Below are 115343 nucleotides of genomic sequence, written 5' to 3'. Positions count from 1 at the left end.
TTTTCTTATCCCGCAATACTTTCTGAATGTTTTTTGAAAAAAGTTTTTTGATCCCTTTTTCTTCAAACCTTATAATTTCCTGCCGAACGCCGCCCCAAGGCATTTGCCTTTTTTAGCGGCTGCAAACATACGACCCTTTTCACATTCCAAACAAACTTTTTTATGCCTTTTTTTGAAGTTTTTTTAAGGGGTTTTTAATAACTGATTTTTAATTATTTACGTTATTATTTAATACCCTTTATGTTGTGCACTCATTATTATATGTTGCATTTTCTTATTATTTCGAAGGTTGCATTAGCGATTGAACGTTTCGGCTGCGCTCAACGCAGGCTATATGTTTGAACTCTTTATTATGAATTACTGTAAAAGTAATTGATAATAAAAGTGAGTAGTGAAAGCGCGACCAAGCTCATTTTAGCTTGGGAATGCCAAAAAAATTACATAAAGAAATTCCAAACAACACCAAAACGTACTGTAAAATCACGATAGGGATAGTTTGGTGCTGAATAATAATTATAACCCGTAAAGGCCGAATTAAAATGTTCAGCTTTTAAAAAGATGCGTGTTTGACGAATTTTGGCGTTAATAAAGAAATCCAATCTTGGGAATTCACCATATTGCCTAGTATTTTGAACATAGAATTCTGCCAATAACGGATCGTAGGCATTCATATAATACTTTGTGAAATAATTGAATGTAACACCTGTTTGCAAATACATCGCTTTTTTAAATATGTGATTGGCATAATATAAGGTGTTTCGTGTTGTTAGTTCGGGGACATTAAGCACGCCACTTTCATCTTGTACATTCTGATAAAGTATGGTATTGTCGAGTGCAAAATTACCAAACCTTATTTCTTTTTCTAATTTAACCCTTAAATAGGTTATGGTTTTATTGTTTTGAAATGCCTTAATGGCATTATCGTCATCTCGTTTAAAATAGGTGTAATCTGTAATTGTGGAATAATCAAATGAGATATTTGCTATTTTATTGGATTTTAGCTGAAATGAAAGTTGTTGGGTTTCGGTATTATTAAAATTGTTCCGCCAATTATAATTTAAATAATTACTTTGATACAATAACACATTATAATTAGGCGCTTTTGAATTGTGATTAATGGCTGCTGTAGCCGACAAATCTTCATTGAGTTTAAAAGTAGCTTCGCCTTTAATAAAATTACCATCAAAATCTCCAGCAACATTCAACCCTAATTCTCCATTAAATTCAAACTTTTTAAATGCTTTATGATATTTACCACCAGCTGAAATCACATCTCCTTTTAATCTGTTAGAAATGGTATTGCCATTTAATACAACAACTTTATTGTAACCGTAATTATAGTTGGTATTACTTATATTGAATTGTAAATCTCCTATAATATCATTACTATAATTTAAACTTGCTTGATTGTAGAGATTTTCGAGAGCAACACGATCTGTGAATTGAGAGGCTTTAAAAGCTGGTCCAAAAAAAGTTGTATTTGCGTTGGATTGCTCGTACTCATAATATTTATCTTCAAAAGACAAAACGTGACCTATACTAATTTGATTTGCTGATAAGGAATCCTTTTTATTCAACAGGTAATATTTATGATCCAAATAAACTCTTTTACCTACCAAAATGTTTTCGGCATTTTCAAAATTAACCTCTAATATAGATCGGTCTAGAAATTCTGGATCACCACTTTCAAAATTATCAACACTAACCTCTTGCAACCCGCCATTTTCTTGATTCATTAAATCTTGGGTTATAATATGGGTTCTAACAAAATAACGCTTGTTCTTTGTTTTGTAATTTGCCGTAAACCTAAAATTACCCGTGCTTGTTAATATGTGCTGGTATTTTCCCAACGACCTCAATCCTTTGTAAGCTATGGAGAAATTAAATTGAGGAGAGGTATTTACTGTGAAAAAGGAATCGGCTAACTGACCTTGTTCGAATGCTGATTTATATAATAACTCTGTTAATGGCGTTGGAACCCTATAATAACTAATGTCCTCTACTTCCATATAATTAAAATGCCTTGCCCTAGCGCCAAAACTGGGCATTAAGTTGGTGCTTTCAAAATCGTAAGTCAAACTATTATATGTTTGTCCTAAATTTGAAAAAGGCATGAGTCCAAAATTGTCCCTTCTTAAATAATTGAATTTATAATCTTTTTTTATGGTCAGCGTCGTATCAACATAAGTTGTGTCATTTTCATGAGAAATAATAAGGTAATCTGTTATTTTCGCAACTTCCTTGGTTGCTTTACCAATGGTGTCAAGAGGCGACCTTCCACCCTGTCCCCCACCTGATCGACTCGGTCTATTTGGTCCAATTTGAGCAAATGCCCCATAATAGAAAAATACGGTAAGTAATGCTAGAAATATTTTTATCATCAATTTATTTTTTCCGAAGCAAAAGTAATTATTTGAACGTTAAGTGTCGGTAAAAATTATAAATTTGGTAGTAAGATTTATTTCATGTTATTATTAAATCATTCGAATTTTAAACTAGAGTGCGGTACCGACGAAGCTGGACGTGGTTGTTTGGCAGGTCCTGTTACAGCTGCTGCCGTTATACTGCCAACTGTTTTTGAAAATTCTATATTAAATGATTCCAAACAACTGAGCGAAAAAAAAAGGGCATTCCTTAAACCCATCATAGAACTTGAAGCTTTAACTTTTGGAGTCGCCCATGTTTTTCAAGAAGATATAGATAAAATAAATATTTTGAATGCTTCTATTTTGGCCATGCACAAGGCTGTAAACAATTTAAAAATAACACCGGAATTCATCATAGTTGATGGCAATAGATTTAAACCTTTAAATACCATCCCTTTTGAAACCATTATAAAAGGCGATGGAAAATATTTGAGTATTGCTGCTGCATCCATCTTAGCAAAAACATATCGTGATGCCTATATGGATTCCATACATGAAGAATACCCCATGTACAATTGGAAACAAAACAAAGGCTATCCAACGGCTGAACATAGAGAAGCTATAAAAAAATATGGCATTACTAAATACCATAGAAGATCCTTCAGACTTTTACCCGAACAATTAAAACTTAATTTTTAGCGTTTTATAGGACATTGGTTTTATATTCCCTTGCGTTTTATTTAATAGTAAAATGAAAAATATGTAGGTTTGTATAAATTAAGCTATCCATGAGATTTTTTTGTTTTGCCCTCTTACTTGTTTTAACATTTAGCTGTAATAATCCAGACGTTAATAGAACCCAGCTAATTCACTACACACCAGAAAACACCTCTATTATTTTAAGAACAGACAATATTGAAAGCTTAAAAAGCAGCATAAAAAACAGTGGTTTTTTTGAAATTCTTTCTAACACAAAAACTTTTAGAAATCTTGAAACTAAGCTAGAGCATGTGTCGCTTTTAAAACCTACTGGAGATGTTTTAATATGTTTTTCAAAAGATAAAACCGATAGCCTTCAATACACCATCATAACAACATTTAGCAAAAACCTAATTATAACAGACTCTCTAAAAAATTATAAGGAGGAAACTTTAACATATGAGGATAAGTCGATAATAAAAGCCACTCTTAAAAATCACACTTTTTACAGTACCGTTGTTGATAGTGTATTTATGGCATCTTCATCAAAAGACATTATCGATTCTGCTTATGACAAAGCGTTTATTGACACAGAACTAGAAAAAATTTACAACACTACGGCCACAGATAAAACAGTATCAATCATTATAAATTCAAAGCAGTCATTTATAAAGTCATTGTTTTTAGATCAAGGATTGCCTTTAAAAACATTTACAAATTATACTGCTGTAGATGTTGATATTAACCAGAATCAATTATTTATTAATGGCATTACCAAAGGTTTGGATTCTTTAAACACGATCAATATTTTTAAAAACACCATTCCGCAAGAAAATCAATTACAAAACATCACACCAAATAATAGTGATGGTTTTATGAGTTTTACTTTTAATGATTTTGAAAATTTAAAAACCAATTTACAGCCGTTCACAAAGAAGGATTCTGTTGCAAATTCAACCACTCTTTTTGACAACATTATTGAAGTTGGTGTGATTTATGAAGAAAACAAACGTGCCATTGTTTTAAATTCCCTGGATATTATGGCTACCAAAGACGAATTATTAGCGGAATTGAATACTCTTGAAACGTTTAGGGAAACAGATATCTTTAATTTTAGTAACCCGGATTTATTCTCTAAAACCTTCCATCCATTAATAACGTTCAATAACGCTACAAAATATTGCGTACTGGATAATTTTTTTGTGTTTGCGGATGATATCGAGTTGCTTCATAATATCATTGCCAGTTATTTAAATAAAACCACGTTAAGTGAACAATCTTATTTTAATGATATTAAAGAACAATTAAACGATGCCTCCTCTTTAATGCTTGTTGGAAATCCGACCATTCTTAAAACTGTTTTAGAAAAAAATCTTGAAGAACCCATTGGTTCTGGTTTAAGTAATTATAATGCTTCGGCTTTACAATTTATTTACGATACTAATTTTGCCCATGTTAATGCCATTATAAAACAAACCAAAATTAAAGCCAGTGAAAACTCTGTTTCTGAAGAGTTAAATATAAAATTAGATACCGATTTATTAAATACGCCCCAATTTGTTACCAACCACATTACAAAGGAAAAGGAAATTGTCGTCCAAGATATAAACAATAACCTGTATTTAATTTCCAATAAAGGAAAAATTCTCTGGAAAAAACAATTAGAAGGGCCCATTTTGGGAACTATGGAGCAAATTGATATTTACAAGAATGGCAGACTTCAATTAACGTTTGCAACCCCCCATCGCGTTTATGTCCTTGATAGAAACGGAAAGGATGTGGCTCCATTTCCAGCAAAATTTAATGATAACATCACACAACCTCTATCGGTTTTTGATTACGATAAAAATAAAAATTACAGACTGCTAGTCACTCAAGGAAAAAACATCCTTATGTATGATGTAAATGCTAAATTGGTAAGTGGGTTTACTTTTAAATCTGCAAATGATAACATAATCAATCAGCCACAACATATAAGAATAAGCGGCAAAGACTATATTACATTAAAAACGCAAAACAAACTTTACATATTAGATAGAACGGGTAGAACCAGAATCACACCTAAAACCTCCACTACATTTTCTAGTGAGCCGGTATTTTTTTATAACACTAAGTTTACAACAACCAACACTACGGGTGATTTAATCTCTATAGACACTAATGGAAATACCTCAGTATTAAACCTTAATCTTGCCGAAAAACACCATATAGATGCCAGCAGTAAAACATTGGCAACGCAAAGTGAAAATAGATTAACCATTAAAGGCAAAACCGTTGAATTGGATTTTGGCACTTATGCTCCACTCAAATTATTTTATATCAATGACAAAATTTATGTTTCGGTAACCGATTTACAGGCGCACAAAGTATATCTATATGATAGCCAAGGAGAACTTTTATCAAATTTTCCTGTTTACGGAAATTCAATTGCAACACTTGATACTATTGATAAAAATAGAACCCTAGGATTTGCTGTTAAAGGAGAAAGCAATTCCGTAATTCTGTATAAAATATATTAGGCTGAATTAAGTAAATAACCCTTTCTTTATTTAAAACATTTTTGTTATTGATTAAGTAATTTTTATCTTTACAAAGCTATTAATCAATTTTTTACAATGAAAATTACAATTAAATCAATTCACTTCATTTGTCTTTTAAGTTTTATTTTATTTTCCATTCCAAAAGCAAATGCGCAGTTGCTTAAAAAACTTCAAAAGAAAGCTGAGGAAACTGTAGAACGTAAGTTAGAACAAAAGGTTGAGAAGGAAACCGAAAAGACAATGGATACTATTTTAAATCCTAATGAAAATCCTTCTACAGAAAAAATACCTCAAACCAATCCTAGCCCCAACAAGACCACTCCAAAAACCGGTAATGAACCAATTGATGCCGTTGAAAACTCAAACGTTTCTGATAATCTAGAAATTTATAGCAAATTTGATTTTGTCCCTGGTGATAAACTGTTGTTTTTTGATGATTTTTCGCAAGATTTTATTGGTGATTTCCCCAGTAGATGGAATACTAACGCCTCTGGAGAGGTTGTTAAATTCAACAAAGTTGAAGGTAACTGGTTTGAATTTAAGCCAGGATATGGTATTTATTTTATTCCAGATATAAAAAGCCTGCCTGAAGATTACACCATAGAATTTGATCTCTTAACAGAAGGTTTAAGTCAGCAAACCTCATCAAACGCTAGGTTAACGGTTTATTTTAGTGACAACAATTTGTTTGATGAAGGCGCACAACATTATGTTTCTGCATCCCTACCTTTTGGTCAATATGGCGCTTTTGATATTCGTATGTACAATAATTTTAATAGAAAACCAACTATCAATTCTTCTATCAAAGCAGACATCCGCAACGAAGTAAAAAACCAACCCCATATCGCTATATCGGTTACCAAAAATAGATACAGACTTTGGGTAAACGAAGTAAAGTATGTAGATGTCCCTAGGTTTGTAGAACAATTAAATGTTCTAAATTTTGTTAAATTTCATATCAATAATTTGAAAGATGGTGAAGAACGTATTTTTATAGGAAACTTAAAATTGGCTGAGGGCGGACAAGATTTAAGGCGTGAATTACTTAGTAACGGAAAAGTATCAACAAATGGTATTTTATTTGATTCTGGTTCGGCTAACATTCAACCACAATCTTACGGGATTATCCGTCAAATTTCCCAAGTCTTACAGCAAGATGGCACCATAAAGTTAAATATTGTTGGGCATACCGATTCTGACGGAAGCGAAGATGCCAATTTAAAACTTTCAAAAGCAAGAGCAGAAGCTGTAAAAAATGCACTTATAAAAGTTTATAGTGTTTCTTCCGATAAACTTCAAACGGATGGAAAAGGTGAAAGCACGCCAGTTGATGATAATAATACTCCCAATGGTAAAGCCCAAAACAGACGTGTAGAATTCATTAAAATATAAACTTTATGAAAACCAAAATCACTCTATTGGTTTTAATGCTTCTAGCAAGTATTACTACTATCTCCCAAAATGCTTGTAGTACCTATTATCCTTTTAAGGAAGGTGCTAAATTTCAAATAACAAGCTTTGATAAAAAAGGCAAAAAAGAAAGTGTTGTAGATTACGAAATTGTAAGCATTAAAAACAATGTGGCTACCATAAATACTAAAATCTCTGATGATAAAGGCAAAGAAGTTTCAACAGCAAGTTATGAAATGACTTGTGATGGGGATGGTATTTCAATTGATTTTAAATCTTTAATGAATCCAGAAATGCTTAAACAATATAAAGATATGGAAGTTGAGATGACTGGAACCAATATTGAATTACCAAATAACTTAAGCGTTGGGCAAAACTTAAAAGACGCTCAATTAAACATGGCTATAAATATGGGAGGTATTAAAATGAATATGAGCATTGATATGGTAGACAGAAAAGTAAATGCCAAAGAATCAGTAACTACTGCTGCTGGCACATTTGATTGTTTTGCATTAAGTTATAACACTGAAATGAAAATAGGCATAAAACAATCGTTCGAAATAAAAGAATGGATTTCAGAAGGTGTTGGAGCCGTTAAAAGCGAAACCTATAACAAAGGAGGAAAACTCTTGGGATATTCCGAGTTAACAAGCATTACCAAATAATCAAATTAACGACAACCAAATCTCAAGTCCCTAAATCTTGAGCGTCAAAGTTTCTACTTTGGCGTTCTTTTTTTACAGGTTTCTGTTTTGAAATTAGTACTATTGCAGTATTAAAAAACAGAACATGATTACTAGAAAAAACGCCTCTATTTCAAAATTCATTATCCATAAAGTTGGTAATAAATTCAACGATACCAAGAATGCCTTTTCAGAAAAAATAGTGGATTTTGATGAAGCCAGTTATAATTTAATGCTGCCTTTTTTGTTGCGTCCGTTTAGTAGTGTGGTACAGAGTTACCGCTTTAATCACCATGCAAACATTAGCTTAAACGAAATTAACAGTTATGCTAAGCAAATTTTTAGTGACGATGATGCCTTTGTTGACATTTCAAAACACGTTGTTACACATTTGTATGAACAATCTGCTTCTGCAAACATTAAAACCGGTGATGTTTTAATTGTTATGTTTGAGGGTATTGAATTTAATGAGATAACAACAAACGCTCTAGGAATATTTAAAATTGAGACTAAAGTCGATTTTTTTCAAACGTATTTAGAAAACAATAGTTACGATGTTTTAGTGCAAAAAGGCATCAGTTCTAAAAAAGTAGATAAAGGTTGTCTTATATTAAACCAAACAGATACCGAAGGCAATATTATTTTAAGCGTAGATAATAATAGTTACGATGCGCAATATTGGATAAACCAATTTTTGAACATTAAATATGCTGATGATGCCAATAGCCATACACAACAATATATTGAGCTCTGCAAAGAATTTTCTGCTGAAGTTTTAAAAACGAGTTATGGTGCCCAAGAGCAAAATACGTTTTTAGCCAAAACCATTGATTTTTTTAAAGAGAATGAGGTTGTTAATATTGAACGTTTTAAAGATGACGTTTTTCAAGAAGACAAACATAAAAGTCTATTCGACGATTACAAAAAGACGTTTGAAGGTGAACAAAACATCGTGATGCGAAATCAATTTGATGTTGCAGAGGCCGTTGTTAATAAAGAAAAGAAAAAGATTAAAACCGATATAAAATTAGATACCAATATTCAAATAAAACTTGATATTGATGCCCCAGAAGCTTCTAGCGAATATTTAGAACGCGGTTATGATGAAGATAAAAAAATGCATTACTACAAAGTGTATTTTAATGTGGAAGCCTAAATTCGAATATTCTAAATAGCATCAAAACAATAAAGGATTTCGTCTTGCCCTTCGTGACTGAGGGTTTTGACTTTTATAAAGCCGTTTTTAGTATAAAAACCATGAAGTCCTAAATCTTCAATGGTTAACCAATATTTTTGTTTGGGAAACTTATTTTTAAGATGTGATAACCAAATAGAACCTAAACTGTGTCCTCTTTTTTCTTCCAAAACATAGATAAATCCTAAATAGAGATACCCATTCTTGAACCAGGTACCGGCTTCTTCCTTGGCGTATAACATATCTGGAGGGCATTCTGAAAACACCAATCCACCAGCAATGGTTTCATCATTCTCTAAAAGCACATAACATTTAGTGGTGTTTTTGTATGTTTCCCAAAAAGGCAAAATACTTTCTTGCCAATCCTGAGGTAACATATTGAAAAATTGATTGTATGCTGTTATTTCCTTAAAGTCCATATCGTTATAGCAATCCCCAAGACCATAATTTATCCGAGTCTTCGCTCCATCTGTCACCAATATCTGTTCTATAATAGCTATTGTTAATAATGATGTTGCTTATTCGGTTATACATCATTTTTTGGGCATCTTTCATAGTCGTTCCTGTTCCCGTTACCAAAACAGCAATTCCTATATTACCTGTTATTAACCATTCGTCATTAATTTTCTTTAAGTGCATGGGGTGCACACCTTCTTTTCCGTTCTTTTTAAAAACCACAACAGCATCTTTAGAAAAAAGTCTGAATGCTTTTTTATCATCAAAAGGAAATGGCGGCACCACTATAAAAGCACCTACTTGAAATCCTTTTCTAACATTGATTTTAAACTTTTGTTTAGATGCCAGTTTATAAAACAACTCTCCAATAGGTTCTATAATACCTGCTCTTTGAATAAATATTTGCGGATAACCAAAGCGGGATGTAAACTCTAACGGATAAATACCGTTGCCGTTAACAATACAGTTGATATCTATATGCCCAATAAAATTATGTTTTGCTAAGGTATTTTGAAATTTCAAAAGTGTTGCTTCAAAAATAGGGGAATCTCTTGTCCAGAACATACTGGTTCCCATTTCGCCTGTAGAAACTCCCAATTCTTTTGGAAACAATTTTTTATGTTCAAACGTTATGTTTATGGGGTAAATAAATTCATCGCCATTAAAAAAAGCCGCTATGGAGATTTCTACGCCTTTAACTTTTCGTTGTAACTGGAAGTTTCCAAAATTATCGCCCCATGATTTTTCGTAAGCTTTTAAGACCCTAACAACGTCTAACCCTTCATCATCACTTCCAACAAATAATAATTGTTTTAATTCTTGGGTTTCTCCACAGGGTTTAAGTACATACGAATTGGGATTTTGCTCAATATAATTAATAGCGTCTTTAAACGAAACAAATTCTTTTGAGGGCAATACTTTTATTTTATGTTTCTGTAATTCCGCTTGGCCAAAGTTCCTGTCAAGCTCCAGGTTATCGGTATACTCTGTTCCACCAATAACCAGTTTACCGGCAGCTCTTAATTGAGTAGCTATTTTACCATAGCCCGTATAATCGAAAATAATCACATCGGCCCAATCGATATGCTCTTCCCATTTCGTGACTTTTTTCACAAAACCAAGACCAATTTCTCTTGAGGATTTATCTTCTATAAATAATTTAACCTCATTTCCTTCCAATAAGGTAGTGTATGCAATATCTAGGGATTCACCCCATCTTGAGATGAAAAGGAATTTTTTGCCTGAAGTTTGCTTTGTTTTCACTTGAAAAAAAGACTGATATTATTCATGATTAAGATGCCGATTTGGCGTTATAATTTATATGCGAATTTATGCAAATAACAGTTCTGTTATTCATTTGATATGCTAAATTTTAAAAAAAAATTTAGAAAAAAAAAGCCTATCAATTTTCGTGATAGGCTCTAATTAAAGAAAAAATTTTGAGTTAGTTTTTTTTCTTTTTCTCTTCTAATTTATTAATGGTGTCGTACATTATTGGCGATGCTATAAATAACGATGAATAGGTTCCTACAACAATACCTACTATTAATGCAAACATAAATCCTCTAATGGATTCACCACCAAAGATAAAGATGGTTAATAATACTACCAATGTGGTTAATGATGTATTTAAAGTTCGACTTAGTGTACTACTTAATGATACATCAACAATTTTTTGGAAATTCCAGGTTGTGTGTTCATTTAGGTATTCCCTCACTCTATCAAAAACAATAACCGTGTCATTTAATGAATATCCAATTACTGTAAGGATAGCAGCTATAAATGCTTGGTCTATCTCCATACTAAAGGGCATAAACTTATAGGTCAAAGAGAAAACACCTAATACAATTAATACATCATGAAATACCGCTGCAACAGCTCCTAAAGAGAATTGCCACTTTTTGAAACGTAATAAAATATAAAGAAATACGACGATCAACGACCCAAATATGGCCCAAAAAGAGGCTTGTTTTATATCGTCAGCAATTGTTGGGCTTACTTTAAAAGACTGCATCAGTCCCACTGTTTTAGTTTCTGCATCACTGATAAAATCGTCATAAGTAATTCCAGTTAAATAAGGCTGTAGCACGGTGTATAATTTGTTTCTGATTTCCTCATCTACTTCCGAACTGGTTTCATCTATTTTATACTTAGTTGTTATTTTTAATTGATTGGCAGTTCCAAATGTTTTCGCATCAGCACTTCCAAAGGCATCAGAAAGCACCTTTGATATTTCTGTAGGGCTCACATCTTGTGCAAAGCGTACCTGATATGTTCTTCCTCCCACAAAATCGACACCTTGATCTAAACTATTGGTGATTAAAGATCCTAAACTTACTAGTATAAATATACTAGAAATGATATAAGCTACTTTTCGTTTCTTTAAAAACTCAATATTTATATTTCTGAAAAGGTTTTTGGTAACTGGTGTTGAAAACTCTAGTTTTCCACCTTTATTTACATACCAATCGACTAATAGTCTTGTAATAAATATGGCCGTAAACAATGATGTTACAATACCTATTAATAAGGTAGTAGCAAATCCTTTAATAGGCCCCGTTCCAAAAATAAATAAAATTAATGCGGTTAAACCTGTCGTGATATTAGCATCTAAAATTGAAGACAAGGCGTTACTAAACCCATCTTGAATGGCTTCTTTTTTTCCTTTGCCTTTTGCCAATTCTTCCCTGATACGTTCAAAGATGATGACATTCGCATCAACGGACATCCCTATAGTAAGTACAATACCAGCAATACCCGGCAATGTTAACACGGCTCCCAATCCAGAAAGCACACCAAAAATCAAGACAATATTAAATACCATGGCTATGTCAGCAAAACCACCTGCTTTGCCATAGTAAACAATCATCCATATTAATACTAATACTAAGGCTATCATAAAAGATGTTGTTCCACTATCAATGGACTCTTGACCTAAAGATGGTCCTACAACTTCGCTAGCAATAATTTCTGCGCGAGCGGGTAATTTACCGGCGCGTAATACATTTGCTAAATCTATGGCTTCGTTTAATGTAAAGTTTCCTGAAATTTCAGAGCTTCCTCCAGATATTGGTCCAGTTGTTACGCCTGGTGCAGAATAAACCACATTATCTAAAACAATGGCAATCTGACTTCCTTGAGAAAAAGCTTTCCCTGTCATTTCCTCCCAAATCTTAGCCCCTTTTGAATTCATTTGCATGGATACTGCTGGATTTCCTGTTGGTCCAAATACATTTCTGGCATCAACAACAACGGCGCCACTTAACTCTGGTATATTATCTCTATTTCCTGCAAGCGCATACAAATCTACAATCTCACTATTTTCTTCTGGTTTACCAAAAACAAACTTAACGTAGCGTTGCTCCGCTGGAAGCAATGCCCTTACTTGAGGCATATTTAAGTATTTTAGAACAGTCTCTTTATCTTTAATTTCAAATCTTCCAACTACTGGCCCTCCTTGGTAACCCATTCCTCTCCATAAATCAACTAATGGATTATTAGATGCATTTGCTGTAGAATCTACACTGGTTTCTCCTAAAAGATCATCAATCTTAGAATCTTGAGCATTTTCATCACCTTCACTTTCAACTTCAGAATTTTCTGTATCAACATCAACAATTTCTTTTAAAACCTCATTGGCTTCTTGAATAAACGGTAAAAATTGTTCTCCTCTATAAGCATCCCAAAATTCCAATTGTGCGGTACTTTGCAATAAGGTTGAAGCACGCTCAATATCTTTTACACCTGGCAATTCAACCAAAATACGCCCAGAATTACCTAAACGCTGGATGTTTGGAGACGTTACACCAAACTCATCAATACGCTTACGTAATACTTCAAAAGCAGAAGTGATTGATTCATCAATTTTCGTTGTAATAACGCTTTTAACTTCATCATCAGACATATTTCCAACAATCTCGCCATCTAATTCTTTGGTGTAAAATATATCTGGAGACGCCAGTTTAGTATCCCCTTTAATCTTATCAAAAGCGATAAAGAAATCTTCTAAATATGTATTTTGACTATTCTTTTGAAGTTCACTAGCATCATCTAATGCTTTGTTGAATACTGGGCTTTTAGTATTATTTGCCAATCCTTTTAAAATATCTTTTACTGATATTTGTAAAATAACATTGATACCTCCTTTTAAATCCAACCCAAGATTCATTGCCTTTTGCTTCACCTCATCATAGGTGTATTTTGCAACACCCATATTAAATACGGTATCTTTAGAAATAGATTCTAAATAACTTGCTTCATCGTTACTTCGCTTTTCCCTATAGTCTGCTTCGGTATTTGGAATTTTACTTATTGCAATCGCTTCCGCATTGTTCTCTATTTGATTTGCTTTAAACGTGAATGATAATTGGTAAATACTTACCAAACCAAACAAAATCGCAAACAATTTTACTAGTCCTTTATTTTGCATTATTTAATTATTTTTTGGTCAAATTTTTTAATCGAGCAAATATAGAATTTACCGATGATTTGACAATTATTTTTTATGATTATAAATGATTATTAATAGCTTTCAAATGACCTATGAAAGCTAATATAATTAGCTGTTTTTTTATTTATAAACTAGCTATGGTTTTGAAACCTAATAACTAACGGCCCAGCTCTACCATCGGGAATTTTATTTGAAGTAATATTTATAGCAATGGCACTATTTTTTCGGAATTTATAGGTTTGATTTAAAACGCTCTCCAAATCATTATAGCCTATTTCTGTATTAAATACTAATAGGTTAGGAATAAAAAATCGAATGTTCTCCGATTTAAGTTCTATAGCATATTTTCCGCCCTCAAAACCCGCATCCTGCTTTTTAAGCTCAAAAACATCAATATCATAAGCGCTTGGATTGTTTTTGGAAGGCGATTTAGATGATTTGTTATCTTGGCTAGAGGAAATGTAACCAAGTTCTATATCTTTTTCTCTGGAAAGTAATTTTTTTATACTGGCAACATCTGTATCACTGTAATAGGTAATCTTTAAACTTCCGCCTTTTTGAGATTCTTTTACATGAATATTATTCGCGCCAATTGTTAGCAATTGCTTTTTTACGATAGCAATAGCATTTTGAGCCTCGTCTGATGTTACCCCATCATTAGTAAACCGCAAAACGATTTCCTGATTTGGCAAACAAACTTGCTGCTGACTGGCAATACCAATCAAGCCAATTACCACCAATAAAATGCACCATTTCAATTTCATGCGCCAAATATAAAAAAATAAAGACTGCTTGCTAGCAGTCTTTAAACAAAAATAAATTAAAAGCTATTGAATATTATAATTCCAATAATTCATTTACGTTTTGAACACCATCGGCACTCTCTTTCATATTAGCAATTTCAGCATCATTAAGTTTGATGTTTATAATGTCTTCAATACCATTTTTACCTAAAACAACTGGTACACCAAGGCAAATATCATTAAAACCATACTCACCTTCTAACATTGCTGAACAAGGAAATACTTTTTTGGTATCGCAAGCAATAGCTTGAACCATTGCAGAAACCGCAGCCCCAGGCGCGTACCATGCAGAAGTACCTAATAATTTGGTAAGTGTTGCTCCTCCAACTTTAGTGTCCTCCAATACTTGATTTAATCTTTCTTCAGATAAAAATTCTGAAACAGGCACGCCATTTCTTGTAGCCAAACGTGTTAAAGGAATCATTCCCGTATCACTGTGCCCACCAATTACCATTCCATCAACATCACTAATGGGGCCTCCAATAGCTTCTGCTAATCTGTACTTAAAACGAGCAGAATCTAAAGCACCACCCATACCTATAATTTTATGTTTGGGCAAATTGGTTGATTTATGAACTAAATACGCCATAGTATCCATAGGATTACTTACAACGATTATGATTGTATTTGGAGAATATTGTATTAAACTAGATGAAACTGTTTTTACAATCCCCGCATTAATACCAATTAATTCTTCGCGAGTCATTCCAGGTTTTCGAGGTATACCTGAAGTAATAACACAAACATCACTATCTGCTGTTTTGCTGTAATCATTTGTAATCCCTGTGATTTTTGTGCCAAACCCATTTAAGGATGCGGTTTGCATTAAATCCATGGCTTTACCTTCTGCATATCCTTCTTTAATGTCTAACAAAACGACTTCGGAAGCAAAATCCTTAATAGCAATATATTCCGCACAACTTGCACCTACTGCTCCTGCACCAACTACTGTAATTTTCATAAGTTTATTATTTTAAAAAGTTCTATTGTATATAAATTTTAACCAAAAATGGGATTTATTTTTAACCTAAAATATGATTTTTGTTTGGTTATATTAACGTACAAAATCATGTAGCACAAAAGTATAAATTAAAATGGTCTTAAAAAAAAAGTGCGGGATTAAATCCCGCACTTTTCTAACATCCAACTAATAACTAAAAATAAACTAATTCAAACAACTAATATATGACTCTTTAAATATTTTATCTAAATCCGAAATTTACACCTACTGAAAAAGCATTAAATTCGGCTATATGGTATTCGGCATTTAATCTAAAAAAACCTAATTTTAGTTTTGTACCAAGCGTGCCTCTTACTCCAGACACCTCGCTTGAAACTGAAAACGGGTCTACTATATCTTCAGAAGTTACAATGCCATTTGACACTCTGTAAGTTCCTAACAAATCTGATTCTGATTTTCCTTTGATAAAACCAACACCACCATAAAAATTAATTACTGGCAATTTGGTTGATGCTATCATTTGAAACAACCAGGTGTTTGTATCAGTTTCCAAACGTTGATTTTCACCATCTACACCAGAGGATTCATCTAAATTATATGAACCGTCTAAATGTGTATAAGCAACCAATCCAGATATGGCGACAGGTAATATTTTATCTGCCGGTAACCATTTTGTAACTTCAAACTGCAAACCTGCCCCATACATACTTAAAGACACGTCGTCGGTTTTTATTTTGGGTACAAATCGCGCCTTTAATTCAATGCCTTTACTAAGACCTAAAGCACCTTGAATGAATGCCGTAGGAATTAAATTTATATTTTCTGAACCAATACCACTTGGTAAGGTAATTTGTTCTGTTTGTTGACCAAAAATGGGATCATCATACGATATTAAAACATCTATATCGGGATTGTTCTCGCCTAATAACGTTGAAACCGTTTGCGAATTTGGCCCTTGAACAAATTGCACATTATTGTACAAATCTGTGTTCATCAAGAATGATTTGTGTTCGTTTTTTACGGAGGCTGCGTTTGCAATAATAGAAATTTCAAAACCTCCCAAAGGCTTAGCATCCGCCGAATTAAACCAATTGGAATTCATACTATACATTAACCCATTAGTTCCCGGTGCTAAATAATCATTGGCGAAACGCTGAGCATCATCTACACCAGCAGCCAGCAAGGCATCTAAATCATTTTGAGCCTTTGAAGAAATAGTGGCTATAAACAATAATAATAGTAAGACTATTTTTTTCATTCTTTAATAAATTTGGTTATACAAATATATACAAAAAACGACTCAAAACAACTTTTTATCTAAAAAAAATGCATTTTATCGATATTTTTATGATTTTTAACAATTAGTATAGGAAAATTATCAGAGACCATAATTGGTAAATGATTATTAACTTATAACAATATTTAATAAAAGTATGTAGTTTAGCAAACAGATAATCTTAACTATGAAATTCAAAGTTTTAGTAACTTTTCTATTTATATTATTCATTCTACAATCCTGTAGTAAAGATGACATTGATAATGTTGCAAATGGCATAAATAAAATTGGCAACAAACAAGTTACAGGAAGTTCTGCCAATGATATACTTTCTGATACGAAATTTAAAAGTATTATAATTGAACTAGTTTATGTAGAAGGTTTTGAACCCACAGCAAATACTATTGACAATTTTAAAAACTTTATAAACGCAACATCTTACAAACCTAACGGTATAACTGTTGATAAAAGAGCTATTTCATCCCTAGGAAACACAGAATACACCATTGAAGAAATTGCGGATATTGAAGAAACTAACAGAACAAAATACAATAATGGTGAACAAATTGCTTTGTGGGTATTTTTTACCGATGGAAAGTCTGATAAAGATGATAGCGAAACTGTTGTTTTAGGAACTGCTTATAGAAATACATCTTTTGTTATTTTTGAAGAAACATTACAAAATTCAAGCAATAATAGCTTTCAACCAAACAGAACTTTATTAGAAACTACTGTTGTAAATCATGAATTTGGTCATTTATTGGGACTTACCAATTTTGGAACAGATTTACAATCGTCACACGAAGACCCCGAACACTCAAGACACTGTAATGTATCTAGTTGTTTAATGTATTGGGAAGCTGTATCTCCCTCTGGATTATATAATATTATGAATGGAAATTCACCTCCACAACTAGACGCTCAATGCATTGCAGATTTACAGGCTAACGGCGGTAAATAAGTTTGTCTTTTAAAAATTATAGTCCTCTTTCCAATATTCAATTGTATTATTATACATAGCATCAAGAGACATTTGAACCGCAATAGCAGTATGGGCTCCCGTATATAAATTTGAAATGGGTTGATCATTGTTTATAATAGCATCTCTAAAATCTATTAAAGCTTGCTTGCTAGGGTCTAAATGAGATACATTAATAAGCTTTCCGTTGGCATTTGAATAGTTTTGCGATGTTGCTCCAGAGACTCCATCAATATCGTTAAATTCCTTTTTACCTTTTTCTTCATAATAAACCCAAGCCTCTTCTGTCCCTATTATAATAGTGCCCATACTTCCCTGAACTTTAATTTGATAATCGTTTAGAGAATTGCTTGTCAAGCATTTAAAGGTCGCTTTAACACCACTAGGATATTCATATAATAAATATATATTATCATACGTCTCTCTACCATCTTTCCAAAAATCAATACCTCCTGTGCCCATGATTTTTTTAGGATTCTCTCCAAGAACCCAACTCACAAAATCAATTTGATGTGAACATAATTCTGCCACTAATCCTCCTGAATATTCTTTGTACATTCTCCAATTTATAACCCGTTCTAAAGCAGGATCGGATACAGGTCTACGCCAATTTCCATTTCTATTCCATTGGCACTCAAAGCTGGCTATGTCTCCTATTTCACCACTTTTAATAAGGTCTACAATATGCTTATATAGTTTAGAACTATGGTATTGATGACCTGTTTGAAAAATTAGGTTGGAATTTGAAACCTTACTAACAAGTGCATCTATTCCTTTTAGGCCTTTAGCCATTGTTTTTTCACAATAAACATGTTTACCAGCATCAACGGCATCAATTGCTATTTGAGCATGTGTATTAAAAGGGGTTGCTATAAGTACAGCATCTATTTCTTTATCATCTAAAAGATCTTTATAATTGATATAAGATTTAGCCCTATTATTTGTTTTTGATAGACCATTTTTTAATCTAAAATCCAATATATCACAAACAGCAAAAACATCTATTCCATCAATGTCATTGAGTATTGATATAAGACCTGATCCTCTGTCTCCAGTACCTATAACTCCTATTTTAATCGTTTTATTAAGAGTAGTGTTAGAAATAACACCAAAAACTGAAGTTGCAGAAATAACACTTACGGATAATAATGCACTTTTAGTTAAAAATTCTTTCCTTTTCATTTTTAATAAATATATCTCAATCTAGGGTTCCAATTTAAAATTGTCCCATTTATAATTTTGGTTCCCAACCATTCTCGTATTCTCTTTTCCAATATGTCATAGCTTCATCATCATTTTTTATTTTGCCCGAGACAGCATCAATATAAATAGTTCTTTTTACGTCTTGGGAAATATTCCCTAAATGGCACATTTGCGTGCTTATGCTAGCATCATCAATTGGTGCATTTTGTTTTTTGTTCAATCGGATAGCATCAAAAAAGTTTGCTATATGGTATAAATCCAAAGCACCGGCGCCAACAGTATTTATAGTATCACTTTTAGCTTTTTCTTCGACGGTTTTGATGAGTTTTCCATCCAATCCGAAAAGCTTATATTCATTACGACTTAGTGTAATAACACCTTTACTTCCATAGATTGTAGTACCTCGATCTGGTTGATTTGGTTGAATCAAACCACGACTATTCCCCGTCCATGTAATAAACTTTCCATCACTATAATTGAACGTTGCTTGTTGATTATCTGTAAATTCCCAATCATCATCATAGGTAAACTTACCTCCAAAGGAAGTCACACTATCGGGCATTCCTAATCCCATAGCCCATCTACAAACATCGATTTCATGGGTACCATTATTATGTATTTCTCCTGTACCCCATTTTCTAAACCAATGCCAATTATAGGTATGTATATTATCTTTATATTTTTGCCTTGGAGCCGGACCTTGCCAAAGTTCCCAATCTAATGTAGAAGGCACTTCAATCTCTTTACCTATTCCTATGGAGCCTCTATTGTTCGAATAATACGCTTCGCCTTTATAAACATCTCCTATAATGCCGTCTTTTATTTCTTGTACTGCCAAAATACTGGATTCTGCCGAGCGTTGCTGATTCCCCATTTGCACCACTTTTCCATATTTCTTTTGCGCTGCCACAAGTAATTCATTTTCGTGTGGGTTGTGGCTACAAGGTTTTTCTACATACACATGTTTTCCTGCTTGCAGTGCCATAATAGCCATGGGTGCATGCCAATGTTCTGGTGTGGCAATAAATACGGCATCAACATCTTTATCATCCAATATCTTTCTAAAATCCTTTTCTACTTTAGGAATGTAGCCAATGGTTCTTTCTAAATATTTATTGTTTTTATCGATGATTAAATCATCAACATCACAAGTATAAATAATTTTAGCATTGGGGTAATTATTTATCCCTGTAGTCAAGGCTTTAGCTCTACCATTAACCCCAATGACAGCGACATTTAAACGGTCGTTTGAACCAAGAATACTGGCATAACCCATTTCCGGCAAAATGCCTATTCCTAATGTTGCTATGCCTCCTAGTGCTGATTTTTTTATGAATTCCCTTCTATTTGATGCCATAATATATTTAATTAAATTCTCTTATTTTTATACTTCTGTAATGAACGGTATTTCCATGGTCTTGCAATAAAATGGAACCACTTGCCCATTGTCCAAAACCCGGCCATGTCTTGTATTTACTATTTGCCACAAGTGCTCGGAACATTTGGGAAAACCGATCATACTCAACGACTTTCTCATTATTTAACCAATGTTCAACTTGACCGCCTCTAACAATTATTTTCGCTTTATTCCACGTTCCTACACCTTTAAATTGTTTCGGGCGATTAGGCGATGAAAGTCCTTCAGCAGGCATTAAATCGTACAGAGAACCTATAGTTCTATTTCCATTAACACCAGCTTTAGCGTCTGGATGCTTTTCATCATCTAATATTTGAAATTCACATCCAATGGCAGAGCCTGGGCCTTTGTTTAAATCGGCATCGACAAAATATTTTATACCACTATTAGCACCTTCGGTAATTTTAAATTCCAATTCCAATTCAAAACTGCTAAAAAGATCTTCTGTAACAATATCTCCTGGACCGGTAGCTTCACCACCATCAGTTGCTAAAATTGTTAACTCACCATCGTTTATTTGCCAACCTGATTTCGGAAAACTGTTAGCTCTAGCACTTCTCCAGCCTGTAGTTGTTTTACCATCCCATAACAAACGCCAACCTTTTCTTTTTTCGTTAGGCGTTATTTGATTGACCAAATAACTCACCTCAACAACTTCGGGGTCTAATGCCATGCGTTCGGTTTCTAAATTAGTAGTTTTAATTCTTATGTTCTTCCACTTAATTTCTTTATCCGCAAGGCTTTTATCACCACCAACGCTATGCACTTGCAAACCTATAAATCCGGAAGATGTAATATCATCAACCAAATTTGCGCATTCCACACCGTTAATCCATGTTCTAATGGAATTGCCAATGGCTTCAATTCTACAGCTATTCCAAACCCCATTTTGAAAAGCCTTAGCCCCTTTTTTATTTATTGACAACGGATATAACCAACCTCTTCTTTGTTCATCATAAATACCTCCACTAAATCCTCTGGCACTGGGATCTATTTCAAACTGGTACCCATGAACCGTCCCTTCCCTATAATCTTTCATACTATTAGACCTGAACTGTACTCCCGAATTAATTTCTGGACTCACCATAACTTCAAACTCAAGAATAAAATCGGAATAATGTTTATCAGTACATAAAAAACTATTGGGTGTATTTAATTTTGTTTTTCCAATAATTTCCCCGTTTTCAACTTTGTATTCTGCATTACCGTTAATTTGCTTCCAACCATCCAGATTTTTACCATTAAAAAGGGAAACCCATCCTTCGTTTTCAGATTGAGAATTTACATCAAGACTAATAAATGTGACAAGAATCGTGATGATAAAAAGGTGCCTTAATTTAAACTGTATCATAATTATTTTAATATTATTTCTAAATTTTTAGGAATGTGTAAATTATAAATTTAATCGCAAAACATTGTGGAAATAATAAAATAATATCCCTTTTTTGCATTATTGTCAGCAAACAATATCGAACAAGAAAAAACCGTTAACAAATTTTCATATTGCTAACGGTTTTCTTTAATAAATTCAAAGAAAGTCTTAAAAACTTTTACGCATCAATATTCGCGTAAATAGCGTTCTTTTCTATAAAATCCCTACGAGGCGGCACTTCATCGCCCATAAGCATAGAGAAAATCCTATCGGCTTCGATACCATTATCTATCTGTACCAAACGCATGGTTCTAAATTCAGGATTCATGGTAGTATCCCATAATTGTTCAGCATTCATCTCACCAAGACCTTTGTAACGCTGTATATTAACACTTCCTCCAAATTCCTCAGCAATGGCATCACGTTCCTTATCACTCCAAGCATATGATTTTTTATTCCCTTTCTTAACCAAGTATAAAGGTGGTGTGGCAATATAAATATGCCCACCTTCAATTAATTCTTTCATGTATCTAAAAAAGAATGTCAAAATTAAGGTGGCAATGTGACTACCATCTATATCGGCATCACACATAATCACCACTTTGTGGTATCTTAATTTAGACAGGTTAAGTGCTTTACTATCTTCTTCTGTTCCAATAGTCACACCTAAAGCCGTGAAAATATTTTTAATCTCTTCGTTTTCAAATACTTTGTGAACCATGGCCTTTTCAACATTTAGAATCTTACCTCTTAATGGAAGAATGGCTTGAAACGCTCTATCTCGACCTTGTTTTGCTGTACCCCCTGCAGAATCTCCCTCAACAAGAAACACTTCGCATTTTGAAGGGTCTTGCTCTGAACAATCACTTAGTTTTCCAGGTAAACCACCAATGCTCATAACGGTTTTACGCTGAACCATCTCACGGGCTTTTTGGGCTGCATGACGTGCTTGCGCTGCCAACATAACTTTTTGAACAATGATTCTGGCATCGTCTGGATGTTCTTCCAAATAATCGGTCAACATTTCAGATACAGCTTGACTTACAGATGCAGAAACTTCCCTATTTCCTAACTTCGTTTTTGTTTGGCCTTCAAATTGTGGCTCTTGAACTTTTACCGAAATGATGGCTGTTAAACCTTCACGGAAATCATCTCCAGCAATTTCAAATTTTAGGTTTTTCAATAAGCCAGATTCATCGGCATATTTTTTTAATGTCATGGTTAAACCACGACGGAAACCTGCTAAATGTGTACCACCTTCGTGTGTATTGATGTTATTAACATACGAGTGTAGATTTTCAGCATAAGATGTATTATAAATCATAGCCACCTCAACAGGAACGCCATTTTTCTCACCTTCAAAAGCGATGACGTCTTTCATTAAAGGTTCTCTGTTTCCATCTAAAAACTTTATAAATTCTTTCAAACCTTCATCTGAATGGAAAGTTTCTCCTTCAAAAGTACCATCATCTTTTTTGCTTCTTTTATCAACAAGATGAATGGTTATACCTTTATTCAAAAAGGACAACTCACGCATTCTACTTGCCAAAGTATCATAGCTATACTCTAAGGTTTGAGTGAAAATAGTTTGGTCTGGTCTAAAAGTAATTGTTGTGCCTCGCTTATCCGTTTCACCAATTTGCTTCACTGGATACATGGCTTTTCCGCGCTCGTATTCTTGCTCATAAACTTTTCCATCCCTGTAAACGGTTGCTCTTAAGTGCTCTGATAAGGCATTCACACAACTGACGCCTACTCCATGCAAACCACCAGACACTTTATAAGAATCTTTATCAAACTTACCACCAGCACCAATTTTGGTCATTACAACTTCTAATGCCGATACGCCTTCCTTTTTATGCAAATCCACTGGGATACCACGACCATCATCTTCAGTGGTCACAGAATTATCTTCGTTTATGGTGACTGTAATATTGTTACAATGTCCGGCAAGTGCTTCATCGATTGAGTTATCTACAACCTCATACACCAAGTGGTGAAGTCCTCTCGTCCCAATATCCCCAATATACATAGATGGACGCATACGTACATGCTCCATGCCTTCTAAAGCCTGAATACTATCTGCCGAATAATTGTGCTTGTTAAATTCTTCTTTTGCTTCGCTCATATTAATATTTTAAATAAAATTTTAGTCTGGTTTATGTCATAAAAAAAAGATGCTTGACGCATCCTTCTGAATACATACAAATATACGAAATTTAAAAGTGATTTAAAAGTATTTCATCGATTTACCTTTATAATTATCAACATTTGTTAATTACTTGAAAATGTCTTAAATCGTCTAAAAAGTGGCTTAAAATGAATTTTGACTGTTTTTTTGTCTGTTTATGAAGCGAGCTTTAGACAAAATGTCTTAAATCGCATATTTCTAATTTTACAAACCTAAAATTAGAATAAAAATGATATAAATAATACCCAATTAAAGCATTTTTGCACCTGAACCATTTCCTTGGGAAAAGACGATTTTTCCATTTTCAAAACATATCCCCTCTGCGATATCTTTTTTTAATAACATGGCGCCGTCGGCATCAATGTAATCGAGCAAACCGGCTAGTTGCGTTAGATTTGAAATTCCTATGGAAGATTCAGTCATACAACCAGCCATGACCAACAAATCATAGTCTCGAGCTTTTTTTATCATTTCCAGAGCAGGCGTAATACCACCACATTTCATCAATTTTATATTAATGCCGTGAAAAACTTCTGCACATGCTGCAACATCGTCCATTCTTTGGCAACTTTCATCTGCAATAATGGGAAGTTCGCTCCTTTCTTTTAAAAGTTTCATCCCTTGCCAATCATCTGCTTTCAATGGTTGCTCGATAAACTCCACATTCAAATGCTTTAGTGCTTCAATGTTTCTTAACGTTTCTTCAGCCGTCCAACTGGCATTGGCATCTATTCTGAATACGGAATTCGTTATTTTTCGTAACGACTTTATTATCTCTACATCGTGCTCAGTTCCTAATTTTATTTTATAAATCGGCCATGGTTTTTCAAGGATTTTGACTTTCATATTTTCAATAGAATCAATGCCAATGGTATAATTTGTCAATGGTAATTTTTCTGTTTGATTATCAAAAAAACTCCTAAATGTTCTATTGTGAATTTTAGCATATAAATCCCAGTAGGCGCAATCTATAGCACAAAGTGTAAAATAATCATCCACAAGAAAAGGCTCTAAATCTTGCCAAAAATCATTGGGATGTTTGACATTAAAATTCTTAATAAATGATGCCACTTTTTTAATGGAGTCCTCAATTTTATCAACGGTGCTGTTATAATACGGATTCACTGTTGCTTCACCATAACCTATAAAATCACCATGACTCATGCTAATAATCACGGTGCTTTGCGTTTTTACTGTATACCTTGAAATGGTAAAAGGATGTCTTAAAGGAAGCTTATAATGTTTAGAGGTTACTGTTAATGCCATGCTGTAAATATAATAAAGTTAGGGGCTGATAAACATTCTGAATAAACATTTACCCTCATTATGCATATTATATTCTTTTTAAATATTATAACAGCTGCACTCAAAGAATATATAGCATCATGCATCCAAATTATATAAAAAGGTTGGAGGGCCACACCCCGCTAAACTATGAATCATAAATCATACGTAAACCTTTACGGGTAATATTTAATTCTTCTGGGTCAACATAAGGCATCCACCCTGTTTAACTTTATATCATGTTTACTTTATTTTTAACAAAAACAGAATAATTATGAATAAAATATTTACTATATGTGTTTTGACCATGATGTTTACCGGTGTCAACTTGAATGCTCAAAGAAAAGATATAACAGTCACATTGCAACCTACCGCTACTTATACTTGGTTTGATAACAATACTGCCATAGAAGACGGTGTCATGTTTGGAGGCAGACTAGGTTTTGGATTTGGAGAGGCTATTGAACTAAAAGTTGTTTATGAAAAATCAAATGACTTAAGGAATACAGTGAGCGATATTGGTGCCTTTTCAGAAGATTTCATAAACAATTTTAATAATAGAAATGTTGATATTGAACGTATAGGAGGTGAATTTAAGGCTAATATCCCAACGCGAGGCATGTTTGTACCATACTTAACATTAGGAGGAGGGGTACAAACGCTTACTTTTGATATAGCAGCAGTCGACGCTCCAAGAAATGAACAAGAATCAAAACAAATTTATGCGAACATAGGTATAGGCACCCAACTAAGACTTGGCAAAAGGCTTTTCCTGAATTTAGAAGCAAAAAATACTGTTTTTAATATGAACCCTGCCTCTGTTTTATACCAAGAAGGGCAAGATCAAAGCGAAATTGAAAATTGGCTTGGAGATAATACTACAAATAGAATGTACAACTGGTCTGTATTGGCGGGTTTACAACTTTATTTGGGAGGCCGTGAGCCAGGAGAGATGAGTGACTTGGATAAAGCTTATTACAATAAATTCTCCGGTGGCTCCAGTGGATTTAAGTTAATCATAGAACCTGTTGGCGCATATATCAATTTTGATGATGATACCAATTTGGCAGATGCTTATTTTATTGGTGGCAAAGTTGGTTTTGATTTAAATCAATATGTGGGTTTGCGGGGTTACTATTATCAAGCAACCAAAAATGAAAAAATTTCTACCGATTGGGAAGATATGGCCATGTATGGTGGCGATTTTATAGCTAAATTAAATGTATCTCGTGGATTGGTTCCATACATTAACTTAGGTGGAGGTTACTTAAATGTGTATGACACTTATGTTGGCAAAGATGGCGTAGCTAGCGCATCGTCAGGATATTTTGCAAAAGGCGGTATCGGATTAAATGTACCTGTCAGTAGAAATTTTGAAATTTTCGGCGATGCCAATATGATGTTTACTTCTGAACGAGCAGATAATGATCTTGAAAACACTATTTCACCCGACGAGCTCAGAAAACATACCATGTTTACAGTGGGAGTTCGCTTTCAATTAGGAAAAAAAGCTGATGATACCGATGAAATTTTAGAAAGAAGAATAGACAATCGAGTAGATGAGAGAACGGAAATTTATCAAGATAGGATCGATAGTTTAGAATCTCAATTGGTTGATGCATATAAAAATAATGACACAGAAAAAGCAGTTGCAATTATTGAAAAGAAAAAAGATATAGAACGTGAAAAAGATGGCATGAGTGAAGATACTAAATCTAATTCCACCACTACAGAAAAAGGATCTAGAGTTGAAATGACACCTAAAGAACTTGAAGATCTTATTCAAAAAGTTATTCAAGGGGTTGATGAAGAATCGCTTAAACCACAAACAACTGAAGATAGAATAGATCGCTTAGAACGATTGTTGTTAGAAATAAATACAGGAACTTATAAACAGAATATGGCCCCTGCACGTCAAGAAGATGCTTCTCAACAAATTTTAAATAAATTAAATGAGTTGGAAACAAAAATTGATGAGAATACTGATAGGATTAATAACTTAGGTAATAATGAAAACAATCAGGATAAAACTTTAATTATTGCTCCTGGTCAACAAACTAATGTACCAAATGTCCCGATGACTAGGCCAACAGAAACACAAATAATTACTGATAATGATGGCAACACAACTGTTAAAACGCAAGATGGAAATAATGGCGTCGCTACAGGCTGGGTTATAAACGAAGGCATGTCTATATTTACTGGATTCGTGGTAGCTGATGAGGCGTCCATGATTATTGGGATAAGAGGCAACTATGCATTTACAAATTCGCCTTTCAAATTTATGCCAGACTTATACTTAGCTCCGGGAAAAAGTACTGGATTTGGAATCAATGCAAACGTGGTGATTCCATTTGATGTAAATGCGGGCATTATTTTACAACCATATGCTGGACTAGGTCTTGGTTATAATAATGCTGTGGGAGAAAGTACTTTTAGTCCCAACTTAGTTTTGGGCACTACTTTTAACCTACTAGGTGGTAAACTATTCGCAGATTATACAGCTCACAACTTTGTAGATATTCACAGAATATCCGTAGGTTATAAATTTCAATTTTAATATGATGTTACATTTAAACACAATAAATAAATTTTTAATAGTATTTTCTTTATGTACTGTATTGCCAGCGAGTCTTTTTGCACAAAGTGAAAATACTACTACTAAAGAAAGTACTATTGTAATGACAGAAGCGGAACTAAAATCTTTTTTGAGTACCATCGCTGATGCTAGACGAGCACAACTTGAAAAAAAGGAAAAAGAAAGGATGAAACAAGATTTAGCCGAATTAAGATTAAAATATAATGAACAATCAGTAATTGATACGAGGTATAATGGTATTTCAAATCAGCAAATAGTAAGAGAATTAAATTATTTGAACCAAAGAATCGATGATTTAAGTTCCAATAATAATACGTCACCATCTATGGGTAGTGGTAGTAGAGATAATTCCACCATTATAATGCCTAGCAACTCGAGCCCTAGTCCTGTTTATCCTCAGACTGAGAGAAACACAAGAACATTTGTTTCTAGCAACAATAACAAAATACAAGAGTTACAAAACCAAATTGATTCGCTAAAGAATGTAGAATCCAACAAAACCATTAAAAATAATAGTTCTTTGGCAGATAGCTTGGATAATGTGACTATAAGGTTAAAAAGTTTAAGACAACATTTAGACAGTTTGGAAACAAAAATGATGAATAGGGATAAGATGGCTAAAGAGGTTGAGTCTCCTGAAAATAGGACTTATTTTAAACAACAAGTATATTTTGACAACAATTCAGCAACATTAAATGCCAACTATTTTATGCAGATTCAAGAGTTAACGCAAATTTTAGTTAAATATCCTGAAGCAAAAGTATTGTTAGAAGGATGGGCAAGCCCCGTTGGGAATAGCAATTATAATAAACAACTTTCTATGCGCAGAGCGGAAGAGGTAGAAAAGGAATTCATTAGTAAAGGAATAGATCCAACTAAAATACTTACCTCTTTTAGAGGCGAGGACAATTCCTCCTCAGAACAACATGCCCGTCGTGTAGATATGTCTATAATTGTGAAATAATATATCAAATTTTAATTTGCCCCCGTTTTATTGGGGGCAAACTTATTTATATACATCTCATAATATAAGCCTATACCTTAGGGAATGTTCAAAAGTAAGCGTAACTATTGATTAACGTACCTATGAGCAAACAAACAAGATATAAACTTGTTGAAATCTAAAAATTTTATTTGCTTTTTTTACAAATTCTACAATACAAAACAAGATGTAGAAAAAAATGGTGCTTCATTTATTATTTCTGCATATATTTGGCGAGCAAATCAATCATTAATGACAAATAACAACAATAATAATTTCAATAATCCTAATTATTAGGATCGGAAGGTTGTTGTTTAAAAATATATAAAGCCTTCCATATTCGGAAGGCTTTTTTTTAATCTAAAAAAGTTAAGACATGAGTAAAATTATGACAGTCGACGTATTGTCGAGTATTAAAGGAGCGCAACCCAGTGAGGCTGTGAACAAATTATTTGATGTGATTAAAAATGCACAGCCAACAAATAATAACTCTTTTAATAATAATCGTAATAATTACGTGTCTTTAAACGATTTAAGAGATGATGTGGTGATTGAAAGTTCAGCTATTGAAAAGCAAATCATTATCGAAAACTTTCCTAAAGAAAAAGGTGGGTATTTGGTAGTTTCTAAAGTTATAGAAGAATGATGATGGACTCTCAAATAAAACACATACACCAGCAATTGGTGGATAAAAAAATATCTTGTACGGCATTAATTCAACAAAAATTAAACGCTTTAAAAGAGAACACAAACAACACGGTTAATTCATTATTAGATGATTTAGCTTTACACCTAGCCGCAAAAGTAGATGCTAAAATAACAAACGGAGACACTATTGGTTTACTTGAAGGTATTCCTTTTGGGATTAAAGATGTGTATATGCTGCAAGGCACTTATGCCACAGCAAGCTCCAATTTATTAAAAAATTATAAGTCACCTTACACAGCAACTGCCATTCAAAAATTATTGAATGCTGGAGCTATTCCTATCGTAAAAGAGAATTGCGATAGTTTCGGACATGGATCTTCTAGTGAAAACACCATATTCGGCGCTGTAAAAAATGCCAGCAATCCCGATTTAGTTGGAGGTGGTTCTAGCGGTGGCTCTGCAGTCAATGTCGCCAAAGATTACACCATATTTTCCATTGGTGGCGATACTGGAGGTTCGGTGCGCCAACCTGCGGGTTACAACCATGTGTATGGCTTAAAACCGACTTACGGACGCATTTCTCGTTACGGATTAATGGCTTATGCGTCGTCAACGGATTGTGTTGGCCCTATTGCCAAATCGGTTGAGGATATTCGCATTGTTTTAAACGTAATGAGCGGAAAAGATGTTAAAGATCAAACTTCAATCACTTCATCAGAAATTAGTGAAGAAGCAATAAAAACCCTTTCAGAGTTTAAAACTCTGAAAGGGTTGGGTAAAATCGGTTATTTTAAAAATTTCATTGAAAATGATGCGATTGATTCAAAAATAAAAGCTGATTTTTTAACCGCTATCGAAAAAATAAAAGCCAAAGGCATTCAAGTGAAAGCACTTGATTTCTTTAAATCTGATATTCTGGTTTCTACCTATTACACCTTGGCGATGGCTGAAACGGCTTCTAACTTATCCCGTTTGGATGGTAGCAATTATGGCAATCGTATTGAGGATAAAAACCTCAAAGAATCGTATGCGATCACTCGTTCTGAAAACTTTTCGGAAGAAACAAAACGACGCATTGTTGGTGGTAATCAAGTGTTGTCACAAGGATTTTCGGATGAAATTTATCTAAAAGGATTGGCGTTACGTGATGCTATTTCTGAGAATTTTGAAAATGATTTTAAGGAAGTCGATATCATCTTATCGCCTGTAACACCAAACACGCCACCCAAAATTGGTGATAGTTTAAAAGATCCGCATGCCATGTATTTAAGTGATGCTTATACCGTTGGATTTAGTTTAGGGCAATTACCAACGTTGACCATTCCACAAGGCACAGACACTGGCTTGCAAATCACAGCCGCAAAAAATAATGACGAACTCGTTTTGAAGTTTGCTAACTTCTTAAAAGACACGATATAATGGAATTGGAACAATTAGACGCCGCCTTAAAAGCGCACGATTTAGAGTTAGTCATCGGACTAGAAACACATGTTCGATTAAACACAAAAACCAAGTTGTTCTGTTCTTGTCCGAATCAAGAAATAGACACTCCAAACCAAAACATCTGCTCCGTTTGTACTGGGCAAATGGGTGTGTTGCCAGCCATCAATAAAGAAGCGATTACCAAAGCTATTTATTTTGGAAAAGCAGTAAAATCATCTTTTGAAAATGAAGTGATTTCTTGGGATAGAAAGCATTACGAATACCCAGATAACCCAAAGAATATCCAAATTACACAGTTTCACAATCCTATTATTCCAGACGGACAAGTATCGTGTTTTAGGAATGATGGCAGCCAGTTTACGGTTAATTTAACCCAGGTTCATATTGAGGAAGATGCCGCTAAATTGATGCATGAAAAAACCGTATCGTTAGTCGATTTTAATAAAGCTGGCGTGCCATTGATTGAAATTGTGACCGAACCTTGTATTCGTCATATCGAAGACGCTTCCATTTACGCCCAATACATCCAACGTATTGTTCAAAATTTGAAAATTTCTGAAGCTAATCTTGAAAAAGGCGAGTTTAAATCGGATGTTTCGGTGTCGCTTCGTAAAAAACATAGTTACGCCTTAAATCCACGTACCGAAATTAAAAACTTGAACTCATTTAAGTTTATGGTCGATGCTTTAAAGGAAGAAGTTGAAAAACAATTCAATTATTATATTGAGCATAAAGAATTCAGACCCGACCAAACCACAGTTTTATGGGATGCCGATTTAAAGCAAACCAAAACCATGCGAAAAAAGGAATTTGAAGCGGATTATCGTTTTATTTCCGAACCCGATTTACCGTTTGTAAATATCAAAAGTGCTATTGAAGCCATTCACGTGGATACAAAAACGCTTCCTTTTGCTGTGGAATCCATTTTGATACATGGCGGCGTATTGCCACAGGATGCTAAGTTTTTTACAGCGGATTCGTTACGTTCGGAAACCTTCGTGGCTATTAATACCGAATTGAATGACGCATCGTTTGTCGCCAAAACCTTATCAAACAACATAAAACCTGAAGAGTATTCTAAAATCGAAAATATTCAAGATTTTATTGCCATTTTCAGATTATTTAAAGATGAAAAAATAACGGTGGTATTGGTTCAAAACGCCATTAAATCGTTACTTGAAAATGCTCAATTTAACTATAAAACCTATTTTGAGGATAACAGCATTTCCGAAGAAAAAATTCAGGATGCCATAGCGAAAGTCATTTCAGAAAATGAAGCGACTGCCAACGACATTAAATCTGGAAACCAAGGAAAAGCTGGTATTTTAGTCGGAAAAGTGATTGAAATTATTGGAAAAGGCGCATCTGGGAAAGTAGTGCGTGAAGGTATTTTGAAGATGCTTGCTAAAGATGACCGAAGACCGAAGACCGAAGAACATAACACAGATGAGCCAAAGGCTAAAAGCCAAAAGCTAGAAGCTAAAGAAGAAGAAGTATTACCACAAATCCCCATCATCATAAAAGAGGAGTACAGAACACATTTAATTACCGAGATATCAGAAAAAAACATATCAGAAAAAGTGACCTTTGCTGGTTGGGTTTCTAGTGTTCGAGATCATGGTGAATTGATATTTATCGATTTACGCGATTCTAGTACTGAAGTTTTCCAAGTGCGCTTAAGTCGGGAGTCGTTTGCCAATTTAGATGAATTGGTCAAGCTAAAACCAGAATCGGTTATTACCGTAACAGGCACGATTGTTCAGCGAAAAGAAGATGATTATAATACGGCTTTACGAACAGGAAAAATAGAATTGGAAGCTTACGAGCTCGATATTTTAAACTTATCGAGAACACTGCCTTTTGAAATAAAGCGTGCGACAAAAACCAATGAAACCCTACGTTTTCAATATAAGTTTTTAGACCACAGAAATGATGATGTGCGTCGCGTGATTGTCAACCGCCACAAGGTTATCAAATTACTGCGTGATATTTTGGATGAAGAAAATTTCTTGGAAATTGAAACACCCATTTTAAGTGCCGGAACTGATGAAGGTGCACGTGAATTCATTGTGCCGACACGTAAACAACCTGGTGCATTTTATACCTTACCACAAGCACCCCAACAGTTTAAACAAATGTTGATGGTGAGTGGTTACGAAAAGTATTTCCAGATTGCACGCTGTTTTAGGGATGAAGATTCCCGTGGCGACCGTCAACCGGAATTTACCCAATTGGACATGGAAGTGGCGTATGCCAGCATGCAACAAATCATCGATTTAAACACCAAAATGTTTAACGAAATCGTCACTAAAATATATGGCAACAAATGGATATTACGTCCGTTTGAAGTGATTACCTATCAAGATGCCATGTATTATTATGGTTGCGACCGACCCGATTTACGTTTCGGATTGAAACTTCAAGACATTACAGACATTGTAAAAGACACGACGTTTCAAGTATTTAGCAAACCCATTGAAGAAGGCGGTATTGTAAAATGTATTAAGGTATCTGCCGAAGAACAAGGAAACAAACGTTTATCAAAAGGACAAATTGAAAAGTTAACGGCCACGGCGCAACAACACGGCTTAGGTGGATTGGCTTATATCATTGTTAATGAAACCGATTTGCAATCGCCTATTATTAAATTTTTAGGTGAAGCGATTGCAGAGGGTATTATAAAAGCAACCAACGCTCAAGTGGGCGATATTGTGTTTTTCTCGGCAGCCGATTATGCTACAGCTAATAAAGCTTTGGATGCAGTGCGCCAAGAATTGGGTAGCATGTTGCATTTAATCAATCCGAAAGAATTACGTCCGGCTTGGGTGATTGATTTCCCCATGTTTGAAAAAACGGATGAAGGCCGATGGACGTTTACCCACAATCCTTTCTCAATGCCAGCGGTTTACGATATTGAAAAACACATGAACGGCAAGGAAGAAGAAATTGGAAGTATCATTGCCCAACAATACGATTTAATATTAAATGGTTACGAAATCGGTGGTGGTTCCATTCGTGCCCACAAACCTGAAATTTTGGAAGCGACTTATAAAAATATGGGCTACAACAAAGAGGAGATGCTAAAAAGCGTTGGCACCATGTACAAAGCGTTCCATTATGGCGCACCACCACACGGTGGTATTGCTTGGGGCGTTGATAGGCTGATGATGATTTTAGAGAAAAAAGCATCGATACGTGAAGTCATGGCATTCCCAAAAACAGGCACGAGCGACGATTTATTATTTGGAGCGCCTTCCATCCTATCCGATAAAAAGATTGAGGAAATGAATGTGAGGGTTATTAAGAAGTAAGATAATAGACGATAGATAAAAGACTAGAGACTAGAGAAAAATAGATTTATGAAATCCCGATAGGTTGCTGTCGGGATTTTTTATTTTCGTAGGAAATATTAATTATATTTACTGATGTAAGACTTATCATCTCATAATATATTCGGGATATGTGTAATAAATGTTATTATATAAGAAGTTAGCCAACATTTGAACAAAAATTGAAAACTGAAAGACCAAAAATTGCTAAAATATTTACTGATTGTGCGAATAAAGCTAAATCCAGTACCAATATTTGTATGTATCCAAATTGCAATCAAAAAGCGATAAACTCTCATATAATGCAAAAAAATGGAATTTTATCGTCCATTTCAGATGACAAACATTTATGGGAATTATCAGTAGACCATTTTAAACAAGAGTATATTGGACTTCAGAGGAAAGGAATTAATAAGATATACACTTTTACAGGTTTTTGTAATAATCACGATTCATTAATATTTAGCAAAATTGAAACTCAAGAAGAAATTGACTTTGATGATTATGAATCATGTCTACTTTTTGCTTTAAGAACAGCACACAATGAACTTTGGCTAAAAGAAGTGGTAATCAAAATACAAGAATGTATAATAAATCATCCAGGTGTTGAGATGAACAACGAAATGTTAAAAGAAACGATACGTCAAAACAAATTGGGAATTAAAGATTTGGAGTTTTACACAAATTCAATGTGGAGTGATTTAAGTAATAAAACCGAATCGTTTGTTTTTGAATACCGAGAAATGGTTTTAACTCAACTTTGCTTGAATTCCATTTATACATATGATACATCACAGGAAATAATGGATTATCAATACAAATACAGAAAAGATATGGAAAGAACTTCTGAAATTTTTATTTCTTATTTTCCTTATTTGAATAAATCAATTTTATTAATGGGCTATCATAAAGACGATACTTCAAAAGTAAAATCTTTTGTAAACGTATTTTTTAAGGAAAATATTAAAAGAACAAATAGAAGATTATCAAGTCTTATTACATTTAACTGCGAAACTTGGGTTTGTTCAAATTCTTTTTACAAAGAAAAATTTGAAGGGTTAGACTCTGAATTTTTTAAAGCAATGCAGTTTTCAGGAAAAAATGGAAATGAAAGAAAAACATTTGATGTTGATTTTTTTAAACCAGATTTCAAAAAGAACTTCAGGGACTTCATCAATAAAAACGTTGGCTAACAAAGAATAGAATTAAAAAAAACACATAAAAGAATAAAACAAAATCCCCCCCGCTGCCGCGCGAATCCTTTCGCGTGGTTCTTGATTAAAAGAAATATTTTAATATTTTTAAATATATAGTAAAACATGAGCAGAAATTATAAATTTCATAATCCAGAAGGACTTTACTTTGTCAGTTTTGCTGTTGTAGGGTGGTTGGATGTTTTTACTAGAAATGAATACAAAGATTTAGTTTTAGAAAGCTTAACCTTTTGTCAAAAAAATAAAGGCATGGAAATTCATGCTTGGTGCATTATGACAAATCATGTTCATTTAATATTTAGAAGTATTGAGAATGAAAAACCAGAATTATTGTTAGGCGATTTTAAAAGGTTTACAAGCAGAAGTATTACCAAAGCGATACAAGAAAATCCAAGAGAAAGCAGAAAAGAATTTTTATTAGACTTTTTTAAGAATGAAGCTGTAAAAACTTCCAATACAACTAATTTCCAATTTTGGAGGCACGATAACAAACCCATTGAGCTATGGAGTAATGAAGTCATTCAACAAAAGATTGATTACATACACAATAATCCCGTTGAAGAAGGTATTGTATTTAGACCAGAGGATTACAAATACTCTAGTGCACCTGATTATGCAGGAGAAAAAGGATTATTAGAAGATATCTGTGTTTTCCAGTATTTTAAAATCTAGAACCATGCGAAAGGATTCGCGCGTTAGCGGTGGTGGTGGTGCAAATTTCATTGATTAAAAAGATGGTAATTGAAAAATAAAGTTACCAACAAAAACTAAGCTAAAAAATAATTCTTATATTCATAAAAAGAATGAATCATCATTTATTTAATGAAACTTTTAACATGCCTTAGTCTGCTTTTCTATCTAAATGTGTCTGCACAAGCTACATGGCAACCGCTAGCTAACATCGTTTCCAACACCAACAACCAACGTTTTGATGATGTCTTTTTTATTGATGACGAAATTGGTTGGGCGGCAAATGGTTTTTATGCAAGGGTATATAAAACCATAAATGGTGGTGAAACTTGGACAGAACAATTGAATGAAACCCAGCTTGGCAAAGATTATTACTTCAGAAATATTGAGTTTTTAAATGAACATATAGGGTTTTTAGGCACGCTTAATGGGGACTTTTTTAAAACTCTTGATGGCGGCCAAACTTGGACCATTGTATCAAACATATCTCCCAATCCAACAGCCATTTGTGGTTTGGATACCGTTGGAACATCTACCATTTATGGCTGTGGTGCTTATTTTATGCCTGCACATATTATTAAATCTACCGATAGTGGTGACACATGGCAATTCATTGATATGTCCGCTTACGCCAATGCCCTTGTCGAAATTTATTTTTTAACCGAAGACATTGGTTTTGTTTCTGGCAGAAATAATAATGGTGCTACCATTTTAAAAACAATTGATGGTGGACTCACTTGGACAGTACTTTATAATTCTAACATAGCGGGAGAGTATTTTTGGAAACTGCAAATTTTGGGAAGTAATACCGATATCATGTTTGGTTCTATTTCATCAGTAGACCCAAATCTTGGAAAGTTAGTGAAATCCATGGATGGTGGTGAAACTTGGTCAAGCTATGATGCACCCGAAACAGACATACAAGCGGTTGGTTTCATCAATGAAAATCAAGGATGGATGGGCGGACACACTACTGGTTTTTATGAAACTTTAAATGGTGGCGAAACTTGGACAAACTTAAACATAGGAAATAATTTAAATAGAATATTCATTATAAATGATACCTTAGCTTATGCCAGTGGTATGTCGTTATATAAATTTACTGAAGAAACCTTAGGTAATGAAATAGTAGTTGAAAACGGTAGAACTTCATTAAACATAACCCTAAAAAACAATCCTGTTACATCACATCTTGAATTTGAAATCGCATTTGATTCGGATGACAATCTGTTGATTGAATTATATGATTTAAATGGTAAATTCATCCGGCAATTAGCCAGAGACCAAATTCAAAATAAAATAAAAAAAAATTACAAATTTCCTGTTGAAGACCTTGCTTCTGGTATGTATTTAATTAATTTTCATAACAATAGTGGAAGGGAATCATTAAAATTTTTGAAAAAATAGTTTTTATAAAATCATAAATTTTAACATTCTAAGTCAACTTTTAGCTTAAAATTAAGATTATTTATACTAATTTTAAAAAAAATTAATCCATAATTTAAATATGAAATCGCAATAAACAAGAAGTTTGCTTGCAATTGAAAATCATCGAACACCGATAAAATATTTTTTTGTGAGATAAACACCTATGATAATAAGCGATTCCATTTGACCTTTAAAAAACAAATAATTATCTAAAAATGAAAAAATCAAGTATTTTAACAACTATTGCTTTAGCGTTTAGTATGCTACTTTCAATAAACACCTATGCACAAAAATTTGCGAGTGTGGACAAAAGCCCTTTAGACATCACCTATTATAGAGCCGAAAGAACTGCCCCTCCCATGATTAAAGTTATTTATAGCCGACCTCATCTTAACGGAAGAGAATTAAGTAAATTAGCCCCTAATGGAAAAGTTTGGAGAACTGGAGCCAACGAAGCAACAGAAATTAAATTTTTTCAGGATATGAATTTCGGCGGAAAAGCAGTTAAGGCTGGAACCTATTCATTATTTACCATTCCTGGCGACACTGAATGGACTGTCATTTTAAATAGTGAATTGGATGTTTGGGGTGCTTTTAGCTACAAAGAAGCTAATGATGTAGTTAGAGTAAATGTTCCTGCAAGCACTGGAGAACCTATTGGTGATTTTTCTATTGTTTTTGAAAACGATAACATGCACTTAGCCTGGGGCACTTCTAGAGTTGCCGTGCCAATTAGTAAATAATATATTTTCTTTTAATAAAAAAGACAGCCTTGAATATTTCAAGGCTGTCTTTTTTATTAAGGAATATTCAAGTATTTATGTGTTTGCAAAGACACTTTCCATTTAGGATTTTTCATGACATAGTCGACAATTTCCGGAATCACTTTATCGCGTTTGCTCCATTCTGGCTGCATATATAAAATACAATCTTTATTAACCATAGCGGCTTGATCTTCAGCAAAACGGAAATCATCTTTATTATAAATAATCATCTTTAGCTCATTGGCCTTTTCATACACTTCGAGGGTTGGTAATTTCATCTTTTTTGGTGATAAACAAATCCAATCCCATATACCTGTTAATTTATAAGCTCCAGAAGTTTCAATGTGTATTTGTAATCCTTCAGCCTTTAATGCATTTGTTAATATAGACATATCCCAAGTCAATGGTTCACCACCAGTGACAACAATGGTATCGCTATGTTTTTTAGCGTTTTCAACTATTTTATAAACTTCGGTCGGTGGATGCAAATCAGCATTCCAACTTTCTTTTACATCACACCAATGGCAACCCACATCGCACCCTCCTATTCTTATAAAATAAGCCGCCGTTCCCTTGTGGAAACCTTCACCTTGTATGGTATAAAACTCCTCCATTAAAGGCAACATTTCGCCTTTATCCACCAATATTTGCAAGTCTTTGTTCATAGGTTGCAAAGATACTTTTTAAAATTTACGATTCACGATTTTTGAATTACGATTTTGAATTTCCTCTACAGATTATACGAAACATATCGAGCTTAAAATTTAAATTTATTTTTCAGAATAGTTAAAAACCAAAAAATATAAGAAACTGTTTAAGTTTTGTTAATTGATGCTTTTTTGAATTATTTTTGGATCAGATGAGGCGGATTTCAACGAAATATGGGGCAAAAAGAAACAAAAAATGGCTTTTAGATAAAATTTAAATAGTTTCTAAGCATCATTTTGTCAAATGAAACCATATTTTTTTCTTCTTCATTTTTCATGTATTTTTATGCAAAATAAATACCCATGGATAAAAAAGAAACCTTTTTTAATTACATCAATGAAGGCAATACAACCAAAGGCGATTTTATTCCCGTGGGTGCCGCCATGTTAGATGGAGAAACCATTACAAACGCCTTTGTTAAAATTCCTTTAAAAACACTCAACCGTCATGGTTTAATTGCTGGTGCAACTGGTACTGGTAAAACAAAATCGCTGCAGGTAATGGCAGAAAATCTGAGTGATAAAGGCATTCCTGTACTACTTATGGATATTAAAGGCGATTTAAGTGGATTGGCACAAGCAAGTCCCGGTAATCCGAAAATTGATGAACGCCATGCCCAAATTGGCTTACCATTTGAACCTAAATCTTTTCCTGTTGAAATTTTAACGCTTTCTGAACAAGATGGTGTACGATTAAGAGCTACAATCAGCGAGTTTGGACCAGTACTTTTATCTCGTATTTTAGATTTATCTGAAGCACAATCAGGTGTTGTTGCCGTAATTTTTCAATATTGTGATGATAATAAATTACCCATTTTAGATTTAAAAGATTTTAAAAAAATACTGCAATACGCCACAAAAGAAGGCAAAAAAGAATTTACTGAGGCTTACGGACATATATCTACAGCTTCAACAGGATCCATTTTAAGGAAAATAGTGGAACTGGAACAACAAGGAGCCGATTTGTTTTTTGGGGAAACCTCTTTTGATGTAGATGATTTGTTAAGAATTGACAGAGATGGCAGAGGTTATATCAATATCATAAGATTGACAGACATTCAAGATAGACCTAAATTATTTTCAACATTCATGTTGAGCTTACTGGCTGAAATTTATTCAACATTTCCGGAACAAGGTGACAGTGACCGACCAGAATTAGTGATTTTTATTGACGAAGCACATTTAATTTTTAATGAAGCATCCAAAGCCTTATTAAACCAAATTGAAAGCATTGTCAAGTTAATTAGAAGTAAAGGTGTTGGCTTATACTTTGTCACCCAAAACCCAACCGATGTACCTGAAGCTGTTTTAAGTCAGTTAGGTTTAAAAATCCAGCACGCCCTTAGAGCTTTTACGGCCAACGACAGAAAAGCCATTAAAATGACAGCTCAAAATTACCCTGATTCGGAATATTATGATACCGAAACGGTATTAACCTCTCTTGGTATTGGTGAAGCTTTGGTGTCTGCCTTAGATGAAAAAGGACGTCCTACCCCATTGGCTGCGACCATGATGCGTGCACCCATGAGTCGAATGGATGTGTTGACCGACAGTGAATTAAATACCTTGCTTTCCCAATCTAAACTTGTAAAAAAATATAATGAAACGATTGATAGAGAAAGTGCTTACGAGCTTTTGAATGAAAAAATAGAACAAGCCGAAGCAGAAGAAGCTAAGGAAAATGCCAAACAAGAATTAGAGGCTCTTAAAAAAGCAGAATCTAAGCAAAAAAAAGCTCCTACAACCCGTAGAAGCACCGCCATGAACCCTGTTGTAAAAGTGCTGACAAGTGCAACGTTTATTCGTAGTGTATTTGGCATTTTAACAAGAGCCATGAAAAAATAACGTCAATTATCAGCATTAAAAACTTCCAATATGTATAAACCCTTTTTTAGTCTCGTCATTCTATCCGTATTAGTTGTTAGTTGTAAAAAAGAACCAGACTCTTTTGAAATTGGCAAGCAACATGTTGGCTTATTGAATGATTCCACTCAAGTTAAAGACCTCAAACTTATTTTCAGCAAAGATTCTATTGTAAATTATATTGGTAATGATGAGTTTACACAAAATATTAATGATATTGAAATTTTTGAAAAAGGTGGTAAAAAATTATTGATCTTAACACCCAGAAAATTATCAGATTCAACATCATTTATTAAAAATGTGAGGATTTTAGACCCACGCTACAAAACTGAAAAAAGCATTACCTTATTAAGTACTTTTAAAGATATTTTAGATACTTATAAAATAACTAAAATAGATAATTTAATTAATTCTGTTCTTGTTACGGTTAAAGAGATAAACACCACATTCACAATAGATAAAAAAGATTTACCCGCTAGTCTTCGCTTTGATACCAGTTTAAAAATTGAAGCCATACACATTCCGGATCATGCCAAAATAAAATACTTTTTCTTAAATTGGAATAACATATAAACATTGCCCATGAATCCTTTCTTATCTAAGATTTTAGTTGATATTGCACGCAAGAGATTAGAATCTAAGCAAGCAACCAATAAGCCTGTTAGTAAAAAGGAGATTGTGCCCATAGTAAGAAGGTTTCAAGTAGAAATATCGCATGCTGTAAAAGAATATTTTTTTATTATTATAGGCGTCTTTTCGGCAGGATTTGGATTAAAAGGATTTTTGTTACCAAACCGTTTTATTGATGGTGGAGCTACGGGGATATCTTTATTGCTTCAAAATGTGACTGACTTAGATTTAAGTTATTTTTTAATTCTTGTAAATCTTCCTTTTTTAATTTTAGCTTCAAAAACTATCAATATTAAGTTTGCTATCCGAAGTATTGCCGCTATTGCCCTTTTGGCTTTTGTGGTTCATTTTGTAGAATATCCAACAGTAACCGATGATAAATTATTAATTTCTGTATTTGGAGGCTTTTTTTTAGGCTTAGGTATAGGCATGTCCATGCGAGGAGGAAGTGTGATTGATGGCACTGAAGTGTTAGCTATATTTTTAAGCAGAAAATTATCATTGACTATTGGAGACATCCTACTATTAATAAACATTTTAATATTTTCAGTTGGCGCATATATCCTTTCTATTGAAACAGCGCTTTATGCCATACTAACGTATTTATCTGCCGCCAAAACGGTTGACTTTGTTGTAGATGGCGTTGAAGAATATGTTGGTGTTACCATCATTTCAGAAAAACATGTAGATCTAAGAACCATGATTACCAAAGACCTGAGACGCGCCTGCACCATTTATTCTGGTAAAGGCGGATTTGGCACAAATGGAGATAGCTATGATAAAGACATTATTTATACCGTGGTAACACGTTTAGAACTCGCCAGATTACAAACTGAAATAGATAAAATTGATAAAAAGGCGTTTATAATAATGGGGATTGTAAAAGACCTTAAAGGAGGCATGATTAAGAAAAAACCTCTAAAATAATTAACAATGAAGAATTAATAATGAAGAATAAATAATGGTTAATTATAATCTATGGCTGAAAAAAAATATTTCATACAAAAAAACCCCTTTGAAGTTCCAACAACAGACGGAAAGGTTATAAAGGAACATTTTGGGTTGGCAACCGATGGCAATCCCGATATAAGTATCGCCCACATGATTGCTCCTCCAGGTTGGAGTGAACCCTTTCAAACACCCGAATTTGATGAATACACCTTTATAATTAAAGGTAAAAAGCAATTTATTATTGATGGTGATACCATTATTTTAAAAGCTGGAGAATCTATAAAAATAGAGAAAAACACCCGAGTACAATATTCAAATCCCTTTTCAGAAATATGTGAATATTTAGCCATTTGCAAACCTGCCTTTTGTATGGATTCAGTAAACAGAGAATCTTTTTAAATGAATAAGTACCTCCCAAAAATCATTGGTTCGTCCATCAATTTCATCAGTCATATTTCAACGCCTTTTGCGGTTCATTTGGCTTTTCAATTGTTTTCCAGACCCCAAAAAGGAAACGCTAAAAAAATGGATACTGAATTTCTTAACGCCTCCATCCAAAAAGAATTACACTATCAGGATATAAGCATCATGACCTACCAATGGGTTGGAAAAAAGGACACCATTTTACTGGTCCATGGTTGGGAAAGTAATACCTCTAGATGGAAAAAATTAATAGAGCTTTTAAAAACCCTGGATTATAACATCATCACTTTAGATGCTCCTGCGCATGGTAATTCTGGAGGCACATTATTTAATGCCATACTATATTCAGAATGTATTCATGTGGTTGCTAAAAAAATAAAACCAGCTATTATCATAGGGCATTCTGTAGGCGGTATCGCGACTATAATTTCCCAGCACAAATACAGCTTACCTTCCGTTAAAAAAGTGGTATTATTGGGTGCGCCTTCAAATTTTACCGGTATTTTTGATCGTTATAAAAGTATGATGCGCTATAACAAAAAGGTTTCCAATGGAATAGATCAATTTGTATTTAACCGCTTCGGACATCTACCAAGTTATTATCATATTCACAATTTTTCAGAAAACATCCATTCCCAAGGACTTGTCATTCACGATAAAGAAGACCGGATTATTCCTTATAGCGATGCATTAGATTATCAAAAACATTATAAAAATTCAACACTTATATCAACCTCTGGTTTGGGTCACGGTTTAAAATCCAAGGAAATTAATGCGCATATTTTAGACTTCATCAACCAATAGTTTGTTGTATTTTTGGGCTATGGAAGAAGATTTAAAACGAATCAATAAATATTTAAGTGAGGTTGGTTATTGTTCCCGTAGGGAAGCTGATAAACTTATTGAAGCTGGACGCGTAATCGTTAACGGTGTTATTCCAGAAATGGGCACTAAAATATCTCCTAGTGATACGGTACATGTTGATGGAAAAGAAATTAGATACGCTAATAAATCCTTTGTTTATCTAGCTTTTAATAAACCCGTCGGCATTGTTTGCACAACCGATACCAGCGTTGAAAAAGATAATATTATCGATTTCATTAAGTACCCAAAACGTATTTTTCCAATCGGTCGATTAGATAAACCGAGTGAAGGTTTAATACTTTTAACCGATGACGGCGATATTGTAAACAAAATTCTTCGCGCCAGTAACAATCATGAAAAGGAATATATTGTAAAAGTGGATAAACCCATCTCTCAAACGTTTGTTGAACGCATGGCTGGTGGTATTCCTTTGGAAGATTTAGATAGGGTGACAAAAAAATGTGTGGTTGAAAAATTAAGTACTTACGAGTTCAAAATTATATTGACCCAAGGTTTAAACAGACAAATTCGCAGAATGTGTGAGTATTTAAATTACGAAGTTGAAACATTGAAACGGGTTCGTATCATGAATATTAAAATGGATATGCCTGTTGGTGAATACCGAGAGCTGACTAAGGATGAGTTTGACGAGCTAAACAAGCTTATTGCAGATTCAACTAAAGAGTATAAACCCACTACATTTCGCAGAAATTAATTCAAACTATCAAACAAATCGGCAACTTAATGTGGGTGTTTTAAAACGCTCCCGCCTAATTTTATAACGTTCATCGTACTCTTTTTAGCTCTATCTTAGCATCAAAATAAATTTGAAATTATGATACGAATATTGGCATTGATTTTAACTATTGGAGGTGTGATAGCCTTAATTTTAGGGGTTTTAGGTATTTTTGGAAATAACTTTGTAACACTCAGCCCTTGGGCATTAACTATATTAGGTGGTGTTTTTTTTATTGCTGGTGTATCCATGCTAAAATATAGAAAGGATGAAACTGGTAATTAATCTAAAAATTAGCTGATTTTTTTGTTAACAACATAGAGAAAACGCTTTAACTCCTAATTAGAGCTACGTCTCTCGCAAACCAATAGTGTATTTTTTAATAACATGGCAATCGTCATGGGGCCAACACCTCCAGGAACCGGGGTTATATAACTCGCTTTTTTACTAACACTCTCAAAATCGACGTCACCCGCCAATCTGTAACCAGTTGATTTTGTGGCATCAGGAACTCGCGTAATGCCCACATCAATAATAACTACATCTTCCTTGACCATATCGCCCGTTAAAAACTCTGAAATGCCAATAGCGGCTACAATAATATCTGCTTGCTTGGTAATCTCTGCTAAATTTTTTGTGCGACTATGAACAACCGTTACCGTAGCATCACCTGCTTTTCGTTTCTGACTCATCAAAATACTCATTGGGCGACCAACTATATGGCTTCTTCCCATAACAACAACATTTTTTCCAGACGTTTCAACTTGATAACGTTCTAACAATTCCAGAATACCATAAGGTGTTGCCGGCAAGAAAGTAGGCAAATCTAAAGCCATTTTCCCAACATTTGTGGGGTGAAATCCATCAACATCCTTATCCGGGTGTACGGCCATTAAAACCTTTTGTTCATCTATATGTTTTGGCAAAGGCAATTGAACAATAAATCCGTCGATATCATCATTGGTATTCAGCTCATTTATTTTGGCCAATAATTCTCTTTCAGTAGTATAGTCGGGTAAATCGATTAACGTGGATTTGAAACCTATCTTCTCACAAGCCTTAACTTTGGCATTCACATACGTCATACTCGCACCATCTGTACCAACCAAAATGGCTGCAAGGTGTGGTACTTTTTCTCCATTGGAAACCATCGCTTTTACGTGTTCAGCGATTTCATCTTTTATGTCGTTACTAACTTTTTTACCGTCTAAAATTATCATCTTTTGGCTGTTGGGTGTTGGGTGATAGTTGATAGTTGTTGGTTGTTGGTTGTTGGGTGTTGGAAAAAGTAATTCTAATTCTATAAAACTCTGCAACTTTGAAACTTTGAAACTTTGAAACTTTGAAACTTTGAAACTTTGAAACTTTGAAACTTTGAAAACTATCGCATATTCTTCATCATCTGCATCATCTTTTTACCACCGCCACCTTGCATCATTTTCATCATTTTGCTCATTTGGTCAAACTGCTTTAAAAGTTGATTCACTTGTTGTACAGATGTTCCAGAACCATCGCCAATACGTTTTTTCCTGCTGGCATTAATAATAGCTGGATTGCTTCGTTCTTTAGGCGTCATGGAATGAATGATAGCTTCAATACCCTTAAAGGCATCATCATTAATATCGACATCTTTCATCATTTTTCCAGCTCCGGGAATCATACCAACCAAATCCTTCATATTTCCCATTTTCTTGATTTGCTGAATCTGTTTCAAGAAATCGTCAAATCCGAACTGATTTTTAGCAATCTTCTTTTGAAGTTTTCTAGACTCTTCTTCATCAAATTGTTCTTGGGCACGTTCTACAAGGGACACCACGTCTCCCATTCCCAAAATACGATCGGCCATACGAGACGGATAGAATACATCTATCGCTTCCATTTTCTCGCCTGTACCAATAAACTTGATAGGTTTATTTACAACCGATTTAATGGAAATCGCCGCTCCACCTCTGGTATCACCATCCAACTTGGTAAGAATAACACCATCAAAATTCAAGACATCATTAAACGCTTTTGCGGTGTTAACAGCGTCTTGTCCTGTCATAGCATCCACCACAAACAAGGTTTCCTGGGGCTTAATTGCTTTATGGATGTTTGATATTTCGGTCATCATCACTTCATCAACAGCCAAACGACCGGCAGTATCAATAATCACAACATTATAACCATTCGCTTTAGCATGGGCAATACCAGCTTGTGCAATGGCAACAGGATTTGTATTTCCTTTATCACTAAAAACGGTAACACCAACTTGTTCTCCAACAATGTGCAATTGGTCTATTGCCGCCGGACGGTACACGTCGCATGCGACTAATAATGGTTTCTTGGATTTTTTTGTTTTAAGATAATTGGCAAGTTTACCAGAAAAGGTTGTTTTACCAGAACCTTGTAAACCAGACATTAAAATAATACTTGGCGTTCCCGATAAATTAATACCTTCTGCGTCACCACCCATAAGTTCGGTAAGTTCGTCTTTAACAATCTTAACCATTAACTGCCCCGGCTGTAACGTCGTCAATACGTTTTGTCCTAAAGCTTTTTCCTTAATGTTTGTGGTAAAATCTTTTGCTATTTTAAAATTAACATCGGCATCCAATAAAGCCCGACGAACTTCTTTAAGTGTTTCTGCAACATTTACCTCTGTGATGCTACCATGTCCTTTTAAAACATGTAGCGCTTTATCTAACTTTTCACTTAAATTATTAAACATAATATTTCTTGAAATTTTAAGAACTGCAAATTTAGTGATTTGATGTTTATTATTGAAGCATCCTTTTACAAAAAAAGGAAATAAAAAAAGCTGCCAAATATGAATTTGACAGCTTTATAAAGGAAACTTAGCTAACTAACCTAAAAACCGAAAAGACAAGTTTCTCCTTTTAACCAAAAACAGTATTAAATTTTCTTTTCAAGGATCAATATACTTTCTACAGTTCCAGTAGCACTGAAATCTTTTAACTCAATTCTATTTGCTGTGATGGCTACTATTTTCCATCTGTGCGTTAACACATTAAAGGGTGCTATATTTTCAAAAAGCATTCCTAGGTACAACCCTTCCTTTCTATAGGCCAACCACGAACCAGCAATGATACCATTGTTTGGATCGGTCACTTTTAATCTTCCACTAATTAAAAAATCCATAGTGTACATCGCATAGTTTTCTGTTTTATTGATATCACCAACTTGGTATTTGGCAACTTCCCATGTTCCAGCAACAAGTGCTGCATCAATAAACTTTAAGTCATCATCAACATCTGGGCAATGTCTTTCCAATACCATTTTATTATTGGCATTTTCAAGTTTAATTAAACCAGGTTCTAAGAATGTCACTAACCATTCCAGTTTTAAATCTGGTCTTCCTTCTAGGTCTATTTGTAAAATGAAACCAACATTTCTAACAAGCACTTGATACGTACCTATAACAAACTCACCATTTACACGTATTTTAACTTCGTTATTTGGGAAGAATTTTAAAGGTGTTCCTATATAATCTTTTTCATTATCAGTACCATTGATACTTAAACGGGCAACTCTCCAAAAACATTCTTGCAAATAGTTTTCTATGCGCTCTTTTGTAATATCTACAACAATATCACAGTTTTTCTTTAAGATGATTTTATTACCACCTTCTGTATATAACTTGATTCTTCCATATTCAATTTCATAAACAAACCATTCCAAAGTAAAATCAACTAAGGTGTCAAATTCTAGTTTAAGAGCAACACCATCATTGGTAACACGGGTACTCCAAGTACCTGTTAATATGTCGCCTCCTCGTTTATGAACTTTAACAACACCATCTTCTTTAAATACCATAACATATTCTAAATAGATATCGGTTAAACTATTTTGATTTCTGTTAACCTCATAAACTACCCACGGACAGGTTTTTAATAGTTCCTCTAAACGATCTTGAGTAAAATCATCATCATTATAATTGTTGTCGTCGTCTTCATCACAAGTGTCTTTAGCATCTCTAATGGTATTTTGTAGCTCTAGGTTGTTGTTAACCTCAATGGTAGAACCATCAGCCAACATCATGGTTATAGGAAAATTAAGACTTGCAAAAACCTCGCCTTGTTTAACTCTTTTAATAAACAGATATAATTGTCTATCGCTTTCAATAGTCACCACATCAATAATTTGGAATTGCGTATTATATACTGAAAACGATATTGGATATTTAAAATCGATACATTCTATATCATCATCCTCTTCATTTTCGCCTTGACAATCTTTAGCAAGGTTTTCCAAAGCATCCCTATTCTCTATAGTGACTTCGGTATAATCCGATAAGATGACAGTGATTGGAAATATAATTTCCAAATTGTCATCATCATCGTCAAACTCATTAAAAATGGCCTTGATAACTTTATAATCCTCGGGAGAATCAACAGTGATTTCAAGACCATTTGCAATAACCGTCACAGGCAATTCAACAGATAAGCAATTTGCTTTGTCTATAATATTGTCTTTAGAACCATCCATTTTGGCAGTAGCACCAATAAATGTGGTTAATTCAGAATTGGCCGTTAAAGCTTCAGCTTCACTTGGCGGCGTAATTTCTGTTACTTCATCTTGACATGAAGTAAACAATAAAAGGGCAAAAAAAGGAATTAGTAAAAATGTTCTCAATTTTGTTTTCATGATATTTAGTTTTGGGTTCAACATAGCATTTTGAATATAAAACAAGATACCCTGAAAAATTCCTACCCTCTTCCAAAAAAAAAATTCCAAATTCTAAGTTCCAAATTCCAAAAATCCTATTTTAGTGGCACAATCAACAACTAAAATGACCAAACAATTACAAGAACATATTTGTGAAGAGCGACTATTTTCTTCTATTTTTAATAAGTACTCAAAAGATTTACACAACTTTTTGTATTATAAGTATGGTGAATTGCTAAACCCAAAAGATAAAGTACAGGAAGCGTTTGTGAAGCTTTGGGAAAATTGTGCCAAAATCTCTTCAGATAAAGCCAAGAGTTTTGTGTTTACTACAGCCAATAATTTAATGTTAAATGAAGTGGCACATCAAAAGGTGGTTTTAAAACACCAACAAACAAAACCTAAACTATACACTAATGAAAGTCCAGAGTTTTTGATGCAGGAAACCGAATATATGGATAAACTCCAAAAAGCACTTTCTAATTTAACCGATGCACAACGTGAAGCCTTTATGATGAACCGTGTTGAAGGCAAACGCTTTAAGGAAATTGCCGATATTTTGGATATTTCTACAAAAGCAGTTGAAAAACGTATTTATGGTGCTTTGGAAAAGCTACGGAGAGATATTAAGGAACTCTAGTTGTTGTTGGGTGTTAGCTGTTGGCTGTTAGCTGTTAGCTGTTAGCTGTTAGCTGTTAGCAAAAAAACAAGCTTTGATGCTTTGAAACCTTGAAACCTTGAAACTTTTTTAAAACCAGGGTAGGAAAAAATAAAAGATAACTGTTATATAATTGAATACAAAAAAATGAATAGAGAAGTTTTAATATCGAAATGGCTTGATAACGATCTGAATGATCAAGAACTTGAAGCGTTTAAAAACCTTGAAGACTATGATGATTTAATAAAGTTATCTAACAGTGTTCAGACTTTTAAAGCTGATGAATACGATACCCCTAAAGAATTAGAACGTGTTTTATCGACTATTACCCCAATAACTATCGGTGCTAAAAAACAAACGCATTGGTTTAAACCATTTATGCGTATTGCCGCTATACTTGCCATTTGTTTTAGTCTATATTATTACACAACGACTTTAAATACGAATATAACTACTGACGTTGCACAAAAAACAACAGTAGATTTACCAGATGAATCCAGTGCCATTTTAAATGCAAAATCCCTCTTGGTATACAATAAAAAATCATGGGAAAACGAGCGCGATGTCGCTCTTGATGGCGAAGCTTTTTTTAAGGTCGCTAAAGGTTCATCATTTAATGTTATAACAAAATCAGGAACCGTAACGGTTTATGGTACTCAATTTAATGTCAAACAACGGGACCATTATTTTGAGGTTATTTGCTACGAAGGGTTGGTTGGCGTTACTTATAATTCCAAAGAAACAAAATTAAAAGCTGGCGACAGTTTTTTAAATATCGATGGGAAAATAATTGCTAAAGAAAAAGAAAATCGCCCAACACCTTCGTGGCTAAATAACGAAAGCCAATTTAAAAGCATGCCTTACAAAGAAGTTTTAGCAGAATTTGAAAGACAATACGGCATAACTTTTAGTCTGCAAAACATTGATAATGAGCAGTTGTTCACAGGTAATTTTACCCATGATAATATTGATATTGCTTTAAAATCCATTACCTTACCCTTACAGTTAACATATAGTAAAACCAACCATACTATCATATTAAAACGTGAGTAGAAAAGGATTCCTTTCTATTTTTATATCCTTATTTTTTTTGAATGTTGTCAGCCTAAAAGCCCAAACCATTCAAAAAGAAAAGCAGCCTCTTATTACTATTTTAAGAATTCTTGAAACACGATACCAAATTAGCTTCTCTTATGCAGACTCTACTATTGAAGACAAAGTAGCTGTGCTACCTAACGAAGATTTAACTCTTGATAATGCTTTAAACGTTCTCAAAACAGATATCAATTTAGATTTTGAAGTATTAAACAATCGCTTTATAGTCATAAAAAAAAGCGACCTAGAAGATAAAGAAATCATTCTAAAAACACAACGGCTTGAAGAAGTTGTTGTTACCAATTATCTTACCGCTGGAATTACAAAATTAAATGATGGCGCAATTACCATAAAACCAGAAAGTTTCGGGATCTTACCGGGACTTATTGAACCCGATATTCTGCAAACCATTCAAGCGCTTCCTGGTATTTTTAGCATAGACGAAACGGTTTCTAACATTAACGTCCGAGGTGGTACCCACGACCAAAATTTACTGCTTTGGGATGGTATTAAAATGTACCAATCTGGTCATTTTTTTGGTTTAATTTCAGCGTTCAATCCTTACACAACAAAATCAGTCCATGTATCCAAAAATGGCACAAGTGCTAAATATGGCGATGGAGTTTCAAGTATCATCGACATGCAACTTTCTAATACTATTGATGATGAGTTTAAGGCAGGTGCTGGTTTTAATTTAATTAATGCCGATGCGTATGCCAAGATACCTTTATCTAAAAAAACCGAGTTACAACTGTCCGCTCGCCGTTCTGTAACCGATTTGTTTATTACACCGACATACGACCAATATTTCAAACGTATTTTTCAAGATTCAGATTTAAGTAACTCAAATAGTAGTTCCATTTCCAAGAACGAGGACTTCTATTTTTATGATATTGCTGCTAAATTTTTATACGATGTTACTAAAAAGGACAGAGTTAGATTTCACTTTTTAAATGTCAATAATGATTTGAATTATCAGGAGCAATCCACCATCAATAACCAAAGTGAGGCTTTCAACAGCAAACTTTCACAACAAAATCTCGCTGGTGGCATTACCTACACTAGAGATTGGAATGATTATGTATCAACCACAACTCAAGTGTATGTTTCTAATTATGATTTACATGCTACCAACTTCGATATTTCAAACGACCAACGTTTAATCCAAGAAAACGAAGTGAATGATGGTTCGGCAAAATTCGATATTAATTACAACCCAAATAGCCGATTCAAAATAAATGCTGGGTATCAATTTATTGAAGTCGGCATCAGTAATCTGGAAGATGTTAATAACCCCGTTTTTAGAAGCTATATTAAAGAAGTTATAAGAAGCCATGCTATTTACGGTGAAACGTCCCTCCTTTCAAACGATGCCAAGACAAAATTAAAATTCGGCACACGCTTAAACTATTTTAAAAAATTTGATATGTTTTTGGCAGAACCTCGCTTGAGTTTTAGTCAACGTTTTTTTAACGATTTCAGATTTGAAGTGTTAGGTGAAATTAAAAGTCAGACTACCTCACAAATCATCGATCTACAAAACGATTTTTTAGGCATTGAAAAACGTCGGTGGGTGTTGGCAAACAATAACGACATTCCTGTAATTAAAAGTAAACAGTTCTCTGTTGGTTTACATTACAACAAAAACAAACTGTTAATAAGTGCCGAAACGTATGTGAAAAAAGTCGATGGGATTACTACCAGAAGTCAAGGTTTTCAAAACCAATACCAGTTCATTAAATCTATAGGCAGTTATACGGTTAAAGGTGTGGATTTTTTAATAAACAAACAATTTAATGATGTTGTGAGTACATGGCTAAGCTATTCATATAGCAAAAATGATTACACATTTAACGATTTGAACAATGGCCAACCATTTCCTAATAACGCCGATTTAAGACATGCTTTAGCACTTTCTGGCACCTGTGCCATAAACGATATCAAATTAGCTTTAGGATTAAATTGGCATTCTGGAAGGCCTACCACCTTGCCTATTGACAGTACCGACGGCACCATAAATTACCAATCACCCAACAGTTCTAATTTAGATGATTATTTAAGAACCGATTTTTCCGCAACCTATGCGTTTGATGTTTCAGAAAAGGCCCGAGCTATCATCGGCGCATCTGTTTGGAACGTTCTGAATAAGAAAAACATTATTAATACTTACCATACTTTAGATGAAGACGATACAATTATTAAGATTGAAAACACGTCTTTAGGCATTACACCCAATGTGAGTTTAAGGGTCATGTTTTAAGTCGTATATACTTTATGATTTATTTAAAAACATCACCTATATTAGCTAAATGATCTGGATTGTATTCTATTTTTTATTTTCATCTATACTTATTATTGCATCGATTCTTCCATTTATATCCAATCAATATTGGATATTTAGAATATGTGAATTTGCTAGAATGCAAATCCTAATTGCACAAGTTATATTACTGCTTTTTGGAATTTTAATATACAATCAACTGCCGACCTACATATTAATAACTGAGGCTCTTTTGTTCCTTTTCATCATAAATCACGCCTTGTTATTAATACCTTATATCCCATTCAAAAATCTGTTTCGTGATGTAAAAACACATAAAAGTCCTAAATCAATTTCTTTACTTTCATTCAATGTATATCAAGATAATAATGAATATCAAAAATTTATTTCTTTGATTAATGAAGTGAAACCAGACATATTTCTAACCATGGAATCGAATTCAGAGTGGGAGCATGAAATGTCCATTTTAGATACCCAATATCCCTATCGTAAAAAAATCGCATTAGAAAACAGATACGGTATGCACTTTTACTCAAAAATAAAGGTTAATGATTGCATGGTAAATTATTTCATGGCAGACGACTTGCCTTCCATTGAAGCCAATTTAACTACCGCCAATAATGAAAAACTCACGTTTTTTGGCACACATCCACCACCTCCTAGTCCAACAGAAGAAGACACCTCAAAAGAACGGGATGGTGAAATTGTAATGATTGGTAAAAAAGTTAAAACGTATGACAATCCCGTAATTGTAGTTGGTGATTTTAATAATGTTGCTTGGTCTAAATCAAGCAAATTATTTAAAAAAATATCTGGATTAATAGACCCTCGTATCGGGAGGGGCTTTTTTTCCACATACCATGCAAACTACAAGTTATTACGATTTCCAATCGATTTGTTTTTTCATTCCAATAGTATTTTCATTGAAGAATTTAAGACCCTTGAAAATATTGGATCAGACCACTTACCCTTATACTGCCGTTTTTTTATTGATTCTAAAATAAATAAAAAAGAGACTAATGACGAAAACTTGGATAGCGAGGATTTAGATGAAGCCAAAGAAATGGTTGAAGAAGGAAAGAAAGAAGATAATAATAGATCTTAAATTCGCACCCACAACATACATTAATGTATATTATTTTTAGACCAAAAAGCCAACTAGAATTTATACAAAAAAGGCACTTAAAAATAGAACTGACTGGTTTTATTCCTCAAAAAAATCAATAAAAAATTCCTAAAAAATAAAATTTCAAAACACCTGCTTTTATAAAATTTTCTTAGTTTTAATCACTTCATTTACGGTAAATATATTTTTGCTATATTAGCAAATAAAAACTTACATTTCAATCCAAAATACATCAAAAAACACTATATAGATTTTATCTATACCTAAGTATTAAAATTCATATTATCAGTATTTTAAAATATCTATTTAAAGTTTTAATTTAAATTTTTTTAAAATGACCACCAAACTCATATATCTATCAGAAATCGCCAAATTATTTCAACAAATTACATTAAAAAAAACAGGTTAGTAGCATGTAAACATATCTCGTTAAATACATGATTTTTTAAAATAACCCCACTCCTATTTGTAACATTTAAAATATTTAGAATACTAATATATTAACCAATCCAAAACATTGAATAAAGAACTAGAACATAGCTTTGTTGAATTGCTTGAAAAGCATCAAAATATTGTCCATAAGGTATGCCGTTTGTACACCAATAATTATGATGCCCATAACGATTTATTTCAAGAAATCACTATTCAACTTTGGAAAGCGTACCCAAAATTTAGGGGTGACGCTAAGTTTAGCACCTGGATGTATCGGGTTGGTTTGAATACCGCCATAACACTTTACAGAAAATCGAAACGCAGTATCAATACCCAAGAATTTGATGGTGTTGAATTCAGGATGAAAGCAGAGGATTATGACGATACCGAAGAACAACAACTTAAAACATTATATAATGCCTTACACCAATTAAACGACATTGACAAAGCACTGGTTTTTTTATACCTAGAAGACAAAGACTATAGTGAAATTAGTGAAACCATGGGGATAAGCGAAGTGAATGCCCGAGTGAAAATGAACAGGATTAAAACAAAACTTAAAACCATACTAAATCCTTAATTTATGGATGAATTAGAGCTATTAAAAAAAGACTGGAATAAACAGTCCGAATATAAAAAACTATCGGTTAGCGATATCTACCCCATGCTGCATAAAAAATCGTCTTCCATAGTCAAGACACTATTTTATATAAGCATTGCCGAACTTGTGTTTTGGATTTTAGTTAGTGCCATTCCCTATGTTTGTTCCGACAATTACAAAGAGAGGCTAGACAAAATATACGATAGCGAACATCTTTTCACAATTATGACCCTATTTAGTTTTGGCATTACCATATTGTTTATTTACTTATTATTTAAATCCCACAAAACAATTTCGGTAACCGATAATGCCAAAAAATTAATGGAAAACATTATAAAAACCCGCAGAGTAATTAAATATTATGTATTATACAACTTAATAATTGGTGGTATTTCCTTGCTTATTGGCTTTTATTATGCACTGCACAACGACCCAGAAACAGCAAAAAACATGGGTAGTTTTGGGGCTACGGAAAGAACTATAATGTATTTAATTTTATTAGGCTTTACAATTATTTTCATCCTTGTTATTTGGCTGTTTTACAAGCTTATTTATGGCCTCTTGCTGAAACGTTTAAATAGAAATTACAAAGAATTAGAAAAGCTGGAGGTATAAACTAAAACCCATCAACCGCAACAACATCACCAACCTGCATGGTGTTTAAGTGAATGGTTCCTACCCGAATCCGAACCAATCGCAAGGTTGAAAACCCCACGGCCGAAGTCATTTTTCGTACTTGCCTAAACTTGCCTTCGTTTAAGGTAATGGAAATCCATGATGTGGGTCCGTGCCGACTATCACGTATTTTTTTAGATCGCTCAGGTAAATTGGGCACATGTTCCAACTTAAAAACGGTACAGGGTTTGGTTTGGTATTTCTTGCCTTCTAAACCAATCTCCACCCCTTTTGAAAGTTGCTCAATAGCTTCTGACGTAATGTCGCCATTAACCAGTGCATAATACTCCTTTTCTACTTTTTGACTATTAATGAAATCACTGGTTTTACCATCGGTAGTCAACAGCAAGAGGCCTTCTGATTTTTCATCTAACCTACCAATTGGCATGATGCCTTCTGGAAAATTGTATAATAAACCCAAGAACTTTTTTGATTGTTGTTTGCTTGCGTTACTGGAAAATTGACTTAAATAACCGTAAGGTTTGTAGATAATAAAATGGTGGTGGCTGGTTTTATTTAAACTCATAATTTATTAAATGCCATTATAATATTTATCGTTTGTCAGTTCGAAATATTGAGGCACGAAATATTTTGTATCGAGAACCTTATATGTTGTAATACTTCTCGATACAAATTTCCTTCGTTGCACTTCGAAAATCGAAGTGACATTAATGGGATCATGCATTACTTTAAATGCTTTCGGTTAAAATAGTATATACAAGCTCTTTAGTGGGTGTATGTCCGTTTACTTTTTGCCTTACCGTTTCAAAAGACACCCTAAAATCGCAACCCGATTTATAGTCGCTGCAACCATAAGCAGTTTTTCCTTTTATGACCGTTCCTTTTTTACATTTCGGACAAACCAATGTCTCAGATATCGCTTTCGCGGAAGTTTTCTTTGGCTCTAATATGAGTTTGAAGTCGGCATCAAAACGTAACAAGCCTTCCACAGTTCCCTCATCGGTTTTAAAATCCTTTAAATTAACCGTACTGCCTTTTTGAAGCAATCTTAGATACTGGTTTTCTGATATTTTTTTGCTGGCAAACGTAAACGGCAACACAAAATCGCAACCCGACTTGTAAGCACTGCATCCAAATGCCGATTTCCCTTTTAACAAAGTCGCTTGCTTGCATTTCGGACAGGTTTCGCTACTCATACCAGTCGCTTTCTTTTTCACGGTCTTAGACGCTTGTTTTGGCATTGTGCCCCCATGCGAAATATTAGCGCGTACCGCTTCGCTTCTCACATCGTACACCAAGGCATCGACCATACGCTTCATGTTATTGATAAACGCTCCTGCGGTAAATGTTCCTTTTTCAATATCCTTTAATTGCTTTTCCCATGAGCCGGTTAGTTCAGCGGATTTCAATAAATCATTCTGAATGGTATCAATCAACTGAATGCCTGTTTGGGTTGGCAACACTTGTTTTTTATTTCTTACAATGTATTTACGTTTAAAAAGTGTCTCAATGATGTTCGCTCGGGTGGATGGTCGCCCAATACCGTTTTCCTTCATTAAATCGCGTAACTCGTCATCGTCGACCTCTTTCCCTGCGGTTTCCATGGCACGCAATAAGGAGGCCTCGGTAAACTGATTGGGCGGTTTGGTTTCCTTTTCTAAAAACGAAGGTTCGTGTGGTCCCGTTTCACCTTGTACAAAAGTTGGCAAGATGTCAGGCTCTTTTTCTTTAGAGTTCGCATCTTCAAAAACCACACGCCAGCCTTTTTTCAAAATTTCCTTTCCTGTGGTTTTAAAAGGCACATCCGCCGCTTTACCTATAACCGTGGTGTATGCTACATCGCAATCCTCATAAAACACCGCAATAAAACGCCTCACGATGATGTCATACACCTGTTGTTGGTTGTATTGCAAATTGCTTTGCATCCCTGTGGGGATGATGGCATGGTGATCGGTGACTTTTTTATCGTTGAACACTTTAGTCGATTTTTTAATCTTTTTTCCTAAAAGTGGTTGCGTTAACGTGGCATAATTGGTGAGCTTTTGCAAAATTCCCGATACTTTTGGATAGATATCGTTTGGTAAAAACGTAGTATCTACTCTCGGGTAGGTCACTACTTTTTGTTCATACAGTGTTTGAACAATTTTAAGCGTATCGTCTGCCGAAAACCCAAACTTATTATTGCAATATACCTGCAAGCCTGTTAAATCGAACAGTTTAGGCGCATATTCATTGCCTTTTTTCTTGTCAACGGACACAATTTCAAAATCGCTTTCCTTTACTTTGTTGGCCAAAACCTCGCCTGCTTCCTTGTTCAAAAAACGGCCATCTTCATAACTAAAAAGCGTGTCCCTGTACAAAGTTTGCAATTCCCAATACGGTTGCGGTTTAAAGTTTTCAATCTCCTTAAATCGGTTTACCACCATAGCCAAGGTTGGGGTTTGTACACGTCCAATAGACAATACTTGTTTATTGGCACCGTGTTTTAAGGTGTACAACCTCGTGGCGTTCATGCCCAACAGCCAGTCGCCAATAGCTCTGGAAAAGCCGGCGTAAAATAAATTATCGTAATTACTGGATGGTTTTAGGTTTTCAAAACCTTCTTTGATGGCTTCGGTGGTTAATGATGAAATCCATAAGCGTTTTACTTCGCCTTTGTATTTTGCCTCATTCAGTACCCAGCGTTGGATGAGCTCACCTTCTTGTCCCGCATCCCCGCAGTTGATGACCACTTCGGCTTTATCAAATAAACTTTTAACGATTTTAAATTGCTTTTGTATACCCGAATTCGCCACCACTTTGGTTTCAAATTTTTCGGGTAGCATGGGCAAATTATTTAAGTCCCAACTTTTCCAATGGGGTTTATAGTCATTGGGCTCCTTTAAAGTGCATAAATGCCCAAAGGTGTAGGTCACCGCATAGCCATTGCCTTCAAAATAGCCATCACGCTTGGTGTTCGCTCCTAATACGGAGGCGATTTCACGGGCTACACTGGGTTTTTCGGCAATACAGACTTTCATTTATACACAATGGAATTCCCGTCTGCACGGGAATGTATTTAAGGCCGCAAAATAGGAATTTAGAAGGTGGTTTTAAAAAGGAATTGTTAGGAGTTATTAACTAGTTTTTATAATTTTAAAATTGTTATTCTTAATAATCTTGAACTAAAACCTCTGTCGGAATATGAAGTGTGGTATGTAGTTTTCTAATCATGTCCAAAGTAAGTTTACGCTTTTTATTCATTATTTCACTCGCTCTACTTTTAAATCCAATCAATTCTACTAAATCTTTTTGTTTCATGCCCATTTCTTCCATTCTAAATTTAATGGCTTCAATGGGATCTGGCATTCCAATAGGGAATTTTTCGTTTTCATACGTATCAATCAAAATGGAAAGTATTTCCAATTCATCTCCTGCTTCCGTTCCCTTTTTGGCATCAAAAATAACCTCAAGCCTGTTGAGTGCATTTTGATAATCCGTTTCGTTTCTAATGGGTGCAATATTCATGCTAAATGGTGTTTGCGTTGATTTTGAAACTGCAAAATAGGGATTTAGAAGGTGGTTAAAAAGGAATTATTAGGAGTAATTAGCTCGTTTTCATAGGTGGTAAATCGAACGCTTTTGCGTCGTGTTCAAAATGGTTTCGGTGCGATCCATCGCAAAATGGTTTGTTGCTAGAGAGCCCACATCGGCAAATGCTTAATACGGTTCTACCTTGTAATCCGTACACATTACCTTGGCTATCTACTATTTCAAAATCGCCATCTACTTTTACGGACCCGTTGCTGTTTATGGTAAGTTTTGTTTTGCTCATAATTATTTTATTTTATTTTTTGAATTTCAAAGTTGGTGAATTATATTTTGATATACAATTATAACGATTGTCATAGTGAATAACACGCCATGGAATGAAGCAATCTGTTTATTGAACATCATTGAGAAGAAGGCACGACTGAAGCAATCTGTTTATTGTAAATTGCTAACATAATTGGAGTTACCCTGATGGGCTTACTTCGTGCCTCCAATGACCAATAAAGAGATTACCACTTCGCTCACTCCTCTTCCAAAGACCCATCTACCTTTTTAGAGCAAAATGCCCTAACTTACTGGTTCCATCTTCAAAAACTAATTTAAACCAGTAGTCTGAAGAAGGCAAAGGTCGGCCATTAAATGTACCATCCCATCCTTGGGCAGTTTGTAAGTTTTTCAATAAATTGCCGTAGCGATCGTATATATATAAATTATAATTTTGGTTGGAAGTCCCTTTAATAAACCATATATCGTTAACTCCATCTCCATTTGGAGTAAAAAAGCTTGCATAACCTACAAGCAATAGTTTTTCTTCAAAATATCTACACCCAGCTATTTCTCTTCCCATAACAGTATATGCACCACCTGAAACATTGTAAAAAACAGGCTCTCTTTGAAAATGTATGCCATCTAATGAAAATTCATATTGCAAGGTTGAATCAACATCTAGGGTGACCGTATTTCTGTTGTTTTCGGATGCTTCAATAGAAATGGAATAGTTATCCATTTTAATGGATTCATAAATTGAAACTTCTATATTGGCTATATCTGTTCCACAATCATTTTCAACAGTATACGTATACAATCCGGGTGCATCTATTTTAGGATTGAAAAAACCAGTGCCACTAGCCAGTGAGGGGCTCCAGGAACCTCCACTATCTGGGCTTGCACCTAGTGCGTTAAATAAATCTACACCCCCACTATTTATACAAACTTGAACAGCTCCATTACTTATCCCAGAATTTGCCTTTGTTACCAGAGTAATTCGTATCTCTGCTTTGTCATTTGAGCATTCTGAATCAGGAAAATAATAAGCATAGGTTCCAGATTTTTCTATGGCTGGATTGAATAAATCTATGCCACCAGATAATTTCGGAATCCATTCTCCTCCAACATCTGGCGTTCCTCCTAATAGTGTAAATAAGTTTATTGGTGTACTTGAATAACAAAGAACAAAGTCCCCACCAATACCCACATCAACGTTATCTGAAACAGTTACATTTACTTCTGAAAAATCGTTTGGACAACCATTATTTGTAACAGTGTATGTATATATGCCCTGAACATCAATTTTCGGATCGAAAACCCCAGTTCCACTTGCAAGAGCTGGACTCCAAACACCTCCTTCATCTGCATATGGCCCAAGTCTTTCAAATAAATCGACTGGGTCACTTACAGTACACAAAGTCATATCATTATCGTTACCTGCAAAAAGTCCTTCCAAAGAAATGTTTACTTTCACATACGCTTCACATCCACATAAATCATTTTCATAAACAAACTTATAAGTTCCTTCTGCATCTAAACCCGGAGAGAAAAAACCATTCTTTGACAAACTTGGCATCCATGCTCCTCTAGCGCTAGTCGGCAAACCAACGTATGAGGCTAAATTGACCTCAGCGATATCAGGACATAAAACCAGATCATCAATACCAATGGTACGTTCGTCCTCTTCAGGGGGTAATCCTCCTAGAATTTTAAAACGTCTCCATACACTAGATGTAAAAGTTCCTGCCAATAATACATTGTCCTTAATGTAGATTTCATTTGTATATTGAATTCCCAAACCTTCACATAAAGGATACCATTCCCCTAGGGCTTGGTTAGTAACATAGACTCCTGTACTTGTTGCAGCATATATTTTGTCTCCATCAATCGCAATATCATTAATTATTTTTATATCTGTATGATACAAACTCCAGCTAACTCCAAGGTTATCACTTACAAACAACCCTCTGCTAGTGGCTGCATATAATTTATTATTAATTAATTGCAAATCTGAAGTTGTTGAAAAACCTCCCGGAATGGATCTGTTGTTCCAACTGGCACCTAGATTCTCAGAAATAAACAGTTCGCTATTATTTGTACTTACTATAATGGTATTTCCAATAATTTCGATGCTTTCATAATCTGCACCAGTATTAATTCCATTTGTTGACGCTAAAGTCCAAGTCACGCCAAAATCATTAGAAATATAAATCCCAGTGCCGCTAGCTCCTGTTACAAGCACACCATTATCATAGTCTAAAGCATGAGTTGAAATATTTACTCCAGGGTTAAATATAAAATCCCAACTATTTCCATTGTTTGTGGATTTGTAAACACCGTCACCTGTCCCCAAATACATATCGTCATTAACATTAATAATGCTTGTAACATGTAAGGAATTAAAAGTATTTATACCCGTATTGATTAACTCCCAATTGAGTCCACCATCAGACGATCTAAAAACGCCTTGATCATTTGTACCACTAAATATATAGTTACTATTCTCTCCAAAAGATTCTATTTGCAAACCAGTAATTCCTGTATTATTGAGTTGCCAAGTAGCCCCAGAATCAAAGGACTCATACAGTCCTTGATTGGTGCTCATAATAATTTTACCATTTGAAAAAAACACTTGATTAGCAAAGGCATTAGTAGACGTGTTTTGTACCAAATTCCAATTGACTCCATTATCTGGGGATACATAATATCTTCCTGCGGAAGTTGTTAGATAAACTGAATTGCCTGTTACACCCATACTTACAATGGACGCATTTGTATTAACCGATGTAGAATTCCAGATAACGCCATCACTTGAAATAAAAACGGTATCATCATTAGCTACATAAAACAGCCCGTCTTTTACGACCATGGATTGCACGCCATTAGGTCCAATACCCGGAATGATTATAGGTTTCCATGTAACGCCGTTATCAGACGTTTCAAATAGCGCACGAGATGGGGAAAGAGTAGATGAACGCCCTCCTGCATAAAGCTTAGAATTGAAATACAAAAAACTTGTAAAACCCATATCAGTAACGCCTACACTTCTATCAAACCAAGTGGTACCATTATCCCCAGAATAATACATCCCACCTTGAGAATTTCCCGCAAAAAGATTTATTCTATCCACAAATAAGGAATAGAATGTTTTATCTTGTATACCAGTATTAATAGGTCTCCAAGAAGCACCATTATCCGTAGAAAAAAATATACCGCTTCTAGAAATTGAAGCATATAAAGTACTATTGTATTCTGCCAAAGCGAGGACCTGTTCATTACAAGGTAAACCCCACCCACTCCATTCCCATGAAGCCCCATTGTTAGATGACCTAAATATGCCACCATTGCCAGCATTTAAAATTAAAAAGGCGCCAGACTTAACTATTTGGTTTGTATAAGCTCCAATTGGACCATTAGTTTGAACCCATTGCGAAAAAACAGTCGAATGTATTATGAAAGCAAAAAAAAGACAACACAGGTTTCTTTTCATTTATTAACCAAAAAAAATGAGATTGAAACTAAATCTTTTTTAGGATTAAAAAAAATTTAATTAAGTATATTCGTCAAAACTAGAATTTAGCAGACAAAGCTTTTCAAAAATTCTTTTTTTTTGATAACCAAGAGCTTACTATGTGTTACTGTCTTCCATTTCCATAATTAAATTGGCTATAAGAGCTGTCCAACCTGTTTGGTGCGATGCGCCCAAGCCTTTGCCCGTGTCGCCATCAAAAAACTCATAAAACAGATGTAAATTTTTGAAATGTTCATCTTTTGAAAACATATGGTCGGGGTCGTCTGCATGATATTGAAATTTGCCATCGGCATTGGCTTCAAACAGTTTTATCAAGCGTTTAGTAAGCTGATTGGCAATATCCTTTAAATTAAGTTTATGCCCAGAATCCGTAGGAAATTCGTATGTATAGGCATCACCATAAAAAGTGTAATACTTGCGTAAGGACTGAATAATCATATAATTAATTGGCAACCAAATAGGGCCACGCCAGTTGGAATTACCACCAAACATGTTGGAACGGCTCTCTCCAGGCTCATATTGAATTTGATGGCTTCCATGATGTTCAAACACAAACGGATGTTTTTCGTGGTACTTGGACAGGGAACGAATACCGTAATCGGACAGGAATTCGTCTTCATCCAGCAAGCGTTTTAATAAATGTTCCAACCTAAACCCGCGCATAATGGAGAACAGATAATTACCTTCGGTATTCGCATTGTCTAAATTTGAAATTAACGAGGCCAAGTCTGGGCGGGTTCGTATAATTTCATTCGCTCTAATCCTAAATTTCTTTAGTTCCTCAAAAAGGTCTTTGTGAATGATTTCAACAGCAAACATAGGAATAACACCAACCAAAGAACGCACCCGCAAACGATCGGTAGCACCGGTTGCCATTTCTACTACATCGTAATAAAAATTATCTTCGTCATCCCAAAGGGAAATATCCTTTTTCCCAATGTGGTGCATCGCCCAAGCGATGTTTAAAAAATGCCTAAAAAACTTGGCAGCGGATTCTTCGTAAATTTTATTGGTTTTGGATAGCTCTAACGACATGCGCAGCATATTGAGGGTAAACATGGCCATCCAACTGGTAGCATCGGCCTGCTGCATGCGTTTAATACCGGGAGGCATGTGGTTACGATCGAACACCCCAATATTATCCAAGCCCAAAAAACCACCTTCAAAAAGATCGGTACCACTTTTATCTTTTTGGTTGACCCACCATGTGAAATTAATCAGTAGTTTTTGGAATGCTTTTTCTAAAAACGGGATGTCCCCATTTCCTGTGTAGTTTTTATCTTTTTCGTAAACGCTCCAAACTGCCCAAGAATGCACAGGCGGATTTACATCGCTAAAATTCCACTCGTAGGCTGGAATCTGTCCGTTAGGATGCATATAACTTTCCTGCAGTACCAATAACAATTGTTCTTTGGCAAAAAAAGGATCTATCTCTACAAATGATGCCATGTGAAAGGCTAAATCCCACGCGGCATACCACGGATACTCCCATTTATCGGGCATGGAAATAACATGCCTATTGGTAAGGTGCTGCCAATTGTTATTTCGCATGTTTGCTCGAGTTGGAGTGGGTTCTCCAGGACCGCCAAAGAGCCATTTAAATACATCGTTATAATAGAACTGCTTGGTCCACAACAACCCCGAAAAGGCACTTTTTGCAATGGCTTGATGTGTTTCAGGAATATCGCTTTTTATGGTTTCGTTATAAAACTGCTCGCATTCGGTGATTCTTTGGTGAAATACAGCATCAAAATCTGCCCACGGCTGTTCTACTTTATTTTTACTAAGACGTACTTTTACAATTCTTTCTTCACCCGCTTTTAGTTTAAAACGCTGCCAAATGGCGAATTTCGAACCATTTTTTTCTGGGTTTACAGTCGGTTTCCCATCTATGACGTGGTCGTTAATGCCATCTTTAACATAATCCACTTCATTCGGGTAATTATAAATGCGCTTGTTGTTTGTTTCATTTTCACAAAATAATTGCTCCCCGTCTTCGTGATATAAAAAATATCGACCATTTCTGGTACTTCTGGATTGCACCACTGTACTTGAAATGGATGTCATATTGGGGCGGGCGTGCCGCTTGTTATGTTTCCAAAAATTACGAAACCAAAGATGAGGCAATACATGGATTTCCGCCGCTTTTTCGCCTCTGTTTACCACGGTGATCTGCATAAGGATATCATCTACATCGGCCTTGGCATATTCTATAAAGCAATCAAAATAAGCCTTATTTTTAAAGCTACCTGTATCCAATAATTCATATTCAAATTGATCCCGCCCACGCTGATTGCCACTTACCAAATCGGTATATGGAAATTCATTTTGGGGATATTTATACAGGTATTTACAATATGAATGTGTGGGCGACGATACTTGATGGAAATAGAGCTCCTTCACATCTTCACCATGGTTTCCTTGATTGTTGGTCAATCCGAACAAACGTTCCTTCAAAATGGCATCCTTTCCATTCCAAAATGCGGGAGCCAAACACAATATTTCCCGTGAATCGCAAAACCCTGCAATACCCTCTTCACCCCATCTATAAGCATTACTACGGGCCTTTTCATGGTCTACAAATTCCCAAGCTGTTCCGTGCTCACTGTAATCCTCGCGAACTGTTCCCCATTGTCTTTCGGCTAAATAAGGGCCCCATTTTTTCCAGTACTTGTATGTATCGGGTACGGCTAGTCTTTCTGCCTCAGCACCTTTCTGAATCATATATTTTAGAGGTATAAATTGAATTAAAATATTAAAAAAAGCCAGATACTAAAAGTGACTTCTGGTAACAAATTATATTTGGAAAATCTTTATTTTAGTCGGATTTGAATAAAAATAGGTTATTTTTTTAAAACCTAGTCTAGCCCATGAACAGTATTACCTAATTACTATTTTTACCATAATTCTTTTAATATCTCGTAAAAAAACGGACTGAAATTTGATGAAGTCGTATGCTCTCAACACTCAAACCCAATACCATTAGCTAGAAGCAAGTGGTAGCGGTGTAGTGATTTAAACGTGTTTTATTCAAAATCCACCTTAAACACGGTCGCTATGGCATCCATTTGTGATGAACTTGGTGTTGTAAATGTTAATTTATTATTGGTAACGGACCATTTTAAATCTACCCCACTACCAACAAGGGACACCTTTTTGATTTTGGATCTTATAGGTGTTCGGATTTCGATATTTGAATCAGCTTTAGGAAGTCCCAAGGAGAAAATATACAAATGCTTATTATCTTTAGATAGCATAAAACGAATATCTTTTTCATTATATGCCATCGTAGCAGATTGTCCGCCAAATTCACCCTTTTCAAATGCTGCTTCACCATAACCAAACGTGGTATAAGCTCTGGTTTCATACACAGCTTCCTGATACTTGTCAATCCATTCACCAATAGTCAACAATACCTGCCTTTGCTCATCTAATATGGTGCCATTTGCTTTTGGGGAAATATTTAGTAATACTACACCTCTCTTGCTCCAAACATCAATCATATTTCTAATAACCAAATCTGGTTTTTTATAGGTTTGTCCGGAAATATAACTCCAACTATAGTTACTTATAGTAATATCCGTAAGCCAATAATCGTCAGAAAGACCAGTTTTTCCACCTTGCTCGATATCCAACATCCCAACATTTGCAGGTAAATCTTCCTGTTTATAGGCAGCAATGGGTTTTTGACCTCTAGAAACGGCTGTGTTGAAATGGTGTGCTACCATTTTTTGACGGTAATTTTCTGGAATTTTATCTAGCCAAGAATCAAACCAAATAATGTCTGGTGCATAGTTATCTACTACCTCATTCACTTGATTTAACCAATAATCATGAAACTCATTGGCGGGCATGTTTCCATAAAACTTTCTAAGTTTTGGGTCGGTAGTCGAAGTGATATAATCTGGATGGTATGGATAATGGCTGTCAAAACCAGGGTCAGACGAATTCTTTGCCCATTGCAATGTATCTTGTGCATAACGTTGAAGCAGTTTGGCATGGTGGAAGGTCGCTATAGTTTTCATGTCGTTCTTTTTAAGTTCGACATACAATTCACCTAAAATATCTTTTTTGGGTCCCATATCCTTAGCGTTCCAAGGGTTCACCTTACTGCCCCACATAGCAAATCCGTCATGGTGTTGCGCTACCGGCCCTGCAAATTTAGCACCCGATTTTTTAAATAAATCTGCCCATTCTTTGGCATCAAAATGTTCTGCCGTGAACATGGGGATAAAATCGTGATAGTTGAATTCCGATAAAGATCCATATGTTTTTTGTTGGTGTTCAAATATCTTTCCTCCCCATTCTGTTCTTCCAGACACATACATCCATCTTGGATACCATTCATTGTCAAACGCTGGAACGCTATAAAGTCCCCAATGAAAATAAATACCGAACTTGGCATCTTTAAACCATTCTGGTTCCCGATCGTTGGTTGCAAGCGATTCCCAAGTTTCTTCATATTTAGGTGTTTCATTAGACGTTTCTGATTGAGGTTGAGATTTATTCTTACAAGATATAAAAGCTATTAATACGCATAGCATCAAAATTCCCCGATTTATTTTATTGATCATTTTAACTGGTTTTAGTTGGTATAGAATATCTGTTAGAGCAAAGTTAACTGTTTTCAAAATAAATTTAATTAATTGATATTCTTAGATTTTTTTTTACTCAATACTATAAAAATGCCGAACACCATCATCTTGTATATTCTGAACAAAATGCGATTGGCATACTCTATAAATAACAAAAATATTTGAGAAAATTTTCTACCACTCACGAAGTTTGTTCAAAGCTTCTTGGGCTTCTACTTCTTCTTGTGAAATCACTTTTAAAAAGGAAGGATGTTGCTCTATGGCGTATTCGATTCTTTTAACGATATCGTCGGTTGTCTCGTTATCATAATCAATCACCAAAGGTTCTTTAATCTCCATGGATTGCAGAATATTTTTCTTTTTAATCCGAAGACCCTTTTTATCAAACGAACGCCTAAAACCATCAATAACAATAGGGACTACAATGGGTCTGTAGTTTTTAATAATAAAGGCTGTTCCTTTTCTAATCGGTTTAAAAGGTGTGGTTGTGCCTTGCGGAAAAGTGATGACCCAACCATCATCCAACGCTTTAGCAATGCTGGAAATATCACTCATTTTAACTTGTCTATTCACGTCTTTGCCTTCGGCACGCCAAGTACGTTCGATGCTAATAGATCCCACATAAGCCAAAATTTTTGGTAATAAACCATCTTTCATGGTTTCTTTGGCAGCAACATAATAGATGTTAAGTTTGGGATTCCATAAATAACCCACATTTTTTATAGAATCCGTTCGTCCGCTTAAACTGGCGTTGAATACATGAAACATGGCCACAACATCGGCAAAATAGGTTTGGTGATTCGATATAAACAGGACGTTGGTATCTGGCAAATTTTTTATGATTTCAGAACCTTCAATTTGCAATTCATTAAACCCACGAAAGCGTCTGTGAGTCATGACCCCCAAAATACGTATGAGCCATTTTTTCACAAAAAGTATATGTCCGAATGGATTTCGCTTAAATAATCCCATGCATCATGCTTCAATTAGTTAGAGATTACAAAGGTAATAAATCTATAAACTAGATTAATTCTTTTAGCAAGTCTTTTATTTCGCTTAATATCATGGCAGTTGCTCCCCAAACAATATAGTCGTTTAACAGGAATGTAGGAACTTCAACATCAATGTTATAAGATGCCTTGACACGTTTGGTCATAACCATGTTATCATCTAAAAAATGCTGTATATCTACCTCAATAAGTGCTTCAACCTCATCTTCTTGAAGCTTAAATAATGGCTTTTTTGGGGTTATTGCAATAAACGGATGCACATAAAAGTTACTGGGCGCAATGTAAACCTGTGTTAATGCTCTTAAAACTTCAATAGAATTTTTTGATACGCCTACTTCTTCAAACGCTTCCCTAATGGCTGCTTCTTCTAAAGATGTATCCTGAGCTTCTAATTTTCCTCCTGGGAAGCCTACTTGTGCCGAATGAATGCCTTCATAAGTCTTTCTTAGTATTAAAATAAATTTTGTTTGGTTGCATTCATCTGGATAAAACAATGCCAAAACACCTGCTTCTTTAGCTTGATTAATAGCTTCCTTTTGAATGTTTAACAATGCCTTACGGGATGGTGGGATCATTTTAAGATGGGATCCTTCGGCTGGAAGCTGTATATTTTTTATTTTTGAGGATAATCCTAAAAATTCATTAAAATCCATTCTTTATGCGCGTTATCTTATTCTTATGTTTTTCTATATTATTTCTGAATTGTGAAGATAAACAATCAAAAAAGAAAATGGATACGAATGTTATTGAAACTAAAGATACACTTTCTAAAAAAACACCTATTAAAGATATAACCAAAGCACCTGAAAGCAATTTCCCTGTTTTAGATGACAAAAATGCTGTGCCTTTTTTTGCTGAATATGATAAAAAACACAAAGAAAATAAAGTGCGTATCACCACCGATTTTGGTGATATTGACATCTTTCTGTATAATGACACTAAATACCATCGTTCTAATTTTATCTATTTAACAAAACGCCAGTATTTTGATGGTACACAATTTTACCGAGTAATTGATAATTATATAGTACAGGCAGGCAATAGTGATGATAAAAAAACAGCCAAAAAACGTAATGAAATAGGCCTATACTTACTGCCTACCGATACTAAAAAAGGCTACAAACACGACCGAGGTGTTATTTCTATGCCCAGTAGCGATATTGATAACCCTTATAAATTAGCATCGCCTTACGAGTTTTTTATTGTACAACAACAAGGTGGTGCACATTTTTTAGATGGTGATTATACCATTTTTGGTGAAGTCACCAAAGGCATGGATGTGATTGACAAGATTGCTGCTGTTGAAACCGATGATGGTGATTGGCCTTTAGAAAACATCTATATTAGAAAAGTAGAGATTATTGAATAGTTGTTGGGTGTTAGCTGTTAGATGTTAGATGTTAGATGTTAGATGTTAGATGTTAGATGTTAGATGTTAGATGTTAGATGTTAGATGTTAGATGTTAGCAAAATTATTTTTTTTAACTCATAACTCTTAACTTTTAACTAAATCACATATCCTGCGTGTAATAATTATAATCCTTTAAAACCACGTCTATAAACTCCATATCCGTTTTTTGTTTCATTTCCTTAATATCGGTAACCTCCATGATTTTTGAACGCAATTTTATTAAGGTTTGATAATCTTTAGTTGTTTTGGCAGAGGCGAAGGTCTCTTTGATGATACGAGCATCGTTATCGGATAATTTAATAACGTTCAGGTAGGTTGGTTTATAATCTTCCCTTAAATTTTCCAGAATGGTATGGTTAATAGTAACATTGTCCTTTAAATTTATAACGGCTGTTCCCGCAGCCATATCCCCCAATCGCTGTGTTTTATTATTGAACAACATCACAAAAAATCCCAAACCAATCATATAAATATCCACGATCCTAAAAAACCACCGTACCAAATAATCTGATATGGAGGCTTGGTAACCATCAATTTTTACAACCCGAATTTTAAGAATCCGTTTACCGATGGTTTGTCCTTGTAAAAAAGATTCCAAAACCAAGGTGTAAAACATAACAGGCAAACCAAGCAGGGTATTGATGCCTATTTGAGACCATTGGTCCATATTTTGAAACGCATTGAATATGTTTCCTACTAGAAGTAAATAGCCGATTTTAATAGCCATATCAATCATAAATGCCAACAACCGTTCCCCAGCTCCTGCAGCGTTAAATTTAATTTTTACATTTTGGGTCGTGTTAATTTGTAACTCTGACATTTTATATTTTAATTTATCAAATATATGAGGGAAGTTTCATTCATCAAACAAAATAAGGAAAAATGGCTGAGTTTTGAAAATGCCATTTTCAATAATGATTTCAAAGACCCCGATGAATTGGCGTCCCAATACGTTCATTTAATAAATGATTTAGCCTACGCACAAACATATTACCCTAAAAGCAAAGTCGTAGATTATCTTAATCAGTTAGCCGCTAAAGCCTATCAGAAAATTTATAAAACCAAGCGAGAGGACACAAATAGAATTCTTTCCTTTTGGAAAACCGAAGTACCATTAATCTGTTATCAATATAGAACATTTATCTATGTGGCATTTATTATATTTTCCACTTTCACATTTATCGGGGCTATTTCAGCGGCAAATGATGGTGAATTTGTACGTTCCATTTTAGGGGATGATTATGTAAACCAAACCATGGTGAATATTGAAGCAGGCGATCCTGTGGCTGTTTATAAAAGCGGTAGTAATTGGGGCAGTTTTATTGGTATTACTGTCAATAACTTAAAAGTTGGAGTTTTATCCTTTATACTAGGCGTTTTTGGCGGTATTGGCACTGTTTACATTTTGTTTCAGAACTGTATTATGTTGGGCTCTTTTCAGTATTTTTTTTACGAAAAAGGTGTTTTTTGGGAAAGTGTTCGTGGTATATGGATTCATGGTTCCATGGAAATTTTTGCCATTGTTATTGAAGCTGCTGCGGGTTTACTTTTAGGCGCGAGCATTTTATTTCCCGGAACCCATTCTAGATTTACTTCTTTTAAACACGGAGCAAAAACGGGGATTAAAATTTTAATAAGCACATTTCCTTTTACCTTTTCTGCTGGGTTTTTAGAAGGTTTTGTGACACGTTATTCTAATATGATGCCTAATTGGTTATCGGTCGGTATTATAATCATCACCCTTGGTATTATTAGTTTTTATTATTTAATTTATCCGTTTCAGGTTCAAAAAAGAATTACAAAAACCAGTCATATTTGAAATTCAGAAAATCACATATTATTCTAATCGGATTTCTTATTGTTTTCAATATGGGAAATAGTTCTGTTATGACGTTTCAAGAACCAAACACCAGCAGAACCTTTGATGCCGATTTTAAAGACCGTTATTCTGGAAACAAATATAATTATGAAGGAAAAAAGATTATCAGTAAAACACCCTCAGGTTCTGGTAATTATGAGGATTATAAAAATAAGAATCCTAAAGTAAATGTAGACGACAACGACAGCTTTACCATAAACTTGGGACCTCTAGGCTGGCTGTTTTACTCGGCTCTTTTTGCCGCTGTTGGTTATTTAATTTATATTTTATTGAATGAAGGTGGCTCTGGTTTATTTTCTTCTAAAAGACATAAGAAAATAGAAGATTTTGAAGACATCACTTCAGAAAACATTGAAAATGCAGACATCAACGCGCTTATAAACCGTGCTGAAAATAATCAGGATTACAGGTTGGCCATTAGATATTACTATTTATTAGTTTTAAAAACCTTAAATCTAAAAAACCATATTAAGTTTGAAGACGATAAAACCAATGCAGACTATTTAAACGACATTAAATCAAAACCATTTAGCAGTGCCTTTGAATACATTTCCTATCTATATAATTACATTTGGTATGGCGAATTCCCTTTAGATATCGATCAATATGCCAAAGCGAAAGATAAATTTGTAACGCTTTTAAATCAGGTAAAATAATGAAGAAAATAGGACCTATACTTCTCGTTATTACTGCTTTGGTCATCACTGCGGCCGTTGCCAGTGGCATAAAAAAAACAAAAACGGTGGATTGGGAAGAATCATTTAACGAAAAAAGCAGCAAACCTTATGGCGTAAGTGTATTTTATAATGAGCTACCTAAACTATTTAAAAACCATAAAGTAAGAACCGTTTATCACACACCAGAAAGTTATTTAAGAGCCAATTCCGAAGATGGTTATGGCGACCATATAGCAAAAGGAAGCTTTATACTTATTGGCAATTCTGATTATTTAGGTGATGAATCGGTTGATGAATTATTGGGTTTTGTTGCTGAAGGAAATACGCTTTTTATATCTGATTACTACTTTGTTCAAAAAATCCACGACACTTTACAAATAGACGTTGATTACGCTTCAACTGCAAAAGACAGCATGTCTTATATGTCGTTTGAAACCAAAAAATTAGCAAATGCCAATATTGATAAAAACGTAGGCATTAACTATTTTTCAAGTTTCGATTCCATAAACTATCGTATTCTAGGATATACAAAAACGGATGAAGAACGCATCAATTTTATTGAAGTTCCTTTTGGCAAAGGCCATATTTATCTGCATTTAGAACCCAAGGCGTTTACAAATTATAATATGCTAAAAGATGACAGGTATAAATATGCGGAAGGCGTTATCTCCTATTTACCAAATACCGATATTTACTTTGATTCTTACACCAAAATACAATCCGGTTACGGTGATGTTGATAAAAAATCGAATTTAAGTTGGTTTTTGGAGCAATTATCATTTAGATGGGCATGGTATACGGCTCTGGTTTTCACTATTTTATTTGTGATTTTTAATGCAAAACGCAGACAGCGTATCATTAAAATTATCAAGCCTTTACAGAACACGACCGTTGCTTTTGTTAAAACGATATCTCACTTATATTTTGATATTCAAGATCATAAAAACTTAATTCACAAAAAAATAACTTACTTTTTAGAAAAAATTAGAACGGATTATAATTTAGATACTTCGATTTTAAACGATGAATTTATCAGCAAATTAGCTTCAAAAACAGGCAAGAAAAAAGAAGACGTTAAACGACTTATAGATTATATAAATTGGTTAAAATCGAGAAAGGAATTTTTTGAAGATAATCTTCTAACGCTCAACAAACATATAGAAACTTTTTATTCAAACTAATTATGGAAGACAACAAAGAACCACAAGATCAAGGTTCGTATATACCAAATGAGGACATAACAGCATCTGTTCCTGTCATTTCTGAGGAAATAAAGAATGAATTACAGTTTCAAAATAGATTAGACTTAACAGAGTTGCAATACAGTGTTAATAAGATAAAAGAAGAGATTGGTAAAGTCATAGTTGGTCAAAAAAACATGATAGACATGCTTATTGCATCGCTTTTAGCAAAAGGCCATTCACTTATTGAAGGCGTCCCTGGTGTTGCAAAAACCATAACGGCCAAGCTGATAGCAAAATCGTTAAGTGTTGGTTTTAGCAGGATTCAGTTTACTCCCGATTTAATGCCAAGTGATATTTTGGGAACCTCTATTTTTAATCTGAAAACCTCTGAATTTGAGTTTAAAAAGGGGCCTATTTTCTCAAATATGGTACTGATTGATGAAATCAACCGTGCCCCAGCAAAAACCCAAGCCGCTTTATTTGAGGTTATGGAAGAACAGCAAATTACCATTGACGGCAACAAATTTATGCTGGAATCGCCTTTTATGGTTCTTGCTACCCAAAACCCGATAGAACAAGAAGGCACTTACCGTTTACCTGAAGCTCAATTAGACCGTTTTTTATTTAAAATAGATGTCGAATACCCCAATTTAGATGAAGAAATTGAAATTATTTCCAGAGAACATCAATTAAAAGAAAGAGTAAAAATAGAAGAAATCACATCATTTTTAACGGCAGCCCAAATTTCTAACTATCAAAAGTTGGTGACACAAATTTTGGTTGAAGAGCACTTGTTAAAATACATTGCTGAACTCATCATAGCAACCCGTAACAATCCATTTTTATATTTAGGAGCATCACCTAGGGCATCGATTGCTATTTTAAAGGCCAGTAAAGCATTTGCTGCTATGTCTGGTAGGGATTTCGTGACTCCAGAAGATATAAAACGTGCCGCCATTCCTGTGTTACACCACCGCGTGATTGTGACTCCAGAGCGTGAAATGGAAGGTGTTTCTAGTAAACAAGTCATCACACAAATTATTGAAACGGTTGAAATACCTAGGTAGGTGGTTGGCGTTGATTTGTTGAGGCGTTTAGTTGAACTAATTTTTAAACTTTTCATAAAATTGAAACGGTTGAAATACCGAAATAACTAACTAAAAACTAAAATTATGTTTAAAAAACCATTTTCTTTTGAAGGTAGAATCAGAAGAACCGAGTACGGACTAAGTTATTTAATTTATTTGGTAATTTATTTTGGGGTAGCCGTACTGACTGAAGTTGCTGAGTCTTTATCAGTCATATTTTTTATTATATTTTTTCCAATATTTTGGTTCTTGTTAGCCCAAGGAGCAAAACGTTGCCATGACAGAGGCAATAGTGGTTGGTATCAAATCATTCCATTTTACGGTTTATGGATGCTTTTTGGAGATAGTGATTATGGTCCAAATGAATATGGCGACAATCCTAAAGGCAAAGGGAACCATAGTGCTATTGAAGAGATTGGACAATTGGTCGAAAATGAATAATTAAACTTGCCGTTGATTTGTTGATTTGTTTAGTCGTTTAGTCGTTTAGTCGAAGAAACTATTCACCAAACAACCAGCAACCAACAAAACATCTAACATCTAACATCTAACATCTAACATCTAACAAAATTTTGAAATTTTCTAAACCATTTTACATACAACCACGATTTTTCTATGTCGGTATTGGCATTGTTGTATTATTTGGTTTAAGCTATTTTATACCTGTTTTATTTAATATTGCCCAACTTTCTTTAATTGTACTAGCTCTCTTATTCGTTGTAGATTTTCTGATTATTTTCATCGGAAAAAACAAAATGGATGCCATGCGACTATTACCCGATAAATTTTCTAACGGCGATGAAAATACAATACAACTCAATATTGTCAATAACTACCCTTTCTTAATTTACTTAGACATTATTGATGAAATTCCTGAGCAATTTCAGGTGAGGGATTTTAAACTTAGGGAAACTATTTCGCCGAAAAAATCGAAATCCATCCTATACCAACTAAGACCAACAAAACGGGGCGAATACCATTTTGGAAACCTTAATGTATATGCATCATCAGTTATAAATTTAGTCGCCAAACGATTTACATTTAATAATGGCGCTATGGTACCAACCTACCCTAGTTTTAAACAATTAAAAAAGTTCGAACTTTTAAATATTAACCAAAACTCTTTGGATTATGGGTTAAAAAAAGTGCGACGACTTGGTCATACCATGGAGTTTGAACAAATAAAGGATTATGTTTTGGGTGACGACCTAAGAACTATTAATTGGAAAGCTACAGCTAAGAAAAACCAATTAATGGTGAATCAATTTCAAGATGAAAAATCGCAACCCATTTATTCGGTAATCGACAAAGGACGTACCATGAAAATGCCTTTTAATGGTTTAAGCTTGTTAGATTATGCCATTAATGCCACCTTGATTATCAGTAGCATTGCTTTAAAAAAGCAGGATAAAGCAGGATTATTTTCCTTTTCCAAAAAGGTTGAAAATATGGTGGTTGCCGAAAGAAGGAATTCGCAAATGCAATATGTTTTAGAAGCGCTTTACAATATAAAAACCGATTTTTTTGAAAGTGATTTTAGTCGATTGTACACCAGTATAAAAAACAATATTACCCAGAGAAGCCTACTATTACTATATACCAATTTTGAAACTTTGGATGGTTTGGATAGACAATTACCTTATTTAAAAGCTATAGCTAAAAGTCATTTACTAGTAATTATTTTCTTTAAAAATACCGAGATTGATAGTTTAATTAATGAAAAAGCACTAACCATACAACAAGTTTATGACAAGGTTATTGCTGAAAAATTCGCATTCGAAAAGCGCTTAATTGTGAGCGAATTAAAAAAATATGGTATTCACTCCATTCTAACAATTCCCGAAAATTTAACTGTAGATACCATAAATAAATACCTGGAAATAAAAGCTAGAGGCTTATTATAACTCCATTAACTTATAAATATAAAAAGCGACCATAAAGGCCGCTTTTCGCTATTAATCAAATCTATTTAAACCGTTTCGTTCAACCAAGCTTTCATCATCCAGACGGTTTTTTCTTGTTCGGTTATAAAATCACTCATCATGGAGTTGGTTCCTTCGTCATTGGCTTCATCTGATTTGTCCAAAATGGCACGTTCTATTTTTAATAAACCTGACAGGGAATCCACAATTAAGGCAACTGCTTTTTCATCTTGTGAAATGTTTTTACCAATAGGTATTTTAGCATTTTCAACATAATCACTGAACGTATGAAAAGGGGTTTCACCCAACGTTAAAATCCGTTCTGCAATCAAATCAACTTTCATATTGGCATCGGTATATAACTCTTCAAACTTAACATGTAAGTCGAAAAAACGTTTTCCTTTAATGTTCCAATGGATGCCTCTAAGGTTCTGATAATATATTTGAAAATTTGCTAACAAATTATTTAAATCTTTTGCTAAATCTTTGGTTTTTGAGGTGTCTAAACCTATACTATTTACTGTCATAATTTTATGTTTTATTATTACTACAAATTTAGCTTATAATTAACGGTCATAACCATAAGTTTTATTGATAGTTTTTATATTTTTATAGTCTAAATCGATGCACAATGACAATTACACAATTATACTATGTTTTGGCGGTAGCAGAAAATCAAAACTTTACTAAAGCAGCTGAAAAATGCTTTGTAACACAACCAACCTTGAGTATGCAAATTCAAAAATTGGAAGATGAATTAAACATTCAAATTTTTGACAGGAGCAAGAAACCCATTGAATTAACCGATGTTGGTAGAAAAATCGTCATTCAAGCAAAAAACATCGTAAACGAATCATACAGAATACAAGATATTGTAGACCAGCAAAAAGGGTTTATAGGTGGCGAATTCAAACTGGGGATTATACCTACGGTCATGCCTACGCTATTGCCTATGTTCTTAAAAGCTTTTATAAAAAAATACCCGAAAATTAAGCTCAAAATTGAAGAATTAACCACCGATGAAATCATAAACAGACTAAAAGATGGCCATTTAGATGCCGCCATTGCTGCGACGCCTTTGGAAAGTGATTTTATAAAAGAGCGTGTGTTATATTACGAACCATTTGTGGGCTATATTCCTGAAAACCACAGATTACATACCAAACAAAAAATTGATACCATTGATTTAGAAATTGATGACATGCTTCTGTTGGAAGATGGGCATTGTTTTAGAGATGGCGTTATAAACCTGTGTAAAGCTTTTAAAAACCAAACTGAAGAAACCTTTCAGTTGGAAAGTGGTAGTATAGAAACGCTTATAAAATTATCGGATGAAGGTTTGGGCATGACCCTACTGCCCTATTTACATACGTTGGATTTAAACGACAAAGCCAAAAAGAATTTACACTATTTTAATGAACCTACCCCTGCCCGAGAAGTCAGCATCATATACCATAAAAGTGAATTAAAAATCCAAATTATTGAAGCCATGCAAAGTGTTATCTCTGGAATTATTAGAGGTGCCATAGCATTTCAGAATGTAAAAATTATTAGTCCGTTGCCATCCAAATAAAAAAGCGACCAAATGGTCGCTTTTCTTTATGGTTTAAGATAAATCAAACATTTATCAAGTTCGGGATTCTGCCTTATTAACGATAGAATAAACTCTTTTAGTTCTTCGATTTCATAAGGTAATAATCTTTCCACTGCTTTTTGAACTTCTTTACAGAACAGTGTCGCATCAAAACTAACTTTGTGAAGTACCGTTTTGGTGTACTCAAGCATTGCTCTAGCCATGGTTATTATCGGTTTTAGGTTTACAATAAAGAGTAGATTTGTTTTATATGATGTAAATTTAAAATTCCGTTTATAAATTTACTAAATATTTGAATATGTTTTTCTATTTAACTTAAAATTATTAGTTAAAATCTATTGTCTCCATCTAAAATATTACCCAAACCTCCCAAAATGCTACCTTCGCCTTTATCTTTTCCGCCGCCTTGTGGTGCCGATGCCAATACTCTTCCCGCCAATCTACTAAACGGTAAGGACTGAATATAAACGGTGCCCGGCCCTTGAAGTTTGGCATAAAATAATCCTTCGCCACCAAAAATGGTGTTTTTAATTCCTCCAATAAATTCAATATCGTAATCAATATCTTGGGTAAATCCAACAATACAGCCCGTATCAACCCTTAAAATCTCACCACGTTGCAATACTTTTTTAGCCATGGTACCACCAGCATGAACAAATGCCATACCATCACCTTCCAATTTTTGCATGATGAAACCTTCACCACCAAAAAGGCCACGTCCTAAACGTTTGCTAAATTCAATACCAATGCTTACACCTTTAGCAGCGCATAAAAAAGCATCTTTTTGGCATATAAATTTACCTCTATATTCGGTTAAATCTATTGGGATTATCTTTCCTGGATAAGGAGAAGCAAACGATACTTTTCGCTTACCCACCAAATTATTATAGAAAGCCGTCATAAACAAACTCTCACCAGTAAGAATACGTTTTCCTGCTCCTAAAATTTTCCCTAAAAAGCCAGAATCGTTTTGCGAGCCATCTCCAAAAATGGTTTCCATTTTAATGCCGTCGTCCATCATCATAAAACTGCCTGCTTCGGCAACTACCCCTTCCTGTGGGTCTAATTCTATTTCTACGAATTGCATTTCTTCGCCGTAGATGGTATAATCAATTTCGTGTGCTGTCATATTGTTGTTGATTTGTTTATTCGTTTAACTGTTTATTTGTTGGCTGTTTCAAATATTTGTTACACTTTTTGGTTGATTGTTTATGCTTTATGGAAAAATATAATAATTCTTCAAAAAAATCTAACAGTCTAAAAATCTAACTATCTAACCTTAATACTCCATTGAAATTTAAAAGTTGATACTTCTAGCCCTTCTTCATTAGTTCCAATGGATGTCATCCAAAGGGTTTGTCCTTCTCCCGTTTCAATGGCTATATTGATAGCATCATCAATCATCTGCCCATCATTACAAACAAACGTGATTAAACCTGTTGCCTTCTTTGTGAACGTGGATTCGTTTTTTACAACAAGCATGGATATGGGCTTACTTGATTCTTGGATTTTCACCATCATTAAAGCCCCAGTTGAAAACTCTGCCGCCATGCCCTGCACCGCCCAAAACATCGATTTAAATGGATTTTGGTTAATCCAACGATGTCTAACAGTTACAATACATTCATCCATATCAATATGTTTTGTACGAACACCACAAAAATAAGCAGATGGCAATTTGAACATGGTATATGTGTTTAACTTACTTGGTGTTATTTTCATTTAGAAATATTTAATTTTTACTAAGTTATAAAAATATTACCTATCTATAAATGTTAATGTTATGTTAAATTATACTACTATGCGTAACATAATACCTTTCTAAAGACATATATTTGCATAGGATATTATTATATGTTTTAAAAAATCACAACATCAATCAAAAAAAATCATGTTAGACACGCACCAAAAAAACATCGCCACGTTTATACACTTATCTACGTTTAGTAGGTTTGTAATTCCGTTAGGGAATTTTATATGCCCCATTATTCTTTGGATAGCCAACAAGGAAAAATCGGAGTTTATAGATAACCACGGAAAACAAGCCATTAATTTCCAATTGAGTATTTTGCTTTACACTATTATTTTAGGAACCATTTCCATACCATTTTTTATTTTCAAACTATTTCATGGCTTGGACTTTATAGATTTCAATGGTTTTAATGATTTCCATATTAGTTTAGGCAAACCCTCGCCATTATTATATATAGGTGGCGGCATAGGCGTTATAGCCGTTGTAGGTTTCATTATAGAACTAGTATTAATCATAAAAGCCAGTTTAAAAGCAAGGGATGGCGAACTTTATCAATATCCATTAAGCATAAATTTCATCAAATAACCTATGCTGAACTTGTTTCAGTATCATCATCAATCATCAATCAAAAAATGAACAGTTTCACCAAATTAAACGAAGGACTATGACACGAGCATTTCCAAAATCATCAATCAATCTTAATGCATTTTATGCGAACTGCATAAGACCATTAACAAAAAATAGTAAGGACTTATGAAAATAGAAAACACAAAAGCACAAATGCGTAAAGGTGTTTTAGAATACTGCATACTATCGGTCTTAAAAGATGAAGACGCGTATGTTGCCGAAATTCTGGACACACTTAAAGACGCCAAGTTGCTTGTTGTAGAAGGCACGATTTACCCACTACTAACAAGATTGAAAAACGCTGGACTATTAAATTACCGATGGGAAGAATCTTTGTCGGGTCCACCAAGAAAATACTACGGTTTAACAGAAACCGGCAAACTATTTTTAAAAGAATTAAACACAACCTGGAGTGAACTGCAAAATGCGGTAAACTTAGTAACAAGCCAAAAAACAACAAAAAAATGAATAAAACTGTCAACATAAATTTAGCTGGTATATTCTTCCACATTGATGAAGATGCATACCTAAAATTACAACGCTATCTGGAGTCTATAAAACGTTCATTTACAGATTCTCAAGGGCGATCTGAAATCATTTCAGATATTGAAGCTCGTATTGCCGAACTTTTTAGCGAACGTGTTATACACGATAAACAAGTGATAGGCATTAAAGAAGTTGACGAGGTTATTGCCATTATGGGACAACCCGAAGACTACCTTGTGGATGACGATATTTTTGAAGACGACCCTAAATCGACTTCATTTAAAAAATCAGCACCAAGTAAAAAATTATTTAGAGATACTGATAACTCATATATAAGTGGTGTTTCGTCTGGATTAGGCCATTATTTGGGTATTGACGCCGTTTGGATGCGTTTGTTATGGATTATTCTAACTATAGCATCTGGAGGTACCTTTATAATTATTTATATCCTATTTTGGATTTTAGTTCCAGCTGCCATCACGACTGCCGAAAAAATAATGATGACAGGCGAGCCTGTTAACATTAGCAACATTGAAAAAAAAATTAAGGATGGTTTTGACAATGTCGCAGACAATGTTTCTGAAGCAGCCAAAAATGTTTCTAAATCGGTTTCTGGTGCAGCAAAAAAAGGAAGTAGCTCCATAAAATCGAGTTCTAAAAACTTTTTTGATACGCTTGCAGACATCATTATGTTTTTCTTTAAAGTGATAGCGAAATTTATTGGTGTTCTTTTTATAATCATTGGTGCTTCTGCGCTAGTTGGCTTAATCATAGCATTATTCTCTTTAGGGGTTGCAGATATTGTACACATACCAGGCATCGATTTTATAGATATCGCTAATTCTGGAAATACACCTATATGGTTAATCTCTTTATTTGTGTTTTTTACAGTTGGCATTCCATTTTTCTTCCTATTTTATTTAGGATTGAAAATCTTAATCAACAACTTAAAATCCATTGGTAACATAGCTAAATTCACCTTATTAGGGTTATGGCTATTCTCCATTATTGCATTGGTAGTCATTGGCATTAGAGAAGCAAGTGAACATGCTTTTAACGAACGTACCGTTGAAAAACAATACCTTCAAATAAAAACCATGGACACTTTAAAGATTAAAATGGCAGAAAATGATTTATATAGAAATTCATATAGAACCAATGGCTTTAAAATTGCCAATAACCAGAACGGAGACAAAACTATTTACAGGCAAGATATCACCATTTTAGTAAAATACACAACAGATACCATTGCTACTATTGGGATTGAAAAAAGTGCTGATGGCAGAAATTATGAAAAAGCCATTACACGTGCTAAAAACATAAACTACAATTACACATTTACCAACAATCAATTGGTATTAGATTCTTTCCTTTCAACCGGTCCCGATAATAAAATGAGTGATCAAGAAGTTGTAATTACCCTTTATTTACCTCTCAATTCCGTAGCGTATTTTGATAAAAACACCAAGGATTTTTTAAATCATTATTCGAATAACGACAACATCATATCATCGAAATACACCAATCATTATGTAAAAATAACTGAAGATGGTGTTGTATGTGATGACTGTACGGGGGAAGAATTTGAAATACAAGTTGACACCCCTAATATAAAAATTGATGAGCATGGTGTTGAAATTAATAGCGATGGAAATATTATAAAAATTGATTCTAGCGGGGTTAAAGCAGAGTCTGAAGCAGTTAAAGTAAACATTAATTCGGATGGAGTTAGTGTGAAATCAGAATAGTAATTACAATTCATCACCAAAAATCAACAAATCAGATATTTAATTTATAAATCAATAACCAGTAATTAGATATTTGAACTATAAATTAAAATCAATCAAATAAAACAAATAGTTATGACAACACTCACAAAAATTATTGTAACAACACTTTTAAGTCTGTTGTTTTTCTCCTGCAACTTTGATATCAACTTTGGAGGAGTTGTAGGTAATGGAAATGTAGTAGAAGAGTCCCGAACCATTAACGGTTCATTTAATGCCATTAAGGCGACCGAAGGTCTTGATGTGTATGTAACACAAAGTGATACCGAATCCATTGTTGTTGAAGCGGACGAGAATTTACATGAACTTATTATTACAGAAGTGGTAGATAATGTTTTAAAAATCCACACTAAAAGGAACATTGGAAACGCAACTTCAAAAAAAATCATGGTAAGCTTTAAAAATGTATCGAGCATTACCTCAACCAGTGGAAGCAATGTGTATTCCAAAAATACTGTTACTGCCGAAAATTTAAAATTGGAAAGCAGCAGTGGTAGCAATATGACTTTAGATGTGGATACATCAACTTTAAAATGCAACACTTCAAGTGGAAGCAATATGACATTACAATTAAACACTAAGGTTTTAGAATGTCATTCTTCAAGTGGCAGCAATATTAAACTTACTGGGGAAACCATAAAACTTACAGCCGAAGCTTCCAGTGGTAGCAATATAAAAGCGGGCGATTTAATTGCTGAATCCAGTCGAGCAAATGCCAGCTCTGGTTCAAATATTACAATAAACACCTCAAAAGAACTTATTGCAAAGGCCAGTAGCGGTGGTGGTATTAATTATTATGGAAATCCTGAAAAAGTAGAAAAAAGTGATCATGTTTCCGGTAGCATTAGAAAGAAGTAACCTTATAAACTTATCCATTGATAAAGCTGAATAATATTCAGGCTTTTCTTTTTAATGAAAACTAAAATCCTATAACACAAACTAAAAATTATATAACACAAAAACCTTTAGATTGTTGGTAATTTATATTTATTTAATTTTAAAAAATGGGAGTATTAGCCACGAACGACAAGGAGTTGATTTACATTTATTCAGACCAATCTGATTTGGGAAAAAAAGTATTGCCCTATGCCGAGAGCAGTAATAAAGCTTTGCGTACAATTAATATTGAAAAGGAAAAAATATCAGATACTATTTGGTTGGAAATTGCAGATATGGTTAATAAACCTATATCAGAATTATTCTCTCCTGAACTTCTGGATAATCTCGGAATAGATAATTTATCGAACTACAACACAGATGATTTGCTTAAAATAGTTAATAAAAATCCTTCTTTGTTACAGCACCCCATTGCTATAAATGGCAAAAAAGCCATCATTATTAACGATCGATTTGATTTTTTTAAATTTTACAAGAAGGATGGTAGCAATTTTGACAAATCGCCAGAAGCCCTTAAAAATGGAGAACACTTAGATACTACAGGAGATGATAGCATGGATAATAAAATTAATTCTTGAAATGAAATAAATTAATAATTATGAAATGAGCATGACCGAAAATTGGTCACAATTACCAATGAAGATATGCGAATTACATATGACCTTAAAAAACAAATAATTATCTACATATGAAAATTGCAGAAGAAGAAAAAGATTTCGAATTGGTAAAAGAAAAAAACGACAAGAAAAAAAATTACATTTTTAAAAAAGATAGCACCACAAAAACAGGCTTTTATATTATTGTCGTCATATTAATAATTTTAACAGCAGTCACTATATATTATGGTTTACAAACTATGGAATAGAATATCATTTATCATTAAAAAATGAAAAGCCTAAACAATTAAATTGTTTAGGCTTTTCATATAAATTAAACTACTATCTAATATTTTTTAACGGCTAATTCAAAATTAATTTCTATTACATCTTTAACCACAATAAGTCCTAATGCCTTTTTGGGAGGATCTAAATTAAAATCACGAATATTTAAGGGTAAAACACCTTTAATAAACAATGTTCCTTCTTCTTTTAATTCTATGGGTATTGTATATGATTTTGTTACTCCGGCAATCTCTAAATCAACCAAGGCATGAATACTATTTTCATTGTTTTGGTCTTTATTTATTTCTCTTAAATTAATGAATATTTTTGGGTAGGTTTTTGTTTTTAATAATTCTTTAAAATCATTATTTATACCAGGACCACCACAATCAAAATTTACGTTTTCTAGAACTAAAGTTGTTTTTTTAAAGCTAATTTTATCGCCATGATTTTTAAAAGAAACAGAGATTGGCTTATTTAATTTTAAGACATCATAATGGCATTTAAAACTATTAACATTGGTTTTTACATTAATAAGCAATTTACTATTAGGTGCAATAATCACCGAAGTGCTTCCTACAAAAGAATCTGTGAAAGCTAACGCTGTTAAAACAGTAATAAAAATCAGTATCCTTTTCATGTTCTTAAATTTATATAACCAATGCATTTCTAAAATTAATGAAAGTAAGTCTAAAAGTGGATGAGTTTTTATTATTAATGCCCATTTATATTTTCAGACTTACTTCATCATACTAAATTATTTAGAAACTAATAACCGCTTCAGCCATTAGCCCATCAAACTGACCGCCATCAAATTGACTTGATGGTGCAAAGCCATCATAAGTTTGTTTTACATATTCCAGTTTCATCAAAATATTTTTTGTCATAAACCAGCCAGCGCCTAATTGGGTTCTTTTGATTTCTACATCAGCACCACTTGCTTCTTCTGAATCAACTACATTATAACGACCACCGATAAAAAAGTTCTCAGTTTTTCCAAATCTATAGATCAATTCGCTAGCAAACTGCTTCGCTGTTCTATCACTAACTTCTGTTGAAGCTTTACCTTTTGCTGTTTCAATAGTTCCAAAAAACTCTAACCCTTTGTATTTAATGAATGGGTTAATCATAATAGCAGATATTTCGTTTCTTAAGTTAGGGTTGTATCTACCAGATCTAAAGTCATCACCTGTTGCAGTTGCTGGTATCATAACACCATAGTAACGAGATCCTGCTCTATCTGCATTATACAAATATGAATTAGGCACATAACCAGTATTGTAAAGAGATCCTGTTAATCTGAATCTAAAATCATCAGTAATCTGTTTATCATAACCTAACTTGGCCAGGAACGATGCACCACCAGTATTTCCAGCAGCTGATTTGTTAATTGATTGGTTTAATTTACCATTCGCAAGGCCTAACATAACTATAAAACCATTTCTTCTATAGTAAAGTTCTGCACCAACTTCTGTAGTAAAAGCGTCCATAATTAAATTTCCAACAAATGGGTTGTAAATGGCTTGTGCATTATCGCTTCTTCTAAAATGGGCATCACCGTAGTTGTTTTCCATATGCCCAATTTTGATAGTAGTATATTTCATGAAATCTTCCATGAATCCCTCACTTATAAAATCTAACTTATCAATTTGAAAGTAACCACCTTTTACATAAGGTTCTGGGTGGTGACGAGAAGATAAATAAGTACGTAAGTGCATTCTAACGCCATCAAAAAGAACGACATCTAAATCTAAGTTAGCCGTTGCTAAATTAAAGTTGGCACCAATTTCTTTAAGTTCTAAACCTACCGCGCCTGCATTTTCATGATCTAAAGCTTGGTATTGGAGTGTGGATGACCCTCCTATTCTTACTTGTATATCATCGAAAGTAGAAATGGTGTCCTTTGGAGCTTCAAATACATTAACGCCTCTTTGGTCTGGTAGCCTGTAATTGTCCAAATCTCTATTCTGTCCATAAAAACTGAATCCAGTTAATACGATTCCTAGTAATATTGCTTGTTTAAAAATTGATTTCATAATTTCTGTTTTTTAAGGTTGTTATTGATTAATTTGATTTATTTAAATATGGTTGAAAATTTAATAGTGATATCATTGCCCGTAGTTATGGTACCGAACATGGCTTTTGGTGGATCTACATTAAAATCGGTCATTTTAATTTTTTTCTCACCGATTAGTTTTACACTGGCTTTTGTTGTGTTAATGGTAAAATCCAATGGAATTAGTTTCTTGGTTCCTGCAATGGTTAAATAACCCGTTGCTGTTACAGAGAATGCTCCATTTCCTTTACTAACTACATTTTTAACCTCAGCCAATTGGAATGAAATGTTTTTATGGTTGTTGGTTTTTAAAGCTTTATAAGTGTTTTTGTCCATGGATGATTTCCCACTTTTTAAACTTTCGGCAACTATGTCAATAGTTACTTTTTCTATTTGACCAGCTTCCAAATTTTTGAAACTTATTTTTCCACTTTGATTTTCAGCATCAATATGCCAATCGTGCAAACTAGAAGTTCCTAAGATGGTTAAAGTTGATTCTCCATTTGCCAAATTAAACTCTTGTGCTTGAGTTAAATTTGCTGTCATAATAAAAAGAACCATTAAACTTAAAACTCTTGTACTTATTTTTTTATAGGTATTCATATCAATATTGTTTTTAATTATGGGACAAATTTCACCACAAAGTAGATGTCAAACTATGATTTTTATCATATCTCAAAATGTTGTGAAAATGAGGGTGAATTTTAGAAGGGCGAATTGTTTGAATATATCTTAAATAGTCTTGCCTCCATAGGTTGCAAATAATTACATCCCATAGTTAAAAAAAACTGAATGACATACAATAGAAATAGATTAAAATTTTAAAGCAGAATAGATTTTCAGGGAAATCATCAAAGTAGATTCATAAAAAAACAAACATAAATTGGGTTAATGAATACAGCGATACCAATGATATCTCTCCAAGCATAATAGTTTGAATTTTATGGCAGCAGCAGAATTGTAAATTCCGTTCCTTGGTTAACTGTGCTCTTCACACTTATTTTACCACCTAATTTTTCTACTTGCATTTTTACCATATAGAGTCCCATGCCTTTTCCTTCAGCTTTGTCAGTATGGAAGCGTTTGTATAATCCGAATAAATCGTTCCCACTTTTTTCTAGATCAACGCCTAGACCGTTATCCTTAAATGTGAGACTGATTTTTTCATCAACTAAGTCGCTTTCAACTGTAATCTCTAATGGCACATGAGGTCTCCTATATTTGATACTATTTGAAATGAGGTTATAAAAAATGCTATACATGTAACCTTTAATCGTGAACATCTCATCCACTCGACTAAAATCTATTTTAAAATTGGCTTGTTCTTTTTCCAGAATGTTCCTGATGCTTACTTGAATATCACTAACAAGTTTTGAAAAATGAACCAGTTCCTTTTTTTCGTTCAATTGTTTTCCAAGACTTAAAATAAGATTCAAATCAACAATGACCTCATCCAATCTTTCCGCAGACGTGGTGAGTGCATTCATAATAAACTTCCTTTCTCCCTCTTCTAAGTCTTTATCATTTACTAATGATGTCAGACTAAGAATATTTGAAACAGGCCCTCTCAAATCATGGGAAATAATATTGTCAAAGTGTTCATGATCTTTATTTCTCTGAACCAAATCTGCTGTAATTTTTTCTTTTAGGGCTTCCTCTTCCCTTTGCTTTGAAACATCCCTAAAAACAAGTACAACGCCCATAATATTTCCTTTTGTATCCAGAATAGGCGCACAACTATCGCTAATGGAATATTCATTTTTTTCATCGCGGGAAATCAATACAGTGTCTGGAGCCAATAATAATTTTTTTCCTGTTTTAAGGACTGATTCAACAGGGCTTTCAGTTTCTTCCCGTGTTAGTTTATTAATGATACGAAAAACCTCTTTTATTGGTTTGTTTTCTGCTTCTTCTAATTTCCATCCAGTAAGATTTTCAGCTATCGCATTCATCAGTATAACGTTTGCATCCAAATCTGTTGCAATTACCGCATCGCCAATACTCTTAAGTATAACCGACTGTCGTTCTTTATCAAATTGTAAAGCAGTATTGAAATACTTTTTCATCTCTTTAATATCCGTAAATATCGGTACAGGGTCATTATATATCGGTTTTGAATTTAAAGGTTCTTTATTGTTCATGATAAAATGGGTTTAATTTTAATAGTTTTAACTTTACTGTGACATGATATCCTAGCTAATGCTTTCTTTTTTTATTTGCTTGCTATTAATATGGGTTTCACTTGAATGCAAATATCCAAAGTGATTTTTGACTTAATGGAATGTGCTATCAAACAAGCATTTTCAGCTTTTTTTATGACACGTATTGCCTTATCTCTATAAGCCTCATTATGGATCACAACAGTTGGTTTAAGCAGGATTTCGCTTATCATTAACTGACCTTCTATCATTTCCAGTGTTCCTTTTGCCTGACAACAAAAACTTGTAAATTCAAGTGTGGAATTTTCGGCTATGGCTAAAAACGTAGTCATTAAACAACCGCTAACAGCCGCCACAAACAAATGTTCTGGTGTCCATATACCTGATATGCCTTTTGCAAATTCTGGTGGTGTAGCTACTTCAATACAAACGCCATTTTTCTTATTTAATTCAGGGGAACATAACATGCCTTTACGAGTGTGTTCCCAATTTATGTCTACATTATAATAGTGTGCTTCCATTGTTCTAATATTAAAAAGGTGATTTCGATACTCCAATCATTACGTTGGAATTAATTTTAGCTTGTCAATATTATTTTCAAAGCCTTTTCTTTAGCTGCATTGCCAAACACGCTGTAAGCTTTTATAATTTCATTTAGCTTAAAGTGATGTGTAATCAATTTTTCTGGTTTGATTTTTCCTGAGGTTACTGTTTTCAAAAGCATAGGCGTTGTATTTGTATTAACAAGTCCCATTGTGATGGTAATATTCTTAATCCATAGGTCCTGAATTTGCAAATCGACGCTTTTTCCATGAACACCAATGTTGGCTACATGACCACCAGGACGTACTATCTGTTGACAGATATCAAACGTAGCAGGAGCACCTACGGCTTCTATAGCTACATCTACACCATCTGCTGTTTCTGCCATAATCTTTTTAACAGCATCTTCCAATCCTGAATTTATAGTGTCTGTAGCACCCCATTTCTTAGCTAATTTCAGTCGGTTTTCATCCAAATCAATCATATAGATTTTTGCAGGTGAGTAAAACTGAGCGGTGAGCAGTGCCGACATACCGATGGGACCCGCACCTACGATGGCCATAGTATCTCCAGGTTTTACGCAGCCATTTATGACACCAATCTCATGGCCTGTTGGCAGGATATCACTCAACATTACCAATGCTTCATCATCTATTCCTTCAGGAACTTTATAAAGACTTGTATCCGCATGAGGAATACGAACATAATCTGCTTGGGTACCATTAATTAGGTTGCCCAATATCCATCCGCCATCTTTACAATGACCATACAATTGTTTTTTACAGTACTCACATGTACCGCATGCGGTGATACATGAAATAATCACATGGTCACCTTTCTTGAAATGGTTAACACCCTTGCCTACTTCTTCTATCACACCAACACCCTCGTGTCCTAATGTAGTTCCAGGTTTTACAGACGGTGTTTTGCCATGTAGTATCCCTAAATCGGTTCCACAAATAGTTGTCTTAAGTATTTTTACTATCGCATCCGTTCCTTTTTGAATTTCAGGCTTTGGTATATCTTTATATTCTATATTATTTGGCCCACCATAAACAAGGCCTTTCATGGTGGTTTTATTTTCAGAAGAAGCACCATTTGATTGGGTTTTTTTATTAGGAATAATTGAATTTGACATTTTTAAGAATTTATGTATATTTAAATTATATGTGTATTTATATAAAGATGGCGAATTAAATCCTTTAGTGCATTACACATAAACTGAGATGTTTTGCATAAATCCCATATTTTAAAAGGTGTAGGTAATAATATTTAAATTGGATAGTTTGAAATTGCCCTTAATTTCTTTGAAGTGTTGGCACTGTTATAAGTTAAAAAAAAAGCAGACCATTAAGTCTGCTTTCTATTGCCAACTAAAATTTTTTACTTGGCTTTCACCGGACAATTAATTAATAATAGCATAACAAATTTAATCAAGAAATCACAAATTTAGTTATACCTTTTTGGGGTATATTTACATATATCACAGATTATTATAATGCAAAAAAGAGCAGTTTGCTGAATCACTGCTCTTTTATTTAGGTTAAGTTCATTCTATTACTTTGGTCTTAACTACATGTTTGAATTAGCTTTTATAATACTAACAACTTCATTAAGGCTTTTTGTAATTTATTACTAACCTTTTAATATAAATCCGTCTTTTAACAGTTTCAAATTTTAATCTTTACTGGTTAGGTTTGGGTACTACAGTTTAGTTAGGTTTGGGTACTACAGTTTAAAAGATTTGGATTTGTATATTGGAGTCACCACTTTATACTATAACTTGATATTTTCTGCTAATCTATTACGTTTAATACTGATACAAAGATGATTTATTATTGGATAGATCATGTTACATAATTTGTACAGATACTTATAGAATTACAGGTTTTCTAAATTACCTCTTCGTGTCTTTCCCAATTTTTTGTAATATGTTGGGGAATGTCCCGTTACTTTTTTAAATTGTGTGGATAAATGGGCTACACTGCTATAATGCAACTTATAGGATATTTCAGAAAGATTTAATTGATCATAAAGTATGAGTTCTTTGGCTCTTTCTATTTTATGTTTTATAATGAAATGTTGTATGGTTATGCCTTTTACTTCTGAAAACAAGTTGGACAAATAGGTATAATCATAATCAAGTTTTTCACTGATATATTCAGAATAGTTGACTTTAGGAACCTCATCGGTATAATGGACCATTTCTATGATAACATTCTTGATTTTATCAATGAGAATATTTTTTTTATCATCCAGCAATTCCAAGCCAGAAAGAGATAGATTGCGTTTAAGCTGTATTTTTTGTTTTTCAGTAATGGTCTCTACAATTTCAATCGCACCAAGGTCAATGCTCGTATAATGTAGCCCGAGTCTTTCCAATTCTTGCTTCACCATAAGCTTGCATCGTAAACTTACCATATACTTTATATATAATTTCATATGAAAGTTTTCTGTGGAATGTGTATTTATGTTGTTTAGTTGGTGAAAGGTACATTCATTCTACATCAAATGTGTTACACAACTTTCATACTTAGTTACATAACCTACATCATTACAGGGTAAAATAATTTAAAAAAACAAGAGACTAATCAAAATCCTCATAACCACTTTTTATGACTGTAGATATCATCTTAAACTGCTCGTTGGCCGTAAAATGGTGCCTTTGATTACTGGGAATAATAATACCCTTTCCGAGACCTAGTTGGTATTCAATTTTGTTAATGGTAAGATTGGCGGTGCCGTCTATAATCTGTATATAGGTATCAAAGGGTGAGGTTTTTTCGGCTAGTTCTTCACCAATATCAAAAGACAATGCGGTTATATTACCGGTAATTTTTTTTATAATGGTTTTACTCACCACAGCATTGGGTATATATTGTATGATTTCTACTATAATATGAGGAGCAGCTTTCTCCATTTCATTACCAATTGATTTCATTTTGTTGCTTTTTTATTTACTATTAATGGTTGTTGTATGCCAATGACACATACGCCTGCTTTTTATTAATAGCCTAAATAGCTATCTACAAGCGGTTTATCTAAATTTTTCATTAAACATCCTTGCAGAATAAAAAAAGTAAGCCTGTGGTAATACTACGATTTTAAATTTTAATGTTATTAAAAATACCAACCAATAACAAAATAAGGGTTGCTATAGTTAAGCCTATTAAAACAAATCTCATTATTCTATATTTTAAAAAGATTAATTCCATTTTGAGGGTTTTGATTTTATTTTTTTACAATACTCTTATTTTTTTACAATACTCTTATTGTACTCGATTACTTTGTTTTAAGATAATATAACGGTAATATCAAAATTATATATTCCTTAAAAACACGAAATTATACGTTTACTAATCTTAAGATTAATAATACAGTAAAGGTGGGACAATAATTCTATGGAATAATTACATAACATGTTAAAATCGTTACATAATCCACAGGTGTTTTTACGTGAAGTTATTCAACTATTTCTCTTTTTATGAGCTTCTTTTATTGAGCCTCTAATCTTTGTTGATTTTTTATTTAACCAAAACGTTTATATAATTCTGGTACGGCTTTTTTTAATATTTGCATCTATAGAATATAATAAACTAATCATGTCTCTCACTGCTGTGAACTTGTATTTTAATAACAAAAAAAAAAGCAGACTTAAAAGCCTGCCTTTTTAATAAATGTCAAATTAGATTATTCGAGAGAATTTTCTAACTGACAAACTAACTAACTAACTAACCAACCAACCAACCAATTGATTAACACAATAAAGATAATTGTTTAATTGTGAATTTAGTTACACAGTTTTTGTTTAGATTTACATAAATCACATATTTTAAGGATAAAAAAAAAGCAGTTTATAAAATCATTGTATTTTAATTTTGGCAAAGATTAAATCAATACAAACAGGAATATTTTAAACTATCTAATAATTTAAACACAACATATATGAAAAAAATAAGTCTCTTATTAATTATAGTATGGATATCGCATACCAACGCACAATCTAATTATGTTCCAACCACGGAAAACTTAGAGGCTAGAAAATGGTTTGACGAAGCCAAGTTTGGGCTTTTTATTCATTGGGGCGTATATAGTATTTTAGGGGATGGAGAGTGGGTTATGAACAATCAGAATATTTCGATAGAAGAATACGAAAAATTACCTTCATTTTTCAATCCGATAGAATATAATGCCGAAGAATGGGTTAAAATGGCAAAAAATGCTGGCATGAAATATATCACTATTACAAGTAGGCATCATGATGGTTTTTCAATGTTTGACACGAAATTGACCGATTATAATATCGTCCAAAAAACACCTTATAAAAAAGATGTGTTGAAAGATTTGGCGGCAGCTTGTAAAAAGGAAGGCATCAAGTTGTTTTTCTATTATTCCTTATTGGACTGGCACAATGATGATTATTTTCCTAGAGGAAATACAGGAACTGGAATCCAAGGAAGAGGAGAAGGAAAATGGGAAAATTATATCGCTTTTATGAAAGCACAATTAACGGAATTATTAACCAATTATGGTGATATTGCTGGTATTTGGTTTGATGGAAAATGGGATAGGAAAGACGCCAATTGGTATTTTGATGACATCTATAAACTGATTCATGATATACAGCCACAGTGCTTGATTGGGAACAACCATCATGAAAGCGTGTTGCCTGGCGAAGATTTTCAAATGTTTGAAAAAGACCTCCCTGGAAAATCAACACAAGGGTTTGCTAGCAAACCTGAAGATATAGGCGAGCTCCCTAAAGAAGTCTGCGAAACCATTAACGGATCATGGGGCTTTAATTTAAAAGACCGAAAACACAAAAGCAAAAAAGAATTAGTTCAATATTTGATTAAGGCTGCAGGATATAACAGTAATTTGTTATTAAATGTTGGTCCTATGCCAAATGGAAACATCCAACCTGAACATATTCAATCACTTGCAGAAGTAGGAGATTGGTTGAAACAAAATGGAGAAACCATTTATGGAACAGAAGGAGGCTTAATTCCACCAAATGAAAATTGGGTGTCTACTCAAAAAGGACAAACTTTATACCTTCATATCTTGAACACTCAAAAAAATATTCTATTTGTTCCTGAATTTATCCACAGAATAACATCTATTAAGTTATACCATAATAAATCAAAAATAAAATTCGAACAGACTAAATACGGATTATTTTTAGACATTCCATTATCAGAACAAAACGATATAGATACGATTGTAGAAATAACTTTAAAATAAGATTTCAAAATTTAGTTTAAAATATATAGTAAGATATATTTGATCTCATTCAAATAAAGAATTTTTTTAAATGAACTATCCTCGAGGCAGTCCCGTTAGTCTATCGAGATTCACGGGAAATCGAAGATTCGACGAAGTCAATGACAATTTCAACGGAAACCCCGACTCAAAACGTCGAGGAATTCTTTTCGATTAAAAGTGAAAAGCTGTTGTATTAAGTATTTCCTTAAGGACAAAATAGCTTTCCAAAACACCAATATTCTCGATCTTAGACAGCTTGAGCCTTGCTGAAAGGTGACAATAAATACTAATATTAGAATTTATACTTAGATTAGGCTTGTTTTTAAATCGAACTCACGTTTTTAATAACCTGAATAAATGCATCTCAAAAATATGCATTGTAGTAGATTAAGCAATAGCTTAACAGCAACCACTAATTGTCATTTTGAGCATTGTTATTGACTAATGGTGTAAAAAAGCCCATCCAAAATAAAAACTATTAAATATAAACACATCAAAGCCTCTTGCCCCACTCAAATGGACAGCAACGAGGCATACAACTGCTGGTATGAATTGATTTCAAAATAGGCGGACTGGATATCGCTGATGATAAAATCGGTAGCCATGATCTGTTGTATATCATAGGGCAGTACCGTGATATTGGGACCAAAGGCATGCTGGGTTTCCTTCACGGAGGAAGCAATCCCTGCCCCATAAATCCTGCGCTTACCATGCTCTAGGATTAAACCAAATTCAATGGTATACCAATAAAGCCGTTGCAATTTGATAACCAGCGCTTCATCATGTCGGTTCAAATAGCCTATCTCACCAAACTTTTGCATAAAATTGCTATAGTCCGCATGGACCAGCTGTGGTATATGCCCAAAAATGTCATGGAACATATCTGGCTCTTCCAAGTAATCCAAATGATCCCTAGAGCGAAGCCATGTAGAAGATGGAAAATTTTTTTGACTCAACAGCAGGAAAAATTCATCGACTGGTATCAATCCAGCGACCACTTCAATGCTCCAGCCTATTTCGGCCTTAAGAGCCTCATTGAGCTTGTTAAAATCGGGAATACGTTCTGCATTGAGAACAGGCTGCAACACCTTTAAACCTTGAAGGTATTCCGTACAGGCCTTACCTACCAAGTGAGAGGCCTGCCGTTCGAACAAAAGCGCCCATACGGCGTGATCTTCTTTGGTATAATTGCGGTATACTTGCGTTAACGTTTCCATAGACGATTTTTTATACTATAGTCCTCTGCTGTCAACAAGAATTTCCAGGCCAGATCGATATGGGCATGTTCTATATAATATTTAACCTTTTCATGAACCAGCCTTTTGTAGAGGGTGCGGTCGTCCTTAAAACGATCGGCAAAGTCATCTATTTGAAAGGCCAAGGCTTTTTGCTCTTCCTCGGTTGGTGTTGGAACCTGTTCTACCGAAGCCAAACGGGCTAGGTTATTTCCTGTTAAGATGTCACTTTTTAAAACAGACTTTGGCAAGGCCTCAAAACCTACAGCCAAAGCGGTACCCGGTTTGGGCAATTCAAACAGGCTTTGCCCATTGGCACGGCAATACCAATTGTCCCCCATACGGGCTACGGCATCCAATTTTTGGGGTGAGATGCGCTCATTTTCATCAAAAATGGTTTCGTCAAAATGTGCCAAAAGCACTTCACAAATAACCAAATGCCCAGCACCACCCTTGTGTCCCAAAGGCCTTACCTCAATAACTTGACATTCAAAGGACACCGGTGACTCAGTGACCCTTGGGGGAACCACCTTCTTGGATGGTGTAGCCGTAAACCCTGCCTTTATGAACTCATCCACACCCTTTTCAAATTCCACACTGGATAGCGATGTTTGTTCCACCATGGCATGGTTGACAATGTTGATCACCACCTCTTTGGTTTCCATAATATTTTCAAGGGTATGTTTGGTGGTATTGTTCCTAACCCGTCTCGCTGGCGAGAATACCAGAATAGGTGGATTGGCACTAAAGCAGTTAAAAAAACTAAACGGACTTAGGTTCACATGGCCTTTGGCATCCACGGTACTGGCCAAGGCAATGGGTCTTGGTGCCACGCTTCCGAGCAATAATTGGTGGAATAGCCGTGTTTCGGCGGTATTGGGATCAATCGTTATCATATAGTATTTTTTTAGGTGGCAACACTAGTGTTTCTACAGTTCCAAAACCAACCCGTTGATGCTGGTCACCGGCATGGCCACGCATGACTACGCGATCATGATCTTCAATAAAAGTTCGTGTTGTACCATCTGACACTGGTATCGGTTTTGTCCCCTTCCAACCGAGTTCCAACATGGATCCATAACTATCTGGTGTGGGACCACTGATAGTTCCCGAAGCATACACATCCCCGACCTTGATGTTGCACCCATTAATGGTATGGTGCGCCAATTGTTGCTCCATGGTCCAATACAAGTACTTATAATTGGACTGGCATACCTCGGTTTCCAAACTGTTTTTAGGTTGTATGGCCACTTTCAAGTGAATATCGAGCGTATCATGACGTTGTTCCCTTAGGTAAGGTAAGACCTTCGTTGCCTGTTCTGGTGCGGGTACCCTAAAAGGTTCCAAAGCTTCCATGGTCACGACCCAGGGCGACATACTGGAGGCAAAGTTTTTACCCAAGAACGGTCCCAATGGCACGTATTCCCAAACCTGAATATCCCTAGCGGACCAATCATTGAAAAGTACCATGCCAAATATATACTCGCGAGCCTCATGGATGGGCACTACATCACCAAGCTCGGTACCCCTACCGATCACAAAACCCATTTCCAGCTCAAAGTCCAAGCGTTTGGAAACACCAAAATCGGGACTCTCTTTGGCTGGATCCTTGAGTTGTCCATAAGGACGATTGATGGGGGTGCCACTTGCCACTATGGAAGATGCCCTCCCATGGTACCCCACTGGCATATGCTCCCAATTGGGCAATAAGGCCTTACTGGGATCCCTAAACATGGTCCCCACGTTGGTGGCATGCTCCTTACTGGAATAAAAATCGGTATAATTACCAATATCCAATGGAAGCAACATGTCTACTGTTCCCTGTTTTATAAAGGCCTCACGATTGGTTTTCAGATCATGTTGCAAAACACCTCCCTCCATTAACAATTCCTGCAACCGTAATCGAATGGTTTGGGTCATTGGTTTACCCAAGCTTATGAACGGATTTAAATACCTCGACTTAAAAATATCCTTTGGCAAGTCGAGATCATAAAAATACTGATTGGCATGCAACACGTCCAAATCCAGAACAAAATCCCCAATAGCAGTCGCTATGGCATAATGCCCAGATCCTTTGGAGTACACCCCAAACGGAATGTTATATATCGAAAAATCTGAATCCTTTGGGATATCCACCCAACTTTTAAGTCGTTTCATGAGTTCATTTTTAAAGCGTTCCACGCAGTTCCTGTTCCCGTTCCATGGCTTCAAATAGTGCCTTGAAATTTCCCTTACCAAAAGATTGTGCCCCTTTGCGTTGGATGATTTCAAAAAACAAGGTCGGTCTGTCAACCACTGGTTTGGTGAAAATTTGCAATAGGTAGCCTTCATCATCCCTATCAATCAAAATATTGAGATCCCTGAGCGGTTCCAAATCTTCATCGATGGTTCCCACTCGTTCCAACACCGTATCATAGTAGATCTCAGGAACGTGTAAAAATTCAACGCCCCGTTGTCGTAACGCTGTCACCGTTTCAATAATATTATCAGTCGCAACGGCTATATGCTGCACACCAGCCCCGTTGTAGAAATGTATATACTCTTCAATCTGTGATTTCTTTTTCCCTTCGGCAGGTTCATTAATAGGGAACTTAATGCGTCCATTACCATTGCTCATCACCTTGCTCATAAGTGCCGTATATTCGGTTGAAATATCCTTATCATCAAACGACACCAATTGGGTAAACCCCATCACCTCAGCATAAAAATCACACCAGATACCCATATTTCCCAAGGGCACATTACCGACCATATGATCCACGTATTTTAGGCCAATGGGGGACGGATTATTGGCGTCCACCATTGGTTGGAACCCAGGTAAAAAGACACCCTTATAATGGGATCGCTCCACAAAAACATGGATGGTTTCCCCATAGGTGTGTATGGCAGACCTAACGGTATATCCATCGGCATCCTTTTCCGTTTTTGGTTCAAAAACCGATTTAGCCCCTCGCCGTGTTGTTTCTTCCCAGGACTTCGTGGCATCATCGACCCACAGGGCAATTACCTTAACCCCATCACCATGTTTGTTAACATGTGCATTAATGGGACTATCGGCCACTAAGGAAGACGTTAGGACAAGGCGAATCTTGCCTTGATTCAACACATAAGATACCGTATCCATATTTCCCGTTTCCAGACCTGAATACGCTATGGTCTGAAACCCGAAAGCTGATTTATAATAATAGGCAGCCTGTTTCGCATTACCCACATAGAGTTCAATATAATCCGTACCGTTTAATGGTAGAAAATCTTGGGCGTTTTCAAATATTTTTTTTATTTCCAATGGTTTCATATCGTTCATTTTTATTCCAGCCAAGACCTGTGGTAATCTGGCACTTCAATAGGCAAGGCATGTTCCGTAATTTGTAAAGGTTTAAAGGTATCCACCATAACAGCTAATTCATCCGTCCTTGTTTTACCAATACTTCGTTCCATGGCACCTGGGTGCGGTCCATGGGGTATTCCTGCAGGGTGGAGGGTTATGTATCCCATTTCGATATGGTTCCTACTCATAAAATCGCCATCCACATAATAAAGCACTTCATCTGAATCAATATTACTATGATTATAAGGCGCAGGTACGGCCTGTGGATGATAATCGTATAAACGGGGGCAAAAGGAACACACCACAAAAGCATCAGTTTCAAACGTTTGGTGTACAGGTGGCGGTTGGTGTATGCTTCCGGTAATGGGTTCAAAATCATGTATGGAAAAGGCATAAGGATAATTATAGCCGTCCCAACCTACCACATCAAACGGGTGCGATGCATAGACATATTCATGGATCATATCTTGTTTTTTGACCTTGATGATAAAATCCCCTTTTTCATCATGGGTTTCCAAATCCTTCGGTTTACGAATATCACGTTCACAGTAAGGTGCATGTTCCAACAATTGCCCAAACCAATTCCGATAGCGTTTGGGAGTATAAATGGGTCTATGGGACACAACAATAAATAAACGGTTATCATCAGAATCAAAAGTCATTTGATAAATAACACCCCTTGGTATTAAAAGGTAATCCCCCGGAGCAAAATCCAGGGTTCCGAATAGTGATCTCAGCACACCAGTACCCCTATGGACAAAAATCAATTCATCTGCATCCGCATTTTTATAAAAATAATCGGTCATGGTATCCTTTGGTGCCGCCAATTCAATTTGACAGTCCTTATTGACTAATATGGGTTTTCTGCTTGTGAGGAAATCGGATTCCGGTTTTATGGAAAGGCCTCCGAAACATCTGGAAAGCATATTTTTATCCTCAATGATCTTAGGAGCTATGGAATAGGTCGCCCGAACCTCCTTGACCATAGTGGGGCGGTGCACATGGTACAACAAGGAAGACATCCCATCAAAGCCCACCGTTCCAAACAGTTGTTCATAATAAAAAACTCCATCTTTGGATTTGAATGCGGTATGCCTTTTGGGCGGCAGTGTCCCTAATGTGTGGTATAATGGCATATTTCAACAATTTAATTATACAAAAACCTATGCTGTACAATCCAAGGACAGCAGCACTCTTTTTTATACACTATTTGAACACCCATAAACTTGGCCAGAGGTCATTAATTTACCAATTGGCTTATGGCAATCTCCAATGCTTTTTTTGTTATATGACGATCACTTGTATGGACTTTCCGTATCCGTGCCAAGGCATTATAAATGGTATCTGATGTATCCTTAAAAATAGTGTCATCCGTAATCTCTTTAACACCATTCATCAAGAAGGCAAAGACTCTGGCCATCCCACAATTGGCAATAAAATCAGGTATCACCGCCACATGATTATCGGCATATGCCAATGTTTTCCCAAAGAATATTTCTTTGTCGGTAAAAGGCACGTTCGCACCACAGGAGATGAGCTCCAATCCATTTTTAACCAATTTTTCCAATTGATCTATCTGGACAAGGCGCGAACCGGCACAAGGCACAAAAATATCGGTTTCAACATCCCAAATCATATCATTCCCAACATTAAATTCGATGGTTTGATCCGATTGTAATCCTTTGGTATAAAAGGCTTCGATGGCATCAAGTGTAAAACCCGCTTCATTTATAACCACCCCATTGATATCCATAATGCCAACAATCCTAACACCTGACTTAGCCAAATAATACCCCACAGCAGAACCCACATTGCCCCAACCTTGGATAATGGCACGTTTACCAGTGATATCTTTCTGCCATAAGGCATAAAAATGCTTTATGGATTCCGCAACACCGTATCCCGTTATAAGATCGGCAACGGTATATTTGGCACGGATATCGGGAGTGAATTCCTTATCTTCAATAACTTTGGAAACCCCCAATCGCAATTGTCCAATTTTATGAACCTTTTCGGCTTCATTCGGGTGAAAAAAACCAGTTACAATGCCTTCCTGCGGATGCCACAAGCCATAACTTTCGGTAATAGGAATCACATCGGCAATTTCATCAACATTCATATCGCCACCGGTACCATAATAACTTTTCAGCAAAGGCATCACCGCTTTATACCAGCGTTTTAAAACGTCGTTCTTTCTGGGGTCCATAGGATCGAAGTTGATTCCAGATTTGGCACCGCCTATGGCAGGTCCCGAAACGGTAAACTTAACTTCCATGGTTTTAGCTAACGAAACAACCTCTTGTTTACTGAGTCCTTTTCGCATTCTAGTACCACCACCTGCAGCTCCCCCACGCAAGGAATTTAGAACCAGCCAGCCTTCAGCCCCCAATTCCCGATCCTTCCATTCAAACACGATTTCTGGAGACATTTTCTCGAATTTTCTTAGCAATTTTAACATATTGTGGCCGTTAACCGATTTAATTAACATATCTAAATGTAACAAATAAATACGACTTTTATATTCTTATAAACCAACAAATAGCCTATAAAAAGAAAATAACACTAAAATAAAGTGATATAAAAGAAAATAATTATATTTACAATCGAAAAACATATCCATTATATAATTATTTTCTTTTTATGGCCTTTACCTTAGACACTGTTGATAAAAAAATCCTTAATATCCTTCAAAAGGATGCGCGGATTACCACCAAAGCCCTTGCGGAAAAATTAGGTTTGACCACCACACCCATTTTTGAGCGTATCAGGCGCCTCGAAAAAAACGGGGTCATCCATAAATATGTTTGTTTATTGAATCCCAAACACATTGACCGAAAGCTGACGGTGTTCATATCCATATCCATTAAAAACCATGGTGTTACGTATGTGGGCAGTTTTATAAAGGAGATGGAGGCCGTTCCGGATGTCATGGAGATCTATCATATAGGTGGCAATTATGACTTTTTAGTAAAGGTCATGATGCGTGACATGGAAGCCTATCAGAAATTCGTTCTCAACAAACTATCAAATATTGGTAATATTGATCACATACAAAGCTCGTTTGTATTATCCAATGATAAATTCACAACGGCATTTGAACTATCATTAACGAATCCCTAACCTAAAGACCCTTTTAACCATAAAGTCTTTGAAAGATGATACGAAACATGCTTTCCTCGATATGGAACCTACAAAAATTCAAAGAGAACAGCTTAGTGGATCGTGTTGCCCTAATGTATGTTATCAAAATTAGGCTTGAGTGACAAATTCAAAATATTATATAAAATTCAGCCAAAAATGAATACTAAATATTCTTGAAACCTGTATATACTCTCGCTTTAAGTTAATAATCGATTTGTTTTTGAAAGTCAAATCGAAGCGAAAGTCAAAAGCTAAAGAGGGACTAAAAATGAAAAAAGAGGTACCCGAATAGATCACTTTTGAACTGATTTTAAAGCTAATCCAAGAAAAGAAAATAAAAAAACACTGAAAATCATACAATTAACAGTGTTTTAATTTTATAAAAATAGGGTTCGTCGGGATGACAGGATTGATATGAATGGGTTTCAAATAATTGAAAGTCAATATATTAAATATCGAATCACAGATGTAGGACTCCTTTTTTTCAAATTCTAATCGCTGTACGGTCTTTATCGTGCTCATTTTTTTCTAAATTAAGAATGCTTTCCAGTTATAGGTTTTAGCATACGTGCAAATTTAAGTTCAAAAACGGAAATCAAATCTTCCATCTCTGGTTCAAACTCGAAAGCGTGTAATCTTACTTTTAAACCTATATTTTTTGCCCAATGGTAGAGCTGTAAACCTTGTGTTCTTTTCACCTGATAATATCCAAGATGCTGTATCACTCTTCCCCAGAAATTACGCTTCACTTTCCCAACATATAATGCCTTAGACTCCCTATAATACTTCAATTTTAAAGCGGGAACTGATTTTGCTCCTTCAGAATATTTATATTCTGAAATGAGTTTTCTAATAATTTCCGTGGAGGTTGGGGATAATATTTCAAACCAATAAACCACAGGTCCTTTAATTGCTCCAAGCTTATTAAATACTTCTGTATGTTCTTCTGAACCTCTAATATCTGTTATATTCCAATCTTGAAAAAAAGAACAGTCAAAATCGTGTTGAAAATAATTTTTAGCACCATTATCCTTTACATTTTGTAATGGTTCAATGAGCTTATCGGCTGTTTCTTTTATTTTTTCAATCATCGATTAATTAATGTCCCATTTAATTTCATTTAGCCTTGACCCAATCCTGAATAAGGATTTGAGTACATCCTTCTCATCAGGCAATTCTCCTGTAAGTAACTCCTTAAAAGAGCCTGAATAAGTTTTACTTACTGTTTCCCAAACTTTCTCGGTCTCACTAAAAAACAATGATTCTGATGGGTGTTTGGACAACCACTCTTTATCATTAGGGATGGCTTTATCATCGTCCTTTCCTACTTGGATAAGCATCGTTTCAAAATCATCTAATTTTAAAAATGCAGATATTCTCTTTTCCTTTAGCAATTGATGCAAATCGTAGGTATGACGGACTTTATTAGCCAAATCCTCTAAAGGGTTATCGGTATATGAAAATCTGACCAAGCTTATTATCTTTTCACAAAAAGTGCGCTCGATGCTGATTACTGTTACCTTGAAGGGTTCAAGTTGATATGCTTTGATAAGGTCTGGATTATTTGTTGTGGCTATAAATTCTGTTATCATTGAATGTATTTCAGCTTTTTCAGAAGGATGGGAATTTCCAAAACTCGAAACTTCCAATACAATATGATCCCTCACTTGCCCAAACGTTCCTTTAACACCTACCTTGTCATAACCATAAACTATTTTTCTAATCTTCCCACGTTTATTCTCCAACGGATGGTTGGGAATTTCAGTCATAATAACTTCTAAAGCACTGGTCACTTTTTTTAATTTTCGCTTCAAAGAATTGTCTGTTTCGCCATCTTCCTTGATGACCACCATATCTATATCTTCAGAAAATCGGTCAATAATACCGAAGCATTTGGAAAGGGATGTTCCGCCTTTAAAAACAGCAATATCTTTGGAATTAGCATCCGTAAATATTTGTTTGAGTGCTAAGGTTACCCAATAATCTTTTTCAATATAGACTTCTGAAATTCCAAAATGTTGTGCAGTTGCGACAATGGCACCTTCAAAGGCATCTTTATAATTGTGTAATTTCACCTGTTACTATTTATTTTTTTTAATGGTCAGATGCTGTTCGCTATTAATCATTCGGTTGTGTGTTAAAATTTTTAACATGCTCGTTTCATTAGGTAATGTTCCAGTTTGAGGCAGTAGGCAATGCTTTTTTAGATATCCCAAATTCATAGCTACTCAAATAATTAATGGTTTCTTTAAGTGATTCGCTCAAATCTTCAAGTGAAAGAGCCTCAAGAATGGCTCCCAATAAAGCCCTAACTTTTGGCGGATAGGATTTTGCAAAACTGGTCAACTTATCTTTATCTCCATCAGAAAGGTTTTCTATTTTTTCTTTTAGAAAAGCAACACCTATCATTTTATCCATATCTGGAATGTTCTTAAAATCCTTTATGACGTCCAAGAGTTGCAGTAAGGGCACATTTTTTTTTGTAACCGAAACGTAACTTTTGGCAGGTTTTATGACTAAGCTTCCAATTTTTGTCTTTATCTCTTTATCCTTACTTGCCAATCTCACAACGTTAGGAACTTGAGTGGTTAGACCAAGTTGATTATATAATCTAACTCCTGTTACGTAAGCAATCTGTTTATCATTTTCAAAGAGGTAATTTTTAAGCAATACATCTTCTCTTGGTTTTAGTTCTCCAAAAACAGTTTGCTTGGGTTTATAGTACATCCCATTTTTATATCTCTTTATAACTCCATTAGCAACCAATCGGCTTAAAGCTTTAGCTGCAGCAGAAAATTCACTTTGAGGAATAGACAAAGTATCGTATGTAAATACTTCTCCAGTATCTATACGAGCAACTTTAGTTTTTATGGATGTTGTTATATTCATAGTTCTAATAGTGCAAAGATAATCATTTTAAATATTATTTGTCAAGTTTTTTCCACTATTTACTTGACTATCGGATACAATAACTGTTTCATTATTAGTTTCTCTATGAGATTCATATATTAGAAATTTCAGTTGCAAAAATAGATTTTAGTACTACTATAATATCGAATATAATTATTTTTTATTTTTAAAAATGTACTAAAAAAAGACTCAAATACAAAAAGTACTTGACAAAAAGTACTTGAGTCTAGTTTAGTAGAGGAAGATAAAAAGGAATTGCATGTAAGCTCAAGATAGATAATTTGAATCATTTATTTATATTTAGAGCCAATCATAAAAATCAAACAATAAAAATGATAGAATCAATTCACAAGTATGCCAAAATAGGACTTGTTCATTTTATGGCATATCCCACAACCATTAAAGGGGAAGGTCCCATTGAAGAAACCATAAAAAAAATAATCCTTGACGATTATTTTGACGCTATTGAAATTACTTGGATAAAGGATGATGATACACGAGCTAATGTAAAAAAAATGCTTGATTCATCGCATCTTTCCATAGCATACGGAGGTCAACCCAGACTTTTGACAACGGGCATGAACATCAACCATTTAGATGAATCAAAACGACAAGAAGCTATAAGCAATTTAAAGGCAGGAATTGACGAAGCTTATGAAATTGGAGCCGAAGGATTTGGTTTTTTAAGTGGCAATTATAAAGAAGAAACCAAAGAAGCTTCATTTCAAGCTTTGGTAGATTCTACAAAAGAAATCTGTGCTTATGCAAAGTCTAAAGGCCATATGAAAATTGCACATGAAATTTTTGATTACGATGTTGATAAATGCGCACTTGTTGGTCCCGCACCTTTAGCAAAACGATATGCTGAAGCCGTTAGAGAGGATTATGATAATTTTGGGCTGATGGTCGATTTAAGCCATATTCCTCTGATTCATGAAACTATCAGAGAATCTATTGTGCCAAATAAAGATTTCATTACACATGCACACATGGGAAACTGTTTAATGAATAATAATGTAGACCCAGCCTATGGAGACTTACATCCACGCTTTGGATATCCAGGAGGGGAAAATGATGTGGAAGAATTGGTAGAATACTTAAAAGTGCTTCTAGAAGTGGGATTTCTGAACCCTGAAAATCGAGGATTCTTAAGCTTTGAAGTACGCCCTGTTGGCGATGAAGATCCTGATATTGTAATCGCTAATGCCAAAAGAACCTTAAATCTAGCTTGGACTTTAGTTTAATTTTTTAAAACAATAATCAATGAAAATAGTAATATTAGATGGTTACACATTGAATCCCGGAGACTTAAGTTGGGAAGGAATTGAACAACACGGTGAATTGGTAGTTCATGATAGAACAGACTTCAAACATGAAGAGGTCATAAAAGCCATTGGAGATGCCGAAATTATATTTACCAACAAAACACCATTACCCAAAGATGTACTTGAAAAAACACCTTCGGTTAAATACATTGGTGTTTTGGCTACTGGGTACAATGTTGTAGATGTTGTGTCTGCTAAAGAACAAGGCATCAAGGTTACTAATATTCCTTCCTATGGCACTCAAGCCGTAGCACAATTTACTATGGCATTATTGCTTGAAATGTGCCATCATGTTGGCGAACATGCCAGAGCAGTTCAAAATGGCGATTGGACCAAAAATCCTGATTTTTGCTTTTGGAACTATCCGCTTATTGAATTGGCAGGAAAAACCATGGGTATTATTGGTTTTGGCAGAATAGGACAAGCCACAGCTAAAATGGCTCAAGCATTTGGGTTGAATATTTTAGCCTATAACAGAAGTAAAAATCCAGCACTGGAATCCGACACCTGTAAGTATGTTTCATTGGATGAATTATTCAAAACATCGGATATTATCAGTTTACACTGTCCGCTTTTTGAAGAAACCAAAGGCATTATCAATAAAGCCAATATTGCTAAAATGAAAGATGGCGTGATGATTATCAACACATCTAGAGGTTCTTTGATTGTTGAAGAAGATTTAAAAAATGAGTTGAACAAAGGCAAAGTAGCAGGAGCAGCATTAGATGTTGCTTCAGTAGAGCCAATTAATGCTGATAATGTGTTATTGGGTGCCAAAAACTGCATCATAACACCACATATTGCTTGGGCACCTAAAGAATCAAGAACCCGATTAATGAATACTACTATAAAAAATTTAAGAGCATTTCTTGATGGCAAACCAATCAATGTAGTCAATCTATAAAACCGTTAGAAGCGTTTAAAATTGAATATGAAAAAACTTTTCACCAATCTAAACACACGCATTGAAGGCGATCTCTTATTAGATGACTATTCCTTGGGTATGTATGCTACAGACGCCAGCATTTATCAAATAAAACCTATTGCTATTGTTTTACCTAAAACCAATGATGATGTAAGATTGGCTATTAAATTAGCTTCTGAAAATGGCATAACCATTCTTCCAAGAGGCGCTGGTACTAGTTTAGCAGGTCAAACTGTTGGAGAATCTATGATTTTAGATTTTTCAAAATACATGAACCGTATCCTTGAGATTAATGAGACAGAAAAATGGGTGCGTGTTCAACCTGGAATGGTTAGAGACGATTTAAATGATGTTTTAAAACAATATGGACTTCATTTTGCACCAGACCCAGCAACCAGCAGTAGAGCTAATATTGGAGGTATGGTGGGTAACAATTCATCTGGCACAAAAAGTATTTTATACGGAAAAACCGTTGACCATGTATTGGAAGCATCTGTACTTTTAGCAGATGGCACCAACATGCTTTTTAAAAATTATTCAGAAGAAGCATATCTAGAAAAGTCTAATCAACCCAATCGTGAAGGTGCCATTTATAAAACCATTAAAAACCTTATTCACACCCATTCCGAAGAAATAAAAGAGCGTTTCCCAAAAGTGATGCGTCGCGTTGGCGGTTACAACCTAGACGAATTTGTATATACCAATCAATGGAATTTAGCAAAACTGGTTTGTGGCAGTGAAGGTACTTTAGCCACTACTCTTGAATTAAAACTCAATCTGGTTGATCTTCCCAAGTATAAGTCAGTTTGCGTGGTTCACTTTAATAATTTACTGGAAGCCATTTCAGCTGTTGAGACCATGTTGCCATTCAATCCTTCAGCAGTTGAAATTTTAGACAAAACGGTTATTGATTTAAGCAGAGAAAATCTAACAACAAAACACCATTGCAATTTTATTGAGGGCAATCCAGAAGCTATTTTAATTGTAGAGTTTTATGCTGATTCTTATTCGGATGTTATGGACAGACCCAATAAGATGATAGCAAAACTAAAAGCAGATGGGTTTGGTTATGCCTATCCTTTGTTTCCAGATGGTAAGTCTTATGAAGATGTATGGGTCATCCGAAAGAAAGGTCTAGGTTTGATGCTTGGTATCAAAGGCAATAAAAAACCTTTGGCATTTATTGAAGATGCAGGGATTCCTTCCCAACATTTGCCACAATATATTGATGAAGTGCTGAAAGTCTGTGAAAAACATGGCACAAAAGCGGCTATGTATGCGCATGCCAGTGTAGGTGTTATCCATGTACGTCCCATTTTAGACCTAAGATTGGCTGAAGATATTGAGCGCTTAAAAAATATTACCGACGATACTTTTGAGCTTGTTATGAAATACAAAGGATCATGGAGTGGCGAGCACGGCGATGGATTAGTAAGAAGCGCATATAATAAACGTTTTTTTGGAGATACATTATACAATGTTTTTATTGAAATCAAAAAGTTATTTGACCCAGATAATTTAATGAATCCAGGGAAAATTGTTGAAGCACAAACTATCGAACATAATTTACGATACGGTACGGCTTACAAAGATGAAGATATAAAAACGGAATACGCTTATGAAGCTGAAGAAGGTTTTGCTGCTTCCGTACATATGTGTACTGGGGTTGGCGAATGTCGCAAGGTGTTAGGCGGTACTATGTGTCCTAGCTTTAAAGCTACCCGAGATGAAGAGCATTCTACAAGAGGCAGAGCCAACGCGCTAAGAATGGCCATGTCCAATCAATTCAAAGATGGACTTTCTAGTCAGCGACTTCATGAAGTTATGGATTTGTGCCTATCATGTAAAGCTTGTAAATCTGAATGCCCGAGTAATGTCGATATGGCTAAAATGAAAAGCGACACGCTTCAAATGTACTATGATGCTAATGGGATCTCATTTAGAGATAAGCTGATTAGAGATTCATCTAAAGCAGCGGCAAACATTGCTGGATGGAAAGCTGGTATAGTAAATGGTATTCAAAAAAATATAGTATTCAAAACCATTTTAGAAAAGACTGCTAAGTTTGACAAAAGAAGGACATTACCTGATTTTGCTAAAGAACCTTTTTATAAGTGGTTTGAAAAAAACACATCAAAAAACAATATTGGTAACAAAAAGGTAGTATTGTTTGCAGACACATACTTAAATTATCATGAGCCTCAAATCGGAATTTCCGCTTATGAATTATTAAGTGGATGTGGTTATGAAGTTTTATTGGCAAACGTGGGTTGTTGTCAGCGACCAAAAATCTCTCATGGTTTTTTAAGAGATGCAAAAAAAGAAGGCGCTAAAACCCTGGAAGGTCTAAAACAATATTTAGATCAGGGACTAAAAGTAGTTGTTTGCGAACCAAGTTGTGCTTCTGCCTTAAATGATGACTTTCCAGATATGATTAAGGATAAAAGTCTAGCTGAACAAATGAAAACTGGCGTCATGATGATTGATGTGTTTTTGGCTAATGAACTCGATCAAGGCAAATTGGATGTTAAATTTGAACCTGTTTCAGAAAGTGTTTCCATTCATGGGCATTGCCATCAAAAAGCCCTTTATGGAACCAATACCATGAAAGTGCTTTTAAAAAGTTCTGGGCACGAAGTTAACGAAATCCCCTCAGGATGTTGTGGTATGGCAGGTTCTTTTGGATATGAAAAAGAACATTACGATCTTTCTAAAAAAATAGGTAGCGAAATTCTATTTCCTGCCATTGATAAAATGAAAAAAAATGAAGACCTTGTAGCCTGTGGCTTTAGTTGTAGGCATCAAATTGAACATTTTTCAAGTGCTAAACCAAAACACTTTGTAGAAGTCATTAAAGTTGTAAAAAATAAATAATAATAGTTCATAATTAAAACCAAAATAATATGAGTGCATTTAACGAAATGAAAACCAGTAATAGAGTTCTAATGGGTCCTGGACCAAGTGATGCAAATCCAAGAGTTTTAAGAGCCATGTCAACGCCTTTAATTGGGCACTTAGATCCAGAGTTTTTAGAGATTATGGATGATATAAAAGCCATGACTCAATTAACTATGCAGACCAAAAACCCTTTAACATTTGTGGTATCAGCACCAGGAAGTGCTGGGATGGAAACCTGCTTAGTTAATTTGTTAGAACCCGGAGACGAAGCAGTTATATGTATTCATGGGGTATTTGGAACACGTATGGCAGACATTGCTGAACGCTGTGGTGCCAAAGTTATAAAAGTAGAAGCACCTTGGGGAACTACCATTCAAGCCGACGATGTAAAAGCTGCTTTGGAAAGTTGCAATCCTAAATTATTGGCCATTGTTCATGCTGAAACTTCAACGGGTGTCTTACAACCTTTAGAAGAAATAAGTAAATTGGCCAAAGCTGCTGGGGTACTTTTAGTTGTTGATGCTGTTACTTCTTATTGTGGTACACAACTAAAAGTAGATGAATGGGGTATTGATGCTTTGTACTCGGGAAGTCAGAAATGTTTAAGCGCACCTCCGGGACTATCGCCAGTTACTTTTAGTCAGGCGGCTATTGATGTTTTGGACAATCGAAAAACAAAAGTGCAAAGTTGGTTTTTAGATTTGAGTATGGTTAAAAATTACTGGGCTGGAGCTAAACGTGCGTATCATCATACAGCACCTGTATCTGCTATGTTTGCGATGCGAGAAGCCCTTAGAATTGTTTTGGAAGAAGGATTGGAAAACCGTTTTGCCAGACATCAAAAAAACCATGAGCTTTTGCGCGATGGACTTGAAGCCATGGGATTCGAATTTTTAGTTGAAAAGCCATACAGACTAACAATGCTAAATGCTGTGAAAATACCAGAAGGAGTTAATGATGCTGAAGTGCGAAGTCGTTTATTGAATGAATATAATATAGAAATTGGAGGCGGATTAGGTCCTTTTGCAGGTAAGATATGGCGTGTAGGATTGATGGGTGAAAGCTCGGACGCCAATCATGTAAACATACTATTATCAGCATTAAAAACTATCATTTAATTTTTTTTAAGAAGATTTTATAAAAGCGAGTCAAGTATTTCTCTGGTTCGCTTTTTTAATTCTAATTAATCTAAACTATTTATTGCAATAACAATGACAAAGCACTGTGATCCAATGCGCCATCTCCCCTTTCTATCAAAAAATCCATTTGCTTTGCCACTAGTGCCGAACCCGGTAATGGTGCGTTATTTTCTTTTCCAGTTCTTAAGGCAATCTTCATATCTTTTTTATGTAAATCTATTTTTAATCCTGGTTTAAAGTTACCATCTAATTTAATAGCAGTTGCAGGTGCTATAGTTGACATATCTATGTATAAATCTCCTTCTGAAATGCCTTCAATAATACCATCCTTACCTAAAACAATGGTTTCAACCTCGAGCGAATCAGGCAAACAGGTAATAATAACATCACTATCTTTTGCAACTTCCTTGGGTGTATATACCACATGGGCTCCAGCACATAGCAACTCATTAACTGCTGCACTACTTTGCAATACAGTTACTTCATGTCCACCCTTTAGCAAATGTAAAGCCATTGGACGACCCATAATGCCGAGTCCGATAAACCCTATTTTTTCCATAAATTTTGTCTTTTATAATTTAAGCTATAAGAATGAGTCCTATAATTCCAACTACAACCAAATAATAAACCGTTGGTATAATCGTTTTTTTAAGGATTAGCCCTTCTTTACCTAAAAACCCTACGGTTGCAGAAGCCGCCACAATATTGTGAATTGCTATCATATTACCCGCAGCAGCTCCAACAGCTTGCAGTGCTACAATAACCACTGTAGGCATGGCTAAATTGGTTGCTACTCCAAATTGAAAAAGTGAAAACATTAAATTACTTACAGTATTGCTACCTGCAATAAATGCGCCAAGGGCTCCAATAGTTGGGGCAAACATCGGATAAATATTCCCGACTTTGGCCGCAACAAATTCTGCCATAGCAATTGGCATTCCTGGAATATCTGATGGGTTTACACCAGAATTAATATAAATTCGCACCATAGGCACTGTAAATATTAATACAAAACCAGCACCCAATAGCATCTTAGCACTTTCAGAAAAAGCAGTTTTTACAGCTTTCAACTTCATTTTATGTAGCATAATGGTTATTATACTAACCACAAGTAAAATAGTTCCTGGTAAGTATAATGGTGTACTAGCTGCTGAAATAGAAGTGCCAAATATGTCTGCCCAAGATACTTTTACACTAAGCAACCAACTTTTTATAGGTAAATGGGTAAGTCTTGACAAAACCAATAAAACGGCTAGCAATACATATGGTACCCATGCTTTTATCAAAGACATCTTTATTTTTTCATCAGCAACATTTAACTTAACATTTAACGTACCAATCCAATGTGATGGCCATTTTGATTCTTCTTCAAAATTCCAAACCTTTTTAGGCATTAAAAAACCTCGTTTAGCAGCAAAAACAACAATAGGAATTCCAACCAACGCACCCAAAAGGGATGGGAATTCAGGACCTAAAAATATTCCTGTAATAGCATAAGGCACAACAAAAGCAAGTCCGCCTAAAAGAGTAAAGGGCAGCACTTCCAGACCTTCTTTCCAAGATTTATTTTTTCCAAAAAATCGAGTCATCATACAAACCATTAATGTAGGCATCAGTACTCCTGCGATACCATGCAATAAAACAACTTCTGATGTTACCAACTGAATATAATCTGCAAACCCTAAACCAGAACTAGTAAGCTCTGCTGTTAATTCTGGGCTCTGAATTCCTCCACTAACACCTACCAAAATAGGTGTTCCAACAGCTCCAAAGGTTACTGCTGTACTTTGCACCATCATTCCCAACATCACCGCACAAAAAGTTGGGAAACCAAGTCCAACTAACAAAGGAGCTACAATTGCTGCAGGGGTTCCAAAACCCGCTGCACCTTCAATAAAGGAACCAAATAGCCAAGTTATTATGACCACTTGAATCCTCCTATCTTCAGTTATGCTGGTAAAACCTTGACGTATTACAACAATCGCTCGAGAATATTTCAATATGTTTAAGAGTACAATAGCTCCAAAAATTATAAATAGGATATCGAAAGTAATAAAAAGGCCTTGAATGCTTGATGCCAATAAATGTATCAAAGAAATATCCCATGCAAAATATGCTATTACAACCGTAATAAAAAATGCCAGAGGCATTGCTTTTTTCGCTGGTAATCTAAACCCTACCAAAAGAATGGCGGCTACAAGAATAGGTGTAAAGGCTAAGAGGGCTAAAACTGATGATGACATATTTAGTTGGTTTTGGTTAATAAAACTCGTTGTGCATTTTAAATAATGCTAATTTTAATATTGTTGATGTTTCTATCAAAAATAAACTTATTGATATATTGAATTGTTGTAAGGGCCGCTATTTTAGATAGGATCCTAGTCTTAAATCCTCGAAAAGACTTGGCATAATTACGTCTTATCATAAATTGGTCACATAATTGTGAGAACAATGTCTCTATTCTTTTTCTCTTTTTTCTGAAAATGTAAGGTTGTTTTTTATAATCTTTTTGATTGCTTCTCATAGGTGTATTTAGCTTTATGTTACAGGTTTCAAACAAATTGAGCTGTATTTCTGCTGATAGATACCCTCTATCTCCAATTAAAGTGCAATCGCCCATTTGTGCTTTAATGTCCTTAAGGTAATTGACATCGTGTACCGATGCAGGGCTCAAATCGACACTTTGAAAAACACCTTTAATAGAACAGACGGCGTGCAGCTTATAACCATAATAATTGGAACCTTGGGAGGCACAATAGCCTTTGTCAGGAAAAGCATAGGCATCCTCTTTACAGACTCTCGAACGGGAACTTCGTGATAATTTACAAACCTCTAAAGGCATACTGTCCACTATAAAATAATCTTCAAATTCATTAAAATGAGAGGCTAATCTTAATCGGATATCATCCATGTAACCTACTAATTTCCGTCTTCTTCGATTGTAGACGCTCCTGTCTATTTTTGAGGCAATAATGACAGGGAGCTTTCTAAATAAATCATTCTCACTATCTATTCCCATAAATTCAGCTGTTAAGCTTAAACAAATCAGTTCCAAATCACTCAGCTTCGGTCGACGTCTTTGATAGTCCAAAAGTTGTTCTTTTGATATTTTTTGTAATACTTCCAATATTCTTTCGTAATTTGCATTTAAGTTGTTCATAATTAATGTTTTATCGCTAAAACAATTTACTGATTATCAGTAATATGGACAACTTTTTTCTTTTAAATCATAATGCACAACGGGT

The 115343-nt window shown here is 34.6% G+C and carries 98 protein-coding genes; 48 read left to right on the top strand and 50 right to left on the bottom strand.

The genetic code is table 11. From position 1 onward, the window contains the following. Positions 1–437: 437 nt before the first annotated feature. On the bottom strand, positions 438–2381 hold the full coding sequence (locus tag CSW08_RS09010; protein ID WP_106659558.1) for a putative porin: 1944 nt from the start codon (positions 2379–2381) through the stop codon (positions 438–440). Between the two features lie 84 nt (positions 2382–2465). On the opposite strand from CSW08_RS09010, the gene CSW08_RS09005 reads away from it, so the two are divergent. From CSW08_RS09005 to CSW08_RS08985, 5 genes are all read left to right on the top strand, one after another. Beyond that, complete coding sequence (locus CSW08_RS09005) at positions 2466–3065, top strand: ribonuclease HII (protein WP_106659557.1); 600 nt, start codon at positions 2466–2468, stop codon at positions 3063–3065. Positions 3066–3154: 89 nt separating this feature from the next. After that, complete coding sequence (locus tag CSW08_RS09000; RefSeq protein WP_106659556.1) at positions 3155–5584, top strand: ribonuclease HII; 2430 nt, start codon at positions 3155–3157, stop codon at positions 5582–5584. Between the two features lie 96 nt (positions 5585–5680). Further along, complete coding sequence (locus CSW08_RS08995) at positions 5681–6997, top strand: OmpA family protein (protein ID WP_106659555.1); 1317 nt, start codon at positions 5681–5683, stop codon at positions 6995–6997. A 5-nt stretch (positions 6998–7002) separates the two neighbouring features. Further along, positions 7003–7680: a TapB family protein gene (locus tag CSW08_RS08990; RefSeq protein WP_106659554.1), complete on the top strand. Its 678-nt coding sequence runs from the start codon at positions 7003–7005 to the stop codon at positions 7678–7680. Between the two features lie 124 nt (positions 7681–7804). Further along, positions 7805–8854 carry a nucleoid-associated protein gene (locus CSW08_RS08985; protein WP_106659553.1) on the top strand — a complete coding sequence of 350 codons (1050 nt, stop codon included), beginning with the start codon at positions 7805–7807 and terminating at the stop codon, positions 8852–8854. A gap of 11 nt (positions 8855–8865) precedes the next feature. On the opposite strand, the gene CSW08_RS08980 is transcribed toward CSW08_RS08985, so the two are convergent. The 6 genes from CSW08_RS08980 to CSW08_RS08955 form a co-directional block, all read right to left on the bottom strand. Beyond that, positions 8866–9312 carry a GNAT family N-acetyltransferase gene (locus tag CSW08_RS08980; RefSeq protein ID WP_106659552.1) on the bottom strand — a complete coding sequence of 149 codons (447 nt, stop codon included), beginning with the start codon at positions 9310–9312 and terminating at the stop codon, positions 8866–8868. Positions 9313–9316: 4 nt separating this feature from the next. Then, complete coding sequence (locus CSW08_RS08975) at positions 9317–10612, bottom strand: phosphoribosylamine--glycine ligase (protein ID WP_106659551.1); 1296 nt, start codon at positions 10610–10612, stop codon at positions 9317–9319. A 181-nt stretch (positions 10613–10793) separates the two neighbouring features. Continuing rightward, positions 10794–13778, bottom strand: a complete 2985-nt coding sequence (secDF, locus tag CSW08_RS08970; protein WP_106659550.1) for a protein translocase subunit SecDF — start codon at positions 13776–13778, stop codon at positions 10794–10796. Between the two features lie 152 nt (positions 13779–13930). Further along, the gene (locus CSW08_RS08965; protein ID WP_106659549.1) at positions 13931–14563 is read right to left on the bottom strand and encodes a hypothetical protein; all 633 of its coding nucleotides are present in this window, start codon (positions 14561–14563) and stop codon (positions 13931–13933) included. Positions 14564–14636: 73 nt separating this feature from the next. Further along, entirely contained in the window at positions 14637–15563 is a 927-nt protein-coding gene (gene mdh / locus CSW08_RS08960; protein ID WP_106659548.1) for a malate dehydrogenase, read from the bottom strand. 241 nt (positions 15564–15804) lie between these two features. Continuing rightward, complete coding sequence (locus tag CSW08_RS08955; RefSeq protein WP_106659547.1) at positions 15805–16821, bottom strand: DUF6588 family protein; 1017 nt, start codon at positions 16819–16821, stop codon at positions 15805–15807. A gap of 205 nt (positions 16822–17026) precedes the next feature. Here CSW08_RS08955 and CSW08_RS08950 point away from each other — a divergent pair, with 205 nt between their 5' ends. Next, positions 17027–17800 carry a zinc metalloprotease gene (locus CSW08_RS08950; protein WP_106659546.1) on the top strand — a complete coding sequence of 258 codons (774 nt, stop codon included), beginning with the start codon at positions 17027–17029 and terminating at the stop codon, positions 17798–17800. A 9-nt stretch (positions 17801–17809) separates the two neighbouring features. Here CSW08_RS08950 and CSW08_RS08945 read toward each other — a convergent pair whose 3' ends face one another. The 5 genes from CSW08_RS08945 to CSW08_RS08925 form a co-directional block, all read right to left on the bottom strand. Beyond that, positions 17810–19000, bottom strand: coding sequence for a Gfo/Idh/MocA family protein (locus CSW08_RS08945; RefSeq protein WP_106659545.1), 1191 nt, complete (start codon positions 18998–19000; stop codon positions 17810–17812). 49 nt (positions 19001–19049) lie between these two features. Further along, positions 19050–20378 (bottom strand): Gfo/Idh/MocA family protein, encoded by a 1329-nt coding sequence (locus CSW08_RS08940; RefSeq protein ID WP_106659544.1) that lies wholly within the window; start codon positions 20376–20378, stop codon positions 19050–19052. Positions 20379–20385: 7 nt separating this feature from the next. Beyond that, positions 20386–21789: a 3-keto-disaccharide hydrolase gene (locus CSW08_RS08935; protein ID WP_106659543.1), complete on the bottom strand. Its 1404-nt coding sequence runs from the start codon at positions 21787–21789 to the stop codon at positions 20386–20388. Between the two features lie 199 nt (positions 21790–21988). After that, entirely contained in the window at positions 21989–23938 is a 1950-nt protein-coding gene (gene gyrB, locus CSW08_RS08930) for a DNA topoisomerase (ATP-hydrolyzing) subunit B (protein WP_106659542.1), read from the bottom strand. 312 nt (positions 23939–24250) lie between these two features. After that, the gene (locus CSW08_RS08925) at positions 24251–25267 is read right to left on the bottom strand and encodes a dipeptide epimerase (RefSeq protein ID WP_106659541.1); all 1017 of its coding nucleotides are present in this window, start codon (positions 25265–25267) and stop codon (positions 24251–24253) included. Positions 25268–25559: 292 nt separating this feature from the next. Here CSW08_RS08925 and CSW08_RS08920 point away from each other — a divergent pair, with 292 nt between their 5' ends. The 9 genes from CSW08_RS08920 to CSW08_RS08880 all read left to right on the top strand — a co-directional run bounded on the left by CSW08_RS08920 (position 25560) and on the right by CSW08_RS08880 (position 38361). Continuing rightward, on the top strand, positions 25560–27845 hold the full coding sequence (locus tag CSW08_RS08920) for a hypothetical protein (RefSeq protein ID WP_157831449.1): 2286 nt from the start codon (positions 25560–25562) through the stop codon (positions 27843–27845). 1 nt (position 27846) lies between these two features. Beyond that, positions 27847–28848: an OmpA family protein gene (locus CSW08_RS08915; RefSeq protein ID WP_106659539.1), complete on the top strand. Its 1002-nt coding sequence runs from the start codon at positions 27847–27849 to the stop codon at positions 28846–28848. A gap of 394 nt (positions 28849–29242) precedes the next feature. Beyond that, positions 29243–29512: an Asp-tRNA(Asn)/Glu-tRNA(Gln) amidotransferase subunit GatC gene (locus tag CSW08_RS08910; protein ID WP_203226866.1), complete on the top strand. Its 270-nt coding sequence runs from the start codon at positions 29243–29245 to the stop codon at positions 29510–29512. A 2-nt stretch (positions 29513–29514) separates the two neighbouring features. Then, the gene (locus CSW08_RS08905) at positions 29515–30933 is read left to right on the top strand and encodes an amidase family protein (protein WP_106659565.1); all 1419 of its coding nucleotides are present in this window, start codon (positions 29515–29517) and stop codon (positions 30931–30933) included. Next, on the top strand, positions 30933–34268 hold the full coding sequence (gatB/aspS, locus tag CSW08_RS08900; RefSeq protein ID WP_106659537.1) for a bifunctional amidotransferase subunit GatB/aspartate--tRNA ligase AspS: 3336 nt from the start codon (positions 30933–30935) through the stop codon (positions 34266–34268). Before CSW08_RS08905 ends, gatB/aspS begins: the two co-directional genes overlap by 1 nt. 200 nt (positions 34269–34468) lie before the next feature. Then, on the top strand, positions 34469–35479 hold the full coding sequence (locus CSW08_RS08895; RefSeq protein ID WP_106659536.1) for a hypothetical protein: 1011 nt from the start codon (positions 34469–34471) through the stop codon (positions 35477–35479). Between the two features lie 126 nt (positions 35480–35605). Then, positions 35606–36172 (top strand): REP-associated tyrosine transposase, encoded by a 567-nt coding sequence (locus CSW08_RS08890; protein ID WP_106659535.1) that lies wholly within the window; start codon positions 35606–35608, stop codon positions 36170–36172. 150 nt (positions 36173–36322) lie between these two features. After that, positions 36323–37597 carry a YCF48-related protein gene (locus CSW08_RS08885; protein WP_106659534.1) on the top strand — a complete coding sequence of 425 codons (1275 nt, stop codon included), beginning with the start codon at positions 36323–36325 and terminating at the stop codon, positions 37595–37597. 236 nt (positions 37598–37833) lie between these two features. Continuing rightward, a complete protein-coding gene (locus CSW08_RS08880) occupies positions 37834–38361 on the top strand; it encodes a DUF2911 domain-containing protein (RefSeq protein WP_106659533.1) in 528 nt (175 codons plus the stop codon). A 56-nt stretch (positions 38362–38417) separates the two neighbouring features. Here the strand turns inward: CSW08_RS08880 and CSW08_RS08875 are convergent, their stop codons facing one another. Continuing rightward, positions 38418–39047: a 7-carboxy-7-deazaguanine synthase QueE gene (locus CSW08_RS08875; protein ID WP_106659532.1), complete on the bottom strand. Its 630-nt coding sequence runs from the start codon at positions 39045–39047 to the stop codon at positions 38418–38420. 345 nt (positions 39048–39392) lie between these two features. Between CSW08_RS08875 and CSW08_RS08870 the strand changes: the two genes are divergently transcribed. The 7 genes from CSW08_RS08870 (at position 39393) to CSW08_RS08840 (ending at position 44841) form a co-directional block, all read left to right on the top strand. Further along, entirely contained in the window at positions 39393–40934 is a 1542-nt protein-coding gene (locus CSW08_RS08870; RefSeq protein ID WP_106659531.1) for a helicase HerA-like domain-containing protein, read from the top strand. 30 nt (positions 40935–40964) lie between these two features. Further along, the gene (locus CSW08_RS08865) at positions 40965–41525 is read left to right on the top strand and encodes a hypothetical protein (RefSeq protein ID WP_106659530.1); all 561 of its coding nucleotides are present in this window, start codon (positions 40965–40967) and stop codon (positions 41523–41525) included. Between the two features lie 9 nt (positions 41526–41534). Further along, positions 41535–42509 carry a YitT family protein gene (locus tag CSW08_RS08860; protein ID WP_106659529.1) on the top strand — a complete coding sequence of 325 codons (975 nt, stop codon included), beginning with the start codon at positions 41535–41537 and terminating at the stop codon, positions 42507–42509. A gap of 51 nt (positions 42510–42560) precedes the next feature. Further along, positions 42561–42932 (top strand): cupin domain-containing protein, encoded by a 372-nt coding sequence (locus tag CSW08_RS08855; protein ID WP_106659528.1) that lies wholly within the window; start codon positions 42561–42563, stop codon positions 42930–42932. Next, a complete protein-coding gene (locus CSW08_RS08850) occupies positions 42933–43760 on the top strand; it encodes an alpha/beta fold hydrolase (protein ID WP_106659527.1) in 828 nt (275 codons plus the stop codon). It begins immediately after the preceding gene. 19 nt (positions 43761–43779) lie between these two features. Next, complete coding sequence (gene rluF, locus CSW08_RS08845; protein ID WP_106659526.1) at positions 43780–44535, top strand: 23S rRNA pseudouridine(2604) synthase RluF; 756 nt, start codon at positions 43780–43782, stop codon at positions 44533–44535. 120 nt (positions 44536–44655) lie between these two features. Then, positions 44656–44841 (top strand): hypothetical protein, encoded by a 186-nt coding sequence (locus CSW08_RS08840; protein WP_106659525.1) that lies wholly within the window; start codon positions 44656–44658, stop codon positions 44839–44841. 53 nt (positions 44842–44894) lie between these two features. Here the strand turns inward: CSW08_RS08840 and folD are convergent, their stop codons facing one another. From folD to CSW08_RS08825, 3 genes are all read right to left on the bottom strand, one after another. Further along, the gene (gene folD / locus CSW08_RS08835) at positions 44895–45776 is read right to left on the bottom strand and encodes a bifunctional methylenetetrahydrofolate dehydrogenase/methenyltetrahydrofolate cyclohydrolase FolD (protein WP_106659564.1); all 882 of its coding nucleotides are present in this window, start codon (positions 45774–45776) and stop codon (positions 44895–44897) included. Between the two features lie 161 nt (positions 45777–45937). Further along, positions 45938–47266 carry a signal recognition particle protein gene (ffh, locus tag CSW08_RS08830; RefSeq protein WP_106659524.1) on the bottom strand — a complete coding sequence of 443 codons (1329 nt, stop codon included), beginning with the start codon at positions 47264–47266 and terminating at the stop codon, positions 45938–45940. Between the two features lie 185 nt (positions 47267–47451). Next, the gene (locus tag CSW08_RS08825; protein WP_157831448.1) at positions 47452–49203 is read right to left on the bottom strand and encodes a hypothetical protein; all 1752 of its coding nucleotides are present in this window, start codon (positions 49201–49203) and stop codon (positions 47452–47454) included. Positions 49204–49348: 145 nt separating this feature from the next. Between CSW08_RS08825 and CSW08_RS08820 the strand changes: the two genes are divergently transcribed. From CSW08_RS08820 to CSW08_RS08795, 6 genes are all read left to right on the top strand, one after another. After that, positions 49349–49864: an RNA polymerase sigma factor gene (locus CSW08_RS08820; RefSeq protein ID WP_106659522.1), complete on the top strand. Its 516-nt coding sequence runs from the start codon at positions 49349–49351 to the stop codon at positions 49862–49864. A gap of 165 nt (positions 49865–50029) precedes the next feature. Then, the gene (locus tag CSW08_RS08815) at positions 50030–50935 is read left to right on the top strand and encodes a FecR family protein (protein WP_106659521.1); all 906 of its coding nucleotides are present in this window, start codon (positions 50030–50032) and stop codon (positions 50933–50935) included. After that, positions 50928–53237, top strand: a complete 2310-nt coding sequence (locus tag CSW08_RS08810) for a TonB-dependent receptor plug domain-containing protein (RefSeq protein ID WP_238987232.1) — start codon at positions 50928–50930, stop codon at positions 53235–53237. The genes CSW08_RS08815 and CSW08_RS08810 overlap by 8 nt, the downstream gene beginning before the upstream one ends. A gap of 160 nt (positions 53238–53397) precedes the next feature. After that, positions 53398–54363, top strand: coding sequence for an endonuclease/exonuclease/phosphatase family protein (locus CSW08_RS08805; protein WP_106659519.1), 966 nt, complete (start codon positions 53398–53400; stop codon positions 54361–54363). A gap of 538 nt (positions 54364–54901) precedes the next feature. Continuing rightward, a complete protein-coding gene (locus CSW08_RS08800; protein ID WP_106659518.1) occupies positions 54902–55396 on the top strand; it encodes an RNA polymerase sigma factor in 495 nt (164 codons plus the stop codon). A gap of 3 nt (positions 55397–55399) precedes the next feature. After that, positions 55400–56032: a hypothetical protein gene (locus CSW08_RS08795; protein ID WP_106659517.1), complete on the top strand. Its 633-nt coding sequence runs from the start codon at positions 55400–55402 to the stop codon at positions 56030–56032. Position 56033: 1 nt separating this feature from the next. Here the strand turns inward: CSW08_RS08795 and CSW08_RS08790 are convergent, their stop codons facing one another. From CSW08_RS08790 to CSW08_RS08750, 9 genes are all read right to left on the bottom strand, one after another. After that, the gene (locus CSW08_RS08790) at positions 56034–56618 is read right to left on the bottom strand and encodes a pseudouridine synthase (protein ID WP_106659516.1); all 585 of its coding nucleotides are present in this window, start codon (positions 56616–56618) and stop codon (positions 56034–56036) included. 163 nt (positions 56619–56781) lie between these two features. Then, positions 56782–59073: a type IA DNA topoisomerase gene (locus tag CSW08_RS08785; RefSeq protein ID WP_106659515.1), complete on the bottom strand. Its 2292-nt coding sequence runs from the start codon at positions 59071–59073 to the stop codon at positions 56782–56784. 130 nt (positions 59074–59203) lie between these two features. Beyond that, positions 59204–59560 (bottom strand): helix-turn-helix domain-containing protein, encoded by a 357-nt coding sequence (locus tag CSW08_RS08780; RefSeq protein ID WP_106659514.1) that lies wholly within the window; start codon positions 59558–59560, stop codon positions 59204–59206. Between the two features lie 79 nt (positions 59561–59639). After that, entirely contained in the window at positions 59640–59867 is a 228-nt protein-coding gene (locus tag CSW08_RS08775) for a CDGSH iron-sulfur domain-containing protein (protein WP_106659513.1), read from the bottom strand. 261 nt (positions 59868–60128) lie between these two features. Beyond that, complete coding sequence (locus CSW08_RS08770) at positions 60129–63341, bottom strand: T9SS type B sorting domain-containing protein (protein WP_106659512.1); 3213 nt, start codon at positions 63339–63341, stop codon at positions 60129–60131. 138 nt (positions 63342–63479) lie between these two features. After that, complete coding sequence (locus CSW08_RS08765; RefSeq protein WP_106659511.1) at positions 63480–66107, bottom strand: MGH1-like glycoside hydrolase domain-containing protein; 2628 nt, start codon at positions 66105–66107, stop codon at positions 63480–63482. Between the two features lie 302 nt (positions 66108–66409). After that, positions 66410–67957, bottom strand: coding sequence for an alpha-L-fucosidase (locus tag CSW08_RS08760; protein ID WP_238987231.1), 1548 nt, complete (start codon positions 67955–67957; stop codon positions 66410–66412). Positions 67958–68152: 195 nt separating this feature from the next. After that, entirely contained in the window at positions 68153–68950 is a 798-nt protein-coding gene (locus CSW08_RS08755; protein ID WP_106659509.1) for a lysophospholipid acyltransferase family protein, read from the bottom strand. Positions 68951–68999: 49 nt separating this feature from the next. Beyond that, positions 69000–69641, bottom strand: a complete 642-nt coding sequence (locus CSW08_RS08750) for an NUDIX hydrolase (RefSeq protein WP_106659508.1) — start codon at positions 69639–69641, stop codon at positions 69000–69002. Between the two features lie 77 nt (positions 69642–69718). Here CSW08_RS08750 and CSW08_RS08745 point away from each other — a divergent pair, with 77 nt between their 5' ends. Continuing rightward, positions 69719–70357 (top strand): peptidylprolyl isomerase, encoded by a 639-nt coding sequence (locus tag CSW08_RS08745; protein WP_317044927.1) that lies wholly within the window; start codon positions 69719–69721, stop codon positions 70355–70357. Between the two features lie 142 nt (positions 70358–70499). On the opposite strand, the gene CSW08_RS08740 is transcribed toward CSW08_RS08745, so the two are convergent. Beyond that, positions 70500–71219 carry an RDD family protein gene (locus tag CSW08_RS08740; protein WP_106659506.1) on the bottom strand — a complete coding sequence of 240 codons (720 nt, stop codon included), beginning with the start codon at positions 71217–71219 and terminating at the stop codon, positions 70500–70502. Between the two features lie 24 nt (positions 71220–71243). On the opposite strand from CSW08_RS08740, the gene CSW08_RS08735 reads away from it, so the two are divergent. The 6 genes from CSW08_RS08735 (at position 71244) to CSW08_RS08710 (ending at position 77131) form a co-directional block, all read left to right on the top strand. Beyond that, positions 71244–72218, top strand: a complete 975-nt coding sequence (locus tag CSW08_RS08735; RefSeq protein WP_106659505.1) for a stage II sporulation protein M — start codon at positions 71244–71246, stop codon at positions 72216–72218. Further along, on the top strand, positions 72215–72934 hold the full coding sequence (locus CSW08_RS08730) for a hypothetical protein (RefSeq protein WP_157831447.1): 720 nt from the start codon (positions 72215–72217) through the stop codon (positions 72932–72934). The genes CSW08_RS08735 and CSW08_RS08730 overlap by 4 nt, the downstream gene beginning before the upstream one ends. Beyond that, positions 72934–74136: a DUF4350 domain-containing protein gene (locus tag CSW08_RS08725; protein ID WP_106659503.1), complete on the top strand. Its 1203-nt coding sequence runs from the start codon at positions 72934–72936 to the stop codon at positions 74134–74136. Before CSW08_RS08730 ends, CSW08_RS08725 begins: the two co-directional genes overlap by 1 nt. Before the next feature lie 2 nt (positions 74137–74138). Next, positions 74139–75206 (top strand): AAA family ATPase, encoded by a 1068-nt coding sequence (locus tag CSW08_RS08720; RefSeq protein WP_203226865.1) that lies wholly within the window; start codon positions 74139–74141, stop codon positions 75204–75206. 105 nt (positions 75207–75311) lie between these two features. Further along, positions 75312–75668, top strand: a complete 357-nt coding sequence (locus tag CSW08_RS08715; RefSeq protein ID WP_106659502.1) for a DUF805 domain-containing protein — start codon at positions 75312–75314, stop codon at positions 75666–75668. A 131-nt stretch (positions 75669–75799) separates the two neighbouring features. Continuing rightward, positions 75800–77131, top strand: a complete 1332-nt coding sequence (locus CSW08_RS08710) for a DUF58 domain-containing protein (RefSeq protein WP_203226864.1) — start codon at positions 75800–75802, stop codon at positions 77129–77131. Positions 77132–77196: 65 nt separating this feature from the next. Here CSW08_RS08710 and CSW08_RS08705 read toward each other — a convergent pair whose 3' ends face one another. Then, positions 77197–77676, bottom strand: coding sequence for a Dps family protein (locus CSW08_RS08705; RefSeq protein ID WP_106659501.1), 480 nt, complete (start codon positions 77674–77676; stop codon positions 77197–77199). 104 nt (positions 77677–77780) lie between these two features. Here CSW08_RS08705 and CSW08_RS08700 point away from each other — a divergent pair, with 104 nt between their 5' ends. Next, positions 77781–78722 (top strand): LysR substrate-binding domain-containing protein, encoded by a 942-nt coding sequence (locus tag CSW08_RS08700; RefSeq protein ID WP_106659500.1) that lies wholly within the window; start codon positions 77781–77783, stop codon positions 78720–78722. Positions 78723–78748: 26 nt separating this feature from the next. Here CSW08_RS08700 and CSW08_RS08695 read toward each other — a convergent pair whose 3' ends face one another. The 3 genes from CSW08_RS08695 to CSW08_RS08685 all read right to left on the bottom strand — a co-directional run bounded on the left by CSW08_RS08695 (position 78749) and on the right by CSW08_RS08685 (position 80465). Beyond that, positions 78749–78946, bottom strand: a complete 198-nt coding sequence (locus tag CSW08_RS08695; RefSeq protein WP_106659499.1) for a hypothetical protein — start codon at positions 78944–78946, stop codon at positions 78749–78751. A 125-nt stretch (positions 78947–79071) separates the two neighbouring features. Further along, complete coding sequence (locus CSW08_RS08690) at positions 79072–79872, bottom strand: TIGR00266 family protein (protein WP_106659498.1); 801 nt, start codon at positions 79870–79872, stop codon at positions 79072–79074. A gap of 140 nt (positions 79873–80012) precedes the next feature. Then, on the bottom strand, positions 80013–80465 hold the full coding sequence (locus CSW08_RS08685; protein ID WP_106659497.1) for a DUF4442 domain-containing protein: 453 nt from the start codon (positions 80463–80465) through the stop codon (positions 80013–80015). 169 nt (positions 80466–80634) lie between these two features. Here CSW08_RS08685 and CSW08_RS08680 point away from each other — a divergent pair, with 169 nt between their 5' ends. From CSW08_RS08680 to CSW08_RS18085, 6 genes are all read left to right on the top strand, one after another. Continuing rightward, the gene (locus CSW08_RS08680) at positions 80635–81081 is read left to right on the top strand and encodes a DUF4870 domain-containing protein (protein WP_106659496.1); all 447 of its coding nucleotides are present in this window, start codon (positions 80635–80637) and stop codon (positions 81079–81081) included. A gap of 168 nt (positions 81082–81249) precedes the next feature. Continuing rightward, positions 81250–81591, top strand: a complete 342-nt coding sequence (locus CSW08_RS08675) for a PadR family transcriptional regulator (RefSeq protein WP_106659495.1) — start codon at positions 81250–81252, stop codon at positions 81589–81591. Beyond that, the gene (locus CSW08_RS08670; RefSeq protein WP_106659494.1) at positions 81588–83357 is read left to right on the top strand and encodes a PspC domain-containing protein; all 1770 of its coding nucleotides are present in this window, start codon (positions 81588–81590) and stop codon (positions 83355–83357) included. The genes CSW08_RS08675 and CSW08_RS08670 overlap by 4 nt, the downstream gene beginning before the upstream one ends. 114 nt (positions 83358–83471) lie before the next feature. Further along, a complete protein-coding gene (locus CSW08_RS08665) occupies positions 83472–84254 on the top strand; it encodes a head GIN domain-containing protein (RefSeq protein ID WP_106659493.1) in 783 nt (260 codons plus the stop codon). Positions 84255–84400: 146 nt separating this feature from the next. After that, complete coding sequence (locus CSW08_RS08660) at positions 84401–84871, top strand: arsenate reductase family protein (RefSeq protein WP_106659492.1); 471 nt, start codon at positions 84401–84403, stop codon at positions 84869–84871. A 110-nt stretch (positions 84872–84981) separates the two neighbouring features. Beyond that, entirely contained in the window at positions 84982–85158 is a 177-nt protein-coding gene (locus CSW08_RS18085) for a hypothetical protein (RefSeq protein ID WP_157831446.1), read from the top strand. A gap of 77 nt (positions 85159–85235) precedes the next feature. On the opposite strand, the gene CSW08_RS08655 is transcribed toward CSW08_RS18085, so the two are convergent. The 8 genes from CSW08_RS08655 to CSW08_RS08620 all read right to left on the bottom strand — a co-directional run bounded on the left by CSW08_RS08655 (position 85236) and on the right by CSW08_RS08620 (position 92873). Then, complete coding sequence (locus CSW08_RS08655; protein ID WP_157831445.1) at positions 85236–85814, bottom strand: YceI family protein; 579 nt, start codon at positions 85812–85814, stop codon at positions 85236–85238. Positions 85815–85935: 121 nt separating this feature from the next. After that, positions 85936–87210, bottom strand: coding sequence for a hypothetical protein (locus CSW08_RS08650; protein ID WP_106659490.1), 1275 nt, complete (start codon positions 87208–87210; stop codon positions 85936–85938). A 38-nt stretch (positions 87211–87248) separates the two neighbouring features. Further along, positions 87249–87833, bottom strand: a complete 585-nt coding sequence (locus tag CSW08_RS08645) for a YceI family protein (RefSeq protein ID WP_106659489.1) — start codon at positions 87831–87833, stop codon at positions 87249–87251. Positions 87834–88171: 338 nt separating this feature from the next. After that, on the bottom strand, positions 88172–89371 hold the full coding sequence (locus CSW08_RS08640) for a sensor histidine kinase (RefSeq protein ID WP_106659488.1): 1200 nt from the start codon (positions 89369–89371) through the stop codon (positions 88172–88174). A 71-nt stretch (positions 89372–89442) separates the two neighbouring features. Beyond that, positions 89443–89910, bottom strand: coding sequence for an OsmC family protein (locus CSW08_RS08635; RefSeq protein WP_106659487.1), 468 nt, complete (start codon positions 89908–89910; stop codon positions 89443–89445). A 56-nt stretch (positions 89911–89966) separates the two neighbouring features. Then, positions 89967–91070, bottom strand: coding sequence for a zinc-dependent alcohol dehydrogenase family protein (locus tag CSW08_RS08630; protein ID WP_238987230.1), 1104 nt, complete (start codon positions 91068–91070; stop codon positions 89967–89969). A gap of 743 nt (positions 91071–91813) precedes the next feature. Then, positions 91814–92374, bottom strand: a complete 561-nt coding sequence (locus tag CSW08_RS08625; RefSeq protein ID WP_106659486.1) for a helix-turn-helix domain-containing protein — start codon at positions 92372–92374, stop codon at positions 91814–91816. 145 nt (positions 92375–92519) lie between these two features. After that, the gene (locus CSW08_RS08620; RefSeq protein ID WP_106659485.1) at positions 92520–92873 is read right to left on the bottom strand and encodes a cupin domain-containing protein; all 354 of its coding nucleotides are present in this window, start codon (positions 92871–92873) and stop codon (positions 92520–92522) included. Between the two features lie 1004 nt (positions 92874–93877). Here CSW08_RS08620 and CSW08_RS08615 point away from each other — a divergent pair. Next, positions 93878–95176, top strand: a complete 1299-nt coding sequence (locus tag CSW08_RS08615; RefSeq protein ID WP_106659484.1) for an alpha-L-fucosidase — start codon at positions 93878–93880, stop codon at positions 95174–95176. A 533-nt stretch (positions 95177–95709) separates the two neighbouring features. Here CSW08_RS08615 and CSW08_RS08605 read toward each other — a convergent pair. From CSW08_RS08605 to CSW08_RS08580, 6 genes are all read right to left on the bottom strand, one after another. Then, entirely contained in the window at positions 95710–96414 is a 705-nt protein-coding gene (locus CSW08_RS08605) for a phenylalanine 4-monooxygenase (RefSeq protein WP_106659483.1), read from the bottom strand. Continuing rightward, complete coding sequence (locus CSW08_RS08600) at positions 96402–97328, bottom strand: flavin reductase family protein (protein WP_106659482.1); 927 nt, start codon at positions 97326–97328, stop codon at positions 96402–96404. Before CSW08_RS08600 ends, CSW08_RS08605 begins: the two co-directional genes overlap by 13 nt. Continuing rightward, positions 97315–98589: a fumarylacetoacetase gene (fahA, locus tag CSW08_RS08595; protein WP_106659560.1), complete on the bottom strand. Its 1275-nt coding sequence runs from the start codon at positions 98587–98589 to the stop codon at positions 97315–97317. The genes CSW08_RS08600 and fahA overlap by 14 nt, the downstream gene beginning before the upstream one ends. A gap of 10 nt (positions 98590–98599) precedes the next feature. Continuing rightward, positions 98600–99727, bottom strand: a complete 1128-nt coding sequence (gene hppD, locus CSW08_RS08590) for a 4-hydroxyphenylpyruvate dioxygenase (protein ID WP_238987229.1) — start codon at positions 99725–99727, stop codon at positions 98600–98602. An 11-nt stretch (positions 99728–99738) separates the two neighbouring features. Continuing rightward, entirely contained in the window at positions 99739–100896 is a 1158-nt protein-coding gene (locus tag CSW08_RS08585; RefSeq protein ID WP_106659480.1) for a homogentisate 1,2-dioxygenase, read from the bottom strand. 104 nt (positions 100897–101000) lie between these two features. Beyond that, positions 101001–102218: a Glu/Leu/Phe/Val dehydrogenase dimerization domain-containing protein gene (locus CSW08_RS08580; RefSeq protein ID WP_106659559.1), complete on the bottom strand. Its 1218-nt coding sequence runs from the start codon at positions 102216–102218 to the stop codon at positions 101001–101003. Positions 102219–102400: 182 nt separating this feature from the next. Here CSW08_RS08580 and CSW08_RS08575 point away from each other — a divergent pair, with 182 nt between their 5' ends. Beyond that, complete coding sequence (locus CSW08_RS08575) at positions 102401–102880, top strand: Lrp/AsnC family transcriptional regulator (protein WP_106659479.1); 480 nt, start codon at positions 102401–102403, stop codon at positions 102878–102880. 554 nt (positions 102881–103434) lie between these two features. Here CSW08_RS08575 and CSW08_RS08570 read toward each other — a convergent pair. From CSW08_RS08570 to CSW08_RS08560, 3 genes are all read right to left on the bottom strand, one after another. Next, entirely contained in the window at positions 103435–103992 is a 558-nt protein-coding gene (locus tag CSW08_RS08570) for a hypothetical protein (protein ID WP_106659478.1), read from the bottom strand. 3 nt (positions 103993–103995) lie between these two features. Then, positions 103996–104976, bottom strand: coding sequence for a nucleotidyl transferase AbiEii/AbiGii toxin family protein (locus tag CSW08_RS08565; protein WP_106659477.1), 981 nt, complete (start codon positions 104974–104976; stop codon positions 103996–103998). Between the two features lie 88 nt (positions 104977–105064). After that, complete coding sequence (locus CSW08_RS08560) at positions 105065–105790, bottom strand: DUF6088 family protein (protein ID WP_106659476.1); 726 nt, start codon at positions 105788–105790, stop codon at positions 105065–105067. Between the two features lie 353 nt (positions 105791–106143). Here CSW08_RS08560 and CSW08_RS08555 point away from each other — a divergent pair, with 353 nt between their 5' ends. The 4 genes from CSW08_RS08555 to CSW08_RS08540 are packed head-to-tail and all read left to right on the top strand — an operon-like array spanning position 106144 to position 112077. Beyond that, positions 106144–107055 (top strand): sugar phosphate isomerase/epimerase family protein, encoded by a 912-nt coding sequence (locus CSW08_RS08555; protein ID WP_106659475.1) that lies wholly within the window; start codon positions 106144–106146, stop codon positions 107053–107055. A 19-nt stretch (positions 107056–107074) separates the two neighbouring features. Then, entirely contained in the window at positions 107075–108040 is a 966-nt protein-coding gene (locus CSW08_RS08550) for a D-2-hydroxyacid dehydrogenase (RefSeq protein WP_106659474.1), read from the top strand. Positions 108041–108067: 27 nt separating this feature from the next. Next, positions 108068–110935 (top strand): FAD-binding and (Fe-S)-binding domain-containing protein, encoded by a 2868-nt coding sequence (locus CSW08_RS08545; protein WP_106659473.1) that lies wholly within the window; start codon positions 108068–108070, stop codon positions 110933–110935. Positions 110936–110964: 29 nt separating this feature from the next. Next, positions 110965–112077: a pyridoxal-phosphate-dependent aminotransferase family protein gene (locus tag CSW08_RS08540; RefSeq protein ID WP_106659472.1), complete on the top strand. Its 1113-nt coding sequence runs from the start codon at positions 110965–110967 to the stop codon at positions 112075–112077. Between the two features lie 79 nt (positions 112078–112156). Here the strand turns inward: CSW08_RS08540 and CSW08_RS08535 are convergent, their stop codons facing one another. The 3 genes from CSW08_RS08535 to CSW08_RS08525 are packed head-to-tail and all read right to left on the bottom strand — an operon-like array spanning position 112157 to position 115258. Beyond that, entirely contained in the window at positions 112157–112657 is a 501-nt protein-coding gene (locus CSW08_RS08535) for an NAD(P)-dependent oxidoreductase (protein WP_106659471.1), read from the bottom strand. A gap of 19 nt (positions 112658–112676) precedes the next feature. Next, positions 112677–114341: an L-lactate permease gene (locus CSW08_RS08530; RefSeq protein WP_106659470.1), complete on the bottom strand. Its 1665-nt coding sequence runs from the start codon at positions 114339–114341 to the stop codon at positions 112677–112679. A gap of 38 nt (positions 114342–114379) precedes the next feature. Then, entirely contained in the window at positions 114380–115258 is an 879-nt protein-coding gene (locus CSW08_RS08525; protein ID WP_106658080.1) for an IS982 family transposase, read from the bottom strand. Positions 115259–115343: the final 85 nt, after the last annotated feature.

Source organism: Confluentibacter flavum, from assembly GCF_002843175.1.
Classification (GTDB): Bacteria; Bacteroidota; Bacteroidia; order Flavobacteriales; family Flavobacteriaceae; genus Confluentibacter; species Confluentibacter flavum.
This window is presented reverse-complemented; position numbering and strand designations above follow the sequence as displayed.

Excerpts from the sequence above, each read along its gene's own strand:
- CSW08_RS09010 (WP_106659558.1), bottom strand. The coding sequence starts at position 2,381 with ATGATAAAAATATTTCTAGCATTACTTACCGTATTTTTCTATTATGGG.
- CSW08_RS09005 (WP_106659557.1), top strand. The coding sequence starts at position 2,466 with ATGTTATTATTAAATCATTCGAATTTTAAACTAGAGTGCGGTACCGAC.
- CSW08_RS09000 (WP_106659556.1), top strand. The coding sequence starts at position 3,155 with ATGAGATTTTTTTGTTTTGCCCTCTTACTTGTTTTAACATTTAGCTGT.
- CSW08_RS08995 (WP_106659555.1), top strand. The coding sequence starts at position 5,681 with ATGAAAATTACAATTAAATCAATTCACTTCATTTGTCTTTTAAGTTTT.
- CSW08_RS08990 (WP_106659554.1), top strand. The coding sequence starts at position 7,003 with ATGAAAACCAAAATCACTCTATTGGTTTTAATGCTTCTAGCAAGTATT.
- CSW08_RS08985 (WP_106659553.1), top strand. The coding sequence starts at position 7,805 with ATGATTACTAGAAAAAACGCCTCTATTTCAAAATTCATTATCCATAAA.
- CSW08_RS08980 (WP_106659552.1), bottom strand. The coding sequence starts at position 9,312 with ATGGACTTTAAGGAAATAACAGCATACAATCAATTTTTCAATATGTTA.
- secDF (WP_106659550.1), bottom strand. The coding sequence starts at position 13,778 with ATGCAAAATAAAGGACTAGTAAAATTGTTTGCGATTTTGTTTGGTTTG.
- CSW08_RS08965 (WP_106659549.1), bottom strand. The coding sequence starts at position 14,563 with ATGAAATTGAAATGGTGCATTTTATTGGTGGTAATTGGCTTGATTGGT.
- mdh (WP_106659548.1), bottom strand. The coding sequence starts at position 15,563 with ATGAAAATTACAGTAGTTGGTGCAGGAGCAGTAGGTGCAAGTTGTGCG.
- CSW08_RS08955 (WP_106659547.1), bottom strand. The coding sequence starts at position 16,821 with ATGAAAAAAATAGTCTTACTATTATTATTGTTTATAGCCACTATTTCT.
- CSW08_RS08950 (WP_106659546.1), top strand. The coding sequence starts at position 17,027 with ATGAAATTCAAAGTTTTAGTAACTTTTCTATTTATATTATTCATTCTA.
- CSW08_RS08945 (WP_106659545.1), bottom strand. The coding sequence starts at position 19,000 with ATGAAAAGGAAAGAATTTTTAACTAAAAGTGCATTATTATCCGTAAGT.
- CSW08_RS08940 (WP_106659544.1), bottom strand. The coding sequence starts at position 20,378 with ATGGCATCAAATAGAAGGGAATTCATAAAAAAATCAGCACTAGGAGGC.
- CSW08_RS08935 (WP_106659543.1), bottom strand. The coding sequence starts at position 21,789 with ATGATACAGTTTAAATTAAGGCACCTTTTTATCATCACGATTCTTGTC.
- gyrB (WP_106659542.1), bottom strand. The coding sequence starts at position 23,938 with ATGAGCGAAGCAAAAGAAGAATTTAACAAGCACAATTATTCGGCAGAT.
- CSW08_RS08925 (WP_106659541.1), bottom strand. The coding sequence starts at position 25,267 with ATGGCATTAACAGTAACCTCTAAACATTATAAGCTTCCTTTAAGACAT.
- CSW08_RS08920 (WP_157831449.1), top strand. The coding sequence starts at position 25,560 with ATGAATAAAATATTTACTATATGTGTTTTGACCATGATGTTTACCGGT.
- CSW08_RS08915 (WP_106659539.1), top strand. The coding sequence starts at position 27,847 with ATGATGTTACATTTAAACACAATAAATAAATTTTTAATAGTATTTTCT.
- CSW08_RS08910 (WP_203226866.1), top strand. The coding sequence starts at position 29,243 with ATGAGTAAAATTATGACAGTCGACGTATTGTCGAGTATTAAAGGAGCG.
- CSW08_RS08905 (WP_106659565.1), top strand. The coding sequence starts at position 29,515 with ATGGACTCTCAAATAAAACACATACACCAGCAATTGGTGGATAAAAAA.
- gatB/aspS (WP_106659537.1), top strand. The coding sequence starts at position 30,933 with ATGGAATTGGAACAATTAGACGCCGCCTTAAAAGCGCACGATTTAGAG.
- CSW08_RS08890 (WP_106659535.1), top strand. The coding sequence starts at position 35,606 with ATGAGCAGAAATTATAAATTTCATAATCCAGAAGGACTTTACTTTGTC.
- CSW08_RS08885 (WP_106659534.1), top strand. The coding sequence starts at position 36,323 with ATGAAACTTTTAACATGCCTTAGTCTGCTTTTCTATCTAAATGTGTCT.
- CSW08_RS08880 (WP_106659533.1), top strand. The coding sequence starts at position 37,834 with ATGAAAAAATCAAGTATTTTAACAACTATTGCTTTAGCGTTTAGTATG.
- CSW08_RS08875 (WP_106659532.1), bottom strand. The coding sequence starts at position 39,047 with ATGAACAAAGACTTGCAAATATTGGTGGATAAAGGCGAAATGTTGCCT.
- CSW08_RS08870 (WP_106659531.1), top strand. The coding sequence starts at position 39,393 with ATGGATAAAAAAGAAACCTTTTTTAATTACATCAATGAAGGCAATACA.
- CSW08_RS08865 (WP_106659530.1), top strand. The coding sequence starts at position 40,965 with ATGTATAAACCCTTTTTTAGTCTCGTCATTCTATCCGTATTAGTTGTT.
- CSW08_RS08860 (WP_106659529.1), top strand. The coding sequence starts at position 41,535 with ATGAATCCTTTCTTATCTAAGATTTTAGTTGATATTGCACGCAAGAGA.
- CSW08_RS08855 (WP_106659528.1), top strand. The coding sequence starts at position 42,561 with ATGGCTGAAAAAAAATATTTCATACAAAAAAACCCCTTTGAAGTTCCA.
- CSW08_RS08850 (WP_106659527.1), top strand. The coding sequence starts at position 42,933 with ATGAATAAGTACCTCCCAAAAATCATTGGTTCGTCCATCAATTTCATC.
- rluF (WP_106659526.1), top strand. The coding sequence starts at position 43,780 with ATGGAAGAAGATTTAAAACGAATCAATAAATATTTAAGTGAGGTTGGT.
- CSW08_RS08840 (WP_106659525.1), top strand. The coding sequence starts at position 44,656 with ATGATACGAATATTGGCATTGATTTTAACTATTGGAGGTGTGATAGCC.
- folD (WP_106659564.1), bottom strand. The coding sequence starts at position 45,776 with ATGATAATTTTAGACGGTAAAAAAGTTAGTAACGACATAAAAGATGAA.
- ffh (WP_106659524.1), bottom strand. The coding sequence starts at position 47,266 with ATGTTTAATAATTTAAGTGAAAAGTTAGATAAAGCGCTACATGTTTTA.
- CSW08_RS08825 (WP_157831448.1), bottom strand. The coding sequence starts at position 49,203 with ATGAAAACAAAATTGAGAACATTTTTACTAATTCCTTTTTTTGCCCTT.
- CSW08_RS08820 (WP_106659522.1), top strand. The coding sequence starts at position 49,349 with ATGACCAAACAATTACAAGAACATATTTGTGAAGAGCGACTATTTTCT.
- CSW08_RS08815 (WP_106659521.1), top strand. The coding sequence starts at position 50,030 with ATGAATAGAGAAGTTTTAATATCGAAATGGCTTGATAACGATCTGAAT.
- CSW08_RS08805 (WP_106659519.1), top strand. The coding sequence starts at position 53,398 with ATGCAAATCCTAATTGCACAAGTTATATTACTGCTTTTTGGAATTTTA.
- CSW08_RS08795 (WP_106659517.1), top strand. The coding sequence starts at position 55,400 with ATGGATGAATTAGAGCTATTAAAAAAAGACTGGAATAAACAGTCCGAA.
- CSW08_RS08790 (WP_106659516.1), bottom strand. The coding sequence starts at position 56,618 with ATGAGTTTAAATAAAACCAGCCACCACCATTTTATTATCTACAAACCT.
- CSW08_RS08785 (WP_106659515.1), bottom strand. The coding sequence starts at position 59,073 with ATGAAAGTCTGTATTGCCGAAAAACCCAGTGTAGCCCGTGAAATCGCC.
- CSW08_RS08780 (WP_106659514.1), bottom strand. The coding sequence starts at position 59,560 with ATGAATATTGCACCCATTAGAAACGAAACGGATTATCAAAATGCACTC.
- CSW08_RS08775 (WP_106659513.1), bottom strand. The coding sequence starts at position 59,867 with ATGAGCAAAACAAAACTTACCATAAACAGCAACGGGTCCGTAAAAGTA.
- CSW08_RS08770 (WP_106659512.1), bottom strand. The coding sequence starts at position 63,341 with ATGAAAAGAAACCTGTGTTGTCTTTTTTTTGCTTTCATAATACATTCG.
- CSW08_RS08765 (WP_106659511.1), bottom strand. The coding sequence starts at position 66,107 with ATGATTCAGAAAGGTGCTGAGGCAGAAAGACTAGCCGTACCCGATACA.
- CSW08_RS08760 (WP_238987231.1), bottom strand. The coding sequence starts at position 67,957 with ATGATCAATAAAATAAATCGGGGAATTTTGATGCTATGCGTATTAATA.
- CSW08_RS08755 (WP_106659509.1), bottom strand. The coding sequence starts at position 68,950 with ATGGGATTATTTAAGCGAAATCCATTCGGACATATACTTTTTGTGAAA.
- CSW08_RS08750 (WP_106659508.1), bottom strand. The coding sequence starts at position 69,641 with ATGGATTTTAATGAATTTTTAGGATTATCCTCAAAAATAAAAAATATA.
- CSW08_RS08745 (WP_317044927.1), top strand. The coding sequence starts at position 69,719 with ATGGATACGAATGTTATTGAAACTAAAGATACACTTTCTAAAAAAACA.
- CSW08_RS08740 (WP_106659506.1), bottom strand. The coding sequence starts at position 71,219 with ATGTCAGAGTTACAAATTAACACGACCCAAAATGTAAAAATTAAATTT.
- CSW08_RS08735 (WP_106659505.1), top strand. The coding sequence starts at position 71,244 with ATGAGGGAAGTTTCATTCATCAAACAAAATAAGGAAAAATGGCTGAGT.
- CSW08_RS08725 (WP_106659503.1), top strand. The coding sequence starts at position 72,934 with ATGAAGAAAATAGGACCTATACTTCTCGTTATTACTGCTTTGGTCATC.
- CSW08_RS08720 (WP_203226865.1), top strand. The coding sequence starts at position 74,139 with ATGGAAGACAACAAAGAACCACAAGATCAAGGTTCGTATATACCAAAT.
- CSW08_RS08715 (WP_106659502.1), top strand. The coding sequence starts at position 75,312 with ATGTTTAAAAAACCATTTTCTTTTGAAGGTAGAATCAGAAGAACCGAG.
- CSW08_RS08705 (WP_106659501.1), bottom strand. The coding sequence starts at position 77,676 with ATGACAGTAAATAGTATAGGTTTAGACACCTCAAAAACCAAAGATTTA.
- CSW08_RS08700 (WP_106659500.1), top strand. The coding sequence starts at position 77,781 with ATGACAATTACACAATTATACTATGTTTTGGCGGTAGCAGAAAATCAA.
- CSW08_RS08695 (WP_106659499.1), bottom strand. The coding sequence starts at position 78,946 with ATGGCTAGAGCAATGCTTGAGTACACCAAAACGGTACTTCACAAAGTT.
- CSW08_RS08690 (WP_106659498.1), bottom strand. The coding sequence starts at position 79,872 with ATGACAGCACACGAAATTGATTATACCATCTACGGCGAAGAAATGCAA.
- CSW08_RS08685 (WP_106659497.1), bottom strand. The coding sequence starts at position 80,465 with ATGAAAATAACACCAAGTAAGTTAAACACATATACCATGTTCAAATTG.
- CSW08_RS08680 (WP_106659496.1), top strand. The coding sequence starts at position 80,635 with ATGTTAGACACGCACCAAAAAAACATCGCCACGTTTATACACTTATCT.
- CSW08_RS08675 (WP_106659495.1), top strand. The coding sequence starts at position 81,250 with ATGAAAATAGAAAACACAAAAGCACAAATGCGTAAAGGTGTTTTAGAA.
- CSW08_RS08670 (WP_106659494.1), top strand. The coding sequence starts at position 81,588 with ATGAATAAAACTGTCAACATAAATTTAGCTGGTATATTCTTCCACATT.
- CSW08_RS08665 (WP_106659493.1), top strand. The coding sequence starts at position 83,472 with ATGACAACACTCACAAAAATTATTGTAACAACACTTTTAAGTCTGTTG.
- CSW08_RS08660 (WP_106659492.1), top strand. The coding sequence starts at position 84,401 with ATGGGAGTATTAGCCACGAACGACAAGGAGTTGATTTACATTTATTCA.
- CSW08_RS18085 (WP_157831446.1), top strand. The coding sequence starts at position 84,982 with ATGAAAATTGCAGAAGAAGAAAAAGATTTCGAATTGGTAAAAGAAAAA.
- CSW08_RS08655 (WP_157831445.1), bottom strand. The coding sequence starts at position 85,814 with ATGAAAAGGATACTGATTTTTATTACTGTTTTAACAGCGTTAGCTTTC.
- CSW08_RS08650 (WP_106659490.1), bottom strand. The coding sequence starts at position 87,210 with ATGAAATCAATTTTTAAACAAGCAATATTACTAGGAATCGTATTAACT.
- CSW08_RS08645 (WP_106659489.1), bottom strand. The coding sequence starts at position 87,833 with ATGAATACCTATAAAAAAATAAGTACAAGAGTTTTAAGTTTAATGGTT.
- CSW08_RS08640 (WP_106659488.1), bottom strand. The coding sequence starts at position 89,371 with ATGAACAATAAAGAACCTTTAAATTCAAAACCGATATATAATGACCCT.
- CSW08_RS08635 (WP_106659487.1), bottom strand. The coding sequence starts at position 89,910 with ATGGAAGCACACTATTATAATGTAGACATAAATTGGGAACACACTCGT.
- CSW08_RS08630 (WP_238987230.1), bottom strand. The coding sequence starts at position 91,070 with ATGTCAAATTCAATTATTCCTAATAAAAAAACCCAATCAAATGGTGCT.
- CSW08_RS08625 (WP_106659486.1), bottom strand. The coding sequence starts at position 92,374 with ATGAAATTATATATAAAGTATATGGTAAGTTTACGATGCAAGCTTATG.
- CSW08_RS08620 (WP_106659485.1), bottom strand. The coding sequence starts at position 92,873 with ATGAAATCAATTGGTAATGAAATGGAGAAAGCTGCTCCTCATATTATA.
- CSW08_RS08615 (WP_106659484.1), top strand. The coding sequence starts at position 93,878 with ATGAAAAAAATAAGTCTCTTATTAATTATAGTATGGATATCGCATACC.
- CSW08_RS08605 (WP_106659483.1), bottom strand. The coding sequence starts at position 96,414 with ATGGAAACGTTAACGCAAGTATACCGCAATTATACCAAAGAAGATCAC.
- CSW08_RS08600 (WP_106659482.1), bottom strand. The coding sequence starts at position 97,328 with ATGATAACGATTGATCCCAATACCGCCGAAACACGGCTATTCCACCAA.
- fahA (WP_106659560.1), bottom strand. The coding sequence starts at position 98,589 with ATGAAACGACTTAAAAGTTGGGTGGATATCCCAAAGGATTCAGATTTT.
- hppD (WP_238987229.1), bottom strand. The coding sequence starts at position 99,727 with ATGAAACCATTGGAAATAAAAAAAATATTTGAAAACGCCCAAGATTTT.
- CSW08_RS08585 (WP_106659480.1), bottom strand. The coding sequence starts at position 100,896 with ATGCCATTATACCACACATTAGGGACACTGCCGCCCAAAAGGCATACC.
- CSW08_RS08580 (WP_106659559.1), bottom strand. The coding sequence starts at position 102,218 with ATGTTAAAATTGCTAAGAAAATTCGAGAAAATGTCTCCAGAAATCGTG.
- CSW08_RS08575 (WP_106659479.1), top strand. The coding sequence starts at position 102,401 with ATGGCCTTTACCTTAGACACTGTTGATAAAAAAATCCTTAATATCCTT.
- CSW08_RS08570 (WP_106659478.1), bottom strand. The coding sequence starts at position 103,992 with ATGATTGAAAAAATAAAAGAAACAGCCGATAAGCTCATTGAACCATTA.
- CSW08_RS08560 (WP_106659476.1), bottom strand. The coding sequence starts at position 105,790 with ATGAATATAACAACATCCATAAAAACTAAAGTTGCTCGTATAGATACT.
- CSW08_RS08555 (WP_106659475.1), top strand. The coding sequence starts at position 106,144 with ATGATAGAATCAATTCACAAGTATGCCAAAATAGGACTTGTTCATTTT.
- CSW08_RS08550 (WP_106659474.1), top strand. The coding sequence starts at position 107,075 with ATGAAAATAGTAATATTAGATGGTTACACATTGAATCCCGGAGACTTA.
- CSW08_RS08545 (WP_106659473.1), top strand. The coding sequence starts at position 108,068 with ATGAAAAAACTTTTCACCAATCTAAACACACGCATTGAAGGCGATCTC.
- CSW08_RS08540 (WP_106659472.1), top strand. The coding sequence starts at position 110,965 with ATGAGTGCATTTAACGAAATGAAAACCAGTAATAGAGTTCTAATGGGT.
- CSW08_RS08535 (WP_106659471.1), bottom strand. The coding sequence starts at position 112,657 with ATGGAAAAAATAGGGTTTATCGGACTCGGCATTATGGGTCGTCCAATG.
- CSW08_RS08530 (WP_106659470.1), bottom strand. The coding sequence starts at position 114,341 with ATGTCATCATCAGTTTTAGCCCTCTTAGCCTTTACACCTATTCTTGTA.
- CSW08_RS08525 (WP_106658080.1), bottom strand. The coding sequence starts at position 115,258 with ATGAACAACTTAAATGCAAATTACGAAAGAATATTGGAAGTATTACAA.